The organism is Pseudomonadota bacterium, from assembly GCA_022572885.1.
In the GTDB taxonomy this organism is placed as follows: domain Bacteria; phylum Pseudomonadota; class Gammaproteobacteria; order Steroidobacterales; family MnTg04; genus MnTg04.
The window spans coordinates 1-112,057 of record JACZVC010000005.1; the positions used below are offsets into that span (position 1 = coordinate 1).

At 56.9% G+C, this 112,057-nt stretch carries 106 protein-coding genes and 3 tRNA genes; 69 read left to right on the forward strand and 40 right to left on the reverse strand.

Annotated elements, in window-relative coordinates; all coding sequences use genetic code 11:
• The first annotated feature begins 110 nt into the window (after positions 1–110).
• Positions 111–539 (forward strand): nuclear transport factor 2 family protein, encoded by a 429-nt coding sequence (locus tag IIA05_02840; protein ID MCH9026038.1) that lies wholly within the window; start codon positions 111–113, stop codon positions 537–539.
• 955 nt (positions 540–1,494) lie between these two features.
• On the opposite strand, the gene IIA05_02845 is transcribed toward IIA05_02840, so the two are convergent.
• The gene (locus IIA05_02845; protein MCH9026039.1) at positions 1,495–2,514 is read right to left on the reverse strand and encodes an ABC transporter permease; all 1,020 of its coding nucleotides are present in this window, start codon (positions 2,512–2,514) and stop codon (positions 1,495–1,497) included.
• A complete protein-coding gene (locus tag IIA05_02850; protein ID MCH9026040.1) occupies positions 2,511–3,395 on the reverse strand; it encodes an ABC transporter ATP-binding protein in 885 nt (294 codons plus the stop codon). The genes IIA05_02845 and IIA05_02850 overlap by 4 nt, the downstream gene beginning before the upstream one ends.
• A 239-nt stretch (positions 3,396–3,634) precedes the next feature.
• Here IIA05_02850 and IIA05_02855 point away from each other — a divergent pair, with 239 nt between their 5' ends.
• Together IIA05_02855 and IIA05_02860 are read left to right on the forward strand one after the other, a co-directional pair.
• Positions 3,635–5,674, forward strand: a complete 2,040-nt coding sequence (locus IIA05_02855) for an NADPH-dependent 2,4-dienoyl-CoA reductase (protein ID MCH9026041.1) — start codon at positions 3,635–3,637, stop codon at positions 5,672–5,674.
• Positions 5,675–5,708: 34 nt separating this feature from the next.
• On the forward strand, positions 5,709–6,479 hold the full coding sequence (locus IIA05_02860; protein MCH9026042.1) for a M48 family metallopeptidase: 771 nt from the start codon (positions 5,709–5,711) through the stop codon (positions 6,477–6,479).
• Positions 6,480–6,500: 21 nt separating this feature from the next.
• Here IIA05_02860 and IIA05_02865 read toward each other — a convergent pair whose 3' ends face one another.
• From IIA05_02865 to IIA05_02890, 6 genes are all read right to left on the reverse strand, one after another.
• The gene (locus tag IIA05_02865; GenBank protein MCH9026043.1) at positions 6,501–7,508 is read right to left on the reverse strand and encodes a DUF2333 family protein; all 1,008 of its coding nucleotides are present in this window, start codon (positions 7,506–7,508) and stop codon (positions 6,501–6,503) included.
• A gap of 26 nt (positions 7,509–7,534) precedes the next feature.
• Positions 7,535–8,356 carry an NAD(P)-dependent oxidoreductase gene (locus tag IIA05_02870; protein MCH9026044.1) on the reverse strand — a complete coding sequence of 274 codons (822 nt, stop codon included), beginning with the start codon at positions 8,354–8,356 and terminating at the stop codon, positions 7,535–7,537.
• A complete protein-coding gene (locus tag IIA05_02875; protein MCH9026045.1) occupies positions 8,353–9,135 on the reverse strand; it encodes an NAD-dependent deacylase in 783 nt (260 codons plus the stop codon). Before IIA05_02875 ends, IIA05_02870 begins: the two co-directional genes overlap by 4 nt.
• Before the next feature lie 54 nt (positions 9,136–9,189).
• Positions 9,190–11,868, reverse strand: coding sequence for an aconitate hydratase AcnA (gene acnA, locus IIA05_02880; protein MCH9026046.1), 2,679 nt, complete (start codon positions 11,866–11,868; stop codon positions 9,190–9,192).
• Between the two features lie 32 nt (positions 11,869–11,900).
• Complete coding sequence (gene mnmA / locus IIA05_02885) at positions 11,901–13,040, reverse strand: tRNA 2-thiouridine(34) synthase MnmA (GenBank protein ID MCH9026047.1); 1,140 nt, start codon at positions 13,038–13,040, stop codon at positions 11,901–11,903.
• Between the two features lie 81 nt (positions 13,041–13,121).
• The gene (locus IIA05_02890; GenBank protein MCH9026048.1) at positions 13,122–13,598 is read right to left on the reverse strand and encodes an NUDIX hydrolase; all 477 of its coding nucleotides are present in this window, start codon (positions 13,596–13,598) and stop codon (positions 13,122–13,124) included.
• Positions 13,599–13,773: 175 nt separating this feature from the next.
• On the opposite strand from IIA05_02890, the gene IIA05_02895 reads away from it, so the two are divergent.
• The 3 genes from IIA05_02895 to IIA05_02905 all read left to right on the forward strand — a co-directional run bounded on the left by IIA05_02895 (position 13,774) and on the right by IIA05_02905 (position 19,274).
• The gene (locus IIA05_02895; GenBank protein MCH9026049.1) at positions 13,774–15,096 is read left to right on the forward strand and encodes an outer membrane beta-barrel protein; all 1,323 of its coding nucleotides are present in this window, start codon (positions 13,774–13,776) and stop codon (positions 15,094–15,096) included.
• 188 nt (positions 15,097–15,284) lie between these two features.
• Positions 15,285–16,811 (forward strand): FecR domain-containing protein, encoded by a 1,527-nt coding sequence (locus IIA05_02900; GenBank protein MCH9026050.1) that lies wholly within the window; start codon positions 15,285–15,287, stop codon positions 16,809–16,811.
• Between the two features lie 144 nt (positions 16,812–16,955).
• Entirely contained in the window at positions 16,956–19,274 is a 2,319-nt protein-coding gene (locus IIA05_02905) for a hypothetical protein (GenBank protein ID MCH9026051.1), read from the forward strand.
• A gap of 42 nt (positions 19,275–19,316) precedes the next feature.
• On the opposite strand, the gene IIA05_02910 is transcribed toward IIA05_02905, so the two are convergent.
• Both IIA05_02910 and purB read right to left on the reverse strand, forming a co-directional pair.
• Entirely contained in the window at positions 19,317–19,805 is a 489-nt protein-coding gene (locus tag IIA05_02910) for a hypothetical protein (protein MCH9026052.1), read from the reverse strand.
• A gap of 9 nt (positions 19,806–19,814) precedes the next feature.
• Positions 19,815–21,179 (reverse strand): adenylosuccinate lyase, encoded by a 1,365-nt coding sequence (purB, locus tag IIA05_02915; GenBank protein MCH9026053.1) that lies wholly within the window; start codon positions 21,177–21,179, stop codon positions 19,815–19,817.
• Between the two features lie 129 nt (positions 21,180–21,308).
• On the opposite strand from purB, the gene IIA05_02920 reads away from it, so the two are divergent.
• The 7 genes from IIA05_02920 (at position 21,309) to IIA05_02950 (ending at position 27,261) form a co-directional block, all read left to right on the forward strand.
• Positions 21,309–22,694: a class II fumarate hydratase gene (locus tag IIA05_02920; protein ID MCH9026054.1), complete on the forward strand. Its 1,386-nt coding sequence runs from the start codon at positions 21,309–21,311 to the stop codon at positions 22,692–22,694.
• Positions 22,678–23,400 carry a CoA pyrophosphatase gene (locus IIA05_02925; GenBank protein MCH9026055.1) on the forward strand — a complete coding sequence of 241 codons (723 nt, stop codon included), beginning with the start codon at positions 22,678–22,680 and terminating at the stop codon, positions 23,398–23,400. Before IIA05_02920 ends, IIA05_02925 begins: the two co-directional genes overlap by 17 nt.
• Positions 23,397–24,182 (forward strand): nucleoside triphosphate pyrophosphohydrolase, encoded by a 786-nt coding sequence (gene mazG, locus IIA05_02930; protein ID MCH9026056.1) that lies wholly within the window; start codon positions 23,397–23,399, stop codon positions 24,180–24,182. The genes IIA05_02925 and mazG overlap by 4 nt, the downstream gene beginning before the upstream one ends.
• A 132-nt stretch (positions 24,183–24,314) precedes the next feature.
• Positions 24,315–24,890, forward strand: coding sequence for a glycine zipper 2TM domain-containing protein (locus tag IIA05_02935; GenBank protein MCH9026057.1), 576 nt, complete (start codon positions 24,315–24,317; stop codon positions 24,888–24,890).
• Positions 24,891–24,919: 29 nt separating this feature from the next.
• Positions 24,920–25,225 (forward strand): hypothetical protein, encoded by a 306-nt coding sequence (locus IIA05_02940; GenBank protein ID MCH9026058.1) that lies wholly within the window; start codon positions 24,920–24,922, stop codon positions 25,223–25,225.
• 3 nt (positions 25,226–25,228) lie between these two features.
• Positions 25,229–25,909: a response regulator transcription factor gene (locus IIA05_02945; protein MCH9026059.1), complete on the forward strand. Its 681-nt coding sequence runs from the start codon at positions 25,229–25,231 to the stop codon at positions 25,907–25,909.
• Between the two features lie 8 nt (positions 25,910–25,917).
• On the forward strand, positions 25,918–27,261 hold the full coding sequence (locus IIA05_02950) for a hypothetical protein (GenBank protein MCH9026060.1): 1,344 nt from the start codon (positions 25,918–25,920) through the stop codon (positions 27,259–27,261).
• A gap of 30 nt (positions 27,262–27,291) precedes the next feature.
• Here the strand turns inward: IIA05_02950 and IIA05_02955 are convergent, their stop codons facing one another.
• Together IIA05_02955 and IIA05_02960 are read right to left on the reverse strand one after the other, a co-directional pair.
• Complete coding sequence (locus tag IIA05_02955; protein MCH9026061.1) at positions 27,292–28,050, reverse strand: slipin family protein; 759 nt, start codon at positions 28,048–28,050, stop codon at positions 27,292–27,294.
• Between the two features lie 2 nt (positions 28,051–28,052).
• Positions 28,053–29,444 (reverse strand): nodulation protein NfeD, encoded by a 1,392-nt coding sequence (locus IIA05_02960; protein MCH9026062.1) that lies wholly within the window; start codon positions 29,442–29,444, stop codon positions 28,053–28,055.
• A gap of 123 nt (positions 29,445–29,567) precedes the next feature.
• Between IIA05_02960 and IIA05_02965 the strand changes: the two genes are divergently transcribed.
• Together IIA05_02965 and IIA05_02970 are read left to right on the forward strand one after the other, a co-directional pair.
• Positions 29,568–30,050 carry an asparaginase gene (locus IIA05_02965; protein ID MCH9026063.1) on the forward strand — a complete coding sequence of 161 codons (483 nt, stop codon included), beginning with the start codon at positions 29,568–29,570 and terminating at the stop codon, positions 30,048–30,050.
• Positions 30,051–30,073: 23 nt separating this feature from the next.
• Positions 30,074–30,991 carry an MBL fold metallo-hydrolase gene (locus IIA05_02970; GenBank protein ID MCH9026064.1) on the forward strand — a complete coding sequence of 306 codons (918 nt, stop codon included), beginning with the start codon at positions 30,074–30,076 and terminating at the stop codon, positions 30,989–30,991.
• 51 nt (positions 30,992–31,042) lie between these two features.
• On the opposite strand, the gene IIA05_02975 is transcribed toward IIA05_02970, so the two are convergent.
• Together IIA05_02975 and IIA05_02980 are read right to left on the reverse strand one after the other, a co-directional pair.
• Positions 31,043–32,566 (reverse strand): aldehyde dehydrogenase family protein, encoded by a 1,524-nt coding sequence (locus tag IIA05_02975; protein MCH9026065.1) that lies wholly within the window; start codon positions 32,564–32,566, stop codon positions 31,043–31,045.
• Positions 32,563–33,735: a saccharopine dehydrogenase NADP-binding domain-containing protein gene (locus IIA05_02980; protein ID MCH9026066.1), complete on the reverse strand. Its 1,173-nt coding sequence runs from the start codon at positions 33,733–33,735 to the stop codon at positions 32,563–32,565. The genes IIA05_02975 and IIA05_02980 overlap by 4 nt, the downstream gene beginning before the upstream one ends.
• Before the next feature lie 158 nt (positions 33,736–33,893).
• On the opposite strand from IIA05_02980, the gene IIA05_02985 reads away from it, so the two are divergent.
• Complete coding sequence (locus tag IIA05_02985) at positions 33,894–35,267, forward strand: 3-deoxy-7-phosphoheptulonate synthase (protein MCH9026067.1); 1,374 nt, start codon at positions 33,894–33,896, stop codon at positions 35,265–35,267.
• On the opposite strand, the gene IIA05_02990 is transcribed toward IIA05_02985, so the two are convergent.
• Positions 35,239–35,823 (reverse strand): pseudouridine synthase, encoded by a 585-nt coding sequence (locus tag IIA05_02990; protein ID MCH9026068.1) that lies wholly within the window; start codon positions 35,821–35,823, stop codon positions 35,239–35,241. The genes IIA05_02985 and IIA05_02990 overlap by 29 nt on opposite strands.
• 109 nt (positions 35,824–35,932) lie before the next feature.
• On the opposite strand from IIA05_02990, the gene IIA05_02995 reads away from it, so the two are divergent.
• From IIA05_02995 to IIA05_03015, 5 genes are all read left to right on the forward strand, one after another.
• The gene (locus IIA05_02995; GenBank protein MCH9026069.1) at positions 35,933–36,604 is read left to right on the forward strand and encodes a response regulator transcription factor; all 672 of its coding nucleotides are present in this window, start codon (positions 35,933–35,935) and stop codon (positions 36,602–36,604) included.
• A 60-nt stretch (positions 36,605–36,664) separates the two neighbouring features.
• Positions 36,665–37,321: a uracil-DNA glycosylase gene (locus IIA05_03000; GenBank protein MCH9026070.1), complete on the forward strand. Its 657-nt coding sequence runs from the start codon at positions 36,665–36,667 to the stop codon at positions 37,319–37,321.
• On the forward strand, positions 37,321–39,156 hold the full coding sequence (gene uvrC, locus IIA05_03005) for an excinuclease ABC subunit UvrC (GenBank protein ID MCH9026071.1): 1,836 nt from the start codon (positions 37,321–37,323) through the stop codon (positions 39,154–39,156). The genes IIA05_03000 and uvrC overlap by 1 nt, the downstream gene beginning before the upstream one ends.
• Before the next feature lie 21 nt (positions 39,157–39,177).
• Positions 39,178–39,735: a CDP-diacylglycerol--glycerol-3-phosphate 3-phosphatidyltransferase gene (pgsA, locus tag IIA05_03010; GenBank protein MCH9026072.1), complete on the forward strand. Its 558-nt coding sequence runs from the start codon at positions 39,178–39,180 to the stop codon at positions 39,733–39,735.
• A 64-nt stretch (positions 39,736–39,799) separates the two neighbouring features.
• Positions 39,800–39,874: transfer RNA gene (locus IIA05_03015), tRNA-Gly, on the forward strand.
• 39 nt (positions 39,875–39,913) lie between these two features.
• On the opposite strand, the gene IIA05_03020 is transcribed toward IIA05_03015, so the two are convergent.
• Positions 39,914–41,650: a DUF885 domain-containing protein gene (locus IIA05_03020; GenBank protein MCH9026073.1), complete on the reverse strand. Its 1,737-nt coding sequence runs from the start codon at positions 41,648–41,650 to the stop codon at positions 39,914–39,916.
• A 14-nt stretch (positions 41,651–41,664) separates the two neighbouring features.
• Complete coding sequence (locus IIA05_03025) at positions 41,665–43,419, reverse strand: DUF885 domain-containing protein (protein ID MCH9026074.1); 1,755 nt, start codon at positions 43,417–43,419, stop codon at positions 41,665–41,667.
• 178 nt (positions 43,420–43,597) lie between these two features.
• On the opposite strand from IIA05_03025, the gene IIA05_03030 reads away from it, so the two are divergent.
• From IIA05_03030 to IIA05_03080, 11 genes are all read left to right on the forward strand, one after another.
• The gene (locus IIA05_03030; GenBank protein MCH9026075.1) at positions 43,598–44,356 is read left to right on the forward strand and encodes a hypothetical protein; all 759 of its coding nucleotides are present in this window, start codon (positions 43,598–43,600) and stop codon (positions 44,354–44,356) included.
• A 62-nt stretch (positions 44,357–44,418) separates the two neighbouring features.
• Positions 44,419–44,492 (forward strand) — tRNA-Cys (locus tag IIA05_03035).
• A 69-nt stretch (positions 44,493–44,561) separates the two neighbouring features.
• A tRNA-Leu gene (locus IIA05_03040) sits at positions 44,562–44,649 on the forward strand.
• 122 nt (positions 44,650–44,771) lie between these two features.
• Positions 44,772–45,860, forward strand: a complete 1,089-nt coding sequence (locus IIA05_03045; protein MCH9026076.1) for a site-specific integrase — start codon at positions 44,772–44,774, stop codon at positions 45,858–45,860.
• Entirely contained in the window at positions 45,853–46,410 is a 558-nt protein-coding gene (locus IIA05_03050) for a hypothetical protein (GenBank protein MCH9026077.1), read from the forward strand. Before IIA05_03045 ends, IIA05_03050 begins: the two co-directional genes overlap by 8 nt.
• 83 nt (positions 46,411–46,493) lie before the next feature.
• A complete protein-coding gene (locus IIA05_03055) occupies positions 46,494–46,733 on the forward strand; it encodes a hypothetical protein (protein ID MCH9026078.1) in 240 nt (79 codons plus the stop codon).
• A gap of 358 nt (positions 46,734–47,091) precedes the next feature.
• Complete coding sequence (locus IIA05_03060; GenBank protein ID MCH9026079.1) at positions 47,092–48,147, forward strand: AAA family ATPase; 1,056 nt, start codon at positions 47,092–47,094, stop codon at positions 48,145–48,147.
• Between the two features lie 116 nt (positions 48,148–48,263).
• Positions 48,264–48,521: a hypothetical protein gene (locus tag IIA05_03065; protein ID MCH9026080.1), complete on the forward strand. Its 258-nt coding sequence runs from the start codon at positions 48,264–48,266 to the stop codon at positions 48,519–48,521.
• A 194-nt stretch (positions 48,522–48,715) separates the two neighbouring features.
• Entirely contained in the window at positions 48,716–50,599 is a 1,884-nt protein-coding gene (locus tag IIA05_03070; protein MCH9026081.1) for a phage major capsid protein, read from the forward strand.
• Positions 50,600–51,089: 490 nt separating this feature from the next.
• Positions 51,090–51,827 (forward strand): trypsin-like peptidase domain-containing protein, encoded by a 738-nt coding sequence (locus IIA05_03075; GenBank protein MCH9026082.1) that lies wholly within the window; start codon positions 51,090–51,092, stop codon positions 51,825–51,827.
• A gap of 190 nt (positions 51,828–52,017) precedes the next feature.
• Positions 52,018–52,416: a hypothetical protein gene (locus tag IIA05_03080; protein MCH9026083.1), complete on the forward strand. Its 399-nt coding sequence runs from the start codon at positions 52,018–52,020 to the stop codon at positions 52,414–52,416.
• Positions 52,417–52,825: 409 nt separating this feature from the next.
• Here the strand turns inward: IIA05_03080 and IIA05_03085 are convergent, their stop codons facing one another.
• The 3 genes from IIA05_03085 to IIA05_03095 form a co-directional block, all read right to left on the reverse strand.
• Complete coding sequence (locus IIA05_03085; GenBank protein MCH9026084.1) at positions 52,826–54,805, reverse strand: tetratricopeptide repeat protein; 1,980 nt, start codon at positions 54,803–54,805, stop codon at positions 52,826–52,828.
• Complete coding sequence (locus IIA05_03090) at positions 54,802–55,530, reverse strand: class I SAM-dependent methyltransferase (GenBank protein MCH9026085.1); 729 nt, start codon at positions 55,528–55,530, stop codon at positions 54,802–54,804. Before IIA05_03090 ends, IIA05_03085 begins: the two co-directional genes overlap by 4 nt.
• 135 nt (positions 55,531–55,665) lie before the next feature.
• The gene (locus tag IIA05_03095) at positions 55,666–56,097 is read right to left on the reverse strand and encodes a hypothetical protein (protein ID MCH9026086.1); all 432 of its coding nucleotides are present in this window, start codon (positions 56,095–56,097) and stop codon (positions 55,666–55,668) included.
• Positions 56,098–56,344: 247 nt separating this feature from the next.
• Between IIA05_03095 and IIA05_03100 the strand changes: the two genes are divergently transcribed.
• The 19 genes from IIA05_03100 to IIA05_03190 all read left to right on the forward strand — a co-directional run bounded on the left by IIA05_03100 (position 56,345) and on the right by IIA05_03190 (position 73,188).
• Positions 56,345–58,402, forward strand: a complete 2,058-nt coding sequence (locus tag IIA05_03100) for a tetratricopeptide repeat protein (protein MCH9026087.1) — start codon at positions 56,345–56,347, stop codon at positions 58,400–58,402.
• Between the two features lie 97 nt (positions 58,403–58,499).
• On the forward strand, positions 58,500–59,183 hold the full coding sequence (locus IIA05_03105) for a histidine phosphatase family protein (protein MCH9026088.1): 684 nt from the start codon (positions 58,500–58,502) through the stop codon (positions 59,181–59,183).
• Positions 59,180–60,388: an acyl-CoA dehydrogenase family protein gene (locus IIA05_03110; GenBank protein MCH9026089.1), complete on the forward strand. Its 1,209-nt coding sequence runs from the start codon at positions 59,180–59,182 to the stop codon at positions 60,386–60,388. Before IIA05_03105 ends, IIA05_03110 begins: the two co-directional genes overlap by 4 nt.
• A gap of 12 nt (positions 60,389–60,400) precedes the next feature.
• Positions 60,401–61,432 (forward strand): phosphotransferase, encoded by a 1,032-nt coding sequence (locus IIA05_03115; GenBank protein ID MCH9026090.1) that lies wholly within the window; start codon positions 60,401–60,403, stop codon positions 61,430–61,432.
• Between the two features lie 101 nt (positions 61,433–61,533).
• A complete protein-coding gene (ccmA, locus tag IIA05_03120) occupies positions 61,534–62,181 on the forward strand; it encodes a cytochrome c biogenesis heme-transporting ATPase CcmA (GenBank protein MCH9026091.1) in 648 nt (215 codons plus the stop codon).
• Positions 62,178–62,855, forward strand: a complete 678-nt coding sequence (ccmB, locus tag IIA05_03125; protein ID MCH9026092.1) for a heme exporter protein CcmB — start codon at positions 62,178–62,180, stop codon at positions 62,853–62,855. The genes ccmA and ccmB overlap by 4 nt, the downstream gene beginning before the upstream one ends.
• Before the next feature lie 5 nt (positions 62,856–62,860).
• Positions 62,861–63,586: a heme ABC transporter permease gene (locus tag IIA05_03130; protein ID MCH9026093.1), complete on the forward strand. Its 726-nt coding sequence runs from the start codon at positions 62,861–62,863 to the stop codon at positions 63,584–63,586.
• Positions 63,587–63,602: 16 nt separating this feature from the next.
• Positions 63,603–63,767, forward strand: coding sequence for a heme exporter protein CcmD (ccmD, locus tag IIA05_03135; protein MCH9026094.1), 165 nt, complete (start codon positions 63,603–63,605; stop codon positions 63,765–63,767).
• Positions 63,764–64,201 carry a cytochrome c maturation protein CcmE gene (gene ccmE, locus IIA05_03140; GenBank protein MCH9026095.1) on the forward strand — a complete coding sequence of 146 codons (438 nt, stop codon included), beginning with the start codon at positions 63,764–63,766 and terminating at the stop codon, positions 64,199–64,201. Before ccmD ends, ccmE begins: the two co-directional genes overlap by 4 nt.
• Positions 64,198–66,159 (forward strand): heme lyase CcmF/NrfE family subunit, encoded by a 1,962-nt coding sequence (locus tag IIA05_03145; protein MCH9026096.1) that lies wholly within the window; start codon positions 64,198–64,200, stop codon positions 66,157–66,159. Before ccmE ends, IIA05_03145 begins: the two co-directional genes overlap by 4 nt.
• Positions 66,156–66,689 carry a DsbE family thiol:disulfide interchange protein gene (locus IIA05_03150; GenBank protein MCH9026097.1) on the forward strand — a complete coding sequence of 178 codons (534 nt, stop codon included), beginning with the start codon at positions 66,156–66,158 and terminating at the stop codon, positions 66,687–66,689. Before IIA05_03145 ends, IIA05_03150 begins: the two co-directional genes overlap by 4 nt.
• Positions 66,686–67,108 carry a cytochrome c-type biogenesis protein CcmH gene (locus tag IIA05_03155; GenBank protein ID MCH9026098.1) on the forward strand — a complete coding sequence of 141 codons (423 nt, stop codon included), beginning with the start codon at positions 66,686–66,688 and terminating at the stop codon, positions 67,106–67,108. The genes IIA05_03150 and IIA05_03155 overlap by 4 nt, the downstream gene beginning before the upstream one ends.
• Positions 67,105–68,094 (forward strand): hypothetical protein, encoded by a 990-nt coding sequence (locus IIA05_03160; GenBank protein MCH9026099.1) that lies wholly within the window; start codon positions 67,105–67,107, stop codon positions 68,092–68,094. Before IIA05_03155 ends, IIA05_03160 begins: the two co-directional genes overlap by 4 nt.
• 31 nt (positions 68,095–68,125) lie before the next feature.
• Entirely contained in the window at positions 68,126–68,554 is a 429-nt protein-coding gene (locus IIA05_03165; protein MCH9026100.1) for a hypothetical protein, read from the forward strand.
• Entirely contained in the window at positions 68,521–68,811 is a 291-nt protein-coding gene (locus IIA05_03170) for a hypothetical protein (protein MCH9026101.1), read from the forward strand. The genes IIA05_03165 and IIA05_03170 overlap by 34 nt, the downstream gene beginning before the upstream one ends.
• Positions 68,812–68,920: 109 nt before the next feature.
• On the forward strand, positions 68,921–70,015 hold the full coding sequence (locus IIA05_03175; GenBank protein ID MCH9026102.1) for a histidine kinase: 1,095 nt from the start codon (positions 68,921–68,923) through the stop codon (positions 70,013–70,015).
• A gap of 4 nt (positions 70,016–70,019) precedes the next feature.
• Positions 70,020–70,832 (forward strand): response regulator transcription factor, encoded by an 813-nt coding sequence (locus IIA05_03180; GenBank protein MCH9026103.1) that lies wholly within the window; start codon positions 70,020–70,022, stop codon positions 70,830–70,832.
• Positions 70,833–70,886: 54 nt separating this feature from the next.
• On the forward strand, positions 70,887–72,284 hold the full coding sequence (locus IIA05_03185) for an MFS transporter (GenBank protein ID MCH9026104.1): 1,398 nt from the start codon (positions 70,887–70,889) through the stop codon (positions 72,282–72,284).
• Positions 72,271–73,188 carry an aldo/keto reductase gene (locus IIA05_03190; GenBank protein MCH9026105.1) on the forward strand — a complete coding sequence of 306 codons (918 nt, stop codon included), beginning with the start codon at positions 72,271–72,273 and terminating at the stop codon, positions 73,186–73,188. The genes IIA05_03185 and IIA05_03190 overlap by 14 nt, the downstream gene beginning before the upstream one ends.
• A gap of 52 nt (positions 73,189–73,240) precedes the next feature.
• On the opposite strand, the gene IIA05_03195 is transcribed toward IIA05_03190, so the two are convergent.
• Entirely contained in the window at positions 73,241–73,687 is a 447-nt protein-coding gene (locus tag IIA05_03195; GenBank protein MCH9026106.1) for a hypothetical protein, read from the reverse strand.
• Between the two features lie 551 nt (positions 73,688–74,238).
• Positions 74,239–74,526 (reverse strand): DUF899 family protein, encoded by a 288-nt coding sequence (locus IIA05_03200; GenBank protein ID MCH9026107.1) that lies wholly within the window; start codon positions 74,524–74,526, stop codon positions 74,239–74,241.
• A gap of 156 nt (positions 74,527–74,682) precedes the next feature.
• Here IIA05_03200 and IIA05_03205 point away from each other — a divergent pair, with 156 nt between their 5' ends.
• On the forward strand, positions 74,683–75,537 hold the full coding sequence (locus tag IIA05_03205) for a cation diffusion facilitator family transporter (GenBank protein MCH9026108.1): 855 nt from the start codon (positions 74,683–74,685) through the stop codon (positions 75,535–75,537).
• A 63-nt stretch (positions 75,538–75,600) separates the two neighbouring features.
• Complete coding sequence (locus IIA05_03210) at positions 75,601–76,629, forward strand: NAD-dependent isocitrate dehydrogenase (protein ID MCH9026109.1); 1,029 nt, start codon at positions 75,601–75,603, stop codon at positions 76,627–76,629.
• A 25-nt stretch (positions 76,630–76,654) separates the two neighbouring features.
• Here IIA05_03210 and IIA05_03215 read toward each other — a convergent pair whose 3' ends face one another.
• The 3 genes from IIA05_03215 to IIA05_03225 are packed head-to-tail and all read right to left on the reverse strand — an operon-like array spanning position 76,655 to position 79,057.
• The gene (locus tag IIA05_03215) at positions 76,655–77,779 is read right to left on the reverse strand and encodes an NAD-dependent epimerase/dehydratase family protein (protein MCH9026110.1); all 1,125 of its coding nucleotides are present in this window, start codon (positions 77,777–77,779) and stop codon (positions 76,655–76,657) included.
• A gap of 47 nt (positions 77,780–77,826) precedes the next feature.
• Positions 77,827–78,555: a hypothetical protein gene (locus IIA05_03220; GenBank protein ID MCH9026111.1), complete on the reverse strand. Its 729-nt coding sequence runs from the start codon at positions 78,553–78,555 to the stop codon at positions 77,827–77,829.
• A 43-nt stretch (positions 78,556–78,598) separates the two neighbouring features.
• On the reverse strand, positions 78,599–79,057 hold the full coding sequence (locus IIA05_03225) for a TIR domain-containing protein (protein MCH9026112.1): 459 nt from the start codon (positions 79,055–79,057) through the stop codon (positions 78,599–78,601).
• Between the two features lie 140 nt (positions 79,058–79,197).
• Here IIA05_03225 and IIA05_03230 point away from each other — a divergent pair, with 140 nt between their 5' ends.
• The 4 genes from IIA05_03230 (at position 79,198) to IIA05_03245 (ending at position 83,694) form a co-directional block, all read left to right on the forward strand.
• On the forward strand, positions 79,198–79,935 hold the full coding sequence (locus IIA05_03230; protein ID MCH9026113.1) for an endonuclease/exonuclease/phosphatase family protein: 738 nt from the start codon (positions 79,198–79,200) through the stop codon (positions 79,933–79,935).
• A 115-nt stretch (positions 79,936–80,050) separates the two neighbouring features.
• A complete protein-coding gene (locus tag IIA05_03235; GenBank protein ID MCH9026114.1) occupies positions 80,051–82,090 on the forward strand; it encodes an enoyl-CoA hydratase/isomerase family protein in 2,040 nt (679 codons plus the stop codon).
• A complete protein-coding gene (locus IIA05_03240; GenBank protein ID MCH9026115.1) occupies positions 82,087–82,500 on the forward strand; it encodes an acyl-CoA thioesterase in 414 nt (137 codons plus the stop codon). Before IIA05_03235 ends, IIA05_03240 begins: the two co-directional genes overlap by 4 nt.
• A 135-nt stretch (positions 82,501–82,635) precedes the next feature.
• Positions 82,636–83,694, forward strand: coding sequence for a cyclic nucleotide-binding domain-containing protein (locus IIA05_03245; protein ID MCH9026116.1), 1,059 nt, complete (start codon positions 82,636–82,638; stop codon positions 83,692–83,694).
• Positions 83,695–83,774: 80 nt separating this feature from the next.
• On the opposite strand, the gene IIA05_03250 is transcribed toward IIA05_03245, so the two are convergent.
• From IIA05_03250 to rrtA, 11 genes are all read right to left on the reverse strand, one after another.
• Positions 83,775–84,113, reverse strand: coding sequence for a PilZ domain-containing protein (locus IIA05_03250; GenBank protein MCH9026117.1), 339 nt, complete (start codon positions 84,111–84,113; stop codon positions 83,775–83,777).
• Between the two features lies 1 nt (position 84,114).
• On the reverse strand, positions 84,115–85,128 hold the full coding sequence (gene holB / locus IIA05_03255) for a DNA polymerase III subunit delta' (GenBank protein MCH9026118.1): 1,014 nt from the start codon (positions 85,126–85,128) through the stop codon (positions 84,115–84,117).
• A gap of 18 nt (positions 85,129–85,146) precedes the next feature.
• On the reverse strand, positions 85,147–85,773 hold the full coding sequence (locus IIA05_03260; GenBank protein MCH9026119.1) for a dTMP kinase: 627 nt from the start codon (positions 85,771–85,773) through the stop codon (positions 85,147–85,149).
• The gene (mltG, locus tag IIA05_03265) at positions 85,770–86,810 is read right to left on the reverse strand and encodes an endolytic transglycosylase MltG (GenBank protein MCH9026120.1); all 1,041 of its coding nucleotides are present in this window, start codon (positions 86,808–86,810) and stop codon (positions 85,770–85,772) included. Before mltG ends, IIA05_03260 begins: the two co-directional genes overlap by 4 nt.
• Positions 86,807–87,631, reverse strand: coding sequence for an aminodeoxychorismate lyase (pabC, locus tag IIA05_03270; GenBank protein ID MCH9026121.1), 825 nt, complete (start codon positions 87,629–87,631; stop codon positions 86,807–86,809). The genes mltG and pabC overlap by 4 nt, the downstream gene beginning before the upstream one ends.
• 15 nt (positions 87,632–87,646) lie before the next feature.
• The gene (locus tag IIA05_03275) at positions 87,647–88,966 is read right to left on the reverse strand and encodes an aminodeoxychorismate synthase component I (GenBank protein MCH9026122.1); all 1,320 of its coding nucleotides are present in this window, start codon (positions 88,964–88,966) and stop codon (positions 87,647–87,649) included.
• A 68-nt stretch (positions 88,967–89,034) separates the two neighbouring features.
• Complete coding sequence (fabF, locus tag IIA05_03280) at positions 89,035–90,279, reverse strand: beta-ketoacyl-ACP synthase II (protein ID MCH9026123.1); 1,245 nt, start codon at positions 90,277–90,279, stop codon at positions 89,035–89,037.
• A 73-nt stretch (positions 90,280–90,352) separates the two neighbouring features.
• Positions 90,353–90,595 carry an acyl carrier protein gene (gene acpP / locus IIA05_03285; GenBank protein MCH9026124.1) on the reverse strand — a complete coding sequence of 81 codons (243 nt, stop codon included), beginning with the start codon at positions 90,593–90,595 and terminating at the stop codon, positions 90,353–90,355.
• A 150-nt stretch (positions 90,596–90,745) separates the two neighbouring features.
• Positions 90,746–91,498, reverse strand: coding sequence for a 3-oxoacyl-ACP reductase FabG (gene fabG / locus IIA05_03290; GenBank protein ID MCH9026125.1), 753 nt, complete (start codon positions 91,496–91,498; stop codon positions 90,746–90,748).
• Positions 91,491–92,441: an ACP S-malonyltransferase gene (fabD, locus tag IIA05_03295; protein ID MCH9026126.1), complete on the reverse strand. Its 951-nt coding sequence runs from the start codon at positions 92,439–92,441 to the stop codon at positions 91,491–91,493. The genes fabG and fabD overlap by 8 nt, the downstream gene beginning before the upstream one ends.
• Before the next feature lie 71 nt (positions 92,442–92,512).
• Entirely contained in the window at positions 92,513–93,109 is a 597-nt protein-coding gene (gene rrtA, locus IIA05_03300) for a rhombosortase (GenBank protein MCH9026127.1), read from the reverse strand.
• A gap of 86 nt (positions 93,110–93,195) precedes the next feature.
• On the opposite strand from rrtA, the gene gspG reads away from it, so the two are divergent.
• The 8 genes from gspG (at position 93,196) to IIA05_03340 (ending at position 98,648) form a co-directional block, all read left to right on the forward strand.
• A complete protein-coding gene (gene gspG / locus IIA05_03305; protein ID MCH9026128.1) occupies positions 93,196–93,639 on the forward strand; it encodes a type II secretion system major pseudopilin GspG in 444 nt (147 codons plus the stop codon).
• A gap of 81 nt (positions 93,640–93,720) precedes the next feature.
• Positions 93,721–94,236: a type II secretion system minor pseudopilin GspH gene (gspH, locus tag IIA05_03310; protein ID MCH9026129.1), complete on the forward strand. Its 516-nt coding sequence runs from the start codon at positions 93,721–93,723 to the stop codon at positions 94,234–94,236.
• 2 nt (positions 94,237–94,238) lie between these two features.
• Positions 94,239–94,658 carry a type II secretion system minor pseudopilin GspI gene (gspI, locus tag IIA05_03315; protein ID MCH9026130.1) on the forward strand — a complete coding sequence of 140 codons (420 nt, stop codon included), beginning with the start codon at positions 94,239–94,241 and terminating at the stop codon, positions 94,656–94,658.
• Positions 94,658–95,284, forward strand: coding sequence for a type II secretion system minor pseudopilin GspJ (gspJ, locus tag IIA05_03320; protein ID MCH9026131.1), 627 nt, complete (start codon positions 94,658–94,660; stop codon positions 95,282–95,284). The genes gspI and gspJ overlap by 1 nt, the downstream gene beginning before the upstream one ends.
• Positions 95,277–96,212 carry a type II secretion system minor pseudopilin GspK gene (gene gspK, locus IIA05_03325; GenBank protein ID MCH9026132.1) on the forward strand — a complete coding sequence of 312 codons (936 nt, stop codon included), beginning with the start codon at positions 95,277–95,279 and terminating at the stop codon, positions 96,210–96,212. Before gspJ ends, gspK begins: the two co-directional genes overlap by 8 nt.
• Positions 96,213–96,224: 12 nt before the next feature.
• On the forward strand, positions 96,225–97,433 hold the full coding sequence (locus tag IIA05_03330; GenBank protein MCH9026133.1) for a hypothetical protein: 1,209 nt from the start codon (positions 96,225–96,227) through the stop codon (positions 97,431–97,433).
• Entirely contained in the window at positions 97,430–97,894 is a 465-nt protein-coding gene (locus IIA05_03335; protein MCH9026134.1) for a type II secretion system protein M, read from the forward strand. Before IIA05_03330 ends, IIA05_03335 begins: the two co-directional genes overlap by 4 nt.
• Positions 97,895–97,916: 22 nt before the next feature.
• The gene (locus tag IIA05_03340; protein ID MCH9026135.1) at positions 97,917–98,648 is read left to right on the forward strand and encodes a type II secretion system protein N; all 732 of its coding nucleotides are present in this window, start codon (positions 97,917–97,919) and stop codon (positions 98,646–98,648) included.
• On the opposite strand, the gene IIA05_03345 is transcribed toward IIA05_03340, so the two are convergent.
• Together IIA05_03345 and IIA05_03350 are read right to left on the reverse strand one after the other, a co-directional pair.
• Complete coding sequence (locus IIA05_03345; GenBank protein ID MCH9026136.1) at positions 98,643–102,002, reverse strand: UvrD-helicase domain-containing protein; 3,360 nt, start codon at positions 102,000–102,002, stop codon at positions 98,643–98,645. The two genes, IIA05_03340 and IIA05_03345, sit on opposite strands and share 6 nt — an antisense overlap.
• Positions 101,999–104,647, reverse strand: coding sequence for a PD-(D/E)XK nuclease family protein (locus IIA05_03350; GenBank protein MCH9026137.1), 2,649 nt, complete (start codon positions 104,645–104,647; stop codon positions 101,999–102,001). Before IIA05_03350 ends, IIA05_03345 begins: the two co-directional genes overlap by 4 nt.
• Positions 104,648–104,823: 176 nt before the next feature.
• Here IIA05_03350 and IIA05_03355 point away from each other — a divergent pair, with 176 nt between their 5' ends.
• From IIA05_03355 to IIA05_03370, 4 genes are all read left to right on the forward strand, one after another.
• Positions 104,824–105,573 carry an electron transfer flavoprotein subunit beta/FixA family protein gene (locus IIA05_03355; GenBank protein ID MCH9026138.1) on the forward strand — a complete coding sequence of 250 codons (750 nt, stop codon included), beginning with the start codon at positions 104,824–104,826 and terminating at the stop codon, positions 105,571–105,573.
• Positions 105,573–106,514 carry an electron transfer flavoprotein subunit alpha/FixB family protein gene (locus IIA05_03360; GenBank protein ID MCH9026139.1) on the forward strand — a complete coding sequence of 314 codons (942 nt, stop codon included), beginning with the start codon at positions 105,573–105,575 and terminating at the stop codon, positions 106,512–106,514. The genes IIA05_03355 and IIA05_03360 overlap by 1 nt, the downstream gene beginning before the upstream one ends.
• A 47-nt stretch (positions 106,515–106,561) precedes the next feature.
• Positions 106,562–108,238, forward strand: coding sequence for a Na+/H+ antiporter NhaC family protein (locus IIA05_03365; GenBank protein ID MCH9026140.1), 1,677 nt, complete (start codon positions 106,562–106,564; stop codon positions 108,236–108,238).
• Positions 108,239–108,413: 175 nt separating this feature from the next.
• On the forward strand, positions 108,414–108,974 hold the full coding sequence (locus IIA05_03370) for a hypothetical protein (protein MCH9026141.1): 561 nt from the start codon (positions 108,414–108,416) through the stop codon (positions 108,972–108,974).
• A gap of 414 nt (positions 108,975–109,388) precedes the next feature.
• On the opposite strand, the gene IIA05_03375 is transcribed toward IIA05_03370, so the two are convergent.
• Both IIA05_03375 and IIA05_03380 read right to left on the reverse strand, forming a co-directional pair.
• Entirely contained in the window at positions 109,389–111,056 is a 1,668-nt protein-coding gene (locus IIA05_03375) for a tetratricopeptide repeat protein (GenBank protein ID MCH9026142.1), read from the reverse strand.
• Between the two features lie 266 nt (positions 111,057–111,322).
• On the reverse strand, positions 111,323–112,057 hold a 735-nt coding region (locus IIA05_03380), incomplete at its 5' end, for a hypothetical protein (GenBank protein ID MCH9026143.1).

The window sequence follows — 112,057 nt, forward strand, 5'->3', positions numbered from 1 at the left end:
TATCGTCGCTTCGCTCATGTCTTGCTCCCGTTAGACAAATGAGGAGCTTCAACGATCCCGCCTCTTCCGGCCCTTAGAACGGCTGAGATCGACAACTAGGAGGATGACCCATGTCCACTACCGATAGCGAGAAGACCCGACGCAGAGCCCTGCTTAAAACCCACTATGACGTTGAGAACAGCCACGACATGAATGGTATTATGGCGACCTTTTCACCCGACGCTGAGGTGCTTTTCAACCGAATCCCGTTCACGGACCCGCAAAGCATTCGTGATGCGCACGGCCTTTTGGGTTTTTCCGGCACGGGCGGCGCTTTTGAAGACATTCACAACTATATCGACGACACACATTTCACAGACGACGAAATCATCGTCGAGGGACGCCTGTGCGGCAAACATGTCGGTGAATTCCAAGGCATTAAAGCCACGGGCCGCAACGTCGAACTGCCGTTCGTCGCCTTTTATCACTTCGACAAGACCGACAAACTCATCTCCGAACGTGTAGTCATGAACTTCGGGGTGCTTGTCGCTTCGGGGTAGTCAATTGTTGTCAACATCGCAGAGATTAACAAAAGTTAAATGTTGAAATGGCCGCTTTGGGTCGGAAGCAGACCGTTAGTTTCTGTTTTGTTGACGATGTAATCTAGTGCGTGTTACAGGACGCCCATCCTCAATGAATACCGAGCTTCCCCACATTTCGAATTCACTCCAAGGCTGTTGACGCAGGTCATAAATAATTCGATGCCATGTAGGACCTGTACTTTCATCGTAGCCAATGACCTGTATGTTACATACGGTGGTCCTACAATCGATATAAGAGATATCGAACTGAGTTATCGCAGGGTGGCTAGTCAGGAATTGTAGTATCGCCTGCTCCATGTAATACGCCCAACCATCGTCTTTCGGCTCGACCTCCAGCTCCGTGCGGCGGCCTGCCAGCAAGCCGGAACTCCGGTCGGGAATGTCGCTGTCGGCAATAGGCTGATCGTGGGCCTCGGTAGCCGGAGTTTGCCGGGCCTCGCTTTGTTTGCTCGAGGTCACTCTATCAGTGGATTGCATGGTAGGCGATGAATCGGCTGTCCGTTCCTCTTTTGCAACGGGCAATCCCACGTTTGGGGCGGTTGTTGGTGTAGCTTCCGAACTGGGTGCCTCGGGCAGTCCATTTTCTTGGTCAGCGTCCCGAACCCAGCTTACTGCGGCGAAAACTAACACTCCACTGGCCGCCCCGATTAAGAATGACTTAGTGTCCATTTCTGCATCATATATCGGCTGCCGTGGAAACTCCTGCAGGCGTCCGCTTCGGATCATTAGCGGACATAGGTAATCACAGCCCTTTTGTCAGTTTTGGCAGTGAGTGGTCTGGGGATCTAAAAACATCGTTTTTGAGCAGATTTCTGTCCTATTGCTACCCACAGTGCTACCCAGAGAGGAAATGGATGCCCATGAATTCAGGTAACTATTTGATTATTATGATTTATCTTGAGAAGCAGGAGTTCTAGTCTTCCTGCCAGCGGAACAGCCAGGCGCCGATGGCGAGCAATACAATAGTCATTGCCGCAAGCTGAGTGACCTGCGGCATCACCTCGGCCAGGCCTGCGCCATCCAGCATGATATGCCGGGCCGCATCGAGCAGCGGGGTTAGCGGGAATAAGCCGGCAATATCCTGCACATACTGCGGCGTTCCTTCCAGCGAAAACCAGACTCCCGATAACAGCATCATCGGCCAACTGATCATATTGAGCAGACCGCCGGCGAGTTCTTCGCTGGCCGTGCGCACCGCGACCAGCAGACCCGTGGAAATCAGGCAGGTCGCGCCCAGCGTGGCAACCACGAACAGCGCCAGATAGCTGCCCGACATTTTGAAATCGATCAGGTAGCTGGTACCGGCGAAAACCATCGCGGTCAGACCCATTATCAGCACCAGGCGCGACAGCACTTGTGCGGTCAGAAATTCGAACGGCGTCAGCGGCGTCGCCTTCAGGCGCTTCAGAAAACCGTTCTTGCGATAGCGAACCACCACATAACCTACGCCAAACAGGCAACTGAACATCATGTTCATGCCGAGAATTCCCGGTAGCAGCCAGTCTACATAGCGAACCGCCGATCCGCTGACCGTGCCGCGAATGAAATCGCTACTGCCAGTGCCGGCGATCAGCTTCTCCAGCATGTAACCCTTCGGCGACGATTCGTTAACCCAGTATTGTGGTGGTTGATCGGCGGGACTGATCAGCATATCCATCTGGTGGCGCGATAATTTGGCCAACGCATCATCGAGATCGCTGACCGCATAAAAATCGATAAACCGGGTTTGCAGGAACGGGTGTGCGGCCAGGTCGATTACCTTGGACTGCTGAAGGACCGCGACCTTGAACATCGATCGCCCGTCGCCCGAAAAAATAACGCCCATGCCGACAACCAGCAACACCGGCAACAGGATATTCCAGCCCAGCGCCGAACGATCCCTGAGGAATTCGATGTTCCGCGCATGCAGGATCGCCAATATTCGGGAAATCATGCCCTGAGCTCCGTGCCGGTCAGTTCGAGGAAAAGGTCTTCCAGGTTCCGTGGCCGGATCTTTATCCGGTCGATACTGACGCCAAGTTCGAGCAATTTGGCCAAGGTCTCGCTGACGCTGGCAACCGATATTTCGACCGAATCGATTTTCTCATGAACCGTCCACGGCAGGCTTGCCGGTGAAACCGTAAAATCCTCGCGCGGCAGTTCGATAATGACATCGCTGAAGTGTTCCTTGAGCAGGGATTCCGGTGAACCGTGCGCGATGATCTTGCCGTGGTCCATGATCGCGATGGTGTCGCAGAGGATGTAGGCTTCATCCATATAGTGGGTGGTGAGCAACACGGTCGTGCGGCGTTTCTTGATCTTTTCTATCAGGTCCCAGAAGTTACGCCTGGCCTGCGGATCCAGACCGGTTGTGGGCTCGTCAAGGAACAGGATTTTCGGATCGTTGACCAGCGCGATCGCCAGCAACAAGCGCTGACGCTGGCCGCCGGAAAGTTTGCGGTTATCCCTGTCCAGCAGTTGCTCCAGGGAGCAGGATTCGATCAGTTCGTCGAGATCCGCGCCATGTTTATAAAAGCCGCGAAACAACTGCAGTGATTCTCTTACGGTCAGGTGATCTTGCAGGGCCGTGGACTGAAATTGCATGCCCGCTTCGTTCCTGAAATCCGCGCCGATCGGCTTTCCCCGGTAAAGTATTTCCCCGCTACTGGCCGATCGGATGCCCTCCATGATTTCCACAGCCGTGGTTTTGCCGGCGCCGTTGGGGCCCAGCATGCCAAAACAACTGCCTTCGTCTACGGAAAAACTGATCCCGGCGACCGCGGTGACGCCGGGATATTCTTTGACCAGGTTGTGAACTTCCAGGACTGCGCTCATGGGTCGATAGGTTCTTTTTTGGGATCGGGCGAGCCGTGTGCCGCGACAGGCAGATGCATCTTCGTAGATTGCAATGGACAGTGAATCATGAGCGCTTTGGGAAATCCGACTGATAAGTAGCGGACAGCTTAGGGGATTATGCTACCCATCGGCAACAGCCGATCCGGGCAACAGCGGGCTTGCATGCGAGCGCCAAAGGTGTCGTATGATGTCGCTTGCGGCCACTGAAAAGGAAAGCAATGACCGAGCCACACCCGCTCTACCCCAATCTGTTCTCACCGCTCGACCTGGGCTTTATGCAATTGCCCAACCGGGTTTTGATGGGCTCCATGCATACCGGCCTCGAGGACAAGCGCTCGGATTATCACAAACTGGCCGCTTATTTCGCTGAACGCGCGGCACATGGTGTGGGCCTGATCGTGACTGGCGGGATTGCACCCAACATCGCCGGCTGGGTCGGTCCGTTTGCCGGCCGGCTCTCCAGCAAGGGCCACGTGGCGCGGCACCGGCTGGTTACCCGGGCAGTACAAGCGGAAGGCGGCAGAATCTGCATGCAAATATTGCATGCCGGCCGCTATGGCTATCATCCTTTTTGTGTTGCGCCATCCGCTGTCAAATCGCCGATCAGCCCGTTCAGACCCAGAGCGCTAAGCGCGACCGGCGTGGAATCACAAATCAGGGCATTCGTCCGCTGCGCCGTGCTGGCGAGAGAAGCAGGCTATCACGGCGTCGAAATCATGGGTTCGGAAGGTTACCTGATCAATCAATTCCTGGTTACACGAACCAACCAGCGTACCGACCCATGGGGCGGACCTTTTGCCAACCGCATGCGGTTTCCGGTCGAGATTGTGCGCCGGACCCGCGAGGCCGTCGGCGACGATTTCATTATCATCTACCGGTTGTCGATGCTGGACCTGATCGACGATGGCCAGGACTGGAGCGAAGTTGAGCACCTCGCGCAGGCGGTCACCGCGGCTGGCAGCAGCATGATCAATACCGGGATCGGCTGGCACGAGGCCAGGATACCAACCATTGCAACGATGGTTCCGCGCGCGGGTTTTGCCTGGGTCAGCAAGCGGCTCATGGGCAAGCTGAGCATCCCGCTGATTACCACCAACAGAATCAACACGCCGGAAAAGGCTGAGGAAGTCCTCGCCCAGGGCTGCGCCGATATGGTTTCCATGGCCCGGCCGTTCCTCGCGGATGAACAGTTTATGAGCAAGGCCAGGGCCGGCAAGGCGGAATCGATCAACACTTGTATCGCCTGCAATCAGGCTTGTCTCGACCATACCTTCAGAAAAGAACGCGCTACGTGCCTGGTGAACCCGCGGGCCTGTTATGAAACTGAAATATCCATCAGCCGGACCGCCAGGCCTGTCCGGCTCGCCGTGGTCGGCGCCGGCCCGGCCGGGCTGGCCTGCGCGGCGACCGCCGCTGAGCGGGGCCACCGGGTCGTCCTGTTCGACGCGGCGGATTCGATCGGGGGCCAGTTGAACATGGCGAGACAGGTACCGGGCAAGGAGGAATTCAATGAAACCCTGCGCTTTTTCCGCAACCGCCTGGCCGCGGCAGAGGTCGATGTGCGTCTTGGCCGGAAGGTCGATCACGCGGCCCTGGGCGCCGGCGAATTTGATGAGGTCGTACTCGCCAGCGGCGTTTTGCCGCGTACACCGGATATCGCCGGGATCGATGACCCAATGGTTTTGAGCTATATCGATGTGTTGTTGAGCCGGCGAACAGCGGGCGACCGCGTGGCCATCATCGGCGCCGGCGGCATTGGCTTCGATGTAGCCGAGTTTCTCAGTCAGTCGGGAGAACCAACCAGCCTGGATGTCGGTTCATTTTGCCAAGAGTGGGGTATAGACCCGGCCTATGCGCACCGGGGAGGCCTGGCCGGGTCGGGAGCGCACGAGCGACCGTCGCTGCGAAAAATCTACCTGTTGCAGAGAAAAGCCAGCAAGCCCGGAGCCAGCCTCGGTAAAACAACCGGCTGGATTCATCGTCTCAGCTTGCGTAATCGGGGCGTTCAAATGCTCGCCGGGGTGAGCTATGAAAAAATTGACTCACGGGGTCTGCATATCACCATCGGCGGCGAACCCCGCCTGCTGGCCGTGGATAACATCGTGAGCTGTGCGGGGCAGCTGCCGTGCCGGGAGCTTGAAGGACCGCTGCGGGCCGCTGGATTGTCCGTCCACCTGATTGGCGGGGCCGACAAGGCCACCGAACTGGATGCCAAGCGTGCGATCAGGCAAGGCACTCTCTTAGCTATGAATATTTAATGTTAACAATCAGTTATATGTAACACTTAATGTCTTGACTAAATTGAAAACTCCCACCATACCGCCGTTCGACATGGGCCAGTCAGCGTTGTTGGAGCCTGCGGAAAAGGTTGCGAACTTCAGAATCCGGCGGAGCAGCCGCGCCCGCCACTTGAGTATCCAGGTGCACCCGCCGGGGCTGGTCGAGATTGTCGTGCCCAGGCGCATGCCGGTACGGGAAGTGGAGTCATTTGTCAGAGCGCATGCGACCTGGATTCGGGAAACCTGTGTGGGAATGAACCGTCGTCACCTCGACCCGGGAACCGGGCCGCCGTCGCATATCAGGCTGGGCGTACTGGATCGGGAATGGTCGGTCAGCTACAACCCGAATCCGCGTGCCAGGCTGCGGGTGGCGGAATCAGACACCGGCCTTGAAGTATTTGGCGCCAATGACGATGTCGGCCGCCGGCGCGCATTGTTGAACTGGCTCAGACGAAAGGCGCGCGCGTTTATGGTACCGGCAGTTGGCGCGCTGGCATTGAAAACCGGTTTGCGCCCCCGCGCAATCCAGATTCGGGCGCAGCGTTCGCGCTGGGGTAGTTGCTCATCGAATAGAACACTCAGTTTGAATCTGTGCCTGCTGTTCCAGGAACCGGAACTGGTTCGCTACCTGCTGATCCATGAATTGTGCCACCTCAGGCACATGAACCACTCGCCGCGTTTTTGGGCACTCGTCGAACAATATTCCCCGGGGGGCAGGATACTCGACCAGCGCCTGAACGATGGCTGGACCCGCATCCCCGGCTGGCTGTTCGCAGAACTGTGAACGCTTGTCGCTGCTTTCTGCTTAACCCTGGTCCAGCAATTCCCTGAGATTGATGACCGCCGAGTTGGCGCGCGACAGGTACGAGGCGAGCACCAGTGAGTGATTGGCAAAAATTCCATAGCCTGAGCCATTCAGAATCACCGGGCTTTTGATGGGACGCAGGCCGCCTTCGAGTTCACGGATGATCTGGCGCAGCGACACGATCGCGTTCTTGTCCTTGAGGACTTTCTCGAAATCAAACTGTGCGGCCCTGAGAAAATGGACCAGCGCCCAGGTCGTCCCTCTGGCCTCAAAAAATACGTTGTCGATTTTCAGCCATGGCGTTTCGACCGAAACGTAGTCCGGCAGAATATCGGTGTTTGCCGCGGCCCTTTCACCGGCCAGATCGGTGTTTACCCGGACCTGTCCGACACTGGCGCTGAGTCTTTGCGACAGACTGCCCAACCTTTTCTCAACCACCACCAGCCACTCCCGTAAATTATCCGCCCGCGCGTAAAATTGGGCATTGCGATTTTCCGGGTCGCTGAGTCGATCGCGATAAGCTTTGAGATAACGGATTCCCTTGCGGTACTGTCGCTCACTCGATGGCAACATCCATGAGTTGTGATCGTAATTCAATACCGGTTCCGCGAGCGCCAGATCGGGATCTTCCAACGACTGGGACTGCGAGCGGCTGTAGTCATTGCGCAATACCCGGGCGAGATCTCGCACCTGCACCACGACCCCAAATTCCCAGCTTGGAATGTTGTCCAGAAATATCCCGGGCGGGGCAATGTCGTTGCTCAGGTACCCGCCAGGCTTATCGAGGAGTATTTCGGTCACTTCGATCAGTGTTTGGGTCGTGGAATAACCGATGGGTGCGCGTTGCCCGGATACATCGGAAGTCACCCAGAACGGGTTTGGCTCGCGTGACCACCAGAATGCGAGAATCAAAATAATGACCAGCAAGACCGCGAGCACTACACCGGCGGCGATCAGCCGGGGATTCCACTGCGCATCGGGCTCCTGCCATTGCCATATGTTTTTCATCATTTGCGCTCCTGCTCGCAGCAAAGCTAATCGAGAAACAGATCGGGCGCCAGTGCCGTACCGGGGCTGACCGCGTAGCGAGAGAAATCGCTAACGCCAGATTCCCTGAGTACATCCTCATCGATCAGGAACTGTCCGTTGTATCTTTGGTCCGCAGCCGACAAAATCAGGTGAGCCGCATCGGCAACGATCTCCGGATGACGGCATTGTTCGGGTTTTACGAGGTCACCCAGCATCTTGATCGCGGCCGTTGCGATCACCGTACGCGGCCACAACGCACTGACCGATAAGCCACTGTTGGCAAACTCCCGGGCCATGCCCAGCACACACAGGCTCATTCCGTACTTGGCGATGGTATATGCAACATGCTCCTTGAACCACTTAGGATCCAGGTTCGGAGGCGGCGCCAGATTGAGTATCTTCGCCTGCCCGGATTGCAAAAGATGCGGCAAACATGCCTGGGAACAAAGGTAGGTTCCCCGTACATTGACGTCAAACATCAGGTCAAAGCGTTTCATCGGTGTGCCCAGGGTGCCCGCCAGGTAAATTGCGCTGGCATTGTTGACCAGGATATCGATGCCGCCGAAATGACCAACCGCCTGGTCGACCGCTGCGCTCACCTGTGCCTCGTCGCGGATATCGGTCCGGATCGGCAGGGCCTTGCCTCCGGCTTGCTCTATTTCCCGCGCAACACTGGATATGGTGCCGGGAAGCTGCGGATGCTCGTGTTCGGTTTTTGCGGCGATCACGATGTTTGCGCCGTCACGCGCTGCCCGGCAAGCGATCGCTCGGCCAATGCCTCGGCTCGCGCCGGTGATGAAAAGGGTTTTCCCGTTTAGTGTCGTCATGGCTTTCTCATTTCTGGCAAGTCATATTCACGCTCGCCCGGACTATCGCGCAATGCCCGGACGAGCGCCGGCAGAAACTGAGCCGCGGTGCCGTGCAAGGCATAGTTGGCGCGGTCGCTTAGCGAAGTCTCCTGCGGATTTATCTCGACCAGGCAGGCGCCGGATTGCAGCGCAAGCTCAGCGAGCCCCGCGGCAGGCTGGACCAGCGCCGAGGTGCCGATGGCAAAAAACACATCGCAGGCGCCCGCGTATTCGATAGCCGCCGCCAGGGCATCGGGGTCTATTTGCTCGCCGAACCAGACTACGTCCGGACGTAAATAAGCGCCGCAGCGAGGGCAGGGTGGGGGCGACTTGCTGGCGTCATAATCTTCGACCACGCAGCCTTCTTCCGAGCACACCGTGCGCATGATATTGCCGTGAAATTCGATCATATTCCGGCTGCCCGCAGCCTGGTGCAGACCATCCACGTTCTGCGAGATCAGGCTGAATCGAGGGAACATCCGCTCCAGATCGACCAGCGCAGAATGAGCTGCGTTTGGCCTGGCCTGCCTTACCAGCTTCCGGCGCCATTGATACCATTCCCAGACCAGCGATGGATCGTGCTGGAACGCCTCCATGGTCGCCAGAGCTTCCGGCTTGAATTTCGCCCACAACCCGGTTTGCGCATCGCGAAAGGTCGGCACGCCGCTTTCCGCCGATACGCCGGAGCCGGTCAGAACGCAGACGCTTTCAGCGGCCGCCAGTCTTGCTGTCAGCCCGATAGGAACTTCGCCGCTCACTGGGCGCCCACTGCGATCTTTCCGGAACCGCTGAATGGCCGGTTGCTAAGCAGATCATGCCGCCTTTGCTCGCCCTGCCAACTGGCGCAAAACATAGTGGAGAATGCCGCCATTTCTGTAGTACTCGCGTTCTTTTGGCGTGTCGATGCGGACCCGCGCAGAAAAATGAATCGCTTCGCCGGATTCAGGCATCGCGACCACCCTGACCGATTCCGCATTCGCGTCCTCCAGGCCATTGATCGTGAAGCTCTCCTGGCCGGTGATGCCCAGGTTTTCCGCATTGTCCCCATCCATGAACTCCAGCGGCAGTACGCCCATGCCGATCAGGTTGGAACGGTGGATGCGCTCGTAACTTTCTGCAATTACCGCCTGTACGCCAAGCAGTTTAGTGCCCTTTGCCGCCCAGTCACGAGACGAACCGGTACCGTATTCCTTACCGGCAATAACCAGCAGCGGAGTCCCTTCGTCATGGTAACGCATGGCGGCTTCGTAGATGGACAGCTGTTCGCCGCCGGGCTGATGGCGGGTCCAGCCGCCTTCGGTACCCGGTGCCAGCTGGTTACGCAGGCGGATATTCGCAAAAGTACCGCGCATCATCACTTCGTGATTACCGCGCCTCGATCCGTAGGAATTGAAGTCAGCCGTTTTCACGCCCTCTGCCCGCAGGTAATCGGCGGCCGGGCTGTCGCTCGCAATGCTGCCCGCCGGTGAAATATGGTCGGTGGTCACCGAGTCGCCGAGCAAGACCAGTACCCGCGCGCCGGATATATCGCCGACCGGCGCCGCCGCCATCGTCATACCGGCAAAATAAGGCGGATTCTTGACATAGGTCGAATCCGCTTGCCACTGGTAGAGTTCTCCTTCGGCAACCTGCAAGCCGTTCCAATTTTTGTCGCCATCGAATACCTTTGCGTACTCGTGCAGGAACATTTCACGGTTAACGCAGGCATCCATCTTTGCGTGAATTTCCCGCTGGCTCGGCCAGATGTCCCGCAGATACACGGGCTCGCCATCGGCATCTATTCCCAGCGAACTGTTGATCAGGTCGACGTTCATATTGCCGGCCAACGCATAGGCCACCACCAGCGGCGGTGAAGCGAGAAAATTCATTCTGACCAACGGGTGAATGCGACCCTCGAAATTCCGGTTGCCCGAGAGCACGGCACAACCTACCAGTTGGCTGTTTTCCACCGCTTCCCGGATTTCCGGTCGCAGCGGCCCGGAATTGCCGATGCATGTCGTGCAACCATAGCCGACCAGGTAAAAGCCCATTTTCTCCAGGTCATCCAGCAAATCCGCTTTCTCGAGATACTCGCTGACCACCCGCGACCCCGGCGCCAGGCTGCCCTTGACCCACGGTTTGGTCTTTAGCCCCTTTGCGGCAGCGTTTCTTGCCAGCAAACCGGCCGCTATCATCACGGCCGGGTTCGATGTATTCGTGCAACTGGTGATTGCCGCGATCAGCACCGAGCCATCGCAAAGCTCAAAATCCTGGCCATCCATGCTGACATCGGCCCGGCCGTTACTGTCCCTGCCGCTGATTTCCTGCGCCAGGTGATCCTGGAACACTCTGGCCGCCGATTTCAGGGTGATCCGGTCCTGCGGCCGTTTCGGCCCGGCGATGCAAGGCTCGACATTCGCTATGTCCAGTTCCAGAACGTCGCTGTAATCTGCATCGGATTGTCCATCATCACGCCAGAGACCCTGGACCCTGGCGTAGGCTTCGACCAGTTCGATGGTGTGCGCATCGCGGCCGCTCAGTTCGAGGTAGCGGAGGGTTTCACCGTCGATCGGGAATATTGCGCAAGTACTGCCGAACTCCGGCGCCATGTTGGCCAGCGTCGCACGATCGGCAAGCGGCAGTTTCGCCAGCCCATCGCCGTAGAACTCGACAAATTTTCCAACCACGCCTTTTTCACGAAGCATCTGGGTAACGGTGAGTACCAGGTCGGTCGCGGTGGCCCCCTCAGGCAAATTGCCGCTCAGTTTGAAGCCGATGACCTGTGGGATCAGCATCGTGATCGCCTGGCCCAGCATGGCTGCTTCGGCCTCGATGCCACCGACTCCCCAACCCAGGACCCCCAGTCCATTCACCATCGTCGTGTGGGAGTCGGTGCCGACCAGTGTGTCCGGGTAAGCCTGCAGCACACCATCCTTTTCAACCCCAAAGACAACTCGTGCAAGGTACTCCAGGTTGACCTGGTGAACGATTCCGGTGTTCGGAGGAACGACCAGGAAGTTGTCAAAGGCATTTTGTCCCCAGCGCAGGAATGAATAGCGCTCCTTATTGCGCTGGAATTCGATAATATTATTCAGATCCAGTGCGTCGGCGGAACCATAATTATCGACCTGAACCGAATGATCGATAACCAGTTCGGCGGGTGACAGGGGATTGATGTCAGCGGCCTTTCCGCCGAGCCTGACAACGGCATCACGCATCGCCGCGAGATCAACGACTGCCGGCACACCGGTAAAGTCCTGCAAAATAACGCGCGCCGGCGTGAAAGCAATCTCCTGGCTGGGTTCGGCCTTTGCGTCCCAGTTGGCCACTGCCTCGATATCGTCCCGCGTAATGTCTATGCCATTCTCGTGACGCAGGAGGTTTTCGAGCAGGATCTTCAACGAATAGGGCAGCCGCTGGTAGTGGGTGCCTTCAAGGGCATCCAACCGGTAAATCTGGTATTCCTTGTCGCCGACTTTTAGCATCGAGCGTGCGTCAAACGAGTCCGTCATGAGGTCTCCGAAATGGCAGGGCAAGCCGTAAATTATACGGCATCGCGTTGCCTGGCGCTAAGTGGCGCGTGTTTCGCGGCGAGCGGCAGAATCGCATCGATGACCCCTCCGCCCAGACACCGTTCACCATCATAAACCACCGCAAACTGGCCGGGCGTCACTGCCCTTTGGGGGTAATCGAAAAACAGCGAAAAGTTCCCCTGGGCATCCAGGGTGATCGTGCAGGGCTGGTCCTTTTGCCGGTATCGTGTCTTGGCGGCCAGATGGGCTCCGCTTTCAGGTTGTGTACCGATCCAATGACTGTCGATCGCTCGCAGACCACTGCTGTACAGCAGGGGATGATCGTGCCCCTGTACAACCATCAGCGTGTTGCGCTCCAGATTCTTGCCGGCGACATACCACGGCGACTCGGCGTGCCCCTTGCGACCGCCGATCCCCAGCCCTTGTCTCTGACCCAGCGTGTAATACATCAGTCCATCGTGCCGGCCCAGTATTTCGCCGTCCGGGTCGCGAATATCGCCCGGGGTTGCCGGTAGGTAGTTTTCCAGAAAACTGCGGAAATGGCGTTCGCCGATAAAACAGATGCCGGTGCTGTCCTTTTTCCCAAAATTATCAAACCCCTGCTTCCGGGCGATGGATCGGACTTCCGCTTTCTGCATTTCTCCGATCGGAAACAACGCATCCTCGAGAGCTTTTGCAGAAACCGCATTCAGGAAGTAGCTCTGGTCCTTGTCCTGATCCAGTCCTTTTAACAAACTGACACCGGCAGCCGAGCACTCGACCCTGACATAGTGCCCGGTGGCTATATAGCGGGCCCCGAGACGCAAGGCGTATTCACGAAAGACGCCGAATTTGATTTCGCGATTACACAGCACATCCGGGTTTGGCGTTCTTCCGGCTTGAATTTCTTCCAGGAAATAGGCGAACACGCGTTCGCGATATTCCTCTGCGAAATCGACCTTGTGCAATGGAATACCGAGTTCAGCGCATACCTGCCGGGCATCCTGATAATCCTGGGCAGACTGGCAATAGCCGTCCTCATCGTCTTCCCAGTTGTTCATGAACAGGCCGTGCACTTCGTAACCGGCCTCCAACAGCACAAATGCGGCAACCGATGAATCAACGCCACCGGACATTCCGACTATTACTCGATCTCGCCTGTTGGCAGGCATAACTGTGTAACCCTGGACAGATTGGAAGAGACCGTATTATAAGCGCAATGCTTTTTTTTGACCGCCTTGGCGATCTGCGCCTCAGGAAACCTGGTCGCGATTTTTACGAGTCAGCGGCAGATGACTGACCAGGTCCAGAGGAAATCGTTGCCCCGCGAGATAGTCATCGATGCAACGCATTACCATGGGGCTGCGCAGTTGGCCGGAACGAGCAAGCAACTGCCCTCTATCCAACCAGACCGCACGAATTATTCCGCGGTCCAGATTTCGACCCGGAAGATGTTCAAGAACATCGCCGGTAAACGCAAAACGGATAAAAGTCTTTTGCTTTTCAGGATGGGTCCACTGATAAATACCGATCAGAGCTTTCGGTTCGAAATTCCAGGCGGTTTCTTCCAGTGTTTCACGAATGGCTGCCTCGACCAGGCTCTCGCCGGGCTCGAGATGACCGGCGGGCTGATTCAAGACCTTGCGGCCATCGGCGAACTCTTCGACCAACAAAAAACGGTCATCCTTCTGGATGACCGCGGCAACTGTTACATGAGTGATCCATGACATTCGGGAAGTATACCGTCAGCGAAACCGGGCGGCTGAAAAATCCGTCAATTCCTTCGCGCAAAATGTGAATTCCTTCACGTTTGCCGCCTGTCGAATTGTCTATCCTGCAAAACAACTGCGATGTTATGTAACATCGGGTCCAGGGAGCATTGGCAGCCAGGGAGGTTAATTCTGCATGACATCCAATTGTAAACGGATTTTCAAATCGCTGATCCCCATACTGGCCCTGGTGTATACGGGCGTGGCCATGGCCTCCGACGACGGTCTGCGAAAAGCACAGCATATGCTGAATCTGGGGCAGCCTGCTCAGGCGCTTGCAATTCTTTCGCCCATGGAACCGCAACTGGCCGGTGACAGCCGGTTCGACTATCTGTTCGGTTTGGCGTTGCTTGAAACCGGTCATACCGGAAAAGCGATTTTCGCCTTGCAACGCACTGTCGATAATGACCCGTCGTTTGCGGCGGCGCGCCTGGATCTCGCCCGCGCTTTTTTTGTGGAAGAGAATATGGTGGAAGCAAGATTTCATTTACTGATACTTCGCGATCAGAATCCGCCACCGGTAGCGCAGCGGGAAATCCGCAATCTACTGGCGCGAATCGACAGCAGAAACAGGCCGGGGGAAAATCGCTATCAAGCTTACACCGAGTTTGCCGCGGGCTTTGACAGCAACGCCAATGGCGCAACGGACACCAGCAGCTTTCTCGGATTCGTGCTGGATCCGGAAAGCAGGGAAACCGACAGCCCCTATGCGTCCTATGCGATTGGCGGCGAGATTCAACGGCCTTTCGAAAAAGGGTTGATCTGGAGCACACGGGCGGATCTGGGGCAAAGAAATTATCCCGATGCTTCCTTTGTAAATACCACCCTGGGCAGTATTCGCTCACGCATCAGAAAGCTTGGCGACACGACACAGTACTCCGGTGGCCTGATGGCTTACCGGCTGGATACCGACAGCAAGCTAAACAGCCAGGGCATCGGTCTGGCAGGGGATTACCAGCGCAAACTGAACAGCAAAACCTATTTTTCTCTGCTGGGAAAACTGACCATGATCCGGTATGCGGACAATCAGGACATTCGGGATGTCGATCAGTTCCTGATCGGGTCAACGATCAGTCGGGTTTTTGGCGCTTCCGGGTTGGGCAATGCGAGTGCAACATTGTTGCTTGGCCGCGACGATGCCCGGTTGCCGAGCTCGAAATACAGCCGCTACATTACCGGCCTGCAGGTGTTTGTTGGCTGGAATTTCAATAGCAAAGTCCGCTTCCAGACGATGGCGGGCATAAGCCGGTCTGAATATGATGAAGTATTTTTCCCGCAACAGATCAATCAGGACCGCCGGGACACGCTGAGCCAAATCACGCTACGCATAACCTGGAAGATCAATCGGCACTGGTTGTTAAATTACAGTTATGCGCACCAGAAAAATAACTCCAATGTCGAAATATTCGGCTTCGATCGAGACGTCGCCGGTCTGTCACTGAGACGAATCTGGCGCTAAAAAACAGACCATTCCCGATCGGGACCGCAAAGTGTGACGTGGGTCTCACTTTGCGCGCGCTCTATTGAACATATTTTTGGGAAGGTCTTACCAAGTGTGAAGCCGTTCACAGCGATTTTTCAGGAAATACCCTAATTTAGGCTTGCCGGAAATATTGGCCAAAACCAAGCGGGAAGGCAGGTACGACCATGAATATACGATTCGCAGTAACCAAGGGGCTTCTCCTGACAGCCATGCTGATAATGCCGATGATTGCTTCGGCAGAGGCGGGGAAGGTTACGTTTGTTTTCGGACAGGCCTGGCTGGATAGTGCGGACGGGACACGCCAGGAAGTGGTCAAAGGCATGAGCTTCGAAAATGGAGATCATTTCAGCACCGCTGCAACCGGGCGAGTGCAGTTGCGGATGGCGGATGGCGGACTAATCGCCCTGAGGCCGTCGACCGAGTTCGTGATCGAAGAATTTTCCTATGCCGGTTCGGATGCCGGCACTGCTGACAGCCAGGATCGAAGTTTTTTTAGCCTGGTGAAAGGTGGATTTCGATCCATAACCGGCGCCGTCGGGAAAAAAGACAAGAGCGCATATCGCGTGCGTACCCCGGTCGCCACCATCGGTATACGCGGAACTGATTATGACGCGGTCTATTGTGAGGCTGCGTGTGAGCCAGGAGACACCGGCCTTTATGTAGGCGTAACGGAAGGCGGCGTCATTTTGACCAATGCGGCGGGGTCGCTTGAGCTTGGTCCTGGCCAGTATGGTTATGTTGCGGATGAGGACAGCGCACCGGAGATGTCTGCCGATGGCGTGGATGTGCTCGCCGCAGGCATTGCTTGGATCGGTGAGAACGAAGAATCCGACGCAGAGGTACAGGTTGTGGTTACCGGCACCGATGGCAGCGGTCAGCCAACCAGCCTGACTGAAGGCAACGATGTCCAGGCGTCCCAGCCAGGACAGGTAGGATTTGCGGCCGGTCCACTGGCGACAGTCGATCAGTTTAGCGGCGTTTCCTCCGGTCCCAGTGCATCGGTCCTAATGACCGGCAATGGTGACCTGGTCAAGTTTGGCGGACCCATCCCGACAGATTCTCAAGGCAATACCAGCGATGTTATCTACAGCGTTGGCAGTGCCGAAATTCTCGACCGCGGCGAGGACGCCGCATCGGGTATTCGGTGGGGCCGCTGGGCCAACGGATCGATTTCGGTTATGGACAGCACCGGTGCCAGTACCGATCACGATCTCGGAAATTCGAGCCTGCACTGGGTAACCGGGTCGGTCGGCCAGCCGACGCCTGTGTTACCGACCACCGGCTCGGCCAATTTTACGCTGGTCGGCAATACCAACCCGACCGATAACGCGGGCAATGTGGGTACCCTGGGCTCCGCGAGCCTGAGCGCCGATTTTGATCGGCAGACGGTCGATGCGGATGTCTCGCTGTCTATGGATGCCAATAATGAAATCTGGAATGCATCGGCGACCGATATTGCGATTGACAACGCGGACGCGACATTCGGTGGATCATTCGATGACGTCACCGTTACCGACACCACGGATGGCTCTGTCAGCCAGGGTGACGGAAGCCTTAGCGGATTCTTCACCGGCGATGAAAATGGCAACATCTCAGGTGCGGGTTTCGGCTATTCACTGGAAGACGGTATGGGAACGTCGGTAACTGGCGCTGTGGCATTCGATGCCGATGAACCACCCGGCGGCGAATAAACAAGTTCGCGATAACGAAACCAACAGGCGGCCATGACCAATAGTCCGGCCGCCTGATTTTTTTGGCTGTGGTTTGTGTGATGTGAGACACGTCATATTTGAGCCAATAAGGACAAACTGCCGAAGCAGTTAGGACCGTGACCGATGATGCAGCTACCGCATTCGACAATATTGCGCGCAGGCCTGGCCGGCCTTCTGCTGGCGATAGCCGGATGCGGTGGCGGTGAAGACAACGCCGGCAGCGTGACGGTCGAGAGCCTTGCGGTGCTAAGCATCGAAGGCGTGGCATCCAAGGGGCCGCTGGCGGATGCGAACATCGATCTTTGGCCTGTCGATGCCGCGGGTGAACCGAGCGGCTCAGGTCCTTTACTAAGCACGGTCACCGACGGCACGGGTCACTGGTTCGCCACCCTCGATTCAAATGCGCAATTGTTGATAGCCACGAGCCGCGGCGGCAGCTACCTCGATGAATCCGATTCGACGCCGGACCCGGCGCTAAAACGGGTCGTTCAACTGGCTGCCAGCGATGAATTGCAAGGCCTGGTATTGTCGGGGAGTTCCACGGCTGCGATCAACATGATCAGCCAGGCCATGCTGACGAGAGCCCGGGTCCGCACGGGTCCGGTCAGTTTCCCGGTCGCGGTCGATGAAGTCCGCAGCGAAGCGATTCAGGTTTTCGGGTTTGACATTTTTACAGTTCTGCCGCAAGACCCGATCGCACCGGATCCGGTTTCACCGGAAGTGCAAAGACAATACGCCCTGTTGCTCGGCGGGCTCGCCAATGTCCTGAATGATATCGCCGTCAGAAACGGGATACCGGTTCCAACGTTCAGCATGGTTGAGGCAGTCAGCCAGGATTTGTCCGATTGTTTAATAAACGGCCGGGACTCGGCTGGCACCGTCTTTTTTTTCCTGAACGGCAGCTTTGTCGCCCTACCGAGCGACCTCGATCTGAACAGTCAGGTCATCAGGTTCCGCAACAACAACTTCGTGGTGTTTTCCGATACCGCGGTGCCGGTGGTTGACCCGACTGCGTGCTCCGCCATGCCACCGTCGGGTGACACCATCGCCCCGGTGTTTTTACAAGTACCGCCACCTTTTATCGTCGCCGCAAGCGATGCGAATGGAACCCTGTCGTCGGACCCGGCTATTGCGGGAACGCTTTCCCTGGTCCAAGCGACCGATGACAGCGGTGATCCGGTGCGGATTATTCACGATGCGCCACCTATTTTCGCGCTCGGTGAAACCCTGGTCACCTTTATCGCTACCGACAGTTCCGGAAATACATCGCTGGCTACCACGCGGGTCACGGTGCAGGACCAGATGGCGCCAACCATACAAGCGCCCGCGGATATTACCCAGGTACGGAGCGGGGCGCTGACCGTGGTCAGCCTGGGACCAGCGGTGGTGGCGGACAACGTGACCACCGTAGGCCTGCTGGTCGTTGGCAACGACGCACCCGCCGCGGGCTTTCCCGTTGGCATACATACGGTGATCTGGACGGTCCGGGACGAGGCCGGCCTGATTAGCACGGCCAGCCAGTTGCTGACGATTACCACGCCGAATGCGCCGCAATTGTTGCAAGCGGTGCCGGATTCAACAGCGATCGAGGGCCAGTTCTTTGCGATGGATCTGGCGGTCTTTTTTGGCGATAGCGATGGAGACGTGCTTTCGTTCGCCCTGCTTGGCTTGCCCGCAGGGAGCGGTCTGTTCTTTGACCCGGCCAGCGGGTTACTCAGCGGGTCGCCATCCGATGCCGATGCCAAGTCCGGGCCGCTCAATCTGACTGTCTGGGCCAGCGACCTTGCCGAGTCAGTCAGCGACAGCTTCGTATTGTCGATAACGGACGTCAATAACCCGCCGACATTTGGCGTTGCAGACTTATTGCTGGCGGAAGATTTCGCCGGTACCGCAGTCCTTGCCGTGGTTCCTGGCCCGGTGACCGCGGACGAGTCCGGACAGAGTGTCAGTTACGGCATCAACCCCGATCCGGCTCTGATTGGCTTTGCAAATCTGGTTTTCGATTCTGCCAGCGGTACGCTGAGCGCGGTCGCCGTGGCAAACATGAATGGCAGCCAGATTTTTACTATTACGGCTGACGATGGCCAGGTAATAAACAACACCTGGCAACAGAATTTTCTTTTTGCGGTATCGGCAATAAACGACGCGCCCGTTTTCAGTATTCCCGGTGATGTTGTATTGCCATTGAATTTCCCCGGTATCGTCAATTTCGATGTCACGCCCGCCGCGGTTAGCCCGGATGAAGCGGGGCAGACGGTTAGCTACACGATCAGTCCGCCGATAGATTTCGCCGCTATCAACATCGATCCGAACACAGGTCAGGTCACGATTACGCGCCTGCCGGATCTGTTTGGCAGCCAGTTGATGATCATCACCGCATTTGATGGCGGTGCTGAGAACCCCAGCCACAGTGAAGGATTTGTGCTGACAGTCGGCCCCTGACCTGGCCCGGATTATTCATCAACAAGACAGGGTAGAGCGATTTTACAATCTTATTTCACGTAGCTCGGGGGTTTCGCTGGCATTTTCCCAGACGCTATCGAAGGTTTCCAGCCATTCCTTAATGCGAATCGGATCGGCGGTAATCAGCTGGCCATCCCAGCGTTCGAATGAAGGCCGATAGATCATCGAGTGCCGGTCACAGATGATAAGCGATGCAGTCAGGCTGGTGTCCCGCGGCGCTGCACGCATTTCAAAGTTGCTGCTCAGCTGTCGGGCCAGGGCAAGAAATCTTGGCCCATTGACGACTGCCTGGCGCGGTTGCCGGATAAGAATCCTGATCAGCAAGCGTCTTCTTTGCAAAATTTTCTGGCGCAGAGATTCGGTCAGGGCGGCGTCATTGAACAATGCCGGATTCAGCCGGCAGCTCACAATATTCAATGCCGTCGTCGAAGCCAGTATCAGCTCCTCAAATGCAGCCGTAGCCTGGTCCCGGGTCTGGATTATCGCCGGCAGATTACTTTCGCCAGGCATTTTTAGCGATCAGGTCCGCCGCCGCGATCTGGACATACCTAGATAAGTCTCTGGCGAAAGATCCAGCAGCGCGGTGCGGGCCTGCTCCGGAATATCCAGGCCATTGACAAAAGCGTGTAGCTGGTCGCGGGTAATTTGCCGGCCCCGAGACAGCTCCTTGAGCTGCTCATAGGAATTCTCGATGCCATAGCGACGCATCACGGTCTGCACGGGTTCCGTCAATAATTCCCAGCTCTGCGTCAGGTCCGCGGCCATTTTTTCCTGACAGGCTTCCAGTTTGCCCAGCCCCTTGTCCAGGGACGCCATGGCAATCAGCGCGTGTCCAATCCCGGCACCCAGGTTACGCAATACCGTGCTGTCGCTCAGGTCACGCTGCCACCTGGAGATTGGCAGTTTGGCGGAAAAATGGCTCAGCAGCGCTGTCGCAACACCCAGGTTACCTTCTGCATTTTCGAAATCGATCGGGTTAACCTTGTGCGGCATCGTCGAGGAGCCAACTTCCCCCTTGACAGACTGCTGGCTGAAATAACCGAGGGAAATATAACCCCAGATGTCGCGCGACAAGTCGACCAGTACGGTGTTATAGCGGCAAAGCGCGTCGCAATATTCGGCAATCCAGTCATGCGGCTCAATTTGTGTTGTGTAGGGGTTCCATGCCAGACCAAGCGACTGGACAAAATCCCGCCCCAGAGTATCCCAGTCTATATCCGGGTACGCCGAAAGATGCGCATTGAAGTTGCCGACTGCCCCATTGATTTTTCCCAGTGCCTCGACACCGCCAAGCTGGTGACGCTGTCGTTCCAGGCGATGGACAACGTTTAGTAATTCCTTGCCCATCGTGGTCGGCGAAGCAGGTTGTCCGTGGGTCCGCGATAGCATTGCCATGCCCAGGAATCGTTCGCCCATTTCATCCAGCTTTTTCTCCAGCTTCTGCATTGCCGGCAGCAGAACCGAATCCCGGGTCTCGACCAGCATCAAAGCGTAAGCCAGGTTATTGATGTCCTCCGAAGTACAGGCGAAATGTACGAACTCACGCGCTGCGGCTGGTTCACCGGCCGCTGCGAGCTTCTGCTTGATGAAGTACTCGACCGCCTTGACGTCGTGGTTGGTCGTCGTCTCCAGGTTCTTGATTTCCCCGGCGTCGTCCTCGCCGAAGTTTTCTTCCAGGTCTGCCAGCGCCGCCATGCCCCGATCCGACAAACCTTCGAGTTCGGCTATGCCAGGATGTTCCGCCAGCATCTTCAGCCAGCGTATTTCGATCAGCACACGGAAGCGGATGAGCCCATATTCGCTGAGCAGGGGACGAAGCTCATCGCATTTTTCGGCATAGCGCCCATCGACTGGTGAGAGGGCGGTCAGAGGGCTGTAGTTCATGCCTGTCAAACCCAGAAATGATAGGATTGAGAATGATACATCATTGCCTGCCGCGAAGGAGTCTGGCGGCGCCCAATCCAGATGTTCACGTCGGTCAGGCGACCCGCAAAGAAATAAATGGAGAACAGGATGGCCGCTAAGGAATTCCGCACTGAAAGTGACAGCATGGGTGAACTCGATGTGCCGGCAGAAGCATTATGGGGCGCACAGACCCAACGTGCGGTACAGAATTTTCCGATCAGTGGACTAACCATTCCACGCCCGTTTATCCGGGCGCTTGGCCTGATCAAATGGACCGCCGCCGGCGTCAACGAGGAGCTCGGTGGACTGGATGCCGAGCGAGCGGATGCCATCCGAACAGCCGCGCTGGCGGTTGCCGATGGCAAGCACGACGAGCATTTTCCCATCGATGTGTTTCAGACCGGTTCCGGCACCAGCTCCAACATGAACGCGAATGAAGTGGTAGCGCGTCTGGCCAGCACCGACTCGCTGACGGTACACGCCAACGACCACGTCAATATGAGTCAGAGCAGCAACGATGTAATTCCGACAGCGATCCATGTCAGCGCCGCCCTGGAAGTACACGAATCCTTGCTGCCAGCGCTGGCCCATTTGTCCTCGGCGTTGCAGAAGAAGGCTGCGGAATGCGCTTCGGTGGTCAAGACCGGACGAACCCACCTGATGGATGCGATGCCGGTTCGTCTGGGTCAGGAGATTTCCGGCTGGCAAAGCCAGATCGACCTGGGCACGGAGCGGATCACCGATAGCCTGGGCAGAATGTACCGGCTTGCCCAGGGAGGTACCGCGGTAGGCACCGGCATCAACGCTGATCCGCAGTTTGGCGGCAAGTTTGCCGCCCGGTTGGCGGGCAAAACAGGGATTCCATTCGCCAGCGGCAACAATCACTTTGCCGGTCTCGCCTGCCAGGACACGGCGGTTGAAATGTCTGGTCAGCTGCGGGTACTGGCGGTAGGCCTGATGAAAATATCCAATGATCTGCGGCTGATGAACAGTGGCCCGCTGGCGGGGCTTGGCGAGATTTCCCTGCCGGCGTTGCAGCCGGGCTCCAGCATCATGCCCGGCAAGGTCAACCCGGTCGTGCCCGAAGCCGTTTGCATGGTTGCCGCCCAGGTGATGGGCAACGATGCCACCATCGCTATCGGTGGCCAGGCTGGAAATTTTGAACTCAATGTCATGTTACCGGTAATCGCTTACAACCTGCTGCAGAGTATTGAAATCCTGACCGGCGCCTCGCGAGTGCTCGCCGATTCGGCGATAGCAGGCTTTACCGTCAACGAGGAACGAATCGGCGCAGCGCTGGCGCGAAACCCGATCCTGGTAACCGCGTTGAATCCCATTATTGGCTACGAAAAAGGCGCCGCGATTGCCAAGAAAGCCTATCGGGAAGGCAGATCGGTCCTCGATGTCGCAAACGAGGAAACAGACTTGCCGAGGGAAGAACTCGAGAAACTTCTCGACCCCAAAGCCCTGACGGGCGGTGGCGTCAAAAGTTAGCCTGCCCAGCAATCGGCATATCAATGCCTCGACTTTCAATTACTTGCCCGCCGGCAGCCATGGCACTGGCGAAATATGTGCGCCGCTAATGCGCGAGCGCATTCTGGCAGTCCTGAAAAATACCGCACCGGCATCCGACCCGGTCGAAGCCGCCTTGGCGGGCGACTTGCCGGAGCGCGCGCGCAAACTGATAAGGCCGGAAACCCTGGTTCCCGCCGCCGTCCTGATACCGTTGGTCGGAGCAACGGATACCGAGGTCATACTGACCCGCAGAGCGGGCCATCTGAAACACCACGCAGGGCAGATCAGTTTTCCCGGTGGCAGGTTGGAAAAGCAGGATGCAGGGCCGCTTGCCGCGGCGTTAAGAGAGGCCGAGGAAGAAATAGGTCTGGATCCAGCCTGTGTCGAAATCGCCGGCTATCTCGCACCCTATATCACGATCACCGGTTTTGTCGTGACGCCGGTGGTCGGTTTCCTGCGTAGCGGGTACACGGTAGCGGCGGACCAAGTGGAAGTCGACGAGGTTTTCAAGGTGCCGATGGCTTTTTTGTTGAATCCGGATAACTGGGTCAGGCGAAATCGCGAGTTCATGGGCGTGCCAGTGACTTACCATGAGATTCCCTGGCAGGACCGGAATATCTGGGGCGCCACCGCCGCGATGTTGATCGCTTTCTCTAAATTATTAAGTAAAAACAACATTTTATGAATAACTTGGATAAGTTACTCGAAGTAATGGCTAGACTCAGGGACCCGAAGACCGGCTGCCCGTGGGACCTGGAACAGGATTTTGCCAGCATCGCACCACATACCATCGAAGAAGCCTATGAAGTTGCGGATGCAATCGGCAAGGGCGATATGCGCGAGTTGCAGGAAGAACTCGGCGATTTGTTGTTCCAGGTCGTGTTTCACGCGCACCTGGCGGCGGAACAGGGCGAGTTCGATTTTTACGCTGTTGCGGGGTCCATCTCCAAAAAACTGACGCAAAGGCATCCGCACGTTTTTGGCGATGCCGAATCCCGGGATTCCGCCGAACAGACCAGGCAATGGGAAGAGCACAAAGCCGGTGAGCGCCGGAGCAAAGGACAGCACTCGGTATTGGACGGGATTCCAGTTGCGCTGCCTGCGCTCAGCAAAGCGCAAAAGCTTGGCCAAAGAGCGGCAACGGCAGGGTTCGACTGGCCGGATCGGGATGGCCCGCGGCGGAAAATTGACGAGGAAATGGTGGAACTGGACAGCGAACTCGATAACGGCTCTGCAAGGAGACAGGCCGAGGAGATTGGCGATCTGCTGTTTTCCGTGGTGAACCTGGCCCGCCACCTGGATGTCGATGCTGAAACCGCGTTGCGCGAGGCGAACCGGCGGTTTGCAACGCGCTTTCAGAGCATGGAAACACGCCTGCAAGAGTCAGGGCAGAAATTGTCGGAACTCAGCCTCAGCCAGCTCGAACTTGCCTGGCAAAAAGCCAAGAAAAACCTCCGCGGTGGATAACTCAGCATCCCATCAGGCCTTTATTTTCAAGCTTTTCAACTGATTCAGTTTAGGTTCAGGATAGTGCCTATATGCTGGTATCGAAGCTGCGAAGGACCGCGGCTTTGGAGCAGATGAAAACGGAGCACAATCATGAAAAATCGTAACTTGCTACTGGGCATATGCGCACTGGCCCTGGTGCTACCTGGGCTGGCGGCAGCCGATCACGACGATGACCGGCGTACGGATCGGGGCAAAATTGTTTATGCCCGGGTCATCAAGGTACAGCCGATTATTCGTTACGTGACCGTCAAGGTTCCTGTACAGGAGTGCTGGGACGAACGCCGGTATCGGTCCCGTTACCACTCCGCTTACCCCGATAGCGGTGGCGCGACGATAATAGGCGCCATTATCGGTGGGGTGATCGGCAATCAGTTTGGCAGTGGTCACGGCCGCAGGGCGACGACCGCGCTGGGCGCATTGCTTGGTGGTTCGCTGGCTCGCGATGCGGCGATCAGGCGTGCAGAGCGCGAGGGACGCTACGAGCCACACCAATCGTATGTTGTGCAACGCTGCGCGACCTCCTACGACTACCGTGAGGAAGAACGGGTCGATGGCTATGAAGTGACCTACAGATACAAAGGCGATACCTACATGACCCGGATGCCCCGGGACCCGGGCAAACGTATCCGTCTGCGGGTCAGTATCACGCCGGTCGCTGATTACTGAACTTGCCCCTTCGCCGGTTCGGTCGGACAATGTCGCATATGACACTCAGGATACTCATCATATGTCTGGCATTGGCCGGGCCGGCGGAGGCTTTTGCCACGGCAGCGGCGCGCGATTATCAGACGCCCGGCATACCCATCCATCGGCTGGCCCAAAACCAAAGCTTCACGCTGGACCAGGCGGTGGACAAAGTCAGGGCGAGATATGGCGGAAAGGTTATCAAGGCCAGCACGCGACGACAGAAAGACCGTCCTGTTCACATCATAAAAATTCTTGGCGACGATGGCCGCGTCCGTACCGTGCGGGTTGACGGGATCAACGGACGGATACTCTAGACCATGCGTTTGTTAATCGTAGAGGACGACCCCGTACTTCGAGGTAGCCTGGCCGAACAATTGAGAGAAGCGGGTCATGTTGTCGATACTGCGGGAGACGGCAAGGAAGGACTGTATTTCGCGGAGGAGTTCAAGCCGGACCTCGCAATTATCGATCTGGGCCTGCCAATCATGTCGGGGATGGATTTAATTGGCGCGATTCGCGAAAAAAAGCTCAGCTTCCCGATACTGATATTGACGGCAAGAGATCGCTGGCAGGAAAAAGTTGACGGATTGTCAGCGGGGGCCGACGATTATCTGACCAAACCTTTTCAGCTCGAAGAACTGATCGCCAGGGTAAACGCCCTGATCCGGCGTGCCGCGGGTTTTGCCAGCCCGGTGATTTCATGTGGCCGGGTCAGCATGGACACATCCGCGCAAAGCGTAACGGTTGCTGGCGGGGAAGTTGTGCTGACGGCGTTCGAATATCGTTTGCTCGAATGCCTGATGCTGAGGGCGGGCCGGGTGATATCGAAGGCCGAGCTCACCGATCGTCTGTACGACCAGGACTTCGAAAGGGACAGCAACGTCATCGAGGTTCTGGTCGGCCGCTTGCGGCGCAAGCTCGATCCGGAAAACAGCACCAATCCCATCGAAACTTTACGCGGGCGAGGATACCGCTTCAACCTCGAGACTACCGACTGATGCAGTCGATGAGCCGGCGACTGCTGCTCTCCAGCACCTTGTTGCTGGTCGTGTTTCTCGGTGCCGCCGGCGTTATCCTGGATACCGCATTTCGCGAAGCGGGCAAGCAGGCGCTTGAAGATCTGCTGAAGGTGCAGATTCTGACCATGCTGAGCGCGGTGGTTGAAGTCGCGGGGCCGACGCTGGTGATGCCGGACGACCTTGCCGAGGCCCGGTTTCTCAGCCCCGGTTCCGGGCTCTATGGAGAAATTGTCGAACCCGGTGGCGAGCGCGTATGGCGTTCTCCGTCTTTGCTCGGGAGCCTCGATTTCGGTGGCTGGCTGGATCCGGGCGAGTCGTACACGCGGCGGCTGGCTGGTCCGAACGGCCAGCAACTGATGGCCTTGTCGATGGGCATCGAATGGGAATTCGATAACCGCGAATCAAGGCAATACCGGCTGACGGTCGCCCACGACATGGAGAGCTATTTCTCACAGGTCCAGGCCTTTCGCAAAAAGCTGCTGACCTGGTTTAGCGGTCTGACTGTTTTGCTATTGATCGCCCAGGCGCTGGTCCTCAGGCGGGGTTTACAACCACTGCACCAGGTTGAACGGGAAATTGCGGCCATCGAGTCCGGCGAACGCAGCGAACTCAGCAGCGACTACCCGCGGGAGCTAACCGGTGTAACCGGCAACCTGAATGCGCTGATCGAAAGCGAGCGCAGGCGCCTGAAAAGATATCGCGACACGCTCGACAACCTGGCACACAGCCTGAAAACGCCGCTTGCCGCCAGCACCAGCCTGCTCGAAGAGTCCGAGTCAGTGGATCGCGAAAAACTGGCAAGACAACTGGCCCGAATGCGCGATATTGTCGATTTCCAGTTGAAAAGAGCCAGCGTTTCGGGGGTCAGCGGTCTGGGTCAGGAGCCGGTCGACGTGCGCGCGGCGCTGCACCAGTTGCGTGAAGCGCTGGACAAGGTTTACCTGCACAAAGGCCTGCAGATCGAACTGGAAATCGCAGCGGGTGTGAAATTCTTTGGCGCCAGGGACGACCTCCTGGAAATGATGGGCAATTTGATGGATAACGCCTGCAAGTGGGCCCATTCGAAAGTCAGGGTGAGGGCTGATGTTCGCAGCGGGGGGAAAAGACCTGGGCTGGAACTGGGCGTGGAGGACGATGGCCCCGGCATCCCGGTTGACAAAAGGGAAGACGTCCTGGGCAAAGGGGTCAGGGGCGATGAGCGGATGCCCGGACAAGGAATCGGCCTGGCGGTCGTGCGCGAGATCACTGAACTGTACAGCGGCAGATTGACGGTCACGGACAGCGATCTGGGCGGCGCCCGCATCTCCCTGCGGTTTGGCGATTTCAGGTAGGACCAACCGCCATGACCGACGGGTCTGGTCTCAGTCGCCCTTGATTCTTTTCATTAGTGGCTCGATGAGATCCATCGGCAACGGGAACACGATGGTCGAACTCTTGTCGCCGGCGATATCGGTCAGCGTCTGCATGTACCGCAACTGCATCGCGTTGGGTTCTTGCGACAAGGTAGCGGCTGCCTCGACCAGCGCAACGGCAGCCTGTTTTTCGCCTTCGGCATGGATCACCTTTGCCCGCCGGGTTCGTTCGGCTTCCGCCTGCTTGGCGATGGCCCGAATCATGCTTTCATCGATATCCACGTGCTTGATTTCGACATTGGCGACCTTGATCCCCCATGAATCGGTGTTTTCGTCGAGTATCGCCTGAATATCGTGGTTGAGCTTGTCTCTCTCCGACAGCATCTCATCCAGTTCGTGCTGGCCAAGAACCGAGCGCAGCGTGGTCTGGGCAAGCTGGCTCGTTGCTTCAAAATAATTGGCAACCTGGATGATCGCTTTTTCAGGATCCACGACGCGGAAATAGATCACCGCATTAACCTTGACCGACACATTGTCTTTTGAAATGACGTCCTGGGTCGGCACATCCATGACGATCAGCCGCAGATCGACCCGCACCATTTTCTGGATACCCGGGATAATGATGATCAGTCCCGGCCCTTTGACCTTGTAAAAGCGCCCAAGCAGGAACACGACGCCACGCTCGTATTCCCTGAGAATCTTGAACGTCATAAAAAGAAGAAAAACGACGGCCAAGCCTATATAGAACATGATGTCAAACCCAAACATGGTTAAGTCTCCTGTGTGCTGTTTACCGGTTCGACAGTCAGGTGCAAGCCACTGATAGCAGTGACCCTGACTGGCTGTCCATCCATTATCAATTGACTGGAACTGGCCTGCCACAATTCGCTGTGGACAAAGACTGTGCCTTTCTTGTCGATATCGCCCCGTGCGATTCCGGTCATACCGATCATTTGCTCACGGCCGCTGACTATCGGCTGCGTTCTCGCGCGATTGGCGAAATAAACAATGCCGACGATCATGGCGCTGCTCAGTATAGCGACCGAAAAAATCAGATTGCGGGAAATCTCGTAACCGGGGATATCGGTATCCATGAGGATGATCGATCCGGTTACCAGTGCGATCACCCCGCCTATACCGAGCACGCCAAAGCTCGGCGCAAACACTTCCGCGATAATCAGAATAACGCCGAGTACGATCAGGGCGAGCCCCGCATAATTGACCGGCAGAATCTGGAATGCATAAAGCGCCAGCAGAATCGAAATTGCGCCGACGACACCGGGTACAATTGCGCCCGGGTTGTAACCTTCGAAAATCAGCCCATAGATTCCGAGCATCAACAACATATAGGCAACCGTTGGGTTGGTAATCACCGATAACAAACGGTTTCGCCAATCGGGTTCGATCACTTTGATATCGAGCCCGGCCGTCGTCAGCGTTTGCTCGCTACCGTTAACCTCGACGCTCATGCCATCGATATCCTGCAGCAGTTGCGCCTGCGTTTTCGCAACTAGGTCGATAATCCCGAGTTCGAGCGCTTCCGATGCCGTGACATTGACGGCCTCGCGAACCGCTTTTTCCGCCCAGTCGACGTTTCTGCCCCGCAATTCCGCCAGGCCGCGAATATAAGCGACGGCATCATTGATGGTCTTGCGCTCCATGGCAGTGGTGCCCGTATCCTTTGTTTTCGATTTTTTCTCGACTTCTTCGTCACCTGCCTCTTCATCCTCTGCGTCCTCTTCGTCCTCAGAGTCGGGCTTTCTCGGGCCATCGCCACCGATCTGCACCGGTGTCGCCGAACCAATATTGGTAGCCGGTGCCATCGCTGCTATATGGCTGGCGTACATGATATAGGTACCGGCGCTCGCGGCCCGGGATCCGGGGGGCGCGACATAACCGACCACCGGTACCGATGATTGCAAAATGGCATGAATGATATCCCGCATCGACGAATCCAGACCGCCTGGCGTATCCATCCGGATGATTACCACTGCGGCATCTTCGCTGGCGGCATCGGCGATGCCTTTGCTCAGATAGTCGCTGGTCGCCGGCCCGATGGCGCCATCTATCGTCAGCAGGTAGGCGACTTTATCTTCCTGGGCAATGGCGGGCATGGCCAGCAGACACGCGAGCAGCAGGAAATGGCGGACATATGCAAGCATCGGTGACCCCCTCGTCATCACGATGATAACAGGAAGACACTGTAGCGAAGGAAGATTTTAGCCCGGGCCAGTGGTATCCCGGGCTATACTCTGCGCCGATACCTGCGACCTCCAGGCGTTTTCATGCACTTAAAGATTATTGCTACCGGCGGCACCATCGACAAAATTTATTTCGACGCCAACAGTGAATTCGAAGTTGGCGAGCCGTTGATCGGCAAGGTGTTGCAAGACGGCGGTGCCGCCTTTGATTATGAGATCATTCCATTGATGCGCAGGGACAGCCTGGACCTCACCGACGAAGACAGGAAGCTGATCCGTGACGCGGTCATGGCCGATGGTTTGCGTCACGTGCTGATCACGCATGGGACCGATACCATGACGGAGACGGCTGCGGCGTTGGGAGATGTCGGTGAGCGGACGGTCATTTTAACCGGGGCGCTCAGCCCAGCCCGTTTCCAGATTACAGACGCTGTATTCAATGTCGGGCTGGCCGTCGGCGCGGTGCAGAGCAAACCGGCGGGCGTTTATATTGCAATGAATGGCAGAATTTTCGATGCCGATAAAGTACACAAGAACCGGGAACGGAATTGTTTCGAAGAAATCTGAAATCAACAACACAGGGGATATGCATGAAAAAAACAAGTTACTGGCTGAGCGCAGCGTTGCTGGTGTCCCCGGCGACTGCGTGGTCTCAGGAGGAAGTGGAAATCAAGGTCCAGCAGCTGACCGAGCATATTTATATGCTGGAAGGGCGGGGCGGCAATATCGGCCTTTCCATAGGCGACGATGGCGTGTTTATGATCGACGATCAATATGCACCGCTTACGCCGGCAATACTCGAAGCGATCGGCAATTTGACGGACCAGCCAGTCAAATTTGTACTTAACACGCATTGGCACGGGGATCACACAGGCGGCAACGAAAATCTCGGCAATGCGGGCGCAATCATCGTCGCTCACGACAAGGTACGGGAGAGAATGAGTACTGAACAATTCCGGAAACTGATCGGTGGCCGGATACCACCCGCAGCCGAAGCAGCATTGCCGACTGTCACCTTCAACGACCGGATCAGTTTTTTTATGAACGATGATGAAATCCAGGTATTTCATGTCGCTCCGGCCCATACAGACACAGATTCGATGGTTTATTTTTCCTCCGCCGATGTGCTGCATATGGGCGATGTCTTTTTTAACAAGCGGTTCCCGTTTATCGACGTCGATCTTGGCGGTTCCGTCGATGGCACCATCCACGCGGTCAACCTGGCCCTGGAGATGACGACCGAGAAAACCAGGATTATTCCCGGACACGGGCCGCTGGCGAGTCGCCAGGATCTGCAAGATTACCGCGACATCCTACTCACCGTCAGGAACTCTGTGGCGGTACTGATCGCGCAGGAAAGCACGCTGGAACAAGTGCTGGCTGCGCAGCTCACGGAAAGCCTGAACGCAACCTGGAACTGGAATTTTATCAATGGGGACAGGCTGGTAGAACTGATTTACGCCGATCTTTCACCGGGTACGGGCGCTGCCGATAGCGAGAGCGAATAAGCGAAAAAAACGGGTCTGATGGCCCGCTTTCTTCGCCGGGATTCGGCGTGCTTAGCCGAGATCGAACTTGATCCCCTGGGCCAGTGGTAATTCCTTGCTCCAGTTGATGGTGTTGGTCTGCCGGCGCATATAGGCTTTCCACGCATCCGATCCCGATTCGCGGCCGCCGCCGGTTTCCTTTTCGCCGCCGAAAGCGCCGCCAATCTCGGCGCCGGACGTGCCGATATTGACATTGGCAATCCCGCAATCGCTACCGATGACCGACAGGAAGGTTTCGGCGTTCTGCAGATTATCGGTAAAAATAGCCGATGACAGACCCTGGTCGACGTCGTTGTGCATCGCCAGCGCCTGCGCAAATTTGGTGTACCTGATGATGTAAAGCAAAGGTGCAAAGGTTTCTTCCCGAACAATATCCCAGTCATTTTGAGCGCGGGCGATTGCCGGTTCGACAAAGTTGCCAGGGCCGTCCAGCACCTTGCCGCCACACAGGATTTCGCCACCCGCGTCTTCCACCCGTTTAAGCGCAACCAAAAATCTGTCCACGGATTGCTCGTCAATCAACGGTCCCATCAGGGTGTCGGGTGCCAGCGGATCGCCAATCCTGACCTGTCGATAGGCATGCACGAGATGCCTTTCCAGTTCCTCCGCACGGCTTGCGTGGACGATGACCCGGCGGGTACTGGTGCAGCGCTGGCCCGCGGTGCCAACCGCGCCAAAGGCAATGGCAGGCACCGCCAGTTCCAGGTTTGCGTGTTGGTCTACGATGACGGCGTTATTGCCCCCCAGTTCCAGCAGAGAACGTCCCATGCGCTGTGCGACCCGATGGCCAACCTGGCGACCGATCTTGCAGGAACCGGTAAAGGACATGAGCGCAACCCGAGGGTCGTCGACGAAGCCATTTGCCAGTGAGTTATCGCCGTCTATAAAAGTCTGAAAAATGGCGGGGTACCCATGTTTACTCAGTACCCGATTGCAGATGTGCTGGACGGCAATCCCGCACAATGGCGTTTTTGGTGACGGTTTCCAGACACAGACATCACCGCAGATAGCGGCCAGAAAGGCATTCCAGGACCACACCGCGACCGGAAAATTGAATGCACTGATGATGCCGATGACACCGAACGGGTGCCATTGCTCGTACATCCTGTGCTGCGGCCGTTCCGAATGCATCGTGTAGCCATACAGCATTCTCGACTGGCCGACGGCAAATTCCGCAATATCGATCATCTCCTGGACTTCACCGTCTCCCTCTGCCTTGATTTTTCCCATTTCCATCGAAACGAGGCTGCCCAGCGGGTCTTTGTATTTTCGCAATTCTTCGCCGATCAGGCGTACCGCTTCCCCGCGTTTCGGCGCGGGAACCGATCGCCATTCGAGAAATGCCTGCTGCGCCTGGCTCATGACTTTCTCATAGTCCTCGGCCGACGCCGACCCGACCCTGGCGATGACTTCCCCGGTTGCCGGGTTGATGGAATCCAGTACCTTCCGGTCTGCTCCGGGTAGCCAGCCGTCCTTTCCGGCCCAGGCGGCAGGATTCAATTCCTCCAGACCCAAAGCCTGCAATATTTCATTCATTTGGCGTCTCCACTGAGTCGGTTTCCATGACCGGTTTCACCGGTCGCGATCGCCCGCATGGACACGGCGTTGCTGCCGCCATGCGCAAAATATTTGCCGAATCGGTTATCCAGAATATCTTTGAGACGAAAATCTTCCTGGCGGACCAAACCGCTGTACTGGATGCCATTGGATACCACCAGGTCAAGCACGCTGCAGATACCGGCAGCCGTGGTGACCTGGATAGCCGACCACAGGCGCCCGGCGATCATTTCCGGAAACACCTTGTTGACGTAGTTTTCTTCGCGCAGTTGGCCATCCTGCATCCCGGTAACCGCCGCATAGATAATGACCACGTCCTGCAGCGTGTGGGGAACAGCGTTTTCCAGAATTTTCTTCAAAGTGTCACGGTCTTCGTTGAGCTTGAGATCGTTCATCAGCAACCGCATCTGCGCGCAGTGCCCAGGATAGCGTATGGTCTTGTAATCCATTGTCACCGCCTGGCCGGCATAACTTTCCGCCAGCGAGCCCAATCCACCCGAAGTATTGAACGCTTCGTAGAGCGTGCCATCGAGTTCAATTTCTTCCAGACCCTCCAGCGGCAGCACATCCACCAGTTCGCCGTTGACGACGGCGTGACACAAATTGCCATATTCGTTGATGACCCCATCGGTGGACCAGGTCAGCGAATATTTCAGTGCATTGTTCGGATGCTGGGGCAACGCGCCCACCCTGAGTTTTACCGATCGCAGTTCGTCAAAATGGCTGATCAATTCCTTGGCCGCGATACTGATAAATCCGGGCGCCAGACCGCATTGCGGTACGAACGCGCGATCCGCCCCCTGCGCGATTTCCCGGATTGCCCTGCTCACGGAAACATCTTCGGTCAAGTCGAAATAATGTATCCCTTTGTCACGGGCGACCCGGGCAACCGCTTCGTTGCAGAAATAGGGCAAACCGGAAACTACGGCGGCCACCGGATGGTCATCGATGTACGCGGCCAGTTTGATCGCGTCGGTGGCGTCCAGCTCATGCGCCGTCACGTTATCCAGTCCGTGCGACTCGGTAACCGACCGGGCCGCGGCGCCGTCTATATCGGCGAGTTGAACCTGGTAGTCACCGGAATCGGCCAGCAAGCCGCTGATCAAAGCGCCTATTTTCCCAGCCCCGAGTACGAGTATGCGATGCATCTGCCTGCTCCAGTTGTGACGACCTGTTTGCCGGGCCGCGGAATTTGCGAAAACCCGGCTGCGGCGGGCTAACAGGAGGCGCATTGTGCCAATAGAACCCGTGATTTTCCATAGTCTTTTGGCTTTTGCCCGACCGGCAAAGCGACTAACATGCCCTGATGAGCAGGAACCCCAGGCAATCAGACTGGCATCCGGCGAGCTGGCAGAATCGGCCAGCGAGCCAGATGCTGCCCTATCCCGACCAAAACAAGGTGGCGGACGTATTGTCGCGCCTGGGCCGTCTGCCGCCACTGGTTACTTCGTGGGAGGTCGAGCGCCTCAAATCGGAGCTGGCCGAAGCGCAGCGCGGCGAGCGATTTCTCCTGCAGGGCGGTGACTGCGCGGAGCGATTCGATGAATGCAATTCGGAGCTGATCGCAAAGAAACTGAAAATCCTGATGCAAATGAGCCTGGTCCTGTTGTATGGGCTGAAAAAGCCGCTGGTTCGGGTCGGGAGAATTGCAGGCCAGTACGCCAAGCCGCGTTCGACCGACACCGAGACGCGCGATGGGATTACCTTGCCCACCTTTCGTGGCGATCTGATCAACAAGCCTGGGTTCACGCCGGAAGAGCGGACGCCGGACCCGGAATTGATGCTGGTAGGTTACCAAAGAGCTTCGCTGACGCTGAATTTTATTCGCGCGCTGGTCGACAGCGGATTTGCCGATTTGCATCATCCGGAATACTGGGATATGGATTTTGCCAGCCACTCGTCGCTGGAACAGGAATACCGGCGTATCGTCAGTTCGATCAGCGATTCGATGGACTTTTTCGAGTCCATTTCAGGCCGTTCCATTCATCAAACCACCCGCGTTGCCATGTTTACCAGCCACGAAGGCCTGCATCTGCCGTACGAGCAGGCGCAGACCCGGTACATACCGCGCCGGGAGCGCTGGTATAACCTGGCAACCCATTTCCCATGGATTGGCGTGCGCACCGGCGATCTGGACGGCGCCCATGTCGAATACTTCAGGGGGATCTCCAACCCGCTGGGGATCAAGGTGGGACCCGGGATGACCGGCGAGTCGCTGCAGAAGCTGCTGGCGGTACTCAATCCGCTGAATGAGCCCGGTCGTATTACGCTGATTCACCGATTCGGAGTCAGCCAGATCAAGAAAAGGCTGCCGCCTTTGATTCGCGCGGTGCAGGCTACCGGTTCGCCGGTGCTGTGGTGCTGCGATCCCATGCACGGCAATACCGAAGTTACCGCGGACGGGGTCAAGACCCGGCGTTTCGACAAAATCCTGGATGAACTGGAAATGTCGTTCGAGATACACGGTCGCACAGACAGCCATCTCGGTGGCGTTCATTTCGAGATGACCGGCGAGGACGTGACCGAATGTACCGGTGGCGCTCGCGGTCTGACCGACGCAGATCTGGCCAGATCCTACAAGTCCCAGGTGGATCCGCGGCTAAATTATGAGCAGGCCCTGGAACTGGCCATGCGAATTACCGGCAAAAACTTCAGGTCAGACGCCAGCCAAGATTCCTGAAATCGCTCGCCATCCGGTCGCGTGATATTTCGCGCCATTGCCCGGGCATCAGCGTCCCCAGCGACCATGGCCCGATATCCGTCCGGATAAGGCGCAGGGTCGGCAGGCCCGCGGCGGCTGTCATTCGCCTTACCTGGCGGTTCAGACCACGCTCAATCACCAATTCCACCCAGTGATCCGGTACCGATTTTCGAACGCGGATCGGTGGGGTTCGCGGCCATAGTCCGGCTGGTTCGGGTACAGTTCGCGCCGCGGCGGCGCGCACCAGCCTGCCCTTGAGGCGGACACCGGCGCAAAGGGCGGCCAGGGCATCCGGCGAAGGCCTGCCCTCGACCTGAACCAGGTAGGTTTTCGCCAGCTGGTATATTGGATCGGATATTCTCGCCTGCAAACCACCGTGGTCAGTCAGCGCCAGCAGACCCTCGGAGTCAAAATCCAGCCTCCCGGCTGGATAAACGCCTTTTTGATCCACCCAGCGGGCAAGCGTGGCGCGCCCGTCTGCGTCGCTAAACTGGGAAAGACATCGAAACGGTTTATTGAGCAGCAACAAGCGCATAACCCGACCATGCCAGATCAGGCGGCCGGTTGAAATATGCGGATTAATTGTCCGCAATCGACAGATTATTGGCTGTAGTCCGTCACGCCGCCTGCCTAGCATGTATCCCATGCCTGCAAATCTCAATATCCTGCTGCTCGACCCGGAACCACTGACTCGCCTGGCGCTCGCAGAAATGATTCCGCGCCTGGGCAAGATGCAGGTGATCTGCCAGACCCATAGCCTGGCGAACTGCATCCAGCAAACGGAGAGACTGTGGCCGGACATTGTACTGGTCCGGGAAAAGCATCCACTGGTAGATGCCCAGCAGCTCGCCAGCGCTTTTTCCGCACGGGGTTTCCGGAACCTGGTTTGCATCTCCGAAGAAAGCCGGCCGGTATATCTCAAACACCTGATCAACCTTGGGGTAGCGGGTCTGCTGACCGCTGAGTGTAGCCCCGCGGAGCTGAAATCCTCGCTGGAGTCGGTTGCCAGGGGCCACAGCTATGCCTCGCCCGCGGTCGCCAGGTCGTTGATGCGGGAGCCCGGCCAACCACAAGGTTCGCCGATCGAGAGCCTGTCCCGGCGCGAGTTCCAGGTGTTGCGCCTGATCTGTGCCGGCCTCAATGCCGGGGAAATTGCAAAAAAACTCGGGCTGAGCCCAAAAACCATCAGCACCTACCGCTACCGGATCCGGTTGAAACTCAATCTGAAGAATTCCGCGGAACTGATTGCCGCGGGCCTTCGCATGAGTGAAAAAGGCCTGCTTTCTGCAAACAGCGCTATCCCGGTAAGCAGCTAACCCTGCCATCCATTGGCAAGACATTGCCGATTCCCACGCACTCGCTTCATACTAGCCCCCATGAGCGAGCAAGAGTTTTCCATCGACTGCAGGCGGTGCCCGAGGCTGGCTGGTTTCCTGGACGAGGTAGCAGAGCGTTATCCCGATTACCATGCCCGGCCGGTCGCACCTTTTGGCGACGATGGTGCGCGACTGCTGATTGTCGGCCTGGCTCCGGGGATGCATGGTGCAAACGCAACGGGCCGGCCGTTTACCGGCGATTACGCGGGCATATTGTTGTATCAAACCTTGTTCGACCTGGGGCTTGCCAGCCAGCCGGATGCAACTGCGGTCGATGATGGCCTCGAACTCTATGGCTGCCGGATAACCAATGCCGTCAAGTGCCTGCCACCGGGGAACAAACCGACCGGCAGCGAAATCGATACCTGCAACGATTACCTCGCAGCCGAACTCGAGCGCCTTCCTGATGCGTCGGTCGTGTTTGCGCTGGGAACCATCGCCCACCGCGCTATTCTCAAGACCCAAAAATGCAAATTATCGGCATTTCCTTTTGCGCATGGCGCGGAACACCGACTGGAGAAATTTCACCTGGTGGACTCGTACCATTGCAGCCGTTACAACACCCAGACCCGCCGGCTGAACCAGGCCATGTTCCTGTCGGTACTCGGGCGGGCAAAGACGCTCGCCGGGCTAGGTGAGTCGACCCGCGTATTGTGATGGCAAGAAAATCAGCCAAACCCGTGTTTGATGCGCAGCCTTTCCTGGCCCGCCTGACCCGTAAACCCGGTGTTTACCGAATGCTGGGGGCCGATGACGAAGTGCTGTATGTCGGTAAAGCCAGAAACCTGAAACGTCGGCTAAGCAGTTATTTCCAGGGCAGGGCGCAAACGGCCAAGACATCCAGGATGCTTGGCGAAGTTCGCAATGTCGATGTAACGGTCACAGCGACCGAAACAGAGGCATTGCTGCTCGAATACAATCTGATCAAAAAATTTCAGCCGCGGTTCAATGTGTTGCTGAGGGACGACAAGAGTTTTCCCTATATTTATGTCAGTACCGATCATGCGTTTCCAAGACTGAGTTTTTATCGCGGCGCCCGCAAGGGGGCAGGGAAATACTTCGGACCTTACCCGAGCGCCCATGCCGTCAGGGAGACATTGAGCTACCTGCAGAAATTGTTTTTGATCCGGTCATGCGATAACAGTTATTTTTCGAATCGCAGCCGACCCTGTTTGCAATACCAGATCAAGAGGTGTTCGGCGCCCTGTGTCGGATTGATCGGGCAAGAAGAGTACCGCAGCGATATTGCCGATGCGCTGCTGTTTCTCGAAGGCAAGAGCAACCTGGTCATCGATGGGCTGGTCGAGCGCATGGATGTTTCCGCGGAAGCCCGGGACTATGAAAAAGCAGCGCATTACAGGGATCAGATAGCCAGCCTGAAAAAAGTCCAGGAACGGCAGTTTGTCTACGGGTGGACCGGGAATTTTGATGCGGTCAGCCTGGTCAGCGCAAAAAACACTTTTTGTATCAGTGTCATGTTCATTCGCTCCGGGCGCAGCCTGGGCAGCAAGTCGTATTTCCCGAAAACCGCGCCGGGCTCGATCGTCAAGGAAGTGATGTCGGCGTTCCTCGCCCAATATTACCTGGCGCGAGAGGCGCCGGATGAGGTGTTAATTTCCAGCCGGATCGATGACGCGGCTTTGCTCGAGGAAACGCTGGGCAAACGAGCCGGCAGAAAAGTTTCTATTCGCCATCGGGTCCGTGGTCAACGCGCGCGCTGGCTGGAGATGACCAGAATCAATGCCGAGCACGCGCTCGGCCAGAGACTGGCTGGAAACGCTACCATGATGGCGCAACTGGAAGACATCAAGCAACAACTGGACCTTGCCGAAGTTCCGCGAAGGCTTGAATGTTTCGATATCAGCCATATCCAGGGCGAGGCAACGGTCGCTTCATGCGTGGTGTTCAACCACGAAGGCGCGGCGAAATCCGACTACCGCCGTTTCAATATCAAAGGGCTAACTCCCGGCGACGACTATGCGGCGATGCACCAGGCGCTGACCCGCCGCTATCTGCGGGTCAAAAAAGGTGAAGTCCCGGTACCGGATATGGTCATTATCGATGGTGGTAAAGGGCAGCTTGCCGAAGCACAGAAAGTGATGCAAGAGTTACAATTGACCGATATTCCATTGTTGGCCGTCGCCAAGGGGGCGAGGCGTCGTGCCGGAAAAGAAAAGCTGTTCTTGTCGGGTCACCGGCAGCCATTTATACTCCCAGCCAGCTCCCCGGCACTGCATCTGATTCAGCAGATTCGTGACGAAGCCCACCGTTTTGCCATCAGCGGACACCGCCAGCAGCGCGCCAGGTCGAGAAAGGTGTCGGTGCTGGAGGCGATACGCGGCCTGGGGCCGAAAAGGCGACGCGAACTGTTGCGCCAGTTCGGTGGGCTACAGGGTGTAAAAGAGGCTCGGATCGGAGATTTGGCCAGGGTAAAAGGGATCAGCCGAAACCTGGCTGAAAAAATACACTCGGTATTCCATCCGGATCAGTAGGCACAAAGGCATACAGACGACATGGTTTGGCACTTACCCAACATTATGACCTTCTCCAGGCTCGCAATGCTGCCTGTGTTTGTGGTCGCATTTTATTTGCCGTTTGGCTGGGCCAGACCGGTGGCTTGTTTTATTTTTGCGGCGGCGGCGCTGACTGACTGGGCCGACGGTTTTTTTGCCCGTAGAATGGGCCTGGACTCCCGCTTTGGTGCGTTTATCGACCCCGTCGCCGATAAGCTGATTGTGGCAACCGCGCTGGTATTGATCGTGCAAACAGACGCGCGCTGGTTCGTCGCCCTGGCCGCCGCCGTGATCATCGGTCGCGAGCTGACGATTTCCGCGCTGCGTGAATGGCTGTCGGAAACCGGGATGCGGGCCAAGGTAAAGGTGTCACGGCTGGGCAAAACCAAAACGGCTTTTCAGATGACCGGCTTGAGTTTCATGATCTACCAGCAAGACCTCTGGAGCCTTCCCGTCTACGATATTGGGCTGTTATTGATAGTCATCGCGGCTGGCCTGACGCTCTGGTCGATGTTCGACTACTGGCGTGCGGCCTGGCCGTTGCTGACCAGCGAGTGAGCCCTGCTTGACAGTCCACGGGCAGCGGCTAAAATAGCACGCCGCTTCGAACCCGGAAGCGACTGCGGGTGTAGCTCAGGGGTAGAGCGAGACGTTGCCAACGTCTAGGTCGACGGTTCAATTCCGTTCACCCGCTCCAGATCGGCAAGCAAACCCGGCCATTGGCCGGGCTTGTTTTTTATTTGCCAGCGATCGAAATTGTCTTTTCAGCCATCTCGTCAAGGCGCTCTATTTCATCTGACCGATCCAGGTATTCCCAGCGCTGGAGCGCAATCGGTACGTTACCGTTTTGCATCAGGAAATCATGGAAATGCCGGAGGCTGAAATCGTCTTTGAGATCCAGCCTGGCATCGCTGAGAAATCGGTTAATTTGCAACGCGCCGATCTGGTAGCTGATCGCCTGTCCCGGGTTGAAAGCAAAAAATACAGCTTCCTGAGTCGCCGTTTCAAGATCCATCGGCACAGTCCGGGCCAGGTAGGCGCCGGCTTGCTCGATCGTAAAATCACCCGTTGCCAGGCGAATATCGACCTCGACCCGCAACGCCCGCAAGCGCATAAAGCTGTAGATGATTTCCCGGGTTTTCGGGCTGTCGTCGAACAACCCCGCCTGCAACAACATCTCTTCGACATAAAAACCGATGCCTTCGTTGGCGCCGGAATCTATATATCGCCGGCGCACCGGGTCAGGATTTTTCCACGACTGTGCAAGTTGAAAATAATGACCCGGTACGCCTTCATGGACAATCAGCGGGCGCGGGTCCTGCGCCGAGGCCAAATGGAAATAGGGGAGGTCCGGCGAGGGATCGGGAATATAGCTGATGGCGTGTTCATCGAGCCGTGTTTCCGAGGTCAGATCGTCAGTGACGCCCATAAACGCCAGCGGCGCAAGATAATCGGGCAGCGGGCGATTCAGGTAGTGTTTCAACCAGGCGGGTACCGTCATCAGCTGGTGTTTTTCGAGAAACTGGCGAATTCGTCCTTCCATGCGCCGTGAGGTGTCGATTTGCGCTTGTATGTCGTCAAAAATCGTCAGCGATCCCAGGCTCGCGTTGCGATTCTTTTCCAGTACTTCAAAGGTCACCGCACGCTCCCATGCGAGCCTGCCCTGGGCAAGCAATTCCCCAGGCGTATGCGGAATCAAGGCCACATTGGCCAGGAAGAATGAGTAAGCGTCTATCCCCGGGCTGAATTCGTCGGTCATGATCGGATCGGCCGACCGAAGCCAGCGCGCATAAGCTTGCAAAGCTGAAACAGCCTCCCTTGTTGCCCGTTGCATGCGCTCCCGCAATTTTTCGGGGAAATACAGTTGCAGGGCCACCCGCATTTTCTTGAGGCGTTCGTCAATGTCTGCCAGCATCACAATCGCGGCGCGCGAAAAGGGCCGCACCGATTGATCGAGATTGGTATATGCCGCCTTGGTCAATTCGGGAAATGCCTCGAGACGCAGCACGATATTCTCTGCACGTTCGGGCGTGATCGGGGAGGAAATAATCAACAGCTCGAAAACGCTGCCCAAGGTCTGGTCGATATAAAACAACGGGTTTCGATGCGGCGATCTGAGTATATCGAGTTCCCAGCGCACCCTTAGAATGGCGGCCCGCAACAGCCTGGCGTCCACCTGGTCCGCCTTGCTCCAGTCTGCATGATCGAGCTCGTCCAGCCGCGCAAGGAAATCCCGGTAGGCGGCACGGTAGCGGGTCAGTGCTGCGGGTGACCAGTCGGGAACCCAGCCATCCGGTCTTTCGACCCGCGGGATATCGTCCCCGGTGGCCGGTTGCTGAACCGCCCGCCAGCCAAAGAATTCCTGTGCAAGCGCCTGCAGCTCAGGATTCAGACTGTTGTCCGCTTCGATACCGTCGGCCGTTTCTATCGTCCACAGCCCCAGGCACAACAGCAGGACAAAAAAACGGCGCATGCCTTTGGCCCGGATCAGTATGGCAACAACGCCTTATCAGAAGACTCATCGCCAGCCAGCATGTCCGCTCGCACCAAGGGGATCGGCGGCGCGCCATAGGAAAGAAAAGTGTCGTGAAACTCCTTCCACGCGGCGCGTCCGCCGCGGCTCGCCGTCCAGTCGTCCCTGAGCTTTTTGATCATCAATTTACCCAGCGTGTAATTGAGGTAGCCCGGGTCGAATGTCCCGCGAAACGCCTGCTGGCTGGCGTTGCCAGAATCCTGCACACCCTTGTCGATAAACATCTGCCTCGATTCTGCAACCGTCATGCCCTCGGTATGCAGACCGATGGCGGACAGGAAACGAACGTTGCGCAGCAACGCATTCGATAGTTGTCCGATGCGCGAGTCGGGCGCTTGCCCATCCAGACCGGCGTCGAACATCATTTCTTCGGTGTAATGCGCCCAGCCCTCGGTATAGGAATAGGTAAAGAACGTTCTGCCAAACGCGGATTCCGATCGGTTGGCATGCAAGAAATTCAGAAAATGCCCCGGCCAGACTTCGTGTACCGAGACATACAGCAATTTCTTTGCGCCCGGGATATAGGCGAGTCGATCTTCTTCCGACCAGGCCGGGTCGGGCGGGGCGATATAGTAGGTCGATGGCAGGCCGTCCTCGTACGGCCCCGGTATACGGATATAAGCGAAATTCCAGCGGTTGTAGGGCGGGGCTTCGTCCACCAGTGCTTGTTCAGTGCCCGGAATCGAAACCAGGTCCTTTTCGATCAGGAACTGCTTCAAGTCGGCCAATTGCCTGCGCGCACCCTCGACCGGGCCGCCTGCCATCTTGATCCGGTCATTCTTGGCCGCGCACTCGTGAATGGACAGGCCGGGGGCAAAGACGTCGCAGACTTCGACCAGCGCCGCAAGATTGCGCTCGAGGTCGGCCTGCCCGGCAGCCTTCAACTCCGCAATGCCGATGTCGACACCCTCGGCCATCCGCAACATCCTGAGAAATTTTTCCTCCCCCAGCGCGAAATCATCGCTGGCGGTTTCCAGTTCGCTGTCGAGCCAGGCGGTCATTTCTTTTAGTGCTTCGATAGCGCCCGCATTTGCGGCTGAAAAATCGGCTTGCAAACCGGCATCATCAACGGCCGAGAAAATCTGCGGAACATCGTTGGCAAAAAATGTTGCATAACCCGCCAATATGGACCGGGAAACCACAATATGCGGTCTGGCCAGCGGGGTAACGAGATTGCTGCGCATCTGCGTGAGATACGCCGGAATCGCCGCTGCATGCCGGCTAAAGGCGGCCATCCGCTGGCGGAGCGGCGCATATTCGAGTGATAGATAAATACTTGGATCAATGGCAAAAGCGTAAACCACGACGTTGGCTTGCAGGAACCCCGAATGTTCGAGAAAAAACAGTTGTTTGTCGGCAGTCGCCATGAGGTAAGAGCGCTCGAACTTTTCGCGGCCAGCCAGCGCATCGTCCGCATAAGCCTCCGCTTGCGCTCTGCGCTCTTTGAGCCAGGCGATCTCGGCGGCAACCGCAGCCGGGCTGTAGTCATGCAACTGGCCATCGAATTCGTGCCGCCCGGCGCGAATCGCAGCAGCGGGGCTGTGTTCGAAATATTCCTCGATAAACGACTCCCGAAAATCCGCCCACGGCATTTGCTGATTGGCCGGTTCGGCCAGACCCGCAAGATCTTTTTTATCGCCAGCAGGCTCGCAGGCGCCCAGCGTTGCCAGGATCAGGATGGCAATGAGATAATGCGACTGAAATTTCATTTTTTTCCTCTGTATCTAGTCTGATTGCCATGCTGGCGCTCCGGTGGAGTATAACCGCCGCTTTGCGAAGTGGCACATAGTGGTGGCTCATCGTCTTGGCAATCCGACTGCCGATAATTCATAATCCGCCGGTCCGAAAATCATATATCCCATTAGTTCTTTTTCAAGGCGATCGTTTATGGCCAAACTGAAGGCATCGCTGATCCATCTCGTGCTGAGCAGCGTCGTGGTCGGCAGTATCTTTCTGATTATCTTTTTTGCCTGGTATCCCTATCCCTATTTTGAAATCCGGGGGGCAGGCGGTATCGTGCTGATTCTGATCGGCGTTGACCTGGTGCTCGGGCCGCTGCTGACTTTCATCGTCTACAAACCCATGAAGAAGTCTCTCGTATTCGACCTGTCGGTTATCGTCATGATCCAGCTTGCGGCATTGGTCTATGGCGTTAGTGCGATCTACGAGGAACGCCCGTATTTCATGGTTTACGCCGTTGACCGGTTCACTCTGCTGGCCGAAAAAGACATCGATTTTTCAGAAATTACTGGCCAGTCACTAAAAGAAAAGCCCGGCATTGGCCCGCTCATGGTGCTGTCAAAAATGCCCGAGGATCCGCAGGAACGGCAAAAACTGATGACAGAAGTCGTGTTCGAGAACAAGCCGGACCTGGATCGCCGGCCGAAATACTGGGTCCCGTACCGGGAGAACCTGGAGATCGTTTTTGCGAGAACCAAAACGCTGCGAGAACTAAGAGAGAAACGCGGGTCCGTTGCCGGTCTGGTGGACAAAATAGTCGCTAGCCAAGGCGGGAAAATCGATGACCTGGTGTTTGCGCCGATGATCGGCAAGAACGGCGATTTCGCGATCGTGCTGGACAGAAAAACCGGCAGGCTGGTCGACGCCATTGCCGTCGACCCCTGGCTGGATGACGACCCGGCCTGATTTCAGCTGAATGCCATACAAATCCGGCCGATTGTGGTAAATTTGCGCCCCGCTGACTCACTGGCTAGGTGGCAGAGTGGTTATGCAGCGGCCTGCAAAGCCGTGTACGTCGGTTCGATTCCGTCCCTAGCCTCCATCATCGACTTTTTCCAGTCATCCTGACGGCTATAATGACCGGGACTCAGCGATATCCATGACCCACACCGCCCGGGTGGCGAAATTGGTAGACGCAAGGGACTTAAAATCCCTCGATCAATGTGATCGTGCCGGTTCGATTCCGGCCCCGGGCACCAATTAAATCAGTGAGTTATAGCTGATCGAACTTTCGCTGCTGACAAGGATTTGCCTTTTGGTCCACAAATGGTCCACAGTACGTCAGAACAGTTGGCGGACGGAGAGGACACGGAGAGGACCAGTGGCGACAATCACAAAGCGTGAATCAACGGACGGCAAAACCGTTTATCGATGCCGCATTCGATTGAGTGGTTATCCCGATCAGAGCGCGACATTTAAATCCATAAAAAAAGCGAAGGACTGGGCCAAGATCACCGAGGCGGCGATCATCGAGGGCCGACATTTTTCCAGCCAAAAAGCCAAGCGACGGACGCTGGCCGAGGCGATCGATCGTTACACTGACGACAATCTGCCGGCGCTCGCGGCCAGCGAGCAAAAGAGCCGAACGCGCCATCTTGAGTACTGGAAAAAGCGCCTGGGCAAAATGACGCTCGCGCACTTGTGCAACGACGCCGAGCCGATTCGGGAGCTGAGAAAGAAACTCAGCCGAGGCAAGACGGTGCGCGGCACGATTCGCTCGCCGGCGACCGTGAATCGATACCATGCCAGCCTGTCAAAGCTGTTCACTACAGCGATGCGGTGGGGTTGGGCAAACTCCAATCCGATGAGACTAATCGAGAAGGGCAGGGAAGCAGCCGGCCGCGAGAGATTCCTGGCTGACGACGAACTCGATCGACTACTAAAGGCGACCGCAAAGAGTAAGGATCCGTTTCTCGATATCACGGTCAAGCTCGCGTTGACGACCGGCGGACGCTATTCCGAAATCCTGGGCCTTACCTGGTCAAACGTATCAATCGAGCGAGAGACCGTCACGTTTCGGAATACCAAGAACAAGGAATCGCGAACGGTACCGCTCGTGGAGCCGGCGCTATCGGTCGTCACGAAATTGCATGAGACGCGACGCCAGGATACCGACTTGCTGTTTCCCTGGTCGAAGCCGGACCAGCCAAAGGATATTCGCAATGGCTGGCAGAACGCGCTCAAGGCCGCTGAGATCGAAAACTTTACGTTTCACGATCTCAGGCATACCTGCGCGAGCTATCTGGCGATGAACGGCGCCAGCCCGTCCGAGCTGGCCGCTGTCCTCGGCCACAAGACTCTCGCAATGGTGAAGCGGTACAGCCACGTCAGCGAAGTCCATACGGCGGACCTGGTTCGCGCGATGGCGGCGAAGCGGTTCGGATCGAAAGAGGCAACGAGCGATGAATAATCTTGAGTGGTACGAGCTTGCCGTCGGCATTCGTCGGCGCACCGCAATCATCATTGGTGCTAGAAAGATTCATTATTTTGCCGGCGTCGAACTGGATGCGAGCCAGACGAAGCACGTAGACGCTCGTGACTGGTCATTAGAGGACTTGCCAGCTGACTGCCGTTCCGCAATCGAAGATCTACTTGAGCGAATCCCGCAGATTGATTTGAAACGAGAGTTCGGCGAAATATTCCTGGCGGCCAAAGACATTGGATGGATCGAGGCTATGGCCAAGCAATCCGAATGGCGGAATCTTGAGCAGGCCCCATCTTTTCAAATTGGTCGCGAAGTGAATGCCGCCGAATATATAAAAACGAACAGGAGACTAGAGAAGCGATACCTGGAATTACTTGGGCCCTTGGCTCAGAGATTGCCGGGACCATTTGAAGACAATGCTGATAAGCCAATGCGAAAAATTCTCGAACAAGAATTTAATATGAAGCCACGAACAGTCAACAACCGACTTATTAAAATGAAATTGCGCAAATCGGTACCCAAAAACAAGCGCTAGATTGGTAATGCTGATCTGAATTACCAATACGTTAGGGAAGCCAAACTCAGCCATGTAAACATGCTTCCAACTAGGAGGCCAACATGGCAAATCAAGCAAACAAGCAGCGAACACCGGATACCCGTTACATTCCGGTCGCCCAATTCGATCAGTACCATCCCTGGCCGACGCCGCAGTCGATTCGCAATCGCATTCACGCAGCGAAGCGAGGCACCGACGCCGACTTTTTGAAGTGCATCAAATGGGCCGGCGGTCGAGTGCTGGTCGATGAGCAAGCGTTTCTTACCTGGCTCGAAGGACAGTCCGACACTGAGGTCGCGTAAATGGCTTCGGTCGAGGCGAAATCCGGCTGCCGCCGGACACTGCCGCCATATGGGCGACAGTATCTCGAAGATCCACCCAGCGCTGGCTTGTGGGTCGTTTTCGGCCCGGACGCATGGGACTTCGCGAGTAAACAGCCGTTTCCGGTCGTTGTGCTTCCGCCCGGCGCGAAGCCAACGGACTACGACTGGCCGGCTACGTCCGGTCCAGCCCTAATCTTCGAGACTGGTCCGCGAGCTGACGATCTGCTGCATGAACTAGCCAAGAGTCTAATGCTGGTCGGGGCACCGTCAGTCGTTGCGATTCGGGAGTCATTGCTCAGCTCGTCCAAGTGCTCTCTTTTCTTCGAGGCGGTACCTTATGGCGAGTAACGGTGAAACCGTCCAGATACCTATCAGAAGACCAAGAGCCGATCTAACCTGTTTCGCAGACATTCAGGAATCCCGGCTTGAGTGGTTGTGGCCGGGTCGAATTCCACTCGGCAAGTTGTCGGTCATTGCAGGGGATCCGGGACTCGGGAAATCACTGGTGACGATTGCTATCGCTGCTGCCGTTACCAGCGAAGCGAAATGGCCCGATTGTCACGAGTATGCACCGCACGGCAGCGTAATCTTGCTCTCGGGTGAAGACGATGACAGCGACACGGTGAAGCCTCGATTGCGGGCTGCCGGCGCCGACCTGGACAACATCTATTCCATGAGCGCAGTGATCGAAAATGACGATGGCAGTCGCCGCGGACTAGCGTTGGACCGCGACATGGAATTGTTGCGCGACGCTATTCGCCGCATTCCAGATTGCCGACTTGTCGTCATAGATCCGCTTGCCGCGTTTCTCGGGTCTGTGGACTCACACAAGAATGCCGACGTTCGCGGGCTGCTCAGCGTGCTTGCCGAGATCGCCCAGGAGAGTCGAGTCGCGATCCTCTACGTGAGTCATCTCAACAAGGGAACCGGAGGACCGATGGCGCGCATCACGGGCTCGGGTGCGTTTGTCGCTGCCGCTCGCAGCGGCATGATTGTTGGTCGTGATCCGGAAAACGCCGATCGGCGAATTATTTTCATGCCGAAATGCAATTTATCAAAAGAGGTCGAGGGCGTCGCGTACCGAGTCAGGGAATCGTCTGAGGATAGTGAATTGCCAGTTGTTCAGTGGGAGCAGGGCTTCGTAGACGTCGATGGCGAGACCTTGCTAAGTAGCGAGGGATCAAACAACTGTCGAGAGCGCACAGAGGCCGCTGAATGGCTTGTTGTTGAGCTATCGACCGGCCCGCAATTGACGACAGATCTACAGAGCAAGGCGAAGCAGGCAGGCCATGCTTGGCGCACAGTACGACGCGCAAAGGATGAACTTGGTGTAAGGCCAAGACACGACGGTATCAGCGGCAAGTGGCGATGGGTGTTGCCGGGAAATGAATAACAAGGCGGCCACGATTCCCCGCGCCAGAATCTTGGACAAGTTGGCCACCTTCCCGCAACTTGGCCAACTTGGCCAACATTTCGGGACGGGTGTTTGTGGACAAGTGGAGAGTAGAGATGGACAAACCAGAAATGATGAACCCGCCGGCCGCCGAACAGATAAATGAAGTGGCCGCGGCGATGCGTAAAGCAATAGTGGTTTATTTCGACGCCGGCTACTCACCGGGAACAATTTCAGGCGGACTCATGGTCGCCATCTACAACCTGATGAAAGCCCAGGAGATGAGCGAGATGAAAATCTCAAACGAGCTGTATCGGATAGTGGACGGAGTTCGTGAACTAGCATTTCTTGCATTTGAAAATTCTAACGAGTAACCTGTGCCTGCGTTAAGTCGCTCCATCATCGGTTATTGCTTCGCGCTAACCGATTGGCATGCAGCGACTGGAAGTGAAGTTATCCGCGAAAGCGATGCGACTCGCCGACACGCACAGGTGGCCCGGGAACGTTGTTCCGGGCCTTGCATGTGTTGCCGGCAGTCGTTTTTTTCTGCCTGTCGGCCGGAGAAGTCATGAGGCTATCTGAGCAGGACAAGCGGAAGTTTGACGACTTCATTTCGTCGCCCCAGCGGCGTTCAGTTTCGCTCGATTCTCGAGAGGTCCATCTCGACGAAGACAAACGCACGATTCAAGTTGCGTTCTCGTCGGAAGCATCCATCCGACGTTGGTTCGGGATAGAAGTTCTCGGGCATGGCGCGGACGAAGTCAGCCTCGATCGTTTTCACGACGGCGCGGCGGTACTGGTTAACCACGAGTTGAATGAACACATCGGTGTTATCGAAAGAGCCTGGATCGAAGGCTCGACCGGTCGGGCGATTTTACGTTTCGGTAAAGGCGATCGTGCCGCCGAGGTTTTCGAAAACATTCTTGATGGAATTTTTCGCCACATAAGTGTCGGTTATATCATCCACGAGATGATCCTGGAGACTCAGGTCGATGACGGGCCCGATGTTTATCGCGTCACCGATTGGGAACCTTTTGAGATCTCACTCGTAGCCGTACCAGCGGATACATCAGTAGGTGTAGGCCGCAGCAATTTCGAATCAATTCACGAGGACATAACGATGAAAACAGAAACAACTTCCAGTTCGCGGTCACAAAGGCGAACAGATAACCAGGTAACAGAGGCCGAGCGAGAACGCGTTACGGAGCTTCTAGCCACTGGAGAGGCGCACGAAGCCCAGGACCTCGCCCGACAGTTAGTGAAAAGCGGCGGATCCGTCGCGGACTTGAATGCGATGATCTTGGACCGAGGCGGCTTCCCGGCAACGAAAGCCGAGGATCCGTCGATAGGACTCTCACAAAACGAGATCCAGAAATACAGCCTATGTAAGGCAATCGTGGCCGCTGCTTACCCGGCCGATCGCAAGCTGCAGGCGGCGGCGGCCCTCGAGATGGAATGTTCGGAGACGGCCCGCGGGCAGCTTACTACTCGCACCGTTAGAGGAAATCTGTTCATTCCTCCTGAAATCTTGAGTCAACCGCGGGGCCAGCGCAACCTTACCGTTGGCGCAGACGGCGGCGACCTGGTTGCCACGAATCTGCTCTCGGGCTCATTCATTGACTTGCTGCGCAACGCCAGCGTTGTCCAGGCGGCGGGCGCTCTGGTACTGCACGGTTTAGTTGGGAACGTCTCCATTCCTCGTCAGACTGGCGACGAGAACGTGTTCTGGTTAGCCGAGAACGCAGCTCCGACAGAGAGCTCCGCAACGTTCGACCAGGTGCCGCTTACTCCGAAAACGTTAGCAGCGTACTCCGAGATCAGTCGCAAATTGCTACTTCAGGGAACTCCCGCAATTGAGGGCCTTGTGATGAAGAGCCTCGCCGATACGATCGCTATAGAAGTCGATCGAGTGGCAATCGACGGCTCCGGCGCGGGAGAAGAGCCGACCGGCATTTTGAACCAGGCGGGCGTGGGCGTAGTCGCCGGAGACGTTAACGGTCTCGCACCGACATTCGCCAACATCGTGGCCCTGGAATCGTCAGTTAGCGTACCGAATGCTCTCATCGGGAGGTTGGCATACGTCACCAATTCGAAGGCAGTCGGCGACCTCAAACAGATATCTGTCGACGCTGGCAGCGGGCGCTTCCTACTCGAGGGCCGAACCGATGGCGATCGACAAACGCTATCGATGAATGGGTATAAAACGATCATGTCGAACAATGTGCCGTCAGATTTAGTCAAGGGAACTTCCGGCGCAACTCTGTCCGCGATCATCTTCGGTAACTTCGCGGATCTGATCATCGGTATGTGGTCGGGCCTGGATCTCCAGGTCAATCCGTACAGCCTGGACACCAGCGGTCAGATACGCATCACGGCGTTCCAGGACCTGGACATTGCACTGAGGCATCCTCAGTCCTTCAGCGCCATCGTCGACGTGATCACGACCACGTAGGGAAACTGAGGGGGCCTGGCTTGCTGACATATCAACCAGGCTCCTCCGCTCGGGCAGCGAGCGCCTCGATAGCTTGCTGGAGGCATCTCCCGCGCCGTTCACCCGGACGGCGTCACGGTGCACTTATACGATCGCGGGGCCACCCCCCGCCAGGGAGAAACTTTTTCCGTTCGGATTCCTGCCGGCAAAAGGTACTCCCTGGCGGGGGGGGTCTATGTGGGTACGCAGCTCCGCACGCTTTGGCGTTTTATTTTGCTGCGAGATCGCGATTGATGATGATCAACGAGCGTCAGATTCGTACATTAACTTTACGATATAACATCCTGTTTTATATAGAGAATAACTTAAAAAATCGCGCTCAATTGAATCCGTTAGTGTTGATCAGTCTACCCTCAGAACCGGTGCACTTGGATCGAGCGTGTCCGGAGCGGACAGTGGTACTGAGCTAAGATGGGGTCTTTTGGAGAAGGATATTCCCAAGGGAATTTCAATGTCCGGTCCGGTAGATAGGGCCACCATGGAAATGGTCGTATTCCCGATCATTAAGGTCCTATTTCTGTCTGATGGTACTGAGGTCCACAAGTTGGTTGGGACAGGGTTCTTCCTGAACGAGAATGGACTCTTTCTTTCTGCGCGGCACGTATTCCAGGGGAGGGAGTGCGCACTCGACCTTGAGGGAGCTGATGGCTTCGCGGTCTATTGCATACACGCCGTAAACCTTAATCGAAAAATGGTACTTCGCCACATTGACGTGCAATCCATCAAAACGCGAAACGACACTGATATTGCGGCAGGTTACGTCGAGAAAAATCAGTTCGGACGGGCCAATGCTGAAATAACAGAATCTGAATTGCAGAATACTGCACATATAAATTTTACGACGAAAGGCAACTTGCCGATCGGTACTGATATTTGGACAGTTGCGTATCCGCTTATGACATTGGGAAGCGTCGTTGATGGTGGCATTGCTATCAATTTCCAATCCGACATGTTTCGCGGACGGATAACGGCGCACTACCAAGAGCGACGAGACGCGGGACTGCTTAACTGGCCATGCTATGAAACAGATATGCAGATATTGGGCGGCGCGAGCGGTGGGCCTGTATTTGTATCTGGGAGTAGCGGCGTCGTTTTTGCCGTCAACTGTTCTGGCACAACTCCGCACACAGTCTCGCATGTGTCCTCATTACGACCGGCTATCTTGGCCGGTGAAGTCAACGGACACTGACTGACATGGACACCGCCTAGCTGTGATAGTCGGGACCCAAAACTTACGTACACAATCAGATTCCATCACGACCGAATGTCTGCTTTGCAGCCATTAGCAGCCGTCCAGGTGATAAACTGGCGAACGACTGCAGTTGACCCCAAGCGGAAGATCGTTAACATGACTCGTTGGTGGGGTAGGGACCAGACAAATGGCCAAAAGAAAAACATCTAAGACCGGGGGAGGAAGGTACATCAAACCTCACGAACGGAGTATTCAAGTTGAGGGAACAACTGAGATGTCAATTGGAGAAATTGTCGACATGCAACAAGGTACTGTTTTTTCCGCCGCCGACAAGATCATCGGCGGGGCCCTGGTTCTAATTGTAATGACGTTTGCAGGCTCGATTTGGTCACTAAATGGCACATTAAGGACTGCTCTCAAGGACCAAAACGTTGCACTTGTCAACGCTCTAGCGGAACAGAACAAGACGATGAGGGACGAACTGAAAGACATCCGTGACGTTGCACGTGAGGATCGTCAGCTATATCTTGATCGGCTAGAAAATAAGCTTGATGATTTTGAAGATAAGCTCGATGAATTAAACTAACACGGCCGCTCCTAGCCGACTACCGCCTTCAATCCGATGTTAATGAACGGTCCGCTCTTGGCCGATAGCGGCTTTTCAGATTGTAGGATTTCTAGCGTTTCGAACGACCGGTCCCGGCGGAAGCAGCCAAACCGAAATGGTCCAATTTCGGGCCACGCTCGGCTAAAACGGGCCAGAAATCGTCAAAACGAACGGGCAATGAAGATTCAGTGAAAAGCGTTGCGGCTCAACGCTTTCGATAACAATTCACGTACACTGAAAAATACTGAAAAACAGCGCAGGAACGACTTAAAATCCCTCGGAGATACATCTCCTTGCCGGTTCGATTCCGGCCCCGGGCACCATACATGAGACCCGAGTGTGCCGGGCCGCTGCGCCTTGTGCTGTGGGACCCGTATGCCCGCTCGCCTCACACTGACAACGATGCCGGGGGCTCTCCTTTACGGTGGCGCTCCCACACCTGTTGGTAAAGCATCTCCAGGTGCCGCGAAAACCGGGCCGGGTCGAACAAACCGCTTGTCTCGCGAGCCTCGACCAACCGGCGGCGAAGCCTGTTCAACTCTTCGGGTTGGTTTGCCAACTCCACGGCTCGCTCCTCGTAAGATTCCGGATTGGAACAAATGAGTTGCTCGAGCCCGAGGGCAGTGTTCAGCGATGCGCCCAGCCGCGATAGCATGTGCTCGCCTGCACAAGTCAGCACGGGCAGTCCGCTCGCCAGCGCACAGACCGCCGTGGTTCCGGCGTTGTAATGAAAGGTATCGAGGAAAAGATCCGCCTGGCGGACTCGCGCCAGGTGCTCCGCCAACGGCACGCGTCCGGCAAACACCAATCGCTCCGGGCTGATGCCGCGGACCTTGGCTTCGCGGCCCAGGTTGTCCTCGGCGTCTGCGGAATCTTCAGCAAAAAGCCACAAGACCGACCCGGGTACGCGCTCCAGGATGCGCATCCAGGCGCTGAAAACGGCGGGACCGATTTTCAATGGATTGTTGAAACTCGCGAATACGAAGGCATCGTCCGGGAGACCGAGTTCGGAGCGCTTGGGAACCCGGGGGCTCGCATCCAGCGGTGAGGCCACGATGAAACTGGCTGGCAGACGGAGAATTGCCTCGGTGAACTCGTGCCCTGAGTCGGGTGGTATCACCACGGGATCCGCGACGACATAGTCGATGAATTCCGCGGCCATGGTGTTGAGATAACCCAGATAAGCGATCTGCACCGGCGCCGGCCGCGCGGCAAAAATCTCGGGGCGGGCGCGGCCGGTATAACCGGCCAGGTCCACGAGGATATCGATACGGTCATCCCGAATCCGGCGAACGGCCTCCTCGAGGGAGCGGCCGCTCAGGTCACGAAACCGATCCGCGCCTTCCTCTACCCGGCGGTAATAAGAATCCTCGTGGCGGCGCAGCGAATAGCAAAAGACCTCGAATCCTTCGCGGTCGTGTTGGCGAAACAGGTCGCAGACCAGGACGCCAACGGCGTGCTCGCCGAAATCCGGCGACACATAGCCGATTCGTATCCGGGATTCGTCAGGGTCGGCTCGTGGTTGCGGCGGTGCCGCTACCCGCATCGCCTGGCGCGCGAAGTACCGGGCGTAGTGCGCGGCCACGGGCCGGTGGCAAACAGCCAGTTCGGGAATGTAGTTGATGGCCGCCGGCGACAAGACCTCCTCGCCACCCTGGGCCAGGAATCGCTCCAGGCCCGCGGCGATGAGGCTGCATTCCGAGTCCAGGTCCCGCCAGTCACACACTTCCAGCCGCGCCTGCAAGAGGGCATAGCGCGCCCCGACGTGCTGGGGATCCACGGCGAGAGCATGCGCGAGAGCTTCCCGGGTACCGCTGCCGTCGCGAGCGACGCGCAGCGTCAAGGCGTAGTTGTAGAGCAACCGGACCTCGTCCGGGTTCGTGGCGAGTGCCTGGCGATAATGCTCGATCGCTTCCTGGGTATGGCCAAGGAAACCCAACGAGGCGGCCAGGTGGTGGTGGGTCTGGGCATGGTCCGGCCGCGCCGTCAGTATGCGTCGATAACAGTTGGCCGCATCGCCCCAGGCGCCGTTTTGGCGGTAGAGTTCGCCGGCGAGATTCAGCGCCACTGCATCGTCGGGCCGCAGCCGCAGCGCTTGCTCCACCGCTTGCAAGGCCGCATCGGGATGCCCGCTCTTCGCCAGGGCGAGGGCGAGCACGGCGTGGGCTTCCGCCAGCTCCGGCCGGCCGGAGAGAGCCTTCTGGAGGTAACCCACCGCCTCCTGGCTGCGACCGGTTTCATGACACAGCAGGCCCAGGTAATACAGGACATCGGGATCGTCCGGCGACTGCTCCAGGCATTGCCGGTAAAGCGCTTCCGCTTCGTCGCGCTGGCCCGCGCGGTGCTTGGCGATAGCTTCTTTTTTCACGTCACTTTGGGTGGGCCAAAGCCGACCAGATCCTTCTTTTCCCACAGGGCCAGATGCCTGACCGGCATACCTTCGATCCAGTCATCGATCGTTAGAATCGGTTCGCAGAAACTGAAAGGCGGAAGTTCCAGGTTCAACAGACGAAAATGGCCGGTCGGTATATCGATGTTGCGGTCGCAATCCGGGTGCGTCGAGGTCAGCAGGTAGCGAATGTTGCTGTTGAGAAAATTGTCGATGACGGAAAATATGTCGTCATAAGACAAGTGGAACAGGCAATCCCGGCATAACCACAGATCGGCATCGGGCAGCTTCCGGGTGATGATGTCGAGATGAAAAAAGCGAGTGTTTGCGTTGGCAAAATTCTCCTGGTTCGCCGCGATCAGCGGTTCGACGATATCCGCGCCGATATATTGTGTGTCCTGTGCTCTTTGGATGTGCTGAAACCAATGGTAGTCACCGCAAGGTGCATCGAGGATGGTCTTGAATCCGTAGCGCTCGATCAGGAGCGGAATTTCTTGCCTGATGTTGCGGGTGTATTCGAGTGTCGATCCTTCGCCTGAACGGCTTTCTTCATTCTTCCATTGGTTCTGCTTATAGATTGCGGTAAACCGGTCTTCGGTATTCCCGGCATGCTCGAGCAGGCGGGACCTCCTGCGATAGGAGTGCTTTTCAGTAAGTTTTTTACCGCCCGGGAAAAGACCGATCAATAACTTCAGGATACTCATAAAAGAAGGCTGCCCAGCCCCTGAGGAAATCAGTTTGCCAAGCCTAAATACTAGTGAAACGGTTGCATGCCCGCAATTTTTGCGCTGGCTATCCGCTTATCGTTCCGGGCCTATGCCAGCCAAACGGGCTCGGGTCTAATGAAAAACCACATCGACCAGTACATCGTGGATGATTTGGGTGGCAACTTCGACGAGGATAATCTTGCCACCCACAATTATGCGCTCAAACCCTCTTGGCGCCGGTGGCAGCAAGTCGATCAAGCCGACCGGGAAATGCTGTTTGGCAATTCCTGGAGGCAGGGGCTTGCCGCGTTGCAGGTTTTTAGCGATGCCTGGCGGCAGACCGCGTGGTTTCCCTTTGCCTTTGCCTTTTTTGCCGGTTGAGTGGCCATGTTTGTGGAAGTATTCGGCAATGATTTGCCGCTCAACCTCACTAAACACAGCAATGGCGATTTTTTCGGCCGTCGAAGTCCTGCTGTCAGCCCTGGTGTATTTGTCATCGGCCCGGGTCGGCGCACAGGCCAGAATGCAGATCAACACTGCAACCATGAGAGTAATGCGTAGCATTTTTTTGCCCCTGAGTTTCAATTCCTATAGAAAACAATGATTAACATAACCGCAGGGCATGGCTGCGGATGTGACTGTGGTCACACAATCCGGTCCGCGTGAGCGCCATCGAGTAAAAATGAGGCAAAACAGTAGGCTGACAAAAAAGATATCCCGGAAACAATGATTACGTGACCGAGTAATGGTGGCAGCGGTATCAGCCTTCAACTACCATCGGTTACGCGGCAACGTGAGCAACGGATGACAAATGGGGAAACCTGGCAATTTTCTGACTGAACTCAAGCGGCGAAACGTCGTTAGGGTCGCTCTGGTCTATGGCATCGTCGCCTGGCTGCTGCTGCAAGTTGTAGACATTGTCGTACCCTTGATGGGGCTGCCTGATTGGGTCGGCAAATTCTTCCTCCTGTTGATCGGTATCGGGTTCCCACTGGCGCTGATTTTCGCCTGGGCCTTCGAAATGACTCCGGATGGCCTGAAATTGGAAAAGCATGTCGATCGCAGCCAGTCGGTAACTGCTGAAACCGGCAGAAAACTCGATTTCATGATCATTGCCGTGCTGTTGTTCGCCATCGTATTGTTTGCGCTGGACAAGTTCGTCTGGGTCGATGATCAAGCGCCTGAGTCAGTCATGACCGCAGAGGAACCCGCGATTGCGAAACCGGTCAACCGCCGGTCGATCGCCGTGTTGCCTTTCGCCAGTCGCAGCGCCAACGAAGACGATCTGTATTTTGTCCAGGGCATGCATGACGATGTGTTGACCCACTTGGCGCGGATCGGCTCGCTAAAAGTGATTTCCAGGACTTCGGTCATGGAATACCGCGACACCACCAAGAATATGCGCACCATCGGCAAGGAGCTGGGGGTCGCGACGATCCTCGAAGGCGGCGTGCAAAGAGCGGGCGACCGGGTGCGTATCAACATGCAGTTGATCGATGCCGTGACCGACGAACACCTGTGGGCCGACACCTATGACCGGCAATTGACCACGGCGAATATTTTTGCGATCCAGAGCGAAATCGCCAGTGCGATTGCCGCTGCCCTGCATGCCACCTTGTCGCCGGCCGAGCAACAGGCGCTGGCTAGTGTCCCGACCGAGAATTTGCGGGCCTATGATTTTTTCCAGCGCGGTCGGGCCATCCAGCGGAATGCTGGCGGGAAAGCTCAGGAACAGCGGTTGCAACTGTTCGAACAGGCGGTGTTGCTGGATCCGGATTTTGCCCTGGCGCATGCAGCACTGGCCAGCGCGTACACGGACCGGTACTGGTTTTTTGGCCGCGACAAGTCTGACCTCGCGCTGGCCCGCACGGCGATCGACAAAGCTTTCGAACTGAATCCCGGCATGCCGGAAGCACACATCGCGTTGTCAGATTTTTATTATCATGGCTTTTTGGACTATGACCGGGCGCTCGAGCAGCTTGATATCGCGATCCCGATGGTACCGGGGAATGCGGAGGCAATTGCGATTCGCTCATTTATCCTGAGGCGGCGCGGCAAATTCGACGATTCCATTCCCGATCTGGAGCGCGCGATCGATCTGGATCCGCGTAACGCTTTGTGGTCTTTCGAAGTGGGAAACACTTATGGGCATCTGGGTCGATGGGATCGAGCTATTAGCTATTACGACAGGGCAGTTCAATTATCGCCAAATGATCCATACAACAGGCTTCTTCGGGCCTATGCGCTGATCGCTCTGGACATCGATTCTACGGCGTTGCGGGATATGATGACCGACCCGACCTTGCCCGATTCGCCGAATTTGATCCTGTCCCGGTGGGAAACGGCCATGCAAAATCGCGATCATGACCTGGCGATGGACGCGATCGAGCGCAGCGAGTCCGAGGTATTGGATATACAGAACGATTTTTTTCCTCTGGACCTCTTGCGGGGGCGGACAGAGTTTTACCTGGGCGACCGGGACAAAGCGGCCGGGTATTTCGAGTCCGCCAAAGCCGTATTGGAAAGCAAGTCCAGGGATTCACCGAACGACCCGAGAATCTTCAGTGCGCTCGGTTTGGTGCACGCGGGTCTGGGTGAGAAGCATAAGGCGCTCGAAGCGGCGCAAACCGCCTATGAATTGCTCCCCGTGAGCGTAGACGCCATGGCCGGCCCGGTTTATGTCTTCCATTACGCAATTACCTACGCGATGCTCGATCAGCACGCCGCCGCGATTGCCAAGCTGGAAGAATTGCTTTCGCGACCGAATGGCTGGAGCCTGAATCTCGTTCTGCTTTATCCGGAATTTGAAAAACTGCATGATGAACCGGCATTCGCAGCGCTCGTAGAAAAACATCGCGTCCGTGATTGACTGCTACCGGTCAATTACGATAGGAAACCGCCCTTCATAATACACCGGGTATTGACTAAGCTAGCGTACCGGCTCGCGCCACACTGATCATAAAACGATGCCTGAAATTTACCTGGTGAGACACGGCGAAACCGCGATCAACAGTACACAGTATGACCGGCTGTCGGAGCTGGGACTCGAGCAGGCCAGGTCACTGGGCCGGTATTTCTCAAAACTGAACCCTGGCTTCGACCGTGTCGTGACCGGCAGCATGCAACGCCACGTACAGACCGCCAACGCCACCGTCGAGGCAATGGCAATCAGCGTCGAAACCGAGCAACACCCGGGCCTTGATGAATATGATTTCATCGCACTATGCAGCGCGTTCGCCAGCCAGTATCCGGAAAAGGCCACCGGCCTGACCGAGACCGGCCATGTCGATGGGATCAAGGGTTTTTACAAAGTCTTGAAGCAGGCGTTGCTGGCATGGAGCAAGGATCGCCTGCAAGGGCCGTTGCCCGAATCCTGGCCGGAATTCGAGCAGCGGGTGGCCGATGCATTAAGTTTCCTGCGCCACGGCGAGCGGGTGCTCGTCATCAGTTCGGGTGGCCCGATCGCCGTGCTGACCGGCCAGGTGCTCGGCATCAGCAGCGCAATGAAAATACAGCTCAACATACAAGTAAGAAACTGCGCCTACAGCCGGTTTTTCTTCAATGACCAGACCGTGCTGCTGGATAGCTTCAACAATACCGCCCACCTGGAACCTGGTGCATTAATGCCGGTGCAGAGGACTGAAACGTGAATTTCCAAAACTCAGACAAGGTCAGCAAGCTCACGGAGCGTCTCGAGAAGTTCATGGATGCGAATATTTACCCGGTCGAGCAAAGTTACCGGCAGGCGATCCAAGCATCGGAAAATCGCTGGGTCACGCCGGCATTGATGAATGAACTCAAGGGAAAGGCCAGGCAAGAAGAGCTGTGGAATCTTTTTCTGCCAGACGATGAGTATGGCGCCGGTCTGAGTAATCTCGAGTACGCACCGCTGGCTGAGCTCATGGGAAGGGTCCTGTGGTGTTCGGAGGTTTTTAATTGCAGCGCGCCAGACACCGGCAACATGGAGGTGCTGGCTCAATACGGTAGCCAGGCACAAAAAAAGCAATGGCTGACGCCGTTGCTGAACGGGGAGATTCGTTCGGCTTTCGCCATGACCGAGCCGGCGGTCGCCTCGTCCGATGCCACCAATATCGAGTGTTCGATCGTCGCCGACGGCGATGATTACCTCATCAATGGCCGCAAGTGGTTTATCACCGGCGCCATGCACGAAAATTGCCGCATCCTGATCGTCATGGGCAAGACCGCGCCGGATAATCCGGACCGTCACCGGCAGCAATCGATGATCCTGGTGCCAATGGATACGCCCGGCGTTAAGGTGGAGCGACCGCTAACCACGCTGGGCTACGACGATCCGCCATTTGGTCACGCCGAACTGTCATTCACCGATGTGCGCGTACCGGCCGCCAACCTGATCCTGGGCGAGGGCAGGGGCTTTGAAATAGCCCAGGGGCGTCTCGGCCCCGGCCGGATTCATCACTGCATGCGGCTGGTCGGGCTTGCGCAAAGAGGCCTCGAAGCGATGTGCCGCCGCGCCGAACAACGCGTAGCGTTTGGCAAGAAACTCAGTGAACAGGGTTCGGTTCGTGAGGACATAGCGAAATCCGCCTGCGAAATAGACCAGGCGCGCCTGTTGACGCTGAAAACGGCGGACACGATGGACCGTGACGGCAACAAGGCAGCCAGGAACGAGATCGCGATGATTAAAATCATTGCGCCGGCGATGGCTTGCCGGGTACTCGACCGCGCCATCCAGATTCACGGCGCGGCCGGTCTGCACGACGACCTGTTCCTCTCGGAAGCCTATACCTATGCCAGGCAGATTCGCCTGGCGGATGGCCCCGACCAGGTACACATGAACGCATTGGGACGCTGGCTGGTCCGGGAACATAATTAGGACAGCGAAAGCATGGGCTACGAAAGAAAGCTGGTCGATGAGCAAAAACTGGCCGCTTACCTGGAAAGTCATCTCGATGGGTTCCGCGGGCCGTTGAACGCAGAAAAGTTTCCCGACGGCCAGTCAAACCCGACTTTTCGTATCGACGCCGCGTCCGGCGTTTACGTGCTGCGCCGAAAACCGCCGGGCAAACTGCTGAAATCTGCGCACGCGGTTGACCGTGAATACCGGGTTATTTCCGCCCTTGCCAACAGCGATGTTCCGGTCGCACGGGCTTATCATTTGTGCACCGACGAATCTGTTATCGGCAGCATGTTCTACCTGATGGAGTACATGGAAGGGCGCATTTTCTGGGACCCCGCGTTACCCGGACTCGACCCGGATGAAAGAGGCGCGGTCTATGAAGAAATGAGCCGGGTACTCGCGCACATTCACGCGATCGATCCGGACGCGCACGGCCTCGCTGATTTTGGCAAGCCCGGCAATTACTTCGAGCGGCAATTCGACCGCTGGAGCGGACAGTATCGTGCGTCCGAGACCGAAGGCATAGAAGACATGGAAACGCTGATGGCCTGGCTGGCCGCAAACCTGCCGCCGGACGACGGCCAAGTCTCCCTGGTGCACGGGGATTTTCGCCTGGACAACCTGATCTTCGATCCGCTCGAAGCTCAGATTATTGCCGTCGTCGACTGGGAACTATCCACGCTGGGCCACCCATTGGCGGATCTCGCTTACCAGTGCATGCAATGGCATTTCCCAAACACCGGAAAACTTCGCGGTCTGGCGGATGTCGATATCGTTACACTGGGGATACCGAACGAAGATGCGTATGTTGCTGCCTATCTCGAACAAGCAGGCATGCCGGTGGTGGAAAACTGGTCTTTTTACCTGGCGTTTTGTTTCTTCCGCCTGGCGGCGATCGTGCAGGGGGTGAAGAAAAGAGCGCTCGATGGCAACGCTTCGAACCAGGCCGCGCTGCAAATGGGCGAGTTGGTCTACCCACTGTCGGCCCTGGGTGTGAAAACCATAGCAAAGTCCCCTTGATCTGACGCAACTAAAGCAGGGGGCCGGCTGCTATAGTTAGACCGGTTCAAAAATGATGGAGCCAGGTGATGCCGGGTGCATACGGCGCTGGTGGCGAAGGAATGCTTAGCAAAGATACACAGGAAATCCCGATGCAGGCCGAGGGCCTGGAACTGTGGCGCGGTGATCGTTGCCTGTTCAGGGATTTATCCTTTGCACTGCCCGAGGGAGCAGTGCTGCATGTGTCCGGAGCCAACGGTTGCGGCAAGACCAGCCTGTTACGCGTGTTGTGCGGTCTGACCGAGCCCGAGGAGGGCGAGATACGCTGGCGCGGCCGCAACATTCGCCGTTGTCGCGATGATTTTCAGCACGCATTCGCGTGGCTGGGCCATCTGAACGGGTTCAAAGCCGAACTCAGCGCCCGGGAGAACCTGGCGTTTTCCGTTTCCCTGAGACGCGAGACAGACCCGGATGTCCGGAACGATACACTGGACCAGGTCGGTCTCGATGCTGTCGCGGATTTGCCGTGCCGGGTGCTTTCTGCGGGACAAAAAAGGCGGCTGTCGCTGGCGACGATCATGCTCAGCGCGGCACAACTCTGGATTCTCGACGAGCCATTCACCAACCTGGACGTCGAAGGGCGCGACATGATCTCCGGGATGCTCGATCGCCACTGTGCCGATGGCGGCACGGCTATCGTCGCCGCACACCAGGAACTCGGTGTCGAGCAAAGCTATCTGCAACACCTCAACATGGAGGACACAGGGTGAGCGGTCCGCTAGCGGGGTTTGGCGTGGTTTTGGCGCGCGATCTGCGGCTGGCTTTCCACCGCCCCGGCGAAATGGCCAATCCGTTGTTGTTCTTCATTTTGATTACCGCGATATTTCCACTCGGACTCAGCCCGGAACCAGAGCTGTTGCGGACGGTCGCGCCCGGCATCCTCTGGGGCGCCGCCTTGTTGTCATCGCTGCTGGCGCTCGACTTGTTGTTTAGAAGCGATTACGAAGACGGCAGCCTGGAGCAGCTGGTCCTGAGCGGCCACTCGCTGCCGGTACTGGTGCTGGCGAAAACGCTGGCCCACTGGATGGTCAGCGGGTTGCCGCTGGTACTGGTCGCTCCGTTGCTGGCCAGCGCTTTGTACCTCCCGGCGGAGGCCTGGGGAACGCTGATGCTCGGCTTGCTGCTTGGCACACCCACCCTCAGCCTGCTGGGCGCCATGGGTGCGGCGCTAACCACCGGCCTCGGGACCGGCAGCGCTCTGCTATCATTGCTGGTCTTGCCGTTGGCCACGCCGATACTGATTTTCGGCGCCAGGGGAGTCGACCTGGCGGTGCAGGGCATGGATCCGGTGGGTCCCCTGTACTTACTGGCTGCGATACTGTTTCTCGCGTTGAGTCTGTTGCCGCTGGCTATTGCCACGGCTGTGCGTATTAGTCTGGATTAAGCTTTATGTGGAAAATATTTCATCAATTTGGCTCTCCACCCCACTTTTACCGTCTGGCGGGCTACCTGATACCGTGGTTCGGCGCCACGGCGCTGGTCCTGATCCTGGTCGCGACTTATGGCGGCCTGGTGCTGGCGCCGGCCGACTACCAGCAAGGTGACGGTTTCCGGATCATTTATGTCCATGTTCCCAGCGCATCGATGTCGTTGTTCGCTTATACGCTGATGGCCGCCGCCGCCGGCATCGGGCTGATCTGGCGTATCAAGCTTGCCCATGCAATTGCCGCCGCGGCCGCACCGATCGGCGCCTCGTTTACGTTCCTGGCGCTGGCGACCGGCTCTATCTGGGGCAAGCCGATGTGGGGAACCTGGTGGGCCTGGGACGCTCGGCTGACCTCTGAACTGATCCTGCTGTTTCTGTTCCTGGGATATATGTCGCTCAGGGCGGCCTACGACGACACCGGCAAGGCAGACCGGGCCAGCGGCCTGCTCGCGGTGGTCGGCGTGGTCAACGTACCGATCATTCATTATTCGGTGGTCTGGTGGAATTCCCTGCACCAGGGGGCAACCATCATGAAGTTCGGCAAGCCCGCCATCACCGGTGACATGCTGTGGCCGTTGCTGATGATGCTCGCCGGTTTTGGCTGTTATTTCGCGACCGTCCTGATGATCCGGACGCGCAGCCAGGTATTGCAGCGCGAGCGAAATTCCCGCTGGCTTAGTGATTTATAAAGAGAGATATATCAATATGTTATCAGACTTTCTTCACATGGGAGGTTATGCGGGCTACGTCTGGAGCAGCTTTGGCCTGACCGCCGCGGTCCTCCTGATCAATCTGGCTGGCGCCAGGCGGCAGTTCAAACAAAGGCTGGCCTTCGTCCGGCGACGGGCGGCAGCCGAGGACCAGACATGAAAAAACGTTATCAAAGAGGCATCCAAGTAGCATTGGTGCTCGCCGGCGTCGGCATCGCCGTGGCGCTCATGCTCAGGGCTTTCGATGAAAATATCCTGTATTTCTATACGCCCAAGCAGGTGGTGGCGGGCGAGGCGCCCGACGGCAGGCGTTTCCGCCTTGGTGGCCTGGTAACGCTCGGCAGCATCGAGCGAGAACCTGGTTCGCTGAAAGTCAGTTTCCTGGTAACCGACAACCACAAAACGCTGCCGGTTGAATACGTGGGCGTGTTACCGGACTTGTTCCGCGACGGGCAGGGGGTAATCGCCCACGGCACCATGAACGATGGCGGTGTGTTCATCGCCGACGAAGTGCTGGCCAAACACGATGAGAATTACATGCCACCGGAAGTAGCCGAAGCGCTGAAAGAAGTGCATGGAGAAAACGAGTCGTGATACCCGAACTTGGACTGTTCGCGCTGGTTTTGACCTTCTGCCTCGCGATTATTCAGTCTTTTGCGGGGCTGGCTGGCGCATATTGGCGCAAGGCAGAATGGCTGGCGCTGGTTCGGCCCATGGCCAGCGGGCAGTTTGTGTTTGCTGCGTTGTCATTTGGCCTGCTGACCTGGTCGTTCATCGTCAACGACTTTTCCGTCGAATACGTGGCGCTCAATTCGAACACTGAGCTGCCGTTGTTCTACCGGATCGCCGCCGTCTGGGCGGCGCACGAAGGCTCGTTGCTGCTCTGGATACTGACGTTGTCTGTCTGGACCCTAGGTGTCGCGTGGGCAAGTAAGGACATGCCCGCCGTGTTTCGCGCCCGGATACTGGGCGTGCTGGGCCTGATCAACTGCGGGTTCATGCTGTTTGTCATGGCGACCTCAAACCCGTTCGTTCGACTGCTGCCCGCAGCGCTAGAGGGGCGTGACTTGAATCCGTTGTTGCAGGACCCGGCGCTGGTTATCCACCCACCAATTCTTTACGCCGGTTATGTCGGTCTCGCAGTGGCTTTTTCCTTTGCCGTTGCCGCGTTGATCGAGGGTAAAGTGACCAGCAACTGGGCGAGATGGCTCAGGCCGTGGACCCTCCTGGCATGGGCTTTTCTGACCGTCGGTGTCGCACTGGGCTCCTGGTGGGCCTATTACGAACTGGGCTGGGGCGGCTGGTGGTTCTGGGACCCGGTTGAGAATGCCTCGTTTATGCCCTGGCTGCTAGCGACCGCCCTGATTCATTCCCTGGCGGTAACGGAAAAACGCGGCTTGTTCAAGAGTTGGACGGTCCTGCTGGCGATCAGCGGTTTTTCGCTGAGCCTGCTGGGTACTTTCCTGGTGCGCTCCGGCGTATTGATATCGGTGCATGCCTTTGCCAACGACCCGGCGCGCGGCCTGTTTATCCTGATCTTTCTCGGTCTGTGTATAGGCATTGCGCTGGGTCTTTACGCGTGGCGCGCGCCCGCGTTCGGTTCAGGCGGCGGCTTCAAGGTCCTGTCGCGGGAAAGCTTCCTGCTGCTGAATAACCTGATGCTGGTGGTTGCCGCCGGCCTGATATTGATTGGCACTTTATATCCGTTGTTTATCGATGCACTGGAGATGGGAAAAATTTCGGTCGGCCCACCGTATTTCAACCTGGTGTTCCTGATCCCCACGCTGCCCATGGTGTTGTTGCTCGGCGTCGGGATGCACAGCACCTGGAAACGGGCGCGCTGGGACATGCTGTGGTTACGCCTGAAAACGCCGCTTTTGATTGCAGTGCCGGTGGCTCTGGGCATTTCCTTTGCCTGGGGCCGGCCTTCGGTCCTGACTTTCGTCGGCGTATTTGCAGGGGTCTGGGTGATTCTTTCTGCCTTGAGCGAAATACGCCAACGACAGAAAATGGGGCGCAATTTCTTTGCTCTGCCGCGCTCGGTATTAGGCATGCTGACTGCACATATCGGCCTGGGCCTGTTTGTCCTCGGTACCACGGTGACCAGCGTGTTCAGCATTGAAAAAGACCTGGCGTTGCGAGCCGGCGACGTCGTCGAAATGGCCGGCTACCAATTCAAACTGGAAACCCTGCGCAATACCGAAGGGCCAAATTTTGATGCGGTCGAAGGCGTGGTCACAATCAGGCGCGATGGCGAAGTGGTGACGACTTTGTATCCGCAGAAACGCGTGTACCGAGTACAGACCAGCCCGATGACTGAGGCCGGAATCGATGCCGGCTGGACCCGGGATTTGTTTGTCGCGCTCGGTGACGATCTGGGTAACGGCAGCTGGAGCCTCAGGATCCAGTTCAAACCGCTGGTGCGTTTTATCTGGCTGGGCGCACTGGTGATGGCATTTGGCGGCCTGCTGTCGATGAGCGATCCCCGTTACCGGAAAAAAAGGCGGGCCGAAGCGCCGGCGCCTGAATTGGCCGAAGGCGCCGCTCCATGATCCGTTTCGTCGCGCCCATCGTTATTCTTGCAATACTGGTCAGCTTTTTCTTTGTCGGTTTGCACAAAGATCCCAGCATCGTGCCCTCACCGTTGATCGGCAAGCCTGCCCCTGCTTATGAGCTACCCTTGTTGCTGAAGCCGGAGGAGACCCTGGGTACGGAAAAATTGCTCGGCCACATTTATTTGCTCAATATCTGGGGAACCTGGTGTCCCGGCTGTCGCGTCGAACATGGCGCGTTGCTGGAAATCCAGCGCCAGAATATCGTGCCGATTTACGGTCTTAATTTGAAAGACGATCCGCGCCTGGCCCGGCAATGGCTGGCGGAACTGGGCAATCCCTATGTGGCGACAATGGTTGATACCGAAGGCCGCGTCAGCATTGACTGGGGCGTTTACGGAGCTCCCGAAACCTTCCTGGTCGACCACAAAGGCATGGTCGTCCATAAGTTGATAGCGCCAATTAACATGCAAATCTGGCATGAAGATTTCCTACCGTTGATTCAACAACTCAAGGTGGCGCAGCCATGAAAAAAATGATCGCCGTTTTGTTGTTGATGCCGTTGTTATTGTTTGCCATCGATGACAGCGACATCATGGAAGATCCCGAATTACAGGCACGCTATGAGACGCTTAACCGAGAATTGCGTTGCCTGGTTTGCCAGAACCAGCCGATCTCTGACTCGAACGCACCGCTGGCAAAAGATCTGCGCCGCCAGGTCCGGGAAATGCTGCTGTCCGGTTCCAGCGATCGCGAAATTTATAGCTACATGACGGACCGCTATGGCGACTTTGTCTTGTACCGGCCGCCTTTTGCAAAGCGCACCTGGCTGTTGTGGCTGGCTCCCGGGATTTTTCTGTTGCTCGGCGGCGCCATCCTGACGCGTACGATTCGGCAAAGAGCGGCGATGCCCATCGATGATGATGAAGACGAGGATGTCGAAAAATGAGTCTTTTCTGGATTTTCGCAACGGCTTTACTGCTGGCGGTTCTTTTGCTCGCTTTTGTGCCGCTGAGACGAGTCAAGGAAAAGGGTGCGCGCCGGACGATGCTGGCCATTGTTCTGATCGTGCCGCTTGCCGCGATCTTGTTGTACCAGGCATTTTCCAATTACGATCCGGAGGCAATCCATGCCAGTGTCGATCCGGTCGAGGAAATGGTTGCCGGTCTGGAATCAAGGCTTGCCAGAGAAGGCGGCAGCGCAGACGAATGGGCCATGCTGGGCCGATCCTACGTAACCATGGGCAGGTTTCAGGAAGCCGTCCCGGTTTACGCCAGGATTAATGAAATGACCAATGGCGAAGATCCCGGGGTCTTGATCGCCTATGCCGAGTCGCTGGCTTTGAGCGACCGCGCATCGCTGAAACAACAGGGGGCTGAGCTGCTGGACAAGGCGTTGGCGATCAACCCGATGGATGCCCGTGGCCTGTGGTGGGGCGGCGTGTCGGCGATGGAGAGGGGCGACGATGAGTTGGCTACCCGGCGCTGGCAGACTTTGCTGAAACTCGACCCGCCGGCAGCGCTGGCCGAAACCGTACGGGAACAATTGTCCCGGATCGGCGTGCAGGCCCCCGCAGCGACGCAAACCCAAGGCGTCAGCATTCCGGTCGAGATCGAAATCTCCGATGAATTGGCGCAGCAGGTCAACCCCAATATGGTCCTGTACTTGTTTGCCCGTACCCCCGGCGAGGCGGGGGGGCCCCCGCTGGCGGTAGTCCGGCACGTCGCGGGCGATTTGCCGCTGAGCGTCGAACTGAGTCAGCAAAATGTCATGCTTGCCAATACGGTATTGGCGGACCACCAGGAATTGAGGCTGGTCGCCCGCATCTCGAAATCGGGTAGTCCGGGCGCGCAACCAGGCGACTTTTTCGGTGAGGTTTTTTATCGTACGGGCACCGGCGCCGTCGATTTGTTGATAGACCAGGTGGTGCCCTGAGCGAGCGAAACCCGGTCAGGCAAACAGCACGATGAGCGACATACAACTGACTTTCAACAGCATGCCATCGGTGGTGGCCATTTACCCGAGGCTGTTGATGGGCTCAAAGCCTGCGCTGGTCCCGGACGGAGCTTCCGTTCCGGCCATCGAGGCGCGCATGGATATCGTATCGACCCGGCCCGACAAAATCGCCGCTTACAACAAGGTCTGCGGGTTTTCGGATGGCGATTACCTGCCGATTACCTATCCGCACGTGCTGGCCATGCCGCTGCATCTCCAGATACTCTCGCACGAAGCGTTTCCCGCGCGCGTGATGGGCCTGGTGCATATCGAAAATACCATTAGCCGTTATGGTCCGATTCCGACAAGCCGGGTACCACCAGTAGCGGATGGAACGCACCCGCGGGCATCGGGCGGCAATACGCGATGGTATCCGGCGACATCAACCCCATTCACCTGAGCAGCCCAACGGCTCGCCTGCTGGGCTTCCCGGCGGCGATCGCTCACGGCATGTGGTCGTTGGCCAGATCGCTGGCTGAAATCGGCGAGGAGTCGCTCGGACCGCAGGTTCGGGTTGCGAGCAATTTCAAGTTACCGATCCTGTTGCCGGCCTGGTTAACTTTTCTCAGCCGCTCGGACGAGCAGGGCGCGCGTTTCCTGCTGGCTGATCATGCCGGCCAAAAACCGCACCTGAGTGGTCTTTGCGCGAAACTCTGACGCTGGCCGGGACCAGTGGTGAAATCTGCGGGCCCAGCCGAGCAACATGCGCAAACTATTGTTTATAATGAGATTCTCGTATTAATCGATCGCCTCGACTGGAGCCGTGTTGCATACTCGATTTTTCCGGCTGCAAGACTTGCTGAATAACAATGAGCGTTTGTTCTGGTTTCTGCATTCGGTGGGCTGGCTGGCTTACGCCCTGGCGAATATTCTCGGCGCACTGGAGCTGGAGCGGACCGTATCCTACAACCTGGTCATCCTGACCAGCACGGTCAGCGGGTTTATGCTTTCGCTTGCGCTGCGTTACTGGAATCGCTTTCTGTGGACCAAATTACCGGTTTGGCAAGTCGTTGGCGCGACCGGGATGTCCTTTTTGCTGGCCCTGCCGTGGACATGGCTGCGCAACGAGTTTCTCTGGTACACCTACAAAATCTGGTATGAGCCGCAGTCCCTCGGCGATTATATCAGCGGCGTTACCGGCTCCAGCTACGTGTTGCTTTGCTGGAGCGGACTTTATTTCGGGATCAAGTATTACCAGGTACTGCAACTGCAAATCAGGCGTTCCCTGGCATCGGCCGCCGCCGCGCACGAAGCGCAGTTAAAAATGCTGCGTTACCAACTCAATCCACACTTCCTGTTCAATACGCTGAATTCGATATCCACGCTGATACTCGAAAAACAAATCGAGGCAGCCAACCGGTCGGTGACCCGCCTGAGCGAGTTCCTGAGATACACGCTGGATAACGACCCGATGAAAAAGGTCACGCTCGCGGAGGAGATTCGTGCGCTCGATCTTTACCTGAGCATCGAAAAAGTCCGTTTCAACGACAGGCTGCGGCTTGATTATGAGATCGCAAGAGAAACCGAAAACGCGTTGGTGCCCAGTATGATACTTCAGCCGTTGATCGAAAACGCACTCAAATATGCTATAGCACCGAGGGTTGGCGGTGGTTCGATTGGTGTGAGAACCCGACTCGAAGGACAAACAGTGGTTATCATTGTCGAAGACGATGGCCCCGGTATCGATATGGATAAAACAAAGACCGATGGCGAACGCGATGGTGTCGGCCTGGCCAATACCCGGGAACGCCTGAACCAGATTTATGGCACCGACCACAATTTCGTGTGCCATAACCGAGAATCAGGCGGTTTGGAGATTACGATTTCCATACCACTGGAAACTGATTTGGCGGCAGGATAATGAGATGAATATCAAAACCCTACTCGTCGATGACGAAGACCTCGCTCGCCGGGGCCTGAAGATCAGGCTGAAAGATGTGCCGGATATAGAAATTATTGGCGAAGCAGCGCATGGCGAAGAAGCCCTACGAATGGTCGATGAGCTCAAACCCGACTTGATGTTTCTGGATATCCAGATGCCGGGGATGAACGGCTTCGACGTCCTGAAAGCACTTGCCCACAAACGCATGCCGATGATCGTGTTCGTTACCGCTTATGATGAATATGCAGTCCGTGCTTTTGATGCCCACGCAATCGATTATCTGCTAAAACCCATCGACGAGAACCGCCTCGAAGAGGCCTTGTCGCATATTCGCGAGCAATGGGAGCAACGCGAGGCGGTGCAGCACCGCACGCGTTTGCTCGAAATCGTTGCGGAGATGTCTGGCGAGGATTGCGTCAGTCTCGATGAGATCATCGAAAAAGGCCGCGATGCAGTCGGCCAGAAATACCTGAGTAAATTGCCGATCAAGGACGGGCGCATCACCGTGCGAGTCGAAGTCCGCGATATCAACTGGATCGACGCCGCCGGCGATTACATGTGCGTGCATGCCAATGGCGTGACCCACATTCTTCGGGGAACCATGAAAAAGCTCGAAGATTGCCTCGACCCGAAATTTTTTCAGCGCATTCACCGCTCTACGATCGTCAATATCGACCGTGTCAAGGAAGTGCGCTCGCACATGAACGGCGAGTATTTCTTATCCCTGGATAATGGCGTCGAGTTAAAACTGTCACGGCACTACAAGGAAAAAATCAAATATTTCGTCGGCGCCTGAGCTTCAACCATAACAACGCCAAAGCAAAGTATTAAGAAAAGGAGTCCCGGCCTTATGGCTGACTGGCTCAACCGGTTATTGAATTTCAAACGCGGCGAGTTGCCGCTGGCTTTGTTATCGGCCGCATTCTTCTTCTGCCTGCTCTGTGGTTACTTTTTTCTGCGCCCGGTCCGTGAAGCCATGGGCGTTTCCCGCGGCATGGACGAGCTGCGCTGGCTGTTTATTGTGACTTCGATTTCGGCGCTGGTTTTCGTGGTGGCTTTCGGCGGAATCGTCAGCCGGTTGAACCGGCGGCGATTCATTCCCATTGCCTATTTTTTTGTGATCGTCTGCCTGCTGGTTTTTGCCAGCTTGCTGGTGTTCGATGGCGCGACCGGCGGCGGACTGATCGGTTCCGACGCCCAGACCAGCACCTCGAGGTTCGTCGGTTATACCTTCTATGTCTGGCTCAGCGTCATCAATCTTTTCGCGACCAGCATATTCTGGGCTTTCATGGTCGACATATTCGATGTCGATCAGGGCAAGCGGTTGTTTCCGTTCATCGGCATAGGCGGCACACTGGGCGCTCTGGTCGGCGGCTTTAGCACACGGCAGATCGCCGGCATGACCGACTCGGTGTTTCTGCCCGCCGGCCTGATGCTGGCCGGTGCAACGCTGTTTGCCGTGGCCATAATGATCATGCTGGCATTGGACCGTGCTGCGATTCGCTCCAGCCATTCGAAACTCGGAACTTCGGTCGGTCCGCTAGAGACCGGACCGGTCGTGCGAGCAACGATCGGCGGTAATGCGATGGATGGGTTGATCGCGGTGTCCAAATCCCCCTATCTGCTGGGGATCGGCGGCTACATCATCATGATGGCGATTTCAAACACGATGATTTATTTCACCCAGGCCAACCTGATACTCAATGAATCCGATAATTTTAGTGAGTTTATTGCGAACTTCGCGTTGTTCGATGTGCTGGCGCAGACCGCAACCTTGTTTACCCAGATGTTTGTCACTACGCACTTGATTCGCAAACTCGGTGTGGGTTTCACGCTGGCCGTACTGCCCCTGGTGACGACTGCGGGGTTCGCGGTGCTCGCCTTGTGGCCAACCCTTGGTGTCATGGCGATATTCCAGGCCCTGCATCGGGCAACGCGCTATGCCGTATCGCGCCCAGCCCGCGAAACCTTGTTCAGCGTCGTACCGGCATCCGAAAAATACAAGGCCAAACCCATTATCGATGTATTCCTCTACCGCGGCGGCGATGTCGCCGGCGCCGGCATCGATGGACTGTTCAGAACGCTGGGCTTGAGTCTGTCGTGGCTGGCCGCGGCGATCGTACCCATCGCCGGCGCCTGGGGCATACTGTCGTTTGCTCTGGGTCGAACTCAGGGACGCAAAGCCGGTCTGTTACAAAGTGCCAGCGATGGCTCGGACGAGGAGGGCAGAACAGATGTTCACGCTTAGCCGCAGGGAATTCATAGCCGGAACTGCTGCGGCCGGCCTGTTGAAAGCAGGTGGTCTGACGCTGGCAGATGACAGCCCGATGCTGCACCGGTCGATTCCTGGCAGCGCGGAGGAACTGCCCATTATCGGTCTGGGTACAGCGCGTGTGTTCAACGTCGACGATTCGCCGGAGCTTCGGGCCCCACTCAAGGCAGTACTTAAAGAACTCCTCGATGGCGGCGGCAGCGTCATCGATACCGCGCCATCCTACGGCCTGGCAGAACGCGTCGTCGGCGACCTGGTGGCCGGGCTCGAACACCCCGGGAAAGTCTTTCTCGCGACCAAGGTTGCGGCCAATGGCAGAGAAGCCGGCCTGCGCCAGATACAAAATTCCTTCAAAGATCTGAAGACCGGCGTTGTGGACCTTTATCAGATCCATAACCTGCGGGACACAAAACGACAGCTTGGATTGCTCAGGGAACTGCGGGAGGAAGGCAAGATTCGCTATATCGGGATTACCCATTACGTTGACAGCCAGCACGACGAGTTGGCGGATTGGGTCAGGCGGGAGCCGATGGACTTTCTGCAGTTCAATTATTCCATCGCGGGCCGCACCGCGGAACAAACCCTGTTGCCGCTTTGCGCGGATCTCGGCGTAGCGACGATGATCAACCGGCCTTTCCAGCGTGGCAGATTATTCAGAGGCGTAAAAGGCAAAGCGCTGCCCGAATGGGCGGCCGACTTCGACTGCCACAGTTGGGGGCAGTTCTTCCTCAAATACATCGCCGCGCACCCGGCGGTCACCAACATTATTCCTGCGACAGCCAATCCAAAACACATGCTGGATAATATCCAAGCGGGGAAGGGCAGGTTGCCCGACACCCGTCAGCGTGCAAAGATGATCCAGCTTATGGATGGCCTGTAAAATAGGGCGGGCCACCAAGGCACCTTAAGCCCCGGCGGCGCCCTTTCAAATCCTAACGGCCACCACGCTGACCCTCTTTGCGTTTGTGTTTCTCGCCTTTTTTACCGTGTCTGGCGCGCGCCGCTTCGCGTTCCTGGTCGGACATAGACTCCCAGCGCGCACGGCGTTCCGCCTTTCTTTCGCTGCGTTTGGCCTTGGCCACTTCCCGTTCTTCCTCGGACATAGCCTCCCAGAGCGCACGCCGTTCTGCCTTCCTTTCGCTGCGTTTGGCCTTGGACGCTTCCCGTTCCTCCTCGGACATGCCTTCCCATTTGGCACGCCGCTCCGCGCGAAATGCGTCTCTTTCCTCTGCAGACATGTTTTGCAGGCGCTCGCGCATTTCGGCACGGTTTTGTTTCTGATCGTCCATAGCGCCGTCATCCGATCCCTGTGCGGCAGCGAGGCCGGCGGACAAGGCAAGGATCAGGCTGGATAACACAACAAGCAGTTTGGATTTCATTTCACTCTCCAGGCAATGTTTAGGAAAACACCAGGGCGCAACTGTGATGATGCAACAAGCCAGCCCATCGTAGTAGATAACGGAATATGAAGTGTTTGGTTGACCGGTCAGAGCCAACATTATGGGCCGTCATCGATTTGTCCCAATGAACTGGTTTGGTATGCTATTTAACATAATATACATTATGCGTCTTTTAGGCATACGCCGAGAAACCTGCCCAATCACCCCTCTCTCCATATATAGCAGCACTGTATTACACTACTAAAACAGTAAGTTATACGCCTTTTCTAAACTGTTTCTTGAATACTCTTCCCAGTTCAACCGTTTGGTCTGTGCCAGCATCGCCTTTATCTAGAAGGAAAAACCAAGGAAAAACCAAGGACATCCACACCTTTTCGGGAAAATCATCACACTGCTGATCGGCCAAACAATCGGCCAGGGGGATATTTGTAGGGTTTGCTCAGAAAGTCTGTGGCTGTCCTGGTTTTTCCAAGAACGAATCAAGAGCATCCGCAACCCTCTCCAGAGCGCCAGCGCGCAGTATCAACGAACTACAACTCCGGACGCCAGTCCCCCCCGCGACCTGCCGGCGTCGTATCCAGTACATTCCATAACGGCCACATCATGTCCATATGCCGCGGGTCGCCATCGGTAGGCGCAAACATCAGTTCGCTCGCCCAGAAATGATGAATACCTTTTTTATCGCGCTGGAACACATTGGCCATCGGTAGCTGGCCGCCCTCCTCGCTTTCGGCGTGATAATCGCGTCCGTAGCTGTTGTTCGCCGATGACACAAAGGTCAGCTTGTCCCAGCCGCGCCCGATATTCGCTGGATTCATTCGGAAATGTCACTGGCATGATTTTCCTCCGGTTTGTGTCCTGGCGCTGACTGAAGTTTAGCAATTAACGCAAGATTCAACCGCAACATCCTGTGCGACAATAGGCGCGTGCATATCCACCACAACCCGACCGACGAGAAAAGCACGCGGCGCTTGATGTTGGCCACGCTGCTGACCGGCACCTTCATGATTGTCGAAGTAATCGGTGGCTTGCTGTCGGGTTCGCTGGCATTGCTGGCCGATGCCGGCCACATGCTGACCGATACCGCCGCGTTGGGTCTGGCCTGGGCCGCATTCCGTTTTTCGGAAAAACCGGCTGATGACAAGCGCTCGTTCGGCTACCAGCGACTGCAAATACTGGCCGCCCTGGTCAATAGCCTGAGCCTGATCGTGGTGGTCGGCTGGATCTTGTTCGAAGCCGTGAACAGGCTTCTGCACCCGGCGCCGGTACTCGGCGGATTGATGTTGATCGTTGCCAGCGTCGGCATGCTGGTAAACGTGGTTAGCTACGCACTGCTCAGTACCGCCGCACCCGACAACCTCACCCTGAAAAGCGCCAGCCTGCACGTTCTTGGCGACTTGCTCGGCTCGCTGGGCGCGATCGTAGCGGCTATCGTGATCATGCTGACCGACTGGACTCCGATCGATCCCCTGTTGTCTGTATTCGTCGCCATGCTGATCCTGCGGAGCGCCTGGAAACTGTTGCGTAAATCCACGCATATCCTGCTCGAGGGCGCGCCAGAGTGGCTGGATATGGACCGGATGCGCAACGAGCTGGTTTCCCGGATACCGCAGATCAAAGACATTCACCATGTCCATGTGTGGAGCCTGAACGCGGAAAATACCTTGATGACGATGCATGCGGTCATTCACGCAGACGCGGATCAGGCCCGGGCCCTGCAGGCAATCAAGGACCTGCTGTGGGCGGACTTCGGCATCGGCCATTCGACGATTGAACTGGATGTCGACAAACGCAGCGACGAGGAGCTAAGCGCGGATTTCATCGAGTAAATATCGACGGACTGCTAGAATTGCGGCCGGCCAGATTTCGGCCGTTAGTCCATCATCGTAAATATGTCAGCAAACAAAAAAATACCGGCCACGTTGGTTCGCGGCGATGGCATCGGGCCCGAGATTTCGGCGGCCGCCATTGCGATCCTGGATGCGCTGGATGCGCCATTTGACTGGGACGAGCAACAAGCCGGAATGACCGCGTTCGACGCCCTGGGCACCCCTTTGCCGGAGGCAACGCTGGACAGCATCCGCAAGACCAGGCTGGCGTTGAAAGGCCCGCTGACAACGCCGGTTGGCGAGGGTTTCCGCTCGATCAATGTGGAACTGCGCAAGATGTTCGGGCTGTATGCCAACGTGCGCCCGGCGCGCACGTATGTGCCCGGCGGGCGTTTCGAGGACGTCGATATCGTGCTGATCCGGGAAAACACGGAAGGCCTGTATGTCGGTGTCGAGCATTTCATCCCGATCGACGACGACCCGCACGCGGTCGCTGTGGCCTCGGGCATCATTACGCGTTCGGGCTCGCGGCGGATCGCCGAATATGCGTTCGAGTACGCCATCGCCCAGGGCCGCAGGAAAATCACGATCGTGCATAAGGCCAATATCCTGAAATGCCTGTCCGGCCTGTTCCTGGAAACCGCCAACCAGGTCGGTGAAAAGTACCGGGACCGGATCGAGGTCGACACCCGTATTGTCGACGCCTGTGCCATGCAGCTCGTCCAGGACCCGTCGCAATTCGACATGATCCTGACCACCAATATGTTCGGCGACATTCTGTCCGATCTGATGGCCGGCCTGGTCGGCGGCCTGGGCCTGACGCCCGGCGCCAACATCGGCAAGGATGCGGCCATTTTCGAGGCTGTGCACGGCTCGGCGCCGGATATTGCCGGCAAGGGAATTGCCAATCCGACCGCCTTGCTGCTGGCCGCAGCCATGATGCTCGATCATGTCGGTGAAAACGACAAAGCGATGCGCTTGCGTGACGCCATCCAGGCCACGATTAACGATGGCAGCTGCCTGACCGGAGATTTGGGCGGCAAGGCGGGAACCGACGAATATGCGCAAGCCGTGATAGCGCAGCTAGCCTAGATCGCGGTTTTCTGTACCAGCGCTATCAAGATTTTTCTTTTGCCCAGGCCGCGAGTACCTCCGCTTCTTTTTCGACGCTGAGGCCCGCACGCATCGGGTTACGCCGTTCCTCCGGCAGCGTCTGCCACCATGCCAGTATGTCGGCGATGGTTTCAGTAGCAGCCCGCGCGCGCAGCCCTTTGGTAAATGCGGCGGCGCTACTGATCGCAAACATATGTGAGAATTCGCCTGGCGGCGATAGTGGCATGTAGGCCGGTAGATCGTCCCAGGGCTCGACCCCGTGTTGTTGTAGAAATTCAAGCGGTATCCATTCCACTTCCAGGTCATTGACGCCGCTGATTACGCGACTGTCTTCGATCATGTCACCCATTGTGTAAGCGGCGGCTGGCCGAACTGCATTGTAAATACCGGTAATATTTCGCTCCAAGCAACGAATGACGAATTGGGCCAGATCGCGTACATCCACCCATTGCATGAAATCGCTGCCGTTTCCCGGTGCCAGCATATGCCCGCCTCTCGAAACCCTGACCGGCCAGTAGTTGAATCTGTCGGTATGATCGCCCGGACCGGCGATTATCCCGGGTCGGAGTATCGTGTTTCGTCCGGGCAGCGTCTCTTGCACCACCTGCTCACAAAGGACTTTGAGTGCTCCGTAGTACTCATTGACTTCCTCGCTCTCCGTATCCGGCATGATCCTCAGCGGACCGGTTTCGTCCATAAATCGCGTCGTAAAGGATGAATACACGGCCATCGACGAGATAAACAAATAATGCTCAACGGCATTGGTCAGTAAGCGAGCCGAGTCACCAACCAGTCGCGGCAGATAACCGGAAGTATCGATGACTACATCCCAGCGCCTGCCCTCAAGCGCCTGCAGATTGCCGTCACGATCACCGATCAGCGTTTCAACATCGCTAAATAAATCCGGGTTGGTCTTGCCACGATTAAACAAGGTTACTGTGTGACCGCGGCTTTGCGCCTCCCTGACCATGTGCGGTCCGATAAAACGCGTACCACCAAGAATCAAAATGTTCAACGGCCGTGAGGGTATTTCGCCATACAGCCTGGCCGCCGCCGCAACGGTCCCGTTATTTGCCGTCAACACAGCAGCGCAACCCAATTGTACAAAACCACGTCTGCTGATGCTCATATTTATCCTTAATTATTAAATAGTTGCCGACCTATTATGAAGTAAATTCACCCTAAACCATCTTTCGGTGCCAGGCCCGGGTTGAAGCTTTGTTTGAGCGCCTCATCCCATTCTTTGGGGCCGACCTGGCGCACCGGCTCCGAGTAGCGTTTATGCCAGTGGACGAAACAGTCCATGGCCACGGTGACCCGCCATTTATCCGCGCTCGGACACGGCGCGGGCCGGTGCATCAGGTAGGACGGAAATATCAAGAACTGCCCTTCGGCCGGTACCACGCCGGATTGATGGTTGACGAAAATATCGGTCGGCGGTTGCGAACGCTGGAACATCAACAGACCTTCGTTGGCTTCCTTGTACTTCGGAATCTGCAGGTAATAACAGCCGCTCAACGTCGCCGGATGGTGGTTGTGCCAGGGCCCGTCCACCCACTCTTCGTCGGTCTGGATCAGGTACCAGCCCTGCACCGCGTATATGTCGAACGGCATCTGTTTGGCGATGCCAAAACGGGCGACCAGTATCTGCCTGCAAGCCGCGATAAACTTGTCCCTGATCAGTTTGAGATAGGCCCGGTCGGCCATGGCCTGAGGAGAAAACAGCTCTTTCTTGCTCTGGTAGCCGTAGCCATGGCCATGTTTTTCAAAGTCGCCAGCGGCCCATTTCTGCTCCAGGTCGGCGAGCATTGTTTTTTTGTGCCGGGCAATGTCCGGCGCGGCAACTCGCCAGATCGGCGTGCTGAACAGCTCCTGTCGGGTCATTTGCAAGGGCTTCATTGGCATGCGGTTTCCAGATCAGTCACGGGTTTGGGTAGCCATGCTCCGGTCATTCGGACATATCGAATTCGACCACATCCCAGCGCTGGGTTTCCTCGTGCCTGGCCTGGCGGCGAATTGCATCCACTATCGAGCGTTCGTTCCACGATACCGTTTCATCTGCCATCTTGGCGATTTCCGGCGCAATCTCCTGGGTGCTGCCGAAGTGCTCGATGACAATGACCGGCTTGTCGGAAGCCTTTGCAACCAACAGCGTAAAATCTATCCATTCATGGAATTCTTCGTACAGTCCCGCCAGGATGATAACGACTTCGGCAGGTTCGATTTGTTCGCGGAGTTCGTCCTTGAGCGCCTCTTCTGTGTCTTCCGCAGGGACCTTGCCCGGTCCGGCGCTGTTGCTGTAAAAAAAGTTGGTCGTGCTTTCAAGATATTCGAATAAACGATGATAGTCTTCGTGTTCCTGAAAGGCGTGGCTGGCAAAAACACGGATCGGGTTGTCCTGGGACACGATGCTCACCTCTCTGTTTGCAATAGTGTACCGAACCAGCCGCCACGACGGCCAGTTTTGCGTTGTGGCCTTGACACGACTGGGCTAGAGTGGCACCGCAACTGCCAGAACTATTGCTGCCTGGAGCCCCCCGGAAACCGATGCGATTGCTCTTGTACAACATCCGTTATGCTGTCGGCGTGGGCGCCCGGTTTAATTTGCCTGTGCCGGGCGCAGGTTATATCAAGGGCAGTCCCGAAACGCTGCAGCGCATCACCGACTTTATCAAATCAGAAGACCCGGATATCGTTGGGCTCGTGGAAGTCGATTCAGGGTCGATACGCTCACGCCTGGTCAACCAGGCGGAACAAATAGCCGAGGCCATTGGCCATTACTCGGTCTACCAATGTAAGTACGGTGAAGAATCCATCCAAAAAAGCCTGCCGATCATCCGCAAGCAGGTTAACGCCTTCCTGGCCGCGCCGCGGTTGCATGGCGAACGGTTTCACTACATGGACACCGGCGTCAAGCGCCTGATTATCGAACTTGAACTTGAAAACGTGGCGGTGTTCCTGGTCCATCTGTCGCTGAAATACCGCCATCGGCATTCTCAACTGCGCCATTTACACGACCTCGTTCGCGCGTGTCCGAAACCGGTCATCGTCGCTGGCGATTTCAACACTTTCTGGGGCGAGCACGAGATCTACCTGTTTATGCAGGCCGCCGGGCTGCGCAGCGCAAACGTCGAGAGTTTGCCCTCCTACCCCAGCCGGGCGCCCCGCAAGGAACTCGATTTCATCCTCTACAGCGACGGTATCGAAGTCACCAATTTCAGGATTCCCGATGTCCGCTTGTCCGATCATTTGCCGTTGATTTGCGATTTCGAAATGACTGGGTAATTCCCAATGTCGCGGTGCGGTCATTAACTGGTAGGATTCGCTGATTCAGCAATAACCTTGGACTCCCGGCCGCACACAGACCGGCCGGCTGCCACCAATTTTCGGGGAAAAAACGATGACGGAAGAAAGCAAAATCGCGAACTGGACGCTGGAGCGCGACAGCAATGACATCGCCTGGCTGTGCCTGGATATGGCCAATGCCGGCGCCAATGTCCTGTCACAGCCGGTCATGCGTGAACTGGCTGGACACTTGTCCGCGCTGGAATCCAGTCACCCAACCGGGCTGGTCATTTGGTCGGGCAAGAAAAGCGGTTTTATTTTCGGCGCCGATATCAAGGAGTTCACCAAGCTCGCCACCGAGGCCATGGTTTTCGAGATGACCCTCCTCGGTCAGCAGATCATGGCTCGTATCGAGGCGCTGCCCTGCCCCAGCGTCGCGTTGCTCAATGGTTTCGCCCTCGGCGGCGGCCTCGAACTGGCGCTGGCTTGCGATTATCGGGTCGCTGCGGACAATGGCCGAGTCAGTGTCGGCCTGCCCGAAGTCAAATTGGGGATCAACCCGGGCTTTGGCGGCACGGTACGGGCGGTTCGCATCGTCGGTGTCAGCGCGGCGATGAACCTGATGCTCAGCGGCCGGTTTTTGCGCGCCGAAAAGGCACTGAAAATCGGCCTGCTCGACCGTTTGGTCCCCGCTGAGGAAATGCGCGCGGTAGCCGAGAATCTGATTCGCAACAAACCACCGCGGCGGCAACCGCCGCTGAAAGAAAAACTGATGAACCTGCCGCTGATCCGCAATCTGGTCGCTGCTGCGATCAAGAAGCAGGTTGCCTCCCGCGCGAACCCGGCCCACTATCCGAGCCCGTTCGCGATGATCGAACTGTGGCGGAAGTATGGCGCTTCCGATGCCCAATACGAGGCCGAGGCAAAGCTGATTTCCCGACAGATGGTCGGCGCTACCGGGCAAAACCTGATCCGCGTGTTCATGCTCCAGGACCGGATGAAATCCCTGGGCGGCAAGATGAAAAGCCATGTGCAGCGCCTTCATGTCATTGGCGCGGGCACCATGGGCGGCGGCATCGCCGCGTGGTCTGCGTTACGCGGAATCGAAGTGACCTTGCAAGACCGCGAAGAAAAATACATAGAACCCGCACTGGAAAGGGCCAATAAACTGTTCGAGAAAAAGACCCGCACGCCGGGCGATTACGAGGCCGCGGTCGCGCGGCTGAAAATGGACGTTGATGGCAAAGGCATCGAGGATGCGGACCTCGTCATCGAAGCGATTTATGAAAACGTCGAGGCCAAGAAATCGCTGTATGCCGACCTGGTCGCGCGAATGAAACCCGACGCCCTGCTGGCGACCAACACCTCCAGCCTGATGCTCGAAATTTTGTCGGCCGATCTGCCCGACCCAACGCGGTTGTTCGGGCTGCATTTTTTCAACCCGGTCGATAAAATGCCGCTGATCGAGGTCATCAGCAAACCCGATACACCCCAGGAAATAATCAACCAGGGCATCGCCTTCGCCCAGCGCATCGACCGCCTGCCCCTGCCCTGTCGCAGCGCGCCGGGCTTTGTCGTCAACCGTGTGCTGATGCCCTATATGACCGAAGCCTCGCTGATTGCCGAAGAAGGCGTTGCCGGGCCGCTGATCGACCAGGCCGCGCTGGACTTTGGTATGCCGATGGGGCCGGTCCACCTGTCCGACATTGTCGGCCTGGATGTGGCACTCAGCGTCTCGCAGATCCTCGGCGAAGCATTCGATTCTCCGGTTCCCGCGATCCTGGAGAAACTGGTTGCCGAGAAAAAACTGGGCATGAAGACCGGCGAAGGCTTTTACCGGTGGGTGGATGGCAAACCCCAGAAACCCAAAACCGATGGCGAGGAAGCGCCGGACGATATCACCGACCGCCTGTTCATGCCGCTACTCAACGCAGCGGCCGCGTTATGGAGCGAAGGGGTTATCGACGATCTGGATTTGCTCGACGCCGGCGTTATTTTCGGCACCGGTTTCGCCCCGTTCCGTGGCGGGCCCATTCGTTACGCACGCAACCGCGGCATAAACGATATTGTTGCAACCATGGATCAACTGGCTGACAAGCATGGCGACCGGTTCAGGCCCCACCAAGCATGGAGCCGCATCGAGGAAAACAAATGACCATCGACAAAGACCAAAAACCCCGCGGAAAGTCGATGATCAGAATGCTGGCCATGCCCAAGGATACTAACTGGCTGGGCGATATATTCGGTGGCTGGCTGATGTCACATGCGGATATCGCGGGGGGTAACCAGGCGTACCAGCGAGCCGGTGGCAACGTGGTCACCATCGCCGTGGCCGATTTCGAGTTCATCCGGCCGGTTTATGTCGGCGATGTAGTTACCTTTTACTGCCGTATCTGCAAGACCGGCACCACCTCGATTACCATCGGTATAGAAATGTTTGTCGACCGGCCCGGCGATCCGCCCGGCCATCATTTCATTGTCGCCAGCGCCAGGATGATTTATGTTCATATCGGCGATGACCGCCGACCCAGACCCATACCGCAAGAATTAACCGAAACTCAGTAGGGATGGGTTTCACAGCATGTTATTATCAAGGCTGTACCGCAGTGTGATGTATATCAACGCGGTTGTTCGCGAACGCAAATAAGCTTTTGACGCATCAATGAGTGAATTCGCCTGAGAGGCCTTAAGCGAGCGACGATGAAAGAAAAACCAATCACTACCGCGATACTGAGACGGCTGTCTCCGCTGGATGGCCTGCAAAAAGAAAACCTGGACTCGCTGGTCAAAAAAACAGCAATCCACACGCTTGAGGCCGGCCGGGTTCTTTTCAGGGAAGGCGATCAGAAGAAAAGGACGGTCTACATCATTAGCGGAGAACTGCTGCTGCTATCGGGTGGCGAGGAAGTTGCGGTCATCGAAGGCGGCACCAAGGAAGCCGCCCACCCGGTCGCCCACGTTATTCCTCGCAAAGTGACCGCCAAGGCGAGAACCCGGGTCGAGTACCTGGCGATCGACAGCGATTTGCTGGATGTGATGCTGACCTGGGACCAGACCGGTTCTTACGAGGTTAGCGAGCTGGGTCTGGATACCGGCATAAAAGACGCTTCCGACGACTGGATGCTCACCCTTCTACAGACCAAGGCCTTCCACAAGATTCCGCCGGCCAATATCCAGGCCATATTCATGCGTATGCAACAGATTAATCACTCCACCGGCGATGTGGTCATCAAGCAGGGTGACGAAGGCGATTATTTCTATGTCGTGATCAAGGGAAGCTGCAGTGTCACGCGCGAAACGCCGCTGAACAAGGATGGCATCAAACTGGCCGATCTTACTATCGGCGACACCTTTGGCGAGGAAGCGCTGATTTCGGATGCCAGACGAAACGCAACCATCACCATGTCTTCGGATGGTTCATTGATGCGCCTTGCCAAGGAAGACTTCAAGTCACTGCTCAACGAACCCATGCTGAAATGGGTAAGCAAGGAAGAAGCGGATGAAATCGTCGGCAACGACGGTATCTGGCTGGATGTGCGCCTGCCCAGCGAATTCGAAAATTTTCATGAGCCCGATGCAATCAATATTCCTTTGTACTTTATCCGCCTGAAACTCAGCACGCTGGACAAGGACAAGCGCTATGTCGTTTGTTGCGACACCGGCCGGCGCAGCTCGGCGGGCGCCTATATTCTCAATGAACGCGGCTTCGATGCTTTTGTCCTCCGCGACGGCCTGGCGATGTCGGAAGAAAACGAATGATGCCGGCACGCAGCTGCCAGAACATAGTCCAGACCCGATAGTACTATTTGAGAAATCCCGCAAGATTCGCGGGAGTCGTTTCACATGGTGTGGGTTGCTTTGTCGCCACCCAGCGCACCAGCCAGGTACTCTTCGATTTTTCTCTGGGTCTGACCGCGGTCCTGCTCGCTGAATTGCACGCCAATACCCGCAGTCCGACGGCTTTGCGCACCCTTGGGCGTAATCCAGATTACCCGGCCAGCGACCGGGATGCGGTCGGATTCGCCCATTAAATTCAGCAGCATGAACACTTCATCTCCCAGGCGGTAACTACTGGCTGTGGGTATGAACAGACCGCCGTTATTGATAAACGGCATATAGGCAAGGTACAGGGCACTCTTGTCTTTGATGGTCAGGGTCAACAGCCCGGGTTTGCTCATACTAGTCTTCCAGATATATCGATCGGTAATTCAGGCCACAGGCCCAGGGGATCAACATGGCCGCCGTCATCAAATCGGCTCGCAGAGCACCACGTTCCGATCGCTGACGTGCCGCTACCAGGTCATCCAGGTAGTGATACAACCTGGCCAAGTTTATGTTAACCACTCCCTGAATCAAGTGTACTGGTTCACATTCCTTGATTTTGGCCGCACCGGCCGCGCGCGCCCGAATCATCCCCAGGACCACTGTTTGCAACCATTCCAGCCAGACAGGCGTTGGCTGCTTCGCCCACGCCATGGACACGGCAACCGGGTCTTTCGACCCGCTGATAATGCCGGCAAGGTCTGCGCTGAACTGCCGGTCCGTGTCGGCAAATCCGTCCCGGTACATGGCCAGCGCGCGCAATGGCGCCCCGTTGGCGAGGAACAGCAATCTCGGCCAGTCCGCGCTGCTATCCTGCGTTTCCAACCATTGTAAGGCGGCTTCGTGCCCGGGCCGGGTAAACCTGAGCAGTTGACAGCGGCTGCGGATCGTCGCCAGCAGGCCATGCGGCCGTTTCGATAGCAGCATCAGCAAGGACGCGCCGGCAGGCTCCTCCAGCGTCTTGAGCAGGCTGTTGGCCGCCTCGCGGGTCACCAGGTCGGCGTCATCGATGACCACGACTTTGTAACCCGCCAGGAAACTCGTCAAGCGCATCCAATTGACAATGTCGCGGGCCTGCTCGATGCCAATGGTCTTGCGATCTTCGGGCACCGACACCCAGCGAAAGTCGGGATGGCTGCCGGCGGCCATCAGCGTACAGCCCTGGCACTGTCCGCAGGGCCTGCGCGCAGAGCGATCCTCCCGGCACATCACGAAACCTGCTAATTCGCGTGCAAACCGGGGTTTGCCCAACCCGGCCGGACCCGCCAGCAACAACCCGTGCGGCATGCGTTGTTGCTCCCAGGCGCTGGTCAGCTGCGCCCAGATCGATGCCTGCCAGAAATAGATATGATTATTTTCTTTATTTTTCAATTTATTATTACGATATTGTTAGAAATTACTTAAATATAATTCGATCACTTTTGCCAGGTCGTCCTGGACCTGCGCAAGCGGCCGGCTGGCGTCCACGACCACGCATCTTTCGGGCTCTTGTTGCGCACGCGATAAATAAACTTCGCGCGCCCGCTGAAAGAATTCCAATCGCTGGCTCTCGAAGCGATCGGTGCCGCCACGCTCACGAATTCTTTGCAACCCGATTTCAACCGGTGTATCCAGTAAAATCGTTAGGTCTGGCCGCAGACCCGACTGAATCAAATCCTCCAGCCTGGCAATGATCTCGAAGGGCAGCCCCCGTCCGCCACCCTGATAGGCGTAAGTGGCATCGGTAAAGCGGTCGCACAGTACCCAGCGACCATGATCCAGCGCCGGTCTGATGCGATTTTCCAGGTGCGCCGAACGCGCGGCAAATATCAGCAGCAACTCGCAAAGGTCAGGCAATGGTTCATCCGCCGTATCCAGAACCAGGTCCCGAATGTTCTCGGCCAGCGGCGTGCCGCCAGGTTCCCGCGTAACATCCACATCGATGCCCGCGTCCTGCAGTTTGCGCTGGATGAAATCCATGTTGGTGGATTTACCGACGCCTTCGAGCCCTTCCAGTGTTATCAACCGGCCAATCATGGTTTGTTCCTGTCTTGTCTGAGCTGCCGCAGGTAATCCTGCACAGCCTGGTTATGCTCCGCAAGCGTGGCGGAAAAGCGATGACTGCCGTCTCCTGAGCCGGTCGCGACAAAATACATGGCATCACCCGGTTCCGGGTGCATCACGGCGACGATCGCATCGACGCCAGACAATGCGATCGGGGTCGGTGGCAAACCGGCGCGAGTATAGGTGTTGTAGGGTGTGTCGGCATCGAGATGCCGACGGGTCAGATTGCCGTCGAAGATCGCACCCAGCCCATAGATCACGGTTGGATCGGTCTGCAGGCGCATGCGCTGTTGGAGGCGCCGCACGAACACGCCAGCGATAACCGGACGTTCGGCGGCCAGCGCGGTTTCTTTTTCGACTATGGATGCCAGCACCAGCGCTTCATGGGAGGTATCGAATGGCAACCCGGCCGCTCGTCCCTGCCATGCCTGCTCCAGTTGCTCCTGCAAAGAGACATGGGCGCGGCGCAGAATATTGCTGACCCGCTCACCACGCACAAAATGATAGGTCTCGGGCAGAAACTGCCCTTCCGGGTGCAGTCCGGGCCGGCCGAATCTGTCCATCAGCGATTCAATGCCGCCAGCGAGATTTTCCTGGATGTCCTGCTCCAGTGCTTTTTCGGCGGTCAGTGCGCTCAGCAGTTCCATGACCGTCCAGCCTTCGATGATCGTGAAACTGCGCACCAACACGTCACCCTGAACGAGCGCCCTGAGGAGGTCATCAGCCGTCATCCCGGGTGCAAGCAGATATTCGCCGGCCTTGATCCGGGTCGCAGCGCCAGAGATGCGTGCAGACAGCTTGAAGACCCGCGGGCAACAAAGTATTTCTCTTTGCGTCAGTTCCTGCGCCAGGCCAGCCAGGCTCATTCCAGAACCGACCAATAGCACCTCGCCGTCATCATCGACGCCCAGGCTGGTGTTCATGGCTCGGTCGAACAGATACAAAGTGGATAACAAGCCCAGAGCGGCGAGCAATAGAGCTATCGTCAGGCCTTTCTGCAGACGACTCATGGTGTAGCGCCCACCGCCGACAAACTGGATTTCAGTGCATGCTGGAGCCGGGTTGTCAGCGGGCCGGTGGCGCAGACGTGGTCGTCCAGTTGCCGGACAGGCCAGATCATAATCAATGAATTGCTGACAAATATTTCATCTGCCCGCCACAGATCGTCCACGGTCACTGCCCGTTCCTGTACCTCTATTTCCATATGCGCAGCAATTTTCAGGATTTGTTTTCTCATTACACCGGCCACGCCTGAATATTCAAGATCCGGTGTAAGCAAGACGCCGGAACGCACCAAGAACAGATTACTCATAGTGCCACAAACAACCCGGCCATCTGCATCCATCATCAGGCCTTCTGCGATATTCGGGTCGTCCCATTCTGCCCTGGCCAGCACCTGGTGCAATCTGTTCAAGGTTTTCAGCCCGGCAAGGACCGGGTCGTTGGCGAGGCGCGTCTCACAAAGCCTCACCTGAATGCCATCGCTGGCCCAGCTATCCGGATAATCCGGCCACGGATGCAAGCTGACGATGCGGCGGATTTTTATTTTTTCGGGTTGACGATAGCCGCGCCCCCCGCTACCTCGGGTCAGGATCAGCTTGATCACCGCCTTACCCTGATCCGGCAGCAAACCAAGAACTTCACGGCGCAGAACACCCAGGTCGGGTATCGGCAAGCCGAGTCGGCCGGCGCCGTGGCTGAGCCGTTCGAGGTGATCTTCCAGCAAGGCGATGCGGCCGTCCCCGGCGGCCATGGTTTCAAACAGACCGTCGCCATATTGCAGACCACGGTCGCTGGCAGGAACCGATTCACAGGCGCGCCCGTCTATGATGCAGCGGACGGTCACTCAGATAGCTCCCAGCGCCAGAATCAAGCCCTTGGCTTTTGCCCGGCTTTCCGCAAGCTCTTCCCGGGCGATCGAATCCGCGACAATGCCGCTACCCGCCCGCAGGCTGATCCGATCGCCATCTTGCACCAAGGTTCGAATCAGGATATTAAGGTCGACGCTGCCATCGCGATTCAGATAACCCATAGAGCCGGTGTATGCGCCACGCGGCGCACCTTCCAGTTGCGAGATAATCTCCATGCAGCGCACCTTCGGGCAACCGGTAATCGTGCCGCCTGGAAACATCGCCCTGATCACCTGCCCCGGCGAGACTCCCTCGCGCAGGCGGCCGCGCACGTTGGAAACGATGTGATGAACATGGGCATAGCTCTCCACGTTCATCATCTCGTCTACTTCGACCGTGCCCGGCCGGCACACCCGACCGAGGTCGTTGCGCTCAAGATCGATCAGCATGATGTGCTCCGCCCTTTCTTTCGGATGACACAGCAATTCCTCGCGCATCGCGGCATCATCCATCCGCCGATGATCGCGGGGACGGGTTCCTGCGATCGGCCGCGACTCGGCATAGCCGTTGGAAATTCTAAGCAGGCGTTCCGGCGAGGAACTGATGACAGTGTGGTCGCGCCAGCGGGCCAAACCCGCAAAGGGCGCCGGGTTGGCGTCGCACAAACGCCGGTACACCTGCGCCGGGTTGGTGCCCGGCAACAGTTCACCACGCCACTGGCGTGACAAGTTGGCCTGGAAAATATCGCCTTCGTAGATAAGTCGCCTGGCGGTCTCCACCGCATCGAGATAAGTCTGCTCAGGATCCTCTTGCAGTGCTCCGGACAGCAGCGGCCCTGAGGTTTCCTCCGGGAAGCCACCGGCAAGATCCTTGGAAAGTTGGTCGAGACAGTGTTCGTGGTCTTTCTCCGCGACCAGGTACATCCGACCGAGTTTTCGATCGTTGACGGCCGCAACCGGAATTCTGGTCGCAATGGCCACCGGCATCCCCGGGTATGTCTGCAGGCGCAGACTGGGCTCAACCTGGGCCGCCAGTTCGTAGGCAAGATACAGAAACCAGCCGCCGGTAAAAGGCAGTCCGGGCGTTTGTTCAGCGACCTGTTCCTTGCGCCAGGCGGTGTCGAGGGCAGACAGGAAATCGCCTTTCCGGCCGTCATTGAGCCTGAACTGCGCATCGAGGACAATCGACTCGCGCGGGAACGCAAACAGAATATCGAAGCGGCCTTGCGCGGTCCCGGATGCGACGCTTTGCAACAAATAGGGATAGCGTTCGGGGTTTTTTTGATGCAGCCACGCCAGGTCGACACCGGCCGATATGGTTTCAACATGGAAATGACGGTTGCTATCGCCACCGCCGGAAATCGACTGACTGGTACTTCGGGAAATCAATTGAGCTGTGCGAACACCAGCGTACCGTTCGTGCCACCGAATCCGAATGAGTTAGAAACTGCGACCCGCAGGTGCATCTCGCGCGCCTCGTTGGGAACATAGTCCAGATCACATTCGGGATCGGCATGTTCCAGGTTAATGGTGGGCGGTGCGACTTGGTCGCGTATCGCCAATATGCTGAATATCGCTTCGACGCCGCCTGCGGCGCCGAGCAAATGACCCGTCATCGACTTCGTCGAACTCACTGCCAGCCGGTAGGCATGGTCGCCAAAGGCCTGCTTGATCGCCTTGGTCTCGGCGATGTCGCCGAGCGGCGTCGATGTGCCGTGTGCATTGATGTAATCGACTTCATCGGGGTTCAACCGGGCATCCGCCAACGCATTTTCCATGCACAGGCTCGCGCCCTCGCCCGATTCCAGCGGCGCCGTCATGTGAAAAGCGTCGGCACTCATGCCAAAACCTATCAATTCGACGAGGATATTGGCGCCGCGCTGCTGCGCATGCTCCAATTCTTCCAGCACCAAACAGCCGGCACCGTCGGACAAGACAAATCCATCCCGTTCAGCATCCCACGGCCGACTGGCCCGTTCCGGATCGTCGTTCCGGGTGGACAACGCGCGGGCTGAACAAAACCCGCCCAGACCCAACACCGTTGCGGCCATTTCGCAGCCACCGGCAACCATCACATCCGCATCGCCATACTGGATCATCCGCATCCCGAAACCAATGCAGTGGGTCGCGGTTGTGCACGCCGTAACCAGGGAGACATTGGGCCCGGTCAGTTTGTTGCGGATGGAAACGTGCCCGGCCACCATGTTGATGATGCTGGAGGGAATGAAAAACGGCGATATTTTTTTCGGCTTACCCGTTTCGATGTACTTGTAATGGCTCGCCTCAATCGTTTCCAGGCCACCAATACCAGCGCCAACCGCAACACCGATTCGATGCCGGTTTTGATCCGTGATTTCCAGCCCGGAATCGACAATCGCCTGTTCCGATGCCACGATTCCGTAATGGATAAACGGATCCATTTTCCTGGCATCTTTCCGGTCGATGTAATCGCCAATATCGAAGTCCCGCACGGGCCCGCCAATATGCGTGGTAAACAGGCTGGTATCCATGCGCCTAATCAGGCCGATGCCACTTTTGCCGGACACGATGGTCTGCCATGCGTCGCTCACCGTATTGCCCACGGGAGAAACCATGCCCAAACCGGTGACTACTACTCGACGCTTGGTCAATTCTTCACCTGCACAAAACAGAAGTTCTTATGACGAGGCACAGCCGTTCCATGGCCGCGGCATGACACCACGATCAGGAGTCGGTATTTTTTTCTTTGACGTAATCGATAGCCAGCTGGACGGTGGTTATTTTCTCGGCTTCTTCATCCGGAATTTCGCAATCAAATTCCTCTTCCAGCGCCATCACCAACTCGACGGTATCCAGAGAATCCGCACCAAGGTCGTCAACGAAAGACGCTGCGTTGGTAACTTCTTCAACCTTGACGCCCAACTGCTCGGCGACAATCTGTTTTACCTGTTCTTCAATATTGCTCATCGTGTGCTCGTCCTCATCAGAAAATCGGTACCGCGGGCTGACAAGCCCACTGCGGCTGCTTATTGTATTTAAATGTCTTGGGGCAATCTAGCAAGATGCCAATCTTACATGGATTTCACGGCGTTTCTATGTCTTTACCCGTGATTGGGCTCAGGCCATGTACATCCCGCCATTGATATTCAGTGTTTCACCGGTGATATAGCCCGCCGACGGCGAAGCCAGGAAGCCAACCGCGGCGGCAATATCCTCCACGGTCCCCAGCCGCGTCAATGGCACCTGGTCAATCAACGCCTGGCGTTGCTGGTCGGTCATTGCGCGGGTCATGTCGGTTTCGATAATCCCGGGCGCGACCGTATTGACGGTGATGTTGCGCGATCCAATCTCCCGGGCCAGCGCCTTGCTAAAGCCGATCATGCCCGCCTTGGCAGCCGCATAGTTGCTCTGACCGGCGTTGCCCATCAAGCCGACCACCGAGGAAATATTGATGATCCTGCCCTCCCTCGCTTTCATCATGCCCCGCAAACAGGCTTTGCTCATCCGGTAAACGGAGCTGAGGTTGGTATTGATAATTTCATCCCATTCATCGCTTTTCATGCGCAGCAACAGGTTGTCGCGGGTAATGCCGGCATTATTAACCAGGATCGCCGGTGCGCCCTCATTCTTGCCGATGTCGCCGATCAAGCGATCGACGGAATCCTGATCTGCCACATCGAGTACCGCTCCGCGCCCGCCGATGCCCGCTTGCTCCAGCGTGGCGCTGATGGCGTCTGCGCCCTGCTGCGAAGTTGCCGTGCCGACAACCGTGGCCCCGAGTTCGCCGAGTCGCAACGCGATGGCCTGCCCGATGCCACGTGTTGCACCGCTGACCAGGGCGGTCTTCCCCCGCAGAATTTTTTCATTCATTTCCGCTTCCCGTCGCTGTTTTTTCCAATGCCGAGTGCAGGCTCGCCGAATCATAAACCGGATACATGCCCATCCCGCGATCGATCCTGCGATTCAGCCCGGCAAGAACCTTGCCGGGCCCGCATTCCAGCAGGCTGTCCACGCCATGACTCGCCAGGTATTGTACGCACTCAACCCACCGTACCGGCAAGTAAAGTTGCCTGACCAGCGCACCGCGAATTTCCGCCGCTGAGCCGCATACCTTTGCCTCGACATTTTGCACGACCGCTAAGGTGGGGGTTTGGAATCTGATTGCTTCAAGGCGCTGAGCCAGTTTATCGGCCGCACCTTTCATCAGGGCACAATGGGACGGAACGCTGACCGGCAATGGGATGGTCTTGCGCGCCCCCATTTGCTTCGCTTTGTCGATCGCCCGTTCGACCGCCGCCGCCTGACCGGCGATGACAACCTGTCCCGGCGAGTTGAAGTTCACCGCGGAAACGATTTCATCACCGGCGGCCTCGCTACAGGCCTGAATCACCTGTTCGTCATCGAGCCCCAGGATCGCGGCCATGGCGCCGCTGCCTTTGGGGACCGCCTCCTGCATCATCCGGCCCCGGTACTCGACCAGTTTCACGGCATCGGCAAAATCGATTACGCCGGCGCACACCAACGCCGTGTATTCACCGAGGCTGTGACCTGCCATCATGGTCGCGGGCTGTCCGTCAAGCTGTTGCCAGAGACGAAATACGGCAACCCCGGCCGCCAGCAGCGCCGGCTGAGTCACCGGTGTCTGATCGAGCTTTTCCGCAGGACCTTGCTGGCTGACCAGCCACAGATCGTAACCCAGCGCCGCGGAAGCCTCGGCGAATGACTCTTTCACGGCGGGGTGCGCGTCCGCAAGTTCGGCGAGCATGCCAACCGCCTGCGAACCTTGCCCCGGGAATACATATGCCAGCGACATGTTTCAATTCTCCTGATCTGTTGCGCCATCGTGGTACAACGCGTTAACGCGCCGCAATTAAAAGCGCACGATCATACAGCAGTCGAACGATTGTGCAGCCTCAGGCTCCACACACCGATCAGCCCGCCGACTATCCCGAACCAATGCGCATCCACGACCACCGGTCCTCCGCTTGCCAACTCACTGCCTGGCAGGGGTCCCACCAGTTGCTCATAGAACCCCTTGATCAACACCGCGCTCAGCAGGATCAAACCGTCTTTGTGTCCCTGGCGGAGCCTTTGCGTCGCCCCGGCGGCCAGCCAGCCATGCAGCACACCAGACAACCCCACATACCACTGCAACTCCGGCCGGAGCCAGACAAAGCCCATGGCGATCATCGCGACCGCGAAACCAGTTACCCAGGCCCATTGGCCCAGCGTGAACTCCCGTCCGAGCAGCCAGAACACGAGAATCAGTGCGGCCAGGTTCAACGCCGTGTGGCTGGCGCCCAGGTGTACCAGGTGAGCCGTCAGCAGGCGCCATATTTCACCCGCCAAAACCGCTTCACGGTCGTATTGAAACAACTCCCGCGCAGGATCGCCAATTGCCATGAAAAGCAAGCCCAAACCGGCTATCAGGATTGTCGCTATCGCAACCGGCTGTCCGGCAATATCGGCCAATTTGATCATGAAATTTCCTGCGCTCTGCTATCATGTACTCGATTAGGGAAGCTCATGAACAGATCAGAGATTCCTAGGCTAACGGTGTCTGACCTATGAACGCAATAAAACCCAAGCTCGGCAGTGCCGGTTTTACGCTGATCGAGATCATGGTGGTCGTGGTAATCCTCGGTATTCTTGCTGCGATTGTCGCGCCCAACATCATCGGCCGGGTAGAACAGGCTCGCGTCACCCGGGCCAAGACCGATATCCAGACCATCGAAGCTGCGCTAAAAATGTATCGAATCGACAACTCGAGGTACCCAACCACCGAACAGGGCCTGGAAGCGCTGGTGCGAAAACCCGCCGGCACCAATCTACCCAAGTACATGCCGGACGGATATCTGGAAAAACTGAGAAAGGATCCGTGGGGCTCACCGTATCAGTATCTTTATCCGGGACAAAACGGGCGACTCGATATCTACTCGTTCGGTGCCGACGGACTGCCGGGCGGCGCAGAGGATGACGCCGACATCGGCAACTGGAATCTCGACGAGTAACACGCAGGGCGGCCGCGGCTCGTATCTCTGCTCATGTTGAATATTCCAGCAAGCTCGGGACCGATCCAACGCGGTTTCACCTTGCTCGAAATTTTAGTCGTGCTCGTTATCATGGCGATCGGCACGGCGATGGCGGTTTTCTCCATAGGCATCCTGGACCCGGACCGGGATGTTGCGAGAGAAACCAAGCGCCTGCACTCCTTGCTGGAACTGGCGCAGGAGCAGGCGGTGTTCCAGGGGCGCACGATCGGTCTCGAGATCGAAGCGCAGAATTACAGGTTTTTTCTTTATGACCGCCGCCCCGACGATGCCGGCAACATGATCAGCCTTTGGGTGCCGATGGATGACGACGAAATATTTCGCCTACGGACCTTGCCTGAGGGCATCATTGTCGAGCTGTTCATTGACGACCGCGATGTACAATTACCGGTAGCCGACGACGACGACGAGGCACCGGCGCCGCAGATTATTCTACTGAGCAGCGGCGATATCAGTACCTTTGAAATTCACCTGTTCCGCGAAACCGGCGCGACCCGCTACCGACTGGCTGGTGACAATCGGGACGGTCTCGTGGTCACGGCCCCTGGCGAGGAATGAGCATGAACAGGCAGCGCGGCTTTACCCTGCTTGAGGTCATGGTCGCCATGGCGATCACCGCGCTTGGCCTGAGCGCCACCTACTACGCCGTCATGCAATCGATCGGGGCAATCGATCGTTTGCAGGAAAAGACCTTCGCCCACTGGATTGCGCTTAACCAACTGACCGAAATGCGGCTGCAGCCACAGGTTGCGGAGACTGGCGAAAATAATGGCGACGTGGAATACGCCGATCAAATGTGGGTCTGGCGCTCCAGGGTATCGGAAACAGGTGTCGACAATCTGTATCGGGTGGATATCGAGGTCAGCAAGGAAAACTCAGCGGACGATGTCGTATCGGATATCGTGGGTTTTATTGGCCCTCCTTTTATCGGTAACGGCCGCATGCTTCCCTGGTCTTCCGAGCCCGCCGGGGAAAGCTGATGACCGGAATCGGAAAATCCCGTTTGCCGGGCTTTACGCTGATCGAAATTCTTGTGGCGCTGGCAATTTTTTCGCTGATGGCGGTCATGTTGTTTGGCGGCTTTATCGCGATCAGCAACCAAGTGGACTGGTCACGCGCACGCGCGGACCGTTTGCAGCAAATCCAGACTTCGATGATTTACCTGAGCCGTGACTTTTCACAGTTACAACCCAGGCCGGTACGCTCGGAACTGGGCGATTTCAAAGAAGCGGCATTGTCCGCGGATGCCCGGAATATCTACCTGGTAGCGCTGACCCGTGGCGGCTGGAGCAACCCGGCTGGTATCCCGCGCAGCACGTTGCAACGGGTCGCCTATCAACTTCAGGACCGACAACTCGTACGCCTGGATTGGCCGGTGCTGGACCGGTTATCCGGTACCGAACCACGGCGGACAGCAATTCTTGACGATGTCGACGCAGTAATAATCCGCTATCTCGACGCGCAACTTGAATGGCACGAGAATTGGCCGCCACTGGGCAGTGACAACAACGTAGCTGCCTGGGTTCGCCCGCTGGCGGTGGAAATCAGCCTCGAATTGTCGGACCACGGGCGGATTACCCGTTTACTGGAGATCCGGGGTGGCTAAGCGAGCAGCGATAAAAAGCAAAACCAGACAGAAAGGCGTGGCTTTGCTGACTGCCCTGTTGCTGGTCGCGCTGGTAACCATACTCACCGTCAACCTGCAATGGGATACCCGTCTGGATATCAGGCGCAGCGAAAACCTGTTCGCGTCCGACCAGGCTCTGCTCTATGCGCTTGGCGCCGAAGCCTGGGCAAGCGAAATTCTCCAGGCCGACGCCAGGGATTCGGTCACCGACCACACCGGCGAAGACTGGGCAACACCGGTTCCGACCTTGCCGATCGAAGGTGGCGCCATCCGGGGATTTCTCGAGGACATGCAAGGCCGCTTTAACCTGAACAACCTGGTCGATAGAGGTCGACAGGTCGACGAAGGCGCGCTGGAACAATTCGAGCGTCTGCTTACGGTGCTCGAGCTGGACCCTGCGCTGGCGAGGATTACCGTCGACTGGCTCGACCGCGACCTGGAACCCGGCTTTCCCAGTGGCGCCGAAGACAGTTTCTACACGGCCCGGATTCCGCCATACCGCACCGCGAACCTTGCAATCACCTCCGCCAGCGAAATCATGGCGATCGGCGAAATGGATGCGGCCAGTTTCCATATCCTGGCTCCGTATGTTACGGCTTTGCCAAATGGAACCGCGCTAAACGTCAACACCGCCAGCGCACCGGTCCTGCGCTCCCTGTCCGACCAGATCAGCGACACCGTTGCCGAGAACCTTATCGGGGAACGTGGCGACCAGGGCTTCGATGGCCTCGCTGCTTTCGCCGACCTGGTCGAGCCCGAGATCATGCAGTCACTGGAATTGTCCAGCAGTTTCTTCAGGCTGACCGCCGATGTATCTATTGGCTCAACCCGGTTCACCCTGTACAGTTTACTTGAACGCAACAATGGCCAGTTGATGCCGGTCATGCGCACATATAACAGTGAGTAGAAACAGGTCCTGATGAGCGAAACTCTGGTATGCAGACTGATCGAACAAGGTGCGCAGTGGGTTGCCATGGACTCCAATGGCGGACAACTCGGCCAGGTCAGAACAGGCGAGCTGCATGCGCTGTCGGTGGCGGCTATGCAAAAACACGTGATTTTGCTGGCGCCGGGCGCCGATGTCCTGATTACCAGCACAACGGTACCCATAAAAGGCGCCGCGAAAATGTTAAAGGCGATCCCTTTTGCACTCGAAGAGAATCTGATTGCCGATGTGGAAACGCAACATTTCGCGATCAGCAGGAAAGACAAGAACGGCAGTGTCGGTGTTGCCGTCATCGATAAATCCAGGCTTGAGCAACTGCTGGAAACACTCGAACAAGCAGGCATCGAGCCCGATGAAGTCATCGCGGAATCCCTGGGGCTGCCCTGGAGCGATGGCCGGTCGACGATCCTGGTTCGTGCCGACGATACGATCGGGTTGCGCACCGGCCGCTGGGCAGCGACATTTCTGGTTGGCCTGAAGCCGGCAGAAGTCATTGAATTCCTGCCAAAAGATCTGCCGAGCGATCGAGCTACGGTCTACTGTGATGAAACAGCCCTGGCATCGCTTGGGGACCACGCCGATCATGCCGCTATCCAGTTGCTCGAAGAAACAGATTTGCCGTTGCTTGCCAGCCAGGTTATTTCGGGACCATCGATCAATTTTCTACAAGGAAGCTTTGCACCCAAAACGCAGCTCATCGAAAAAATCAAACCCTGGAGACTGGCTGCTTCCTTGTTGCTGGCAGTATTACTGACGGTATTCGCCAAGGATATCCTGCGCCTGCAGCAAATCAAATCGGAGCGTCAGTCGCTCGATCGGCAGATGGCCAGTATCCTGACGACAACCTGTCCTGGCCAGACCAGGATCGTCAACCCGCTGAACCAGCTTCTGACTTGCACCGGCAGCAGAAACGCCACCGCTGCTTCGACCTATTTCCTGGAGACATTGTCCGTGGTCAGCGCGGCGTTGCCCCGTGACCTCGGCATCAGAATCTTGTCGATCAGTTTCGCCGACCAGAGTATGGAATTACGTCTGAACGTGCCTGACGTCGCCACGCTGGATAATATTCAGCGCACGGTCAACGAATTGGAGGATTTCTCCGCGGAAATAAAGAACACTTCCCAGGAAGAAAACCGGATCGAAGGTCGCATTCAGATTCACCGCAACGAGGATCAGGCATGACGCTGGCACAATGGATCAACGAAAGATCGGAGAGCGAGCGCAATATATTGCTCGGCGCTACCGCCCTGCTCCTGTTTCTGTTCGTCAGCATGGCGCTCAGTCCGATGTACAAGAGTCTGCAACAAAACGAACGGCGCGTGGCGCGTCAATATGCTGAACTGGATCAGATGAAAGCCATCGCCGGACAATCCACCCTATCGGTTACACAACCGACGACTACGAACGGGTCGCTGGTCATCCTGTTGCAAGACAGCGCTCGCCAGGAAGGGGTTGCCATTGCAACGATGCAACCTATCGGCGAGAACTCGATCAATACGCGGCTCGACGATGTATCTTTCAACGCAATGATACGCTGGCTTGCGGCGCTCGAATCGCGGGGCATCAGCGTGCAGAGCGCGTCCTTGCGCATCGGCCGGGAAAGCGGCACGGTCGATTCCAGCCTGCTGCTCAGAAGAAACTGACCGCAGCGTCTTTGCGCAGGACATGACCCGCTCAAACAAAAAGTTACTGGGCGTCGCGGTTGCCGCTTTTGTTTTCTTCCTGGCCGTCAATATCCCTGCCCAGGTCATTCAACCGTTACTTGCCGGGACACCGGCAAACATGAGCGGCCTGTCCGGAACCTTGTGGAATGGAGCGGCGCAGAATTTTTCTGTCGATCAACTACGGTTCGGAGCGGCCAGATGGCGCTGGAAACCCGGTGGCCTGCTGACGGGACGGATGGAATTCGATTTTCATGCGGGGGTTCCGGGTCAGCAATTATCCGGTCGGTTCGGACTGTCGGTCAACGGCCAAATCCACGCCAGGAACGCCAATCTCGAATTGTCGCTGACCCAGCTGGGCGCCATGCCATTCGGGACACAGGCCAGCATATCCGTAGCTATAGAATCGCTTGCCATGGCCGGCGACTGGCCAGAGCATGCGGCCGGAAGAATTCACCTGAATGACACCAGCATGAACATCCCCGGCAAGCTGGCCCTCGGTGATTTCGAAGGCCATTTCAGAATCGCAAACGGCGGCAACCTGATTGCCGACTTTTTCGATCTTGACGGTGCGCTGGAAATCGACGGCACACTGGACCTGGACGCCAGCGGCAATTATCAAGTCACCGGCCAGATCAGACCCCGCGGCCGGATAAACCAGCGCCTGAAAAACATATTGAATTTCATGCCCCGCGAAAATGGCGTGTACCAACTGAGTTTCAGTGGTTCTTTATAAATCCGGCTGCCATTCACGCCAGCCTTTTAGCAACGGAAAATAAAGCCCGACGCGAACGGGACATCCCTCCAGGTTGTGCATCAACCTGGCGTAACGATCGAGTTGACCCTGGTATCGCTGTTGCTGCATATCCAGGAAAACCTCCAGATCGCCGCCTTCATGGCGACTGGTTTTGTAATCGATGATCCAGCGCGTACCTTCATCATCGATGAATGTCCGGTCCAAAACCACGTTGACCAACTCGCCACCGAGAAATCCGCTCAATGCCTGTTCGCAACTTGCCTCGCGATGTGCCCCCAGGATCCACCGGCCCTGGTCATCGTCGAGGACGTTGGCAATCGATTCCTGCACGCTGTCGGTCGCAACGTCCAGGCCGGTTGCCGGCAGCCCCAGGGTCGTTAAATGTGTCCTGTAGTGTGATTTTTTTTCGCCGACCCGGGACCGGTTCCATTTATCCAGGCCTTCGCGGCCAATGAGCTCCAGCTCGGCGTGCACGACCAGCCCGATCATTCGCACCGCCTCCTTGGCCCAGTCAAACTCGATCGCAATGGCGCTTTCCCCGCTGTCTTCAGGCAATGGCGAAACCGTGTCAACCACTGGCAGGACCGGTAATTGCCAGCCGGCGGGCAGGCGTATCAGCGGCAATGGTGCGGGTCGTGGCCCGCTATCGGACCCGGCGGCCGGTTCCCGCGGCAGCATGTCGTAAACATCTTTCAGCACCGGCCACATGCGGTGCAACAGCGATTTTTTGGCTGCCCTGGCTTGCGGGTTTTTTGCAGAGACTATCGCATGTCCCAGCAGGTGCAGGCGTTTCTTTGCCCGGGTGCACGCGACATACAACAAACGATCGGTTTCATTCAGATCGCGCTGGTCATCGAGCCTTTTCAACAGCTTGAAAAACGGATCGCTGTCGTCGCCGGTCGCACTCAGCGGCGCCATCAGCAAATCCTCCTCGCCGCCCTGCTCCTCTACGACGCTGAGCCAACGCAACAACGGCCGGTTCAGGTCGGCGGGTTGCTTACCGATACCCGGGATGATCACGGTATCGAATTCCAGCCCTTTCGATTTATGGATGGTCATGATCTGCAGGCGGCCATCGGCCCCGGGGTCCGGCGCCGCGTACAGCTCGCCCAGTTTCTTTTCGATACCCGACAGGTCTGCCGGCTCGCCGGAGACGTCGTGTTTCTCAAGCAGGCGAAAATAGCTGTCCGCGTTTTCGATATCGGCGGACTCGCCAAGAACGGCGGGTCCACCCAACGCCAGCCAGAGATTCTCCACTCTCGCCCTGAGCCGGTAGCGTCCCCGTTCGGCCAGCGATTGCAGCAACGGACCACGAACACGCTGTAGCCTTACCTTGCCATCCGCACTCAGCTCATCCGGGTCGATCGCTTCCATCAGTTCGGCGACCGTTGCGCGGTGATCGGCGCCCATCAACACAAACAAGTCGGCAAGCGAGAGCCCGCACCAGGGCGCCCGCAGAACCGCCAGCCACGCACCGCGGTCTGCGGGGTGCAGGATGGCCTGGGTCAGCGCCAGCAAATCCTGGATCACCGGCCGGCCGGCCAGCGATTCCGTATCGATAGTCCGGAATGCGAGGCCCGCCTGGCGCAGCGCCGGAAGAATGCGTCGCAGGTGAGAGCGGCCGCGCACGAGTATTGCAACGCTGCCATCGGGGTCTGCGTCCAGCGCAGACGACACCAGTTGGGCAACGGTCGCCGCCTCCGCTGCTTCATCATTCCCCAGGATGGGGTGTACCGATACCGCCTCGCCAGCCAGTGCCGGCTTGTGCGCTACGGAAGCCGAGAACCTGACCTTGGCTTCCGCAAGATCTTCTACTCGCGGCATGATTTTGCCAAAAGCCTCGTTGAACCACTCGACCAGACCGCGTTGCGAGCGAAAATTGGTGCTCAGAACCACCGCTTCCAGCGGTATCCGGCCACCATCCAGCCCGTTACGGGCGCACTCCATGAACAAGGCAACTTCCGCTTCGCGAAAACGGTATATCGACTGCATGGGATCGCCGACCAGGAACAAGGTACGGCCGTCGCCAGGCTGCCATCCGGCAGTCAGCAGTTTGAGCATCTGCACCTGCTCGAACGAGGTGTCCTGGAACTCATCGACCAGGATATGCCGAATCCTGTAGTCCAGAAACAAGGCGAGGTCGGTCGGCCGCTCGGGCTCTCCCAGGGAGTTCAGGGCCGCGATCGCGACTTCCGTATAATCCACTTCGCCACGCTCGGCAAAAACCAGTTTTAGCTGGGCCGCGCATTGAGGCAATACGGTTAGCAGGCTTTCGAGCACCTTCCATTGCTCATCCGGATAGGCCTTGCGCGGCAAGGGCCTGATCTCATCGAGCTGGATCGCGAGTTCATCGTCATCGCGCAGCGCTTCCAGGAAGTCCTCCATATCGGCCTTGCGACTTTCCCCCGGGGGAAAACCGGTCGATTTACTGACTTTTTTGCGCCATTGCGGACCGCTCTTGGTCAGCAACAACAAAGCCGCGAATTGCCAGAACTCCAGCGTCTCGCTGTCCCCGATCCGTTCCTCGGTACAGCCGAAATCGTCGGCCATCTGAGGCGAATTGTGCAAAGCCACCATGATAAGTTCGGCCAGGGTCTTGCGCGAAGCGATGGTGAACGCCTGTCGCAGCTGTCCCACCTGACGATAAACCTGGCGTTCCAGCGCGCTTTCCAGCCCTTCGCGCAAGCCGCCCGCAGCCCCCATCGGCATGATCCTGCGCAACCAGTGGACACGCGCCTTCAGCATGTTGGCCAGCAAAGTCACTGCGCTCGTATATCGATTGTCCAGGTGCGCCAGCAAGCGGGCTTCAGGTGAATTCGCATCCTGCTCGGCAGCGCCCATCTGTCGTCTGGCGGCCTCCAGATACAGGGCATCGGGATCACCGGCAATGTTCAACGACAGCTCCGGCCCGGCCAACAAGGGTATACGCCTGGCGATGGCCGCGTTAAAACCATCGATGGTGGTCAACCGCAGCCTGGCGGGATGTTCCAGCAGCCGCCAACCCATTTCCTCATCGCGTCGCAGAACCTCCTCCGCCAGTTGCCGCCTGCGGATCTGATAATCCGTGGTGACTTCCTTCCGCTCACGCGCATCCTGTAAAGCCTCGAGAATGCGGTTGCGCATTTCACCGGCGGCTTTCCGGGTGAAGGTCATCGCCAGGATTTCCTCGGGCTTTTCGACCAGGGCGAGCAAACGGAGAAACCGCTGGGTCAGCAACTCGGTTTTCCCCGAGCCTGCCGGCGCCTGCACAATAAAGGAACTGTCCGGCGAGAGTACGCGCCGACGCTGTTCAGAATCGGCGATTGGACTTGCGGTCCAGTCTCTCCGGTTCATGAGCGCTCACCGGCATCGGGGTACTCCAGGATGCGACAGGCTGCGCTCAGATGGCAGTAATTGCATGCGCCGCGTATTGGATCCGTACGCGCATCGCCAGCCCTGAATGCCTCACCCAGGACATTGAGCCGCTTTTTCCATGCGGGCAACAGTTCATCCCAGCTGGTGGTTTCCTCTCCGCTGCGTCGACTGCCGTTGTATTTTTTCGCATTGGGAGCCAGCACCGCATCGGCAAGTATGCCGTCATAAACGCAGCTCTCGGCATTGAGCCGCGCGATACAAACCCCGGCGAGTGGCTTGTCGGACCCGACCGCATACACGGCCAGTTGCGGTTTGAATGGCCGCTCACCCAGCGAATCGAGGGCACTGTCCTTGCCGGTCTTGTAGTCGATGATCAGGCGGCGGCCGTTGTCGATTATTTCATCGACACGATCGATTTTCATGCCGATGGTCAAGCCGCCAACTTCGGTTACCACCAGTTCCTCGGTTTGCAACACGCGAAAATCCGCAACACGGGTTTTTTCATAGTCGAGCAGGCGCGAAATCAACCCTCGCTGGCGGTCTTTTTCAAGTTGCCTGACGCCATCACCGAACAGCATGGTTTCTGACTTCCTGAGTTGCCATGCCCGATCGAATCCGTTACCGATCAGGGTGTCCAGTTTGCTACTGGAGCATGCCAGCAGACCCTGAAGGTCTGTCAGGTGACGCCATAAGAATTCCAGCGTCTGATGGGCGAGATCGCCTTTCAGGCGTGGAGAAATACCGGGTTCGGGAGTGTCCAGGTTCTCAGCACCCAGCCGAACCATTGCGAATGCCCTGAACGGGCATTGCGACTGGTGGGTGAAAATTCCGCTGCCGCCCTTTTGCTTGCCAGTACCGGTGATCGGCGGACCCGTGAAATCATCCAGCGACTCAGTTTCCGAGGCCAGCAAGTTCCTCGCAAGCGGATTGGCCGCCAGGCTTTCCTGTACCATGGCAACGAGCGGCTGGCCGCTCTCGCCGGACAAACCGCGAAGCAGCGGGCTCACGCGACGCGGCTCATCCTCGACGATCTTGGCCCAGGACAACACGACATCGGGCGCGCTGTGACCAAGATCGCTGATCAACCGATCGGCAAATTCTATTGCGCGCTCGGCCGTCGCATCCGGCAGACCATACTTTTTCTGCAGACTCACTGGAATCAGCGGCGCCGGTTCCGGTGCTGCGGGAAACGATGCGTCGTCCAGACCACATATCCAGACTGCGTCAAAATTCGAACCGGCCGCTTCAAGCGTGCCCATGACCTCCACCGGCGCGGCAACTGCCTTCGGCTGGAACAAGGTAGCGGACGCGAGCCCGAGCAACCGTTCCAGCGTCTTTTGGGCCGAGAGAGCACCGGTTACGTTGCCGACTTTGCCCAATTCATTGAGCAGATCGTTCCAGTGCGCGGTGGCCTGGTACTCGTGACTGCTCAGACTGCGCTCGCCCGGCCAGCCAAGCCGGCCCAGCCAGTCGGAAAATTTCCCAACCCATTCGGCCGGCGCTGCGCGGCGGTCACCCGGCCGCTGTGCCTGCAGATCCTGCATCTGCTCCCGCAGATTTTTCAGATTTTCCTTATCCGAGCATTGCCACGCGATATTCGCCGGGCTGGCAGCCTCCATCCAGCGTGTACGGAATGCGACATCGAGCCTGGACCGTTGCCACAGGCTGGCGCCCGTTTGAAAGTATGGCGAGCGCAGAAAACGGCTCAGTTCATGGCTGTCCAGCCCGTTGATAACCAGTTGCAAAGCAAGCAGGGCATCTTTGAGCAGGGGCTGCTCCAGCGATGGGCGCCCTACCGATAGATGAAAAACCATGCGCTGTGCGCCAGTGCCCGGCAAATTTCCGCCGGGCTGCAGAATGCGAGCAAAAATTCTTTCGACGACATCCTGTTGTTGCGCGAGTCGGGGCACGATAATTCCCAGCGACAGATCGGCTTGTTCATTGAGGCGGTCGGCTGCCCACGTTGCGGCCGCGATCAGTTCCTGTTCCGGATCAACGCAAACTCGCAACTCACAGGTAGAGGTGGCAACCGCGCGCGACAGCGTCGAGACACGGACTCCAGCCGCGCGAAATTTATCCAGCAAAAACTGTTGCCGGGGATTCAGCTCAAAAAATCCAGCCAGGCGAATATTGCCGACCGATGGATCGCCATCGATTTGTTCGTCGAGCATCAGCGGATCGACCCAGTTCCGCTCCACCAGATATTTCTCATAACTGCTGATCCAGCCTGCCAGGCTCTGCGAGTCCGGGTTCGCATATGCCTTCAACTCGGCGTACGGAATCCGCCATTCCTGCATCAATCGCCAGGCTTTGCGCGCACTCCTGGCCAGCCTTTTGCCGCCTGTGATGTTCGAATCAGCGGCGATTATCTGCTCCCAGATACTGTCCGCCTGCGCTTCGCTGAGCAACACTTCGGCGAGTCCGTCACCCCGCGTCTTCGACCAGCAAGTGTTGACCCAGGTATGCCACTCAAGAATACGGGGGGTATGCCAGGCGCTTACACCTCTGTCATGCATTGCCAGCGCATATTCGTTGCGCAAGGATCGCGACAGCCGCTGGTTGGCGGTGACCACCAGACAACCGGCATCCAGCGCCTCAATCAATTTTGGATCCGGTGGCATCATTTGTCGGGCAACTCCGGCATTTGCTGTGGAGAGTAACCAATCCTGACCCGCAGTTCAGCATTCGGCGGCCATTGGCAATCGTCGGCAATAATGGTACGACAGCCCACACGGCTTGCCCGTTCTGGGCAATCGTGCTTCTATAGGTGGCGCCATTCTGACGGGAAATTAGCTTCTGCATGGATAGAATCCTGGTCTGCCTCAAACGGGCGGTTGACTATAATGTACGCATTCGCGTCAAGGCCGATGGCAGCGGCGTCATCACCGACGGCGTCAAGATGAGCGTCAACCCGTTCGATGAAATCGCTCTCGAGGAAGCATTGAGAATTCGCGAAAAAGGCGAAACCGACGAGGTCGTCGTCGTCAGTATCGGAACGGACGCCTATCAGCAGCAACTGAGAGTCGGTCTCGCAATGGGCGCCGATCGCGCGATACACGTGCGCACTGAACAAGCGCTGGAACCGCTGGATATTGCCCGCATCCTGGTCCGCATCGCCGAGGCGGAGAAGCCGGGTCTGATCATGCTCGGTAAACAAGCAATCGATGGCGACAATAACCAGACCGGCCAGATGCTGGCGGCGCTATGGGAACGACCGCAAGCAACCTTTGTCTCGGAATTGACCCTTTCAGCGACGACCGCAACCGCAGTCAGGGAAGTGGACGCCGGTCTTGAGACCATCGAGTTTGACCTGCCCGCCGTCGTCACCAGCGACCTGCGCCTGAACAAGCCCCGCTATGTGAAAATGCCGGATATCATGAAGGCGAAGCGCAAGCCGCTGGCCACGACCGAACTTGACGAGTTGGGCATCACTCCGCAAACACGGCTTACTGTTTTACAGACCGCGGCGCCACCGGCGCGGCAAAAAGGAAAAATCGTTGCCGACGCCGCCGAACTGATCACAGAACTGAAACGGATGGACCTGGCCTGATGGGCAGAATCCTGGTTATCGCCGAACATGACGGCAGTGAACTGAATCCAAGCACCGCCCGCTGCCTGAGTTGCGCCGGTGAATTTTCCGGACTGGACTGTGACATTGTCGTCCTGGCCAAAGACGGCCAGCGAGTCTGCGAACAGGCCGCTACCCTGCACGGTGCCAGTACTGTCATCCGCGTGGACAACGATGCGAATGAACATGCCCTGGCCGCCGTTCACGCTCCACAAATAGCAAAGCTGGCTGAGGAATACAGCCATTTGCTGGGCCCATCGACAACCTTTGGCAAGGATCTGATGCCCCGCGTCGCCGCCTTGCTCGGTGTTGCCCAGGTCAGCGATATCATGTCAGTGATCTCGCCCCTCAGTTTTCAACGACCCATTTTTGCCGGCAACGCAATCGTTACCGTCGAAACCCGGGCACAGGATAAGGTGGTGGCCACCGTACGCACCGCTTCCTACCCGGCCGCCGCCGGCGGCGGCAACGCCATCATCGAATCGCGGGCGCTCGATGTCGAATTGCCAACCCACACCAGATACCGCGGCACCAGCGGTTCGGGTAACGGCGGCCGTCCCGATCTGCAAAGCGCTTCCATTGTCATCTCCGGTGGACGGGGGGTCGGCAGCGAGAAAAACTTTGCGCTGATTTACCAGCTTGCCGATCGCCTCGGCGCCGCCGTCGGCGCATCGAGGGCCGCGGTCGACGCCGGTTATATCGCGAACGACCACCAGGTCGGTCAGACCGGAAAAATCATTTCCCCCGATCTGTACATCGCGATTGGCATATCGGGTGCGATCCAGCACATTACCGGTATCAAGGACGCCGGTACGATCGTGGCCATCAACAAGGATGCGGACGCGCCAATTTTCGAAATTGCCGATATCGGCCTGGTTGGCGACCTGTTTACCATCATCCCCGAGCTAGAAAAACTGCTTTGACGCGAGCTTAGCCGCCAGACCTGGAAAAAAAAGCACGGATAAAGAACATGCACAAAAGAATCTGGAGTTTCCTCGCGGTGCCGGCCATGTTGGCTATACCGCTGACGGCAATCGCCGAACCTGCGTCCACACCGGACAACCCGGTGTTTTTCAGTTTGCTGCCGCCACTGTTCACGATCGGACTGGCGCTGGCGACGCGCAGCGTTATCCCGGCATTGTTTCTCGGCGTCGTGCTCGGTAGCTGGGGACTTCACGGACTGGACATTGCCGGGCTCTGGCACGGTACGCTGGACAGCGTCGCCGTTCATGTCACCGGCGCCGTGGCGAACCCGGATCACGCAGCGGTCATGGTTTTCTCTTTCATGATCGGCGGGATGGTTGGCATCATTTCAAGGAACGGCGGCATGCAGGGCATCGTCGAAACGCTGATCAAAAAAGCGGACAACCGTCGCCACGGACAACTGGCCACAGCCGGCATGGGCATCGCGATATTTATCGATGATTACGCCAATACGCTGGTCGTCGGAAATACGATGCGGCCGGTTACCGACAGGTTGAGAATATCGCGAGAAAAACTGGCCTATATCGTGGATTCGACCGCGGCGCCGGTTTCCTGTATCGCGCTGATCACCACCTGGATTGGCTACGAGGTCGGTCTGATCGGTGACGCATTGCGCCAACTCGGAGCAGTCGACGTTTCCGCCTATGAGGTGTTCCTGACATCCATTTTGTACAGCTTCTACCCTTTCCTGGCGCTCTTAATGGTTTTTGCCATAGCGTACACAGGGCGCGATTTCGGACCGATGTACGATGCGGAGCACAGGGCTTTGACCACCGGCCAATTGCTTGCCCCGGGTGCGACGGTGGATGACTCGGCCCAGAAAGACAACAGTTTTACGCCGCCAGACGATTGCCCCAAACGGGCCATTAACGCTTTTTTGCCGATCAGCGTCCTGGTCGTCGGCGTGATCGGCAGTATGTACATGACAGGCGTTGCCGAGGTCGGCCATGATGCCGGGCTCCGCGATATCCTGGGTGCCTCCGATGCTTATCTCGCCCTCGTCTGGGGCTCTTTGCTGGGCGTCCTGACGGCCACGATCCTGAGCCTGGTCCAGAAATTGATGACCCTCGAACAGATTATCGAAGCCTGGTACAAAGGCGCACGCGGCATGTTCCTGGCCATGATTATCCTGGTCCTGGCCTGGTCGTTGTCCAACGTTACCACCTTGCTTGGCACCGGACCCTACCTGGTCGGCATGCTCGGCGACAGCTTGCCGATCGGTATGCTGCCCGCGGTTACCTTTGTCGCCGCCGCTTTTACCGCCTTCGCAACCGGCAGTAGCTGGGGCGCGATGGGCATACTGATGCCTTTGGTGATTCCGCTGGCATGGGCGATGCTGGGCGGTACAGACCCGACCCAGTCGGCAATTTTCTTTTCAACCGTTGCCTGCGTGCTTAGTGGCGCGGTCTGGGGCGATCATTGTTCGCCGATTTCGGACACGACCGTCTTGTCTTCTCTCGCTTCTTCCTGCGACCACGTCGACCATGTACGCACGCAGCTGCCATACGCGATGACCGCGGGCACCGCAGCGCTGCTCCTTGGCACGGTGCCAGCAGGTTTTGGCTTCCCCTGGTGGGCCAGCTTGTTGTTGGGAGCAGGCGCCATTCTTGCCGTCATTCGATTTGTCGGCCGAAAAGCGGAGCATCAACCAGCGCGGTCTTAAATACAATGTCCCGTACGACAGGCCAACGCCACGGATCTAAAAACGGCGGATTTTCTAAAGATCTGGTTTATTGTTCCCAATTTCCAGGCGTCAATTCGAAAAAGCATGAATCAAACACTCAAACGCACAGGCAAAATCCGTATACTGCAGTGTCTTGAGAACAAGGATTGTGATCATGACCCGTTCGGATAAACGCGTTGCCGCAACGCTCAAAAACTGGTTGACCAGCATTGACCAGCACCTGAAGTTTTCCAAGCTCGACGATGATGAATACCAGGCAAAGCGAAACTGGCCGAAGCATCGACGGCCCGCCCCGGAATTGCTCGAACTCGCGAAGAAGCGGGTAGTCACGCTGGCCAAAAAGCTGGAAAGCGAGGTCAACGCCGGTAACGGTTCGTTTTCCCAGAGTCTCGAGTTGATGCGGGTACTTGCCAACATGGTCGGCAGAGAAAGCGGTGAGCGATTTATTCCATTGGTCGAAACCGACAAATCCATTCAGGAGGCGGCCGAGAAAGGACAAAAAAAACACCCGGAGAGACGCGATTTTGTGATGCGGCAGGAATTGATCCGACTGGTCGTGTCCGATTCCATTCGCTTCCTGAGCTGGGGGCGTGACTGGCATGAATTACCCGAAGTGATCTGCCGGCTCGACGGCCGCCCGAACAAAACCATTACCCGGCGCATCCTCAAGGCCAATCGGGACGTCATCGAAAAAGAAGCGATGGGTGGAGTTTGAGGCTTTAGACTGCCGCCAAATTTACAATCGTTTCTTCATGTCATTTCGAGGAAATGTTTCCGCGGAAATATTTCTGGTCTTGGCTGGTCAAGGTGGCTCTGCGGGGTCGGCTTTCTGCCGAGGCTGTGTGAAAACTCATCAGTCTTGGCGACCGATGGGACAATGCTTCACTTTGCCAGTGCGCAGCAATCATAGAATGATCTTACAGCCAATATTGGTGTTGGAAGAAAGTGTATTCGGCAAGGTTTTACCACCTTCTTTTTCAAATTCTGGTTTTCACACAGCCTCGGCCACAAGCGGACATTCCGTGGCATTGTCGAATTGAGATCCAAAATTCCTGCACATCGTTCGGGGTCAGAGGTGCGACCACCAACCATCTGGGATTTTATTGCTCCGGGCCGACGAGTGGAACCACTATTTCCGGTACTGGTCGAGAAGCTGCTGGAAACGTGTGTCATCAGCCAGAGAAGCGAACTCGGGGCTGGTCTCGATTGTGATGAAGTCCGAATAACCATCGGCAAGAGCCTCTTCCAGTCTTTCGAGACCTTTCTGTATGTCGCCCAGCGCCAAGTGAGTTCTACTTATCCTAACAAGCACAGCCGGGGTTTGCTCCGCCTTGTTGAACGCGGTCAGTGCTTGGTGGTAGTTGCCCTGCTTGAAAAATATTCGGCCGATCTTAACATGGGCACTGTTGTGATCGGGATTGAGAATCAGAGCATACTCATACGCAGAAATGGCATCCGCAGAGTGCTCTTGAAAGCGAAGTGCGTCACCAAGGATAACGTATGCCCAGAAATAAGCCGGAGTAAGTCGAATGGCCTCGCGTGATGCCTTTTCAGCCTCTGTCGCACTTGGTGGTTGCAGCCTATTATATGCCCAGGCTAGATCACACCAGGTATAGCCGTTCTGAGGATCCAAGCTTACAGCTTCGCGAAATTCATCGACGGCACGTACATAATCACCACCTGCTCCGTGTGCAAGGCCCAAGGCCAAATGAGGTTCAGGGAGACTCGTATCCAGCGCAAGCGCTTCGGTGGCGAAAGCATGTGCAAGCAGCAATTGTTCTGGAGCAGATTTGCTTCCAAATAATACATAATTGCTCTCGACCATCGATAGACCAGCTACGGCTAACGAATAATTCGGATCGAATTCGAGCGCCTGCTGGAAATGATTGCGCGCCGCATTCAGCCTCGATTCGAAATTGTCTGACCGGTAATGGAAGGATTCGATTATCGTCCAACCCCGCAAAAAAGCATCGTAAGCCTCGAGGTTTTCGGTATCGTGCCGAGCGATGGCCTCTGCCTCTTCGGGGCTTAAGTGAATATCAAGGGCATCGGCGATTTTTAGGGCAGTCTGTTCCTGTAAGTCGAACACGTCCTGCAATTCGCCGTCAAAGTTCTCCGACCAAATGTTGAAACCGGTTGATGAATCAATCAACAAAGCGCTGATTCGTACTCGACTACCAGATCTGCGTACAGTGCCCTCAAGCAAATAACGCACCTTTAGTTCCTGGCCAATCTCGTTTATATCTTCCTTTGTCTGAAAGTACGAAACTACTTGAAGATTCTGTATCCGCGACAATCTGCTGATCAGTTCTGCTGTCATCCCCTTGCTGAAATATTCGTTGTCCGAGTCAGCACTCAAATTCTCGAATGGAAACACGGCAATAGAGTTTTCGGGAACATTCGTTGCCTGAATAGTCGTCGGGGTAGTGTCCCGCGTGCCGACAATTTCCTGTGCCAGACCGAAAGTGATAATTCCGACGACGATCGACAGCCCTGCAAGAATAATGTAATCAACTCTTTTGAGAGACAAATCGCTCGGCAGCTCAGAATCGACGACAGGGGTTCGTACGATTCCATTGGCTGTGATGTCGTACTTCCAGCCGAGAATCAGGGCCAAAGGAAACCCGATAAATGCCCCGATCCAAATGTATCGCAGCGCCTGCTCAGGCAGCTCAAAAGACTCAAAGGCCAGGTCGGCAACCTGCAAAACTACCCACACGCCCACTAAATAGATAGCCGCTACACGAAAGACCTGGCGGCGGCGCAGCTCACGGACAAATTGCCATAGCCGTTTCATGCTTGAAGTTTAGAGCATCTGACCTATTTCATGGAGAAAATATATGGTTTAACTGAGACAATGGAATGACGGCAGTTATGGGCATCAGTCCGGTATTTTTTCGCTTGATGGCCGCTTTGGGTCGTTAGCGGCCCTTTGGACTGATTCTAGCTTAATGTCCGCTTTTTCCGAATGCGGACGTTCAGACTAGTGAAAATGGCATGAAATTGAGGTCCGCTTTCGGCCACAAGCGGTCATTCGTAGTAACTCCCACCATCCACTCACATCTAATTTTTCAACTCTAGATCAATCAATCGAATACTGTTTTCAAGCGCAGCCTTGAGAGATTTGTAGGCTGTGATGGCTTCCAAATGATCCCAATGTTCCTGAATCAGAATGCCCAAGAATTCTGGATCGCGTAGTAGCGCTGTATGGTCCTGCTGCTCAGCTATCGGGTATATCGGTGGCGTCGGCGCCCTCCCAGTGCCGGGTCGTCCTTTTGCCATCGTATTGGCAATCTGACTGAGTGATGAATGAGAGTTGAGGAAAGGGATGACTACATTGCGAGTTGTGTCCTTATCGTTTAATTCAGATCTTGTAGTAGAGTCATATCTACTTGGCATGCTGGCAAGGACGCGGCGCAAATCCTCATTCTCAATCAATGAGAGCCCGCCACTCTGCAAGAGGCCGTCGATTGCCCCTCTGGAATACGCAATATTTTGCCACCAGGTTAGGTCTCCTAGTAGCTCATCGAATACGTCTGACTCTAACGACGTTCGCGCAACCGAAGCATCAAAAATTCTGAGAATCGAGTCGACAACAGCATCTCGATATGACAATTCGATTTCGATCAGGCCCAGATTCTGCTCGAACTCTGACTTAAGACCCAAAAGGATACCTTGTTCCTCGCCCCAATCTTGATAATCGTCCCACCACGCCTCAATTGAGAATGCTAAAAGAATACTGACGACAATTGCTGCACCCTCCGCAGATATGCGCTTCCATTGGATATTGTTGGTGTT

Coding starts and splice junctions, on each gene's coding strand:
- IIA05_02840 (MCH9026038.1), top strand. CDS start 111: ATGTCCACTACCGATAGCGAGAAGACCCGACGCAGAGCCCTGCTTAAA.
- IIA05_02845 (MCH9026039.1), bottom strand. CDS start 2,514: ATGATTTCCCGAATATTGGCGATCCTGCATGCGCGGAACATCGAATTC.
- IIA05_02850 (MCH9026040.1), bottom strand. CDS start 3,395: ATGAGCGCAGTCCTGGAAGTTCACAACCTGGTCAAAGAATATCCCGGC.
- IIA05_02855 (MCH9026041.1), top strand. CDS start 3,635: ATGACCGAGCCACACCCGCTCTACCCCAATCTGTTCTCACCGCTCGAC.
- IIA05_02865 (MCH9026043.1), bottom strand. CDS start 7,508: ATGAAAAACATATGGCAATGGCAGGAGCCCGATGCGCAGTGGAATCCC.
- IIA05_02870 (MCH9026044.1), bottom strand. CDS start 8,356: ATGACGACACTAAACGGGAAAACCCTTTTCATCACCGGCGCGAGCCGA.
- acnA (MCH9026046.1), bottom strand. CDS start 11,868: ATGACGGACTCGTTTGACGCACGCTCGATGCTAAAAGTCGGCGACAAG.
- mnmA (MCH9026047.1), bottom strand. CDS start 13,040: ATGCCTGCCAACAGGCGAGATCGAGTAATAGTCGGAATGTCCGGTGGC.
- IIA05_02890 (MCH9026048.1), bottom strand. CDS start 13,598: ATGTCATGGATCACTCATGTAACAGTTGCCGCGGTCATCCAGAAGGAT.
- IIA05_02895 (MCH9026049.1), top strand. CDS start 13,774: ATGACATCCAATTGTAAACGGATTTTCAAATCGCTGATCCCCATACTG.
- IIA05_02900 (MCH9026050.1), top strand. CDS start 15,285: ATGAATATACGATTCGCAGTAACCAAGGGGCTTCTCCTGACAGCCATG.
- IIA05_02905 (MCH9026051.1), top strand. CDS start 16,956: ATGATGCAGCTACCGCATTCGACAATATTGCGCGCAGGCCTGGCCGGC.
- IIA05_02910 (MCH9026052.1), bottom strand. CDS start 19,805: ATGCCTGGCGAAAGTAATCTGCCGGCGATAATCCAGACCCGGGACCAG.
- purB (MCH9026053.1), bottom strand. CDS start 21,179: ATGAACTACAGCCCTCTGACCGCCCTCTCACCAGTCGATGGGCGCTAT.
- IIA05_02920 (MCH9026054.1), top strand. CDS start 21,309: ATGGCCGCTAAGGAATTCCGCACTGAAAGTGACAGCATGGGTGAACTC.
- mazG (MCH9026056.1), top strand. CDS start 23,397: ATGAATAACTTGGATAAGTTACTCGAAGTAATGGCTAGACTCAGGGAC.
- IIA05_02935 (MCH9026057.1), top strand. CDS start 24,315: ATGAAAAATCGTAACTTGCTACTGGGCATATGCGCACTGGCCCTGGTG.
- IIA05_02940 (MCH9026058.1), top strand. CDS start 24,920: ATGTCGCATATGACACTCAGGATACTCATCATATGTCTGGCATTGGCC.
- IIA05_02945 (MCH9026059.1), top strand. CDS start 25,229: ATGCGTTTGTTAATCGTAGAGGACGACCCCGTACTTCGAGGTAGCCTG.
- IIA05_02950 (MCH9026060.1), top strand. CDS start 25,918: ATGAGCCGGCGACTGCTGCTCTCCAGCACCTTGTTGCTGGTCGTGTTT.
- IIA05_02955 (MCH9026061.1), bottom strand. CDS start 28,050: ATGTTTGGGTTTGACATCATGTTCTATATAGGCTTGGCCGTCGTTTTT.
- IIA05_02960 (MCH9026062.1), bottom strand. CDS start 29,444: ATGCTTGCATATGTCCGCCATTTCCTGCTGCTCGCGTGTCTGCTGGCC.
- IIA05_02965 (MCH9026063.1), top strand. CDS start 29,568: ATGCACTTAAAGATTATTGCTACCGGCGGCACCATCGACAAAATTTAT.
- IIA05_02970 (MCH9026064.1), top strand. CDS start 30,074: ATGAAAAAAACAAGTTACTGGCTGAGCGCAGCGTTGCTGGTGTCCCCG.
- IIA05_02975 (MCH9026065.1), bottom strand. CDS start 32,566: ATGAATGAAATATTGCAGGCTTTGGGTCTGGAGGAATTGAATCCTGCC.
- IIA05_02980 (MCH9026066.1), bottom strand. CDS start 33,735: ATGCATCGCATACTCGTACTCGGGGCTGGGAAAATAGGCGCTTTGATC.
- IIA05_02985 (MCH9026067.1), top strand. CDS start 33,894: ATGAGCAGGAACCCCAGGCAATCAGACTGGCATCCGGCGAGCTGGCAG.
- IIA05_02990 (MCH9026068.1), bottom strand. CDS start 35,823: ATGCGCTTGTTGCTGCTCAATAAACCGTTTCGATGTCTTTCCCAGTTT.
- IIA05_02995 (MCH9026069.1), top strand. CDS start 35,933: ATGCCTGCAAATCTCAATATCCTGCTGCTCGACCCGGAACCACTGACT.
- IIA05_03000 (MCH9026070.1), top strand. CDS start 36,665: ATGAGCGAGCAAGAGTTTTCCATCGACTGCAGGCGGTGCCCGAGGCTG.
- uvrC (MCH9026071.1), top strand. CDS start 37,321: ATGGCAAGAAAATCAGCCAAACCCGTGTTTGATGCGCAGCCTTTCCTG.
- pgsA (MCH9026072.1), top strand. CDS start 39,178: ATGGTTTGGCACTTACCCAACATTATGACCTTCTCCAGGCTCGCAATG.
- IIA05_03020 (MCH9026073.1), bottom strand. CDS start 41,650: ATGCGCCGTTTTTTTGTCCTGCTGTTGTGCCTGGGGCTGTGGACGATA.
- IIA05_03025 (MCH9026074.1), bottom strand. CDS start 43,419: ATGAAATTTCAGTCGCATTATCTCATTGCCATCCTGATCCTGGCAACG.
- IIA05_03030 (MCH9026075.1), top strand. CDS start 43,598: ATGGCCAAACTGAAGGCATCGCTGATCCATCTCGTGCTGAGCAGCGTC.
- IIA05_03050 (MCH9026077.1), top strand. CDS start 45,853: ATGAATAATCTTGAGTGGTACGAGCTTGCCGTCGGCATTCGTCGGCGC.
- IIA05_03055 (MCH9026078.1), top strand. CDS start 46,494: ATGGCAAATCAAGCAAACAAGCAGCGAACACCGGATACCCGTTACATT.
- IIA05_03060 (MCH9026079.1), top strand. CDS start 47,092: ATGGCGAGTAACGGTGAAACCGTCCAGATACCTATCAGAAGACCAAGA.
- IIA05_03065 (MCH9026080.1), top strand. CDS start 48,264: ATGGACAAACCAGAAATGATGAACCCGCCGGCCGCCGAACAGATAAAT.
- IIA05_03070 (MCH9026081.1), top strand. CDS start 48,716: ATGAGGCTATCTGAGCAGGACAAGCGGAAGTTTGACGACTTCATTTCG.
- IIA05_03075 (MCH9026082.1), top strand. CDS start 51,090: ATGTCCGGTCCGGTAGATAGGGCCACCATGGAAATGGTCGTATTCCCG.
- IIA05_03080 (MCH9026083.1), top strand. CDS start 52,018: ATGGCCAAAAGAAAAACATCTAAGACCGGGGGAGGAAGGTACATCAAA.
- IIA05_03090 (MCH9026085.1), bottom strand. CDS start 55,530: ATGAGTATCCTGAAGTTATTGATCGGTCTTTTCCCGGGCGGTAAAAAA.
- IIA05_03095 (MCH9026086.1), bottom strand. CDS start 56,097: ATGCTACGCATTACTCTCATGGTTGCAGTGTTGATCTGCATTCTGGCC.
- IIA05_03100 (MCH9026087.1), top strand. CDS start 56,345: ATGGGGAAACCTGGCAATTTTCTGACTGAACTCAAGCGGCGAAACGTC.
- IIA05_03105 (MCH9026088.1), top strand. CDS start 58,500: ATGCCTGAAATTTACCTGGTGAGACACGGCGAAACCGCGATCAACAGT.
- IIA05_03115 (MCH9026090.1), top strand. CDS start 60,401: ATGGGCTACGAAAGAAAGCTGGTCGATGAGCAAAAACTGGCCGCTTAC.
- ccmA (MCH9026091.1), top strand. CDS start 61,534: ATGCTTAGCAAAGATACACAGGAAATCCCGATGCAGGCCGAGGGCCTG.
- IIA05_03130 (MCH9026093.1), top strand. CDS start 62,861: ATGTGGAAAATATTTCATCAATTTGGCTCTCCACCCCACTTTTACCGT.
- ccmD (MCH9026094.1), top strand. CDS start 63,603: ATGTTATCAGACTTTCTTCACATGGGAGGTTATGCGGGCTACGTCTGG.
- ccmE (MCH9026095.1), top strand. CDS start 63,764: ATGAAAAAACGTTATCAAAGAGGCATCCAAGTAGCATTGGTGCTCGCC.
- IIA05_03150 (MCH9026097.1), top strand. CDS start 66,156: ATGATCCGTTTCGTCGCGCCCATCGTTATTCTTGCAATACTGGTCAGC.
- IIA05_03155 (MCH9026098.1), top strand. CDS start 66,686: ATGAAAAAAATGATCGCCGTTTTGTTGTTGATGCCGTTGTTATTGTTT.
- IIA05_03160 (MCH9026099.1), top strand. CDS start 67,105: ATGAGTCTTTTCTGGATTTTCGCAACGGCTTTACTGCTGGCGGTTCTT.
- IIA05_03165 (MCH9026100.1), top strand. CDS start 68,126: ATGAGCGACATACAACTGACTTTCAACAGCATGCCATCGGTGGTGGCC.
- IIA05_03170 (MCH9026101.1), top strand. CDS start 68,521: ATGGTATCCGGCGACATCAACCCCATTCACCTGAGCAGCCCAACGGCT.
- IIA05_03180 (MCH9026103.1), top strand. CDS start 70,020: ATGAATATCAAAACCCTACTCGTCGATGACGAAGACCTCGCTCGCCGG.
- IIA05_03185 (MCH9026104.1), top strand. CDS start 70,887: ATGGCTGACTGGCTCAACCGGTTATTGAATTTCAAACGCGGCGAGTTG.
- IIA05_03190 (MCH9026105.1), top strand. CDS start 72,271: ATGTTCACGCTTAGCCGCAGGGAATTCATAGCCGGAACTGCTGCGGCC.
- IIA05_03195 (MCH9026106.1), bottom strand. CDS start 73,687: ATGAAATCCAAACTGCTTGTTGTGTTATCCAGCCTGATCCTTGCCTTG.
- IIA05_03200 (MCH9026107.1), bottom strand. CDS start 74,526: ATGAATCCAGCGAATATCGGGCGCGGCTGGGACAAGCTGACCTTTGTG.
- IIA05_03205 (MCH9026108.1), top strand. CDS start 74,683: ATGTTGGCCACGCTGCTGACCGGCACCTTCATGATTGTCGAAGTAATC.
- IIA05_03210 (MCH9026109.1), top strand. CDS start 75,601: ATGTCAGCAAACAAAAAAATACCGGCCACGTTGGTTCGCGGCGATGGC.
- IIA05_03215 (MCH9026110.1), bottom strand. CDS start 77,779: ATGAGCATCAGCAGACGTGGTTTTGTACAATTGGGTTGCGCTGCTGTG.
- IIA05_03220 (MCH9026111.1), bottom strand. CDS start 78,555: ATGCCAATGAAGCCCTTGCAAATGACCCGACAGGAGCTGTTCAGCACG.
- IIA05_03230 (MCH9026113.1), top strand. CDS start 79,198: ATGCGATTGCTCTTGTACAACATCCGTTATGCTGTCGGCGTGGGCGCC.
- IIA05_03235 (MCH9026114.1), top strand. CDS start 80,051: ATGACGGAAGAAAGCAAAATCGCGAACTGGACGCTGGAGCGCGACAGC.
- IIA05_03240 (MCH9026115.1), top strand. CDS start 82,087: ATGACCATCGACAAAGACCAAAAACCCCGCGGAAAGTCGATGATCAGA.
- IIA05_03245 (MCH9026116.1), top strand. CDS start 82,636: ATGAAAGAAAAACCAATCACTACCGCGATACTGAGACGGCTGTCTCCG.
- IIA05_03250 (MCH9026117.1), bottom strand. CDS start 84,113: ATGAGCAAACCCGGGCTGTTGACCCTGACCATCAAAGACAAGAGTGCC.
- IIA05_03260 (MCH9026119.1), bottom strand. CDS start 85,773: ATGATTGGCCGGTTGATAACACTGGAAGGGCTCGAAGGCGTCGGTAAA.
- mltG (MCH9026120.1), bottom strand. CDS start 86,810: ATGAGTCGTCTGCAGAAAGGCCTGACGATAGCTCTATTGCTCGCCGCT.
- acpP (MCH9026124.1), bottom strand. CDS start 90,595: ATGAGCAATATTGAAGAACAGGTAAAACAGATTGTCGCCGAGCAGTTG.
- fabG (MCH9026125.1), bottom strand. CDS start 91,498: ATGAATGAAAAAATTCTGCGGGGGAAGACCGCCCTGGTCAGCGGTGCA.
- fabD (MCH9026126.1), bottom strand. CDS start 92,441: ATGTCGCTGGCATATGTATTCCCGGGGCAAGGTTCGCAGGCGGTTGGC.
- rrtA (MCH9026127.1), bottom strand. CDS start 93,109: ATGATCAAATTGGCCGATATTGCCGGACAGCCGGTTGCGATAGCGACA.
- gspG (MCH9026128.1), top strand. CDS start 93,196: ATGAACGCAATAAAACCCAAGCTCGGCAGTGCCGGTTTTACGCTGATC.
- gspI (MCH9026130.1), top strand. CDS start 94,239: ATGAACAGGCAGCGCGGCTTTACCCTGCTTGAGGTCATGGTCGCCATG.
- gspJ (MCH9026131.1), top strand. CDS start 94,658: ATGACCGGAATCGGAAAATCCCGTTTGCCGGGCTTTACGCTGATCGAA.
- IIA05_03330 (MCH9026133.1), top strand. CDS start 96,225: ATGAGCGAAACTCTGGTATGCAGACTGATCGAACAAGGTGCGCAGTGG.
- IIA05_03335 (MCH9026134.1), top strand. CDS start 97,430: ATGACGCTGGCACAATGGATCAACGAAAGATCGGAGAGCGAGCGCAAT.
- IIA05_03340 (MCH9026135.1), top strand. CDS start 97,917: ATGACCCGCTCAAACAAAAAGTTACTGGGCGTCGCGGTTGCCGCTTTT.
- IIA05_03345 (MCH9026136.1), bottom strand. CDS start 102,002: ATGAACCGGAGAGACTGGACCGCAAGTCCAATCGCCGATTCTGAACAG.
- IIA05_03350 (MCH9026137.1), bottom strand. CDS start 104,647: ATGATGCCACCGGATCCAAAATTGATTGAGGCGCTGGATGCCGGTTGT.
- IIA05_03355 (MCH9026138.1), top strand. CDS start 104,824: ATGGATAGAATCCTGGTCTGCCTCAAACGGGCGGTTGACTATAATGTA.
- IIA05_03360 (MCH9026139.1), top strand. CDS start 105,573: ATGGGCAGAATCCTGGTTATCGCCGAACATGACGGCAGTGAACTGAAT.
- IIA05_03365 (MCH9026140.1), top strand. CDS start 106,562: ATGCACAAAAGAATCTGGAGTTTCCTCGCGGTGCCGGCCATGTTGGCT.
- IIA05_03370 (MCH9026141.1), top strand. CDS start 108,414: ATGACCCGTTCGGATAAACGCGTTGCCGCAACGCTCAAAAACTGGTTG.
- IIA05_03375 (MCH9026142.1), bottom strand. CDS start 111,056: ATGAAACGGCTATGGCAATTTGTCCGTGAGCTGCGCCGCCGCCAGGTC.